This is a genomic window from Streptomyces sp. NPDC001933 (assembly GCF_042890955.1).
GTDB lineage: Bacteria > Actinomycetota > Actinomycetes > Streptomycetales > Streptomycetaceae > Streptomyces.
Genome location: NZ_JBIASS010000007.1, coordinates 115,344 through 227,307, shown reverse-complemented (window position 1 = coordinate 227,307; position 111,964 = coordinate 115,344). Strand labels below are relative to the sequence as shown.

The following is a 111,964-nucleotide window of genomic DNA, read 5'->3' as shown; positions in this document are numbered from 1 at the left end:
GGTGTATCCCAGGACCGAAGCGGGGCCTGCGATCCGGACATCCTGAGCAACCAGAAGGCGGTGCGGGCCGTCTTCTGGGTGGGAACGCAACCACGGCAGCCGCTGTTCGGGGGTGAAGGGGGCCGCGTCGAATGTGACTGCGGTCTCACGCACGTAATGGTTGTAGATGTCCGTGAGTGCCACCAGATCACCCTCGATGCCCGGCCTGACCTGCACTTCTGTCCGGCTCGTCGGCATGCGCACCTCCTCGTGGCGGCACAGGGTACTGCATGATCACGAAAATGAATGCCAGGCGTGGGAATTCTGTCCGGATTCCAGTCGTTGTTTCCATCGGATGCAGGGCACCCGGATGGGTGTCGCGACCTACTCAGCAAGGGAGCACGCATGGCAACCCGTGCCGTCGCCCGTCGTTCGTCCACCACCGGTGGGACCAGCCGGGCAAGCAGCGTTCGCGCCGCGGGCGGGGAGATCGCCGATCGCGACCTGGTCGGCATGTACCTGGACGAGATCGCGCGTACGCCGCTGCTCGATGCCGCAAAGGAAGTCGAGCTGTCGCAGATCGTCGAGGCGGGTGTCTACGCCCGGCAGATACTCGACGGTACGGCGGACAGCGAGGCCGGTGGAGCCACGCGCGAGGAGCTGGAGGCGCTGGTCGCCGAGGGCGAGCGCGCCAAGGACGTATTCATCCGCTCCAACCTCCGGCTCGTCGTTGCCGTCGCCCGCCGCTATCCGCGGGCCGGGCTGCCCCTGCTCGACCTGATCCAGGAGGGCAACGCGGGCCTGGTGCGCGCGGTCGAGAAGTTCGACTACGCCAAGGGCTTCAAGTTCTCCACGTATGCGACGTGGTGGATCCGTCAGGCCATCACCCGCTCCATAGCCGACCAGTCCCGCACGATCCGGCTCCCCGTCCACCTGGTGGAGGAGCTCGGCCGGATCCGCCGGGTGCAGCGCGAGTTCAACCGTGAGCACGGCCGCGAGCCGGAGCACGCGGAGATCGCGGCAGAGCTGGACTCCACGCCGGAGCGCGTGGGCGACGTGCTGGACTGGGCCCGTGACCCGGTCAGTCTCAACATGTCCGTCGACGACGAGGGCGAGACCCAGTTCGGCGATCTGCTGGAGGACACCTCGGCGGTGTCGCCCGAGCAGTCGGTGATGACGCTGCTGCGCAGCGAGGAGCTGGAGGACCTGATCGGCAAGCTCGACAACCGCACCGCCTCCATCATCCGAATGAGGTACGGCATCGAGGACGGCCGCGAGCGGACCCTCACCGAGGTCGGCAAGCAGCACGGGCTCACCCGTGAGCGGATCCGCCAGATCGAGAAGCACGCACTGCTGGAACTGAAGCGAATGGCCCACGACACGGGTTTTGACGCTGCGGCGTGAGCCTTCGTCCAGTAACCTCCGAAATAGGTCGCTTCGCGTGACCCCCTGAGCTGAGTCCCGGCGCCCACCCCCCCCTGGCGCCGGGGCTCATTCTTTTGCCGGGGCCCGTCGTTTTCATGGCCGGTGCGCTCGCTTGCCCGGGCCCGGCTCGGCCCGCCCGCGCCCCCGGAGCCCGGGTCAGCGGGCTGCGGCGCGGGCCAGACGGGCGCTCAGATCGCCCAGGTACTCCACCAGCTGCGGTGGTTCGCGCACGGTGAATTCGCAGTCCACCAGCGCCAGTCGGAGCGCCACCCACTCCAGCGAGTCCGCGAGCACCGCCCGCAGCCGGCAGCTGTTCCCGCCGGTCGGCTCCAAGGGACCGATCGACGCGGGCAGCCGCGCGGACACGAAGTCCGCCGGGGCCGCGAAGCTCACGTCGACCGCCAGCCGGGGCTGCCGCCGGGCGATGGAACCGGCGAGGAACTCCGACGCGTCCCCCGCGGGCAGCTCGCGCGGTGCGAACCGGGCCCCGGTCGCGAACGGCTCGCTCACCCGGTCGACCCGGAACGTGCGCCAGGCTCCGCGCCCCAGGTCGTACGCGACGAGATACCAGCGCCACCCCGTGCTCACCAGCCGGTACGGCTCGGCCTCCCGTTTCGTCTCGGCGCCGTCGCCCGCGCGGTACGAGAACCGCAGCCGCTCCTGCCCGGTGATCGCCGACGCCATCACGGTCAGCGTCCGCGGGTCGATGGTCGAGCCGTCGCCCCGGGTCAGCGGCATCGTCGCGTTCTGCAGGGTCGAGACCCGGTGCCGCAGCCGGGACGGCAGCACCTGCTCCAGCTTCGCCAACGCCCGTACGGACGCCTCGTCCACCCCCTCGATGGCGTGCCCGGCCCCCGCCCGCAGGCCCACCGCGATGGCCACCGCCTCCTCGTCGTCGAGGAGCAGCGGTGGCATCGCGGTGCCCGCGACGAGCCGGTAGCCGCCGATGGATCCGCGCGAGGCCTCGACCGGATAGCCCAGCTCGCGGAGCCGGTCGATGTCGCGGCGGATGGTGCGCGGGCTGACGTCGAGCCGCTCGGCGAGTTCGCTGCCCGGCCACTCGCGGGGTGTCTGGAGGAGCGACAGCAGATTCAGCAGTCGTGCCGGGGTGTCGGTCATGGCCTCGCCTTCTGCCGGGGTGTCGGTCGTCTCACCAGGATGCGTACCTATTAGGTCATGGGCCGACCTAATGACTCTCTACCTTCTCCCCATGACTTCTTCCTCATCTCTGCCGTCCACGGCAGCCGGGCCCACGGTGTCCTCGGACCCGTCGGACCGGCGACGCTGGTTCGCACTCGCCATCGTCATGACCGCGGCCTTCATGGACCTGGTCGACGTCACGATCGTCAACATCGCCATCCCGAGCATCCAGGAGGACACCGGCGCCTCGTTCAGCGCGATCCAGTGGATCACCGCCGGCTACTCGCTGGCCTTCGCGGCCGGTCTGATCACCGGTGGCCGGCTGGGTGACATCTACGGCCGCAAGCGGCTGTTCCTCATAGGCATAGGCGGCTTCACCCTGGCCTCCGCGCTCTGCGGCTTCGCCGTCAACCCGGAGATGCTGGTCGCCTCCCGGATCCTGCAGGGCGGCACCGCCGCGCTGATGGTTCCGCAGGTGCTGTCGATCGTGCACGCCACCTTTCCGGCGCACGAGCGGGGCAAGGTCTTCGGTCTCTTCGGCGCGATCGTCGGTCTCGGCGCGGTGCTGGGCCCGCTGCTGGGCGCGCTGCTCACCGAGTGGAACATCGCCGGTCTCGAATGGCGGCCGATCTTCCTGATCAACCTGCCGGTCGGCATCGCGGGCCTGATCCTCGGGCGGAAGTTCATCAGCGAGTCCAAGGCCCCGAAGGCGCTCCGGCTCGACCTGTTCGGCGTCGTCCTGGTGACCCTGGGGATGCTGATGCTGATCTACCCGCTGACCCGTGGGCGCGAGCTGGGCTGGCCGGTGTGGGGCCATGTGTCGATGGTGGGCAGCCTGCTGGTGTTCCTGGTCCTGGTGCTGTTCGAGCGGGCGAAGGCGCGCAGGGACGGTTCGCCGCTGGTCGAGCTGTCGCTGTTCCGGGTCAAGAGCTTCGCGGCGGGCATCGCGGTGCAGCTGACCTTCGGCATCGGGCTCGGCATCTTCTTCCTGGTCTGGACGCTCTACATGCAGATGGGTCTCGGCTGGAGCGCGCTGCGGGCCGGCACGACCGGCATCCCGTTCTCGATCGCGGTGTCGTTCGCCGCCGGGATCTCCGTACAGAAGCTGGTGCCCCGCTTCGGCCGCAAGGTCCTCCAGACGGGCGCGCTGCTGATGATCGCCGGTCTGCTGATCTACATCTGGGAGTCCGACCGGTACGGCATGGGCATCACGCCCTGGCAGATGGCGCTGCCGCTGGTGGTCATGGGCATCGGGATGGGCCTGATCGTGGCGCCGCTGACCGACATGGTGCTCTCCGAGGTGCCGAAGGAGCACTCCGGTTCGGCCTCCGGGCTGATCAACACCGTGCAGCAGATGGGCAACGCGCTCGGGCTCGGGCTGGTCGCGGTCGTCTTCTTCGGCTCGATCAGCGACCGGCTGGCGCCGCGGGACGCGGGCCCGGCCTTCGCGGAGGCGTTCCAGCACTCGCTGTGGTGGGTGGCCGGGGTGCTCGCGGTGATCTTCCTGGTGATGTTCGCGCTGCCCGCGCGGCCGCAGCGGCAGGCGGAGAGCGGCGACGAGAACGGTGACGAGGCCGGCGCCGAGGGCGCGGCGGGTGTCGCGGACGGCTCGGACGGCTCCGATGTCGTCAAGGAGCCCGCTCTGGCGCCCTGACGGTCACTGCCGGGAAGAAGCGGCGCAGGTGCCCGCCCCCCGAGGGGTGCGGGCACCTGCGCGTTTCGTCGTCCGTGCCGGGGCAGGGGTCAGCAGATGCGTGTACGGCTCTCCATGGCGCCGCGTGCGGTGTCCTCGTCGCCGTACACCTCGCACATGTGGCGGCCGTCCGGCGTGGCCGTGTGCTCGACCTCCCACAGGCTCGTCTCGCTGCCGTCGAGGAGCAGGAAGGCGTGCTCGTACAGGGTGAATCCGGCGTCCCGCCCGTCCACCCGGCACTGCCGGCCGAAGACCTGGGTGATGTGGTGGGCGAAGGCGGCGCGCAGCAGCCGGGCGGTCTCCTCGCCGGGACCGTCGCTGTTCTCCGCGCGGCGCAGGACGCGGCGGGCGTGGTCGGCGGAGTTGTCCGGAGCGTACATCCGGGGCAGCGGGACCGGGGGAGCCGCCATCAGGACCGTGAGTATCTCCAGGTCGGCCTGCGGCCCGTCGTCCCCGAACACCGGGTCCTCACCGAAACTGCCGGTCAGCCTGGCGGCGGCGACATGGGCGTCGGCCTCGTCGTCGTACAGCTCGTGGTGCCTGAGGTCGGGCTCCGTACGGGACCGTTGGTCCGCCGCGCCGCGCGGGCCTCCGTGCACCAGCTCCCACAGGGACAGAGCGGTGCCGTCGGACAGCAGATACGTGTGCCGGTAGGTCTCTCGGTGGAGTACGGAACTGTGGTGCGAGGAGTGCAGGGAACTGCTGTGGGCGAGCGCGGTACCGAGTCTCTCGACCGTGTCGTCGGGCAGGTCGAAAGAGTTGAGTGCCCGTCGCAGGAGTCGCTCGAGGTGCTGCTCGGTTGTCTCGTACGGATCGCTCAAGGTGCTGTCTCCAGGCCGTTGCCGCGTGTTACTTGCTGCGTGCATAACGTAGTCCCTGGGTCTGACATCGTGACCGGGGTTCAGAAAAACGTATGACGCACGCAGATGGTTCCTGTCGGTTCGTCCTAACTTCCTTGCCCGGCGGGCGAGTCGGGCTCCGGGGTGCCGCCCGCCGACTGCCGTGAGGGGTGCGGCGGTATGCCGTAGAGGTCGCTGTAGGCGGGGTAACAGGCGGCGCCCGGTCGGCCGTCGACGCTCCGAGCTGCGCGGACGGCCTTCACGATGGCGCGCGCGAGCGCGTCCGCACCGGCCCCCAGCAGGTCGTTGAGCGCGATCGGATTCCGCGGATCCAGCGGCCGTTCGCCGGTGGCCAGCGCGAAAACGGTGTCCCCGTCGGTGAGCAGATGTACGGGGCGGACGGCGCGCGCCAGTCCGTCGTGCGCCGTCCCCGCGAGCTTCTGCGCCTGGGGGCGGGTGAGGTCCGCGTCCGTGGCGACGACGGCGAGCGTGGTGTTGAGCGGGGGCCGGGCGTTCGCGTCGCGCACCTCGGCGAGACGCTGCTCCGCCGCGCGGAGAACCTCGGGCGCCGGGTGCACCGGCGGTTCGGCGGCGCCGTACTCCCCGTACAGCACCCCGGTGCGCGGATCGACCACCGAGCCCGCGGCGTTCACCACGACGAGTGCGGCCACCGTGATCCCGGAGGGCAGCCGCAGGCTCGCCGTGCCCACGCCGCCCTTGAGCTGCCCGGCGACCGCGCCCGTACCGGCGCCCACGTTCCCCTCGGCCACCGGCGCCCCCGGCTCCGTGGCCGCCGCGTCCTCCACCGCCGCGCGGCCCGTCGAGGCGTCGGGGCGGGCCCGCCAGTCGCCGCCCCGCCCCAGGTCGAAGACGCACGCGGCGGGGACCACCGGCACCACCTGCGCCGGGTCGGGGCCGACCCGCACCCCGCGTCCCCGCTCCTCCAGCCAGGCCATCACCCCGGACGCCGCGTCCAGGCCGTAGGCGCTGCCGCCCGTCAGGACGACGGCGTCGATGCGCTGCACCAGGTTGCGCGGATCGAGCGCATCCGTCTCCCGGGTGCCGGGACCGCCACCGCGTACGTCGACGGCCGCGACCGCACCGCCCTCGGGGGCGAGGACGACGGTGGTACCGCTCAGCGCGCCCTCGCCCGCCACCTGGGCGTGGCCGACGCGGAGCCCCGCGACATCGGTCAGGGCGTCGAGCGGCCCGGCCGGATGCGGGGGTTCGGCCTCCGGCGGGGCGGAGGGGCCCGTCGGCCTCCGGAGCCGTTCCGTCATCGCGTGCTCCTCACTGAGTGGTCCCGACCGCGTGCTCCTCGCCGCGTGTTCTTCACCGCGTGAGCCGTCGCCGGCCGTTGCGCTGTCCATCCGTTGCGCAGTTCATCCGTCGCGCCGTTCAACCGTCGCGCTCACTCGGCCGGGGCGGGCCGCCGGGACAGCAGCTCTCCCGCGGCCACGGTCGCCGCGGCCACCAGACCGGCCGCGAAGACCGCCCACCCGCCGGCGAACGTACAGGCCAGGATCGCCAGCGCGGCCACGGGCAGGGGCAGCTGCTCCGCGAGGTCGCGCTTGAAGTGGCGGGCGTGCAGCGCCCACACCGTCAGCAGGAAGAGCGCGGAGGGAATGGTCACCGCGGCGGCGGCCACCGTGTCCGAGACGTGGGCCTTGCCCACGGCCTCCTCCACCGCGACCTCGATGCCCGCGCCGATGGCGGCCGCGGAACCGAAGATCAGGAAGTGTCCGTATCCCCAGATGAACGCTTCCCTGCTGCCGCGCAGGTAGTCATGGATCGGCACGGCGAAATAGATCCACCAGGCGGAGAAGACGATCAGCAGCCCGCCCGCGGCGATCGGCAGCAGTTCACCGAGCGCGTCGTGCTCGTACACCGCATGCTGGACCGCGACCGTGGCCGCCGCGATGGTCTCGCCCAGCACGATGATCGTGAACAGCCCGTACCGCTCACCGATGTGGCGCGGATGCCAGCTCGTCGAGCGGTCGTGCTCGGCGAGCACCGGAACTGACAGTTCCGCCAGCACGAGCACGACGAAGACGGCGGTGCGGGCTCCGCGCGACTCGGCGGGCAGCAGCAGCATGGCGATCCAGCCCAGCTGCAGCACCGAGATCCCGACGGCGTACCGCAGCGCGACGCGGCGCTCCCCGCCCCGGGTGCAGTGCGCGGCGCGCAGCCACTGGCTGGTCAGCCCGAGCCGCATCACCACGTAACCGATGACGACGACCGTCCAGTCGCCCGTGTCGAAGGCGCGCGGCACCCCGGCGGCGAGGACGAGCACACCGGTGATCTGGACCAGTGTGACGACGCGGTACAGCGGGTCGTCGGTGTCGTAGGCCGAGGCGAACCAGCTGAAGTTGACCCACGCCCACCAGATCGCGAAGAAGACGGCGGCGTAGCTGCCGATTCCGGTGGCGGCGTGGCCTTCGGCGACGGCGTGCACCAGCCGTGCGCCCGCCTGGGCGACGGCGACGACGAAGCACAGGTCGAAGAAGAGTTCCAGTGGGGTCGAGGCGCGGTGTTCCTCGGTGCGGCTGCGAGCCATCATTACGGGCATGGGAACCAGCACACCAGAGAGGGGACGGCCGCGCTGATCCGGGCATGCCCCGAATGCGCGACCGGGCTCACCCGTGCGAGCCGTAAATCAGGACCAACCGTCAGGTACCGTCCTACGGTGACGGGGTGACCGAGCCGCCAGAAGCCTCCGCCGAAGCCGCGCAGCCCACCCCCGGTGCACGCACCGACTCGGCCGGAGCGCCCGGCTCGGACGGCCCCACCAGCTCCACCAGCCCCGCCGGTTCCACAGGCCCCCCCGGCTCCCGCTCCGTCACCGGCCGGGCGACTGCGGCCGGGGTCATCGTCTCCGCCCTCTTGATCCTCGCGATCGTGCTCGGCAGCCGGCTGCTGGAGAACTTCGACTCCGCTCTTCTCCCGTACGCTGTCGCCACCGTCTTCCTCGCCTTCGGCGTCGCCTACCGCTACACGGTCTGGGTCTCCGCGCCCGGCGCCCGACGGCTGTTCGAGCAGGGGTGGCGGAGCTTCTTCTCGGTGGCCAACTTCCGCAAGGCCCCCACCGCACTGCCCCGGATGATCGCCACCTATCTGGGCTTCCAGAAATTCCTCGGCGCCCGCTCGCACGCCCGTTGGGCCGCCCATCAGCTGATCTTCTGGGGCTGCGTCCTCGCCGCACTGATCACTTTCCCGCTGACCTGGGGCTGGTTCACCTTCACCTCCGGCAGCGGCTCGGGACCCGGCTACGAGATGCGTATCTGGGGCTTCAAGATCATCGGCTTCGACTCCCTGGACTTCCTGGGCTGGCTGATGTTCCACGGCCTGGACATCGCCGCAGTGCTCGTCATCCCCGGCGCCTCGTACTTCCTGTGGCGCCGGATGAAGGACCGCGGCGCCATCACCGGCCAGCGCTTCGCCTACGACCTGGTCCCGCTGATCGCGCTCATCGTCATCTCCGTGACCGGTCTGCTGCTCACCTTCTCGTCGCTCTTCCTGCACGGCGGCGGATACGAATTCCTGGCGGTCCTCCACATGGTGTCGGTGGTGTTCACCCTCATCTACATTCCGTTCGGGAAGTTCTTCCACATCGTCCAGCGCCCGGCCGCGGTCGGCATGCAGCTGTTCAAGTACACCGCCAGGCAGGACGAGGAGGTCTTCGCCTGCCGCCGCTGCGAGGAACCCATCGATACCGGGCCCTACGTCGAGAACCTCCGCGGCACCATGCGCGACCTCAGCCTCGACTTCGACGAGTGGGCCGAATACTGCCCGCGCTGCAAGCGGGTGCTGCGTGGCAGTGCCTATCTCTCCCAGGTGAAGAAGGGCTACAAGTGACCGCGGATCCGCGTGCGGCCGACCCCGGCACGGCCGACTCCCGTGCGACCGGCTCCCGTGCCGCCGGCTCCCGTACGAGCGACTCCCATGCGTCTGTTCCTCTCGACCCCTCTCTCGCGCCGCCCGGCACTCGCGCCTTCCGGGACGCGGGCGGGATCCCCGCCGACCGGTGGCACGCCGACCAGGACGGCGAGACGCTCGTCCCCACCCACTGCTGCTTCTGCGGGGTGCAGTGCGGGATGTATCTGCGCGTCGACCGCGGCGGCAAGGTCTTCGGCGTCGAGCCCCGCAACCACGACATCAACCGGATGCGGCTGTGCCCCAAGGGGATCAACGCGTACCAGCAGGTCAACCACCCCGACCGGCTCACCGCCCCACTGCTGCGCCGCTCCCGTGACGAGGACTTCCGCGAGGTCTCCTGGGACGAGGCGCTCGACTTCACCGTCGCCGAGATCAAGCGCATCCAGCAGCGCTACGGCAACGACGCCTTCGGGCTCCTCGGCGGCGCCAGCCTCTTCTCCGAAAAGACCTATCTGGTCGGCAAGTTCGCCCGGGTCGCCCTCAAGTCCCGGCATGTCGACTACAACGGCCGGCTCTGCATGGTCAGCGCCGCGGGCGCCAACAAACTCGCCTTCGGCATCGACCGGGCCGGCAACCCCTTCTCCGACATCCTGCTCACCGACTGCCTGCTGATCGCGGGCTCCAACGTCGGCGAGTGCTTCCCCGTGATGACCCAGTACGTGTGGGGAGCGCGGGACCGCGGTGCGAGCCTGATCGTCGTCGACCCGCGGGAGACCGCGATCGCCCGCACGGCCGACATCCACGTCGCACTCAAGCCCGGCACCGATTCGGCCTTCTTCAACTCCGTGCTGAACGTGGTCATCGAGGAGGGGCTGACCGACGAGGCCTATCTCGCCGCCCACGCCACCGGCTGGGAGGAGGTGAAGGCCAAGGTGGCCGAGTACCCGCCGTACCGGGCCGCCGAGATCTGCGGAATCCCCGTCGAGCAGATCACCCAGGTCGCCCGCGCCTTCGCCCGCGCGCCGAAGGCCATGGCCTGGCACGCCCGAGGCATCGAGCACCACTCGCAGGGCGTCGAGAACTGCCTCAGCGTGATCAACCTCTGCACCGCCACCGGCCACATCGGCAGACCGGGCGCCGGTTACGGCACCATCACCGGCCAGGGCAACGGACAGGGCGGGCGCGAGCACGGGCAGAAGGCCGACCTCCTGCCCGGCGGCCGCTCGATCATGAACGAGGAGCACCGCAGGCAGATCTGCGAGATCTGGGGCATCGAGGAGTCCGAACTCCCGCCCGCCGGCACCTCGATGATGGAAATGGTCTGGCAGATGCAGCGCCGCGAGATCCGCGGACTGATCGGCATCTGCAACAACCCCTTCGTCTCCCTCCCCAACTACAGGGTGGTCAAGGAGGGGTACGACACCACGGAGTTCCACGCTCAATTCGACTTCTTCCTTTCCGAGACCGCTGCCAACGCGCATGTCGTCTTCCCCGTCACCACCTGGGCCGAGGACGAAGGGGTGATGGCCAACGCCGAGGCCCGGGTGGTCAAGCACAACAAGGCCCAGGACCCGCCGCCCGGGGTACGGACCGACACCTGGGTGATGTGCGAACTCGCCAGGCGCCTCGGCGCGGGCGACAAATTCGCCTTCGCCGACTCGCGCGCCGTCTTCGACGAACTGCGGACCGCCTCCGCCGGCACCGTCAACGACTACTACGGCATCACCTACGAACGCCTGGAGGAGACCGGCGGGATCGCCTGGCCCTGCCCCGCCACCGACCACCCCGGCACCCCCCGGCTCTTCGAGGACGGCAGGACCTACCACCCCGACGGCAAGATCCATATGCAGGTCGTCGAATGGCACCCGCCGATGGACCCGTACGACGACGAGTACCCCATGTCGCTCACCACCGGGCGCACCGTCGCCCACTTCCTCTCCGGCAACCAGACCCGCCGCCTGGGCGCCCTCGTGGAACAGACCCCGCGCCCCTGGGCCGAGCTCCATCCCTCCCACGGCTTCCGCAACGGCGAACCGGTCCGCGTCGTCACCCGGCGCGGAAGCGAGGTCTTCCCCGCGCTGGTCACCGAGGCGATCCGCCCCGACACCGTCTTCATCCCGTACCACTGGCCCGTCCCCACCGCGGCCAACGCCCTCACCATCGACGCCCTCGACCCCCGCTCCAAGATTCCCGAGTACAAGGTGTGCGCCTGCCGTATCGAGCACGCCGAGAAGATCGACGACGTCCCCGCACCGCCCGTCGCACCCGGCCAGGTCGGCTACCCGGAGACCCAGGTCTCCCGTACCGACCCGTTGCCGCCCACGGCCCCCCAGGGGCGTGGCACCTCGGAGAGGAGCTGACCGCCCCATGATGGGCAGAACGATCTTCATCGACCCGGGGCGCTGCATCGGCTGCCAGGCCTGCGTCTCCGCCTGCCGGGAGTGCGACTCGCACCGCGGCAAGTCGATGATCCATCTCGACTACACCGACGAGGGCCGGTCCGTGGCCTCCCTTCCCACCGTCTGCATGCACTGCGAGGACCCGGTCGCCCCGTGCGCCGAGGTCTGTCCCGCGGACGCGATCCTGGTGACCGCCGACGGTGTGGTGCAGCAGGCCGACACCACCCGCTGCATCGGCTGTGCCAACTGCGTCAACGCCTGCCCCTTCGGCGTCCCGAAGATCGACCTCCAGGCGAAGCTGCAGATGAAATGCAACCTCTGCTACGACCGCACCGCCTACGGCCTCGCCCCCATGTGCGCGACCGTCTGCCCGACCGGAGCGCTGTTCTACGGGACCGTCGAGGAGCTCCAGGCGGAGCGCCCCGGCGTCCAGGTCGCCGACACCTTCACCTTCGGCCGGAGCGAGGTACGCACCGGCGTGGCCATGGTCGTTCCCGCCGACCGGATGCAGTGGCCGGTGCCCGGCGGCCTTCCCGTCGTCGAGATCAACGGGAAGGACGTCCGCCGATGAGCGTCACCGACCAGCCGCCCTCCGGCGATCCGCGCGAAGCCCTGCACGACCGGATCGCCGCCGACTCCCTCACCACCCGGCGCGACTACCTCCGGATCGTGGTGACCGTCTCCGGCGGGCTCGCCGTAGGCGGTCTCGGCGTGGCGGGCGGAATCCTGCCGCGCCACGGCGACCCCGACGACGGCAAGACACCCTCGCCGAAGAAGATCGCCGCGCAGTTGCTGCCCGGTGAGTCCCTCGCCTTCCACTACCCGGACGAGGAGGACAAGGCGGTCGCCGTCCGGCTGGACGACGGCACCCTCGTCGGCTACTCCGCGATCTGCACCCATCTCGCCTGTGCCGTGCTCTGGCGCAAGGACCGCGGTTCGGAGGGGGAGCTGTACTGCCCCTGCCACGAAGGCGTCTTCGACGCCCGCACCGGTGAGGTGACCGCCGGGCCGCCGCCCCGTGCGCTGCCCAAGGTGGTGCTCATCGAACAGGCCGACGGCAGCATCTGGGCCATCGGCACGACGCGCTCGGGCGAGAGCGTCGAGCAGGGGCTGTGCCGCCGGTTCCGCGCCGACCGCCCGGACCTCGCCTCCCGTATCGGCTGCCCCGCCGTCGAGGGCGGAGGCGCGGAGGGACCCGCGGCCGCGGCACCGGGGACCGTTGGAGCCGGAGCCGGAGCCGGAGCCGGAGCCGAGGGCGAGACCCCTGGCAGGCGGACATGAGCGACGCCCGGCAGCCCCGGAACCAGGAGCACTCGGAGCGTCATGAGTATCCGGAGTACCACCCGGGAAGTGCTCGCCCCGAACTCAACCGGCCCGTTCACGAGCGTTATCCGCAGATCCGGGCCACCAGCGGCTACGGCGACCCCCGGATCCGCCACACCGGCCCCGGACCGGGAGCCGGTACCGACCAGGAGCCCGAGCGGTCCTCGAAACTGACGGCCCGGCTGGCCCTCGCCATGACGGTGGTCATCGGACAGCTCTGGGGACTGACCGTCATCATCGACGCATGGATGGAGGGCAACACCGGCACGGCCTGGTGGGGTGCAGGCTTCCTCTGCCTGTCGTTCCTCGTCGTCCTCGGGCTGTGGCTGATCGATCCGAAGGACCGCTGACCGTCGCCGTACCCTTGACGTATGAGCACCGCCCCCGCCCCCGGCCCGCGTGATTCGAAGCCCTCCCAGCCGGACCGGCCGAAACCGAAACCGGCTCTGATCTTCGACGATCCGCTGGACCAGCAGTCCGCGGACGATACGGACCGAGGATGGGGCGAGCGGGCCCCGGCCGGTGGCAGCGCCGCCGATCTGGCGCGCTTTCTCGACGAGAAGCCGCCCCACCACATCTGATTCCCCGCTCCGTGGTGGTCCGGCGGCGTCGCCGCCGGTTCTTCCGCTGCGTGTCGCGCTACTGGTCGTGGCCCCGGCCGGGGTTCTCGCCGGTCCCGCCCGCCGGGCCGCCGCGCTGCGAGACGAGGGCGTCGCGGATCTCCTTCAGTACTTCCAGCTCGCTCACCTCCAGCGTCTCCTGCACCCCTTCCTTCGCGGCCTGCATCGCCGCCCGCTTGGCCAGGTACTTGGCCATGGGCAGGACCACCAGGAAGTACACGACGGCTGCCGTGATCAGGAAGCTGAGGGTGGCGCTGAGCACCGAGCCCCACAGGATCCGGATGCCCTCGGTGACCTCGCCCGTCTTCGGGTCCGTGACGCAGGGGCCCTTGAGGCAGGAGCTGTAGCCCTCCAGGTCCTTGGTGCCGAACGCACCGACGAGCGGGTTGATGACTCCCTTGACGATCGAGTTCACGATCTGGGTGAACGCGGCACCGATGACGACGGCGACCGCCAGATCGATCACATTGCCGCGCATCAGGAAGGCTTTGAACCCTTCCAACAGGCTGACCTTTTTCTCGCTCGCAGGTGAGCCTTCCTTCGCGTGTGCCGTAGGCGGAGCAAACTCCTCCGCGACTTACGGCAGTACGCGTAGAAACCACCCAATCATCGGGTTTGGCAAGGTGACTTGACCGGTCATCAGTGCAAATCAACACAGGGTCACCGCCAGTTGGGACGAAATGCCCGCACCGGCCAGTGCGGTGGCGGTTTCCCGGGGGACGGCCAGCACGATCAGCGCACCATCCTCCGTGAAGCCCTCGGAGCCGTCGGAGCCGCCTGCCGGGCTGTGCGGCACCTCCGCCACCCGCGCACCCTTCGCCAGCACCCGGACCCCTGCCCCCGTCCCGGCTCCGCCCCCGGCCCCGGATCCGGCTTCCCCGGCGGCGATCACGTCGACGTGGTCACCCGGGCGCAATAAGCGCACCGTCCCCGCATCCGCGATCCGGACCGGCGCGGACACCAACCGAGCCGGTCGCCGCGCCCGCTCGGGCAGCGCCCCCGCCGTACGCCCGGCTCCCGCCCCGTACGCGGCATCGCCGCCCGCACCCGCGCCGCCACCGTCCAGCCCCGTGGCGGCGAGCGCGGCAGCCGTCAGGGCCAGCCCGGCCGCAAGGGCACGGCGCTGCCGCCATAACGCCCGCCGCAGCCGGTGCCCGCTGCCTCCGCGCACCCGCAGAGGTTCGAACGCGGGCACCCCACAGGGAGGGGGCGCCGACGACGAAGACGGCAACGGGGAGAACGACGCGGACGGGGAAGACACGGGCGACGATGAAAGGGACGGAGAGGATGACGACGAAGACGACAAAGAAGATGACAAAGAAGACGACGGAGAAGACGACAAAGAAGACGACGGAGAGGACGACGGAATGGGTGCGGAAGACGCGAACATGGTCGACACCACCTGCTGTGAGGAGTCATGGGGAGTTTCGGACGAACACCCCTCACGATCCACCGTTCGCGAGATTCCCGCCGAGGCCTGTGGACAGCCCCGGAGTTGTGGACAACTCCGTCACCCACTCACGCCGCAACCGCCCCGACCGTCGCGCTAAGGCAGCTCGATCCCCGTCTCGAGTCCGTCCAGCGCGTGCGAGCACGGGCAGTCCCGGTCCGCCTTCGCGGGCAGTGCGGCCACCACGTCGAAGAGCACCGAACGCAGCCGGTCCACATTGGCCGCGAACACCTTCAGCACCTCCCCGTGCGAGACGCCCTCGCCGGCCTCCGCGCCCGCGTCCAGGTCCGTGACCAGGGTCGTCGTTGTGTAGCAGAGGCCCAGCTCACGGGCGAGGACGGCCTCCGGGTGACCGGTCATCCCGACCACCGACCAGCCCATCGCCGCATGCCAGCGCGACTCGGCCCGGGTCGAGAAGCGCGGCCCCTCGACGACCACCAGCGTCCCGCCGTCCACCGGTTCCCAGTTCTTCGCCCGAGCCGCCGCCAGCGCGGCCCTGCGCCCGTCGGGGCAGTACGGATCGGCGAAGCCCAGGTGCAGGACGTTCGGCTCCGCCCCGTCGGCCCGGGGCACCCCGTCGTAGTACGTCTGGGTCCGGGCCTTGGTGCGGTCCACCAGCTGGTCGGGCACGAGCAGGGTGCCCGGACCGTACTCCGGGCGCAGGCCGCCCACCGCGCACGGGCCGAGTACCTGACGTACGCCGACGGAGCGCAGCGCCCACATGTTGGCCCGGTAGTTGATGCGGTGCGGCGGCAGGTGGTGGCCGCGTCCGTGGCGGGGGAGGAAAGCGACCCGGCGGCCGCCGACCTCGCCGAGGAAGAGGGAGTCGCTCGGCGGTCCGTACGGGGTGTCCACGCGCACCTCCGTGACGTCCTCCAGGAAGGAGTACAAGCCCGAGCCGCCGATGACACCGATCTCTGCGTTCACCATGCGGTCACAGTATCGGTGCGCGAAAACGCCGGGAGCCCCGCCGAACGGATCGGCGGGGCTCCCGGCGGAAGCGCGGTGCGGTGTGCGACTCAGGCGGCCGAAGTGCCGCTCTTCGAGGAAGAGGAGGCGGAGGCCGTGGAAGAGGACGCGGACGACTTCGAGTCGGACCCCGTGGAAGCCGGCGTCGAGGACGCGGACGACGAGGAGTCGGACGACGAAGCGGAACCGGAAGCCTTCGCCGAGGACGAAGACGGCGTGCTGCTCGACGAGGAGCCGCGGCTGTCGTTCCGGTAGAAACCGGAACCCTTGAAGACGATGCCGACCGCCGAGAACACCTTCTTCAGGCGTCCATCGCAGCTCGGGCACACGGTGAGGGCGTCATCGGTGAACTTCTGCACCGCCTCGAGGCCCTCGCCACATTCGGTGCACTGGTACTGATAGGTCGGCACTTGCTCCTCCTGGCACTCTGACTCAATGAGTGCTAACGACGCTCCATACTGACGTATTCCGCAGCATCAGTCCACCGTGACCGGCTTCCGGTGACCGACACCACGTGCCACGGTCCGTCCCGGGGCGGCGGCCGCGAGCCTGGAACGCAGCGAAACCAGGGTGATCAGCGCCAGTACGGTCCCCACGAGCGGCACCAGGAAACCGGTGCTGGCCCCGTGGGCGTCCGCGAGCCGTCCGGCGACCGTCACCGCTGCCGCCTGGCCGAGCGCGACCGAGCCGGTCAGCCAGGTGAACGCCTCGGTCCGGGCGGACCCCGGCACCAGCGCGTCGACCAGCGTGTAGCCGCTGATCAGGGCCGGGGCGATGGAGAGCCCGACCAGAAGTCCGAGCCCGGCCAGCAGTGGCACCGAGTGCACCGCCCACAGCCCGGACGCGGTCAGGGTGAGTGCCGCGTACCCGACGATCAGCCGCCGCCGCGGCCCGCTCTTCCAGGCGATGGCACCGCATGCGATCCCGGCCAGCATGTTGCCGGCCGCGAAGACCCCGTACAGCAGACCGTTCGTTCCCGGGCGGCCGATCTCCTCGGCGAAGGCGGTCAGCGAGACCTGCATGCCGCCGAAGACCGCGCCGATCCCGAGGAAGGCCACGGCGAGCACCCGCACGCCCGGTACGGACAGGGCGGATGCCTGCCGCTGGGAGGTGCCGGAGTCGGCGTTGCGCACCGTGGGCTGGGTGCGGCGCTGTGCGGCGAAGAGCAGCCCGCCGACCAGGGTCAGCGCGGCCTCCGTGATCAGACCGGCCGCCGGGTGCACCCCCGTGCACAGTGCGGTGGCGAGCACCGGGCCGATGACGAAGGTGAACTCGTCCGTCACCGATTCGAAGGCGGCAGCCGTGGACATCAGCGGCGAGGCCTCGCGGCCGGGTGCCGCACCGAGCACGGCCGCCCAGCGGGCCCGCACCATCGGCCCGACCTGCGGAACGGACGCACCCGTCGGCACGGCCGCCACGAACAGCGCCCACAGGGGCGCGTCCGCCAGCGCCAGCGCCGTCAGTACCGAGACGGACGCCGCGTGCACCAGGACGCCGGGCAGCAGCACGGCACGCTGGCCGAAGCGGTCGGCCAGCTTGCCGGTCTGCGGCGCGAACAGGGCCATGGAGACACCGGTCACGGCGGCCACGGCGCCCGCGCTGCCGTACGAGCCGGTGGTGTGCTGGACCAGCAGCACGATGCCGATGGTCAGCATCGCGAAGGGCTGCCGTGCGGCGAAGCCCGGAAGAAGAAATGTCCACGCACCCGGGGTGCGCAGCAGCTGCCCGTAACCGGGGCGGTCGGTGACCGTGGACGCCACGGTCCATGCCTTTCTGCCGCCTGGTGGCCGAGCTCCCGCGCGGTGGCCGGCACGGATGGGTGCGGGGCGTTCGTGCGGGTGCTGCCGAGAGCTGTCCTCTTCGCGCGGAACTGCGGTAGATGCCGGGCGCTCAGCAGAGGCGGAGGACGCCACGACCGCCATACGGTCGCGCCAGCTCTGCGTCAGGCAGAGTTGGTCGTTCAGGTTGGTCGATCGGTTGGTAGATCGATTTCGACGATCGGGTTGGCCGATCGGTTTCGATGATCGGGCCGGTCGGTCGATCGGTTTCGTCGATCGGGCTCGACCGGCCCCGTAATCAGGGGGCGATCGAGCCCCTTCATGATACAGGCAGAGGTCCTTGCGCACCTGTGATTGTGCGCAAGGACTCCATCGACGCCTCGGATCGAAAGTGCCCACGGGTGGGGTGCTCTCATGGAGTGTTCTCAGTGGTGCGTCTTCGGGCCGCCTGTCTTCCCCAGCCAGCCCGCGAGCTTGCCGCCCTCGCCGACCGCACGCAGCCGTTCCTCCGCCGCGTCGCGCACCGGATCGGTGGCGACCACCAGCAGCTCGTCGCCGCGCCGCAGCACGGTCGAGGGCGCCGGTACGAAGCTCTTGCCGTCCCGTACGACGAGGGTGACGGCGGCACCGGCGGGCAGCCGCAGCTCCCCGACCTCCACGCCGTGCATCTTCGACCGGCCGGGGATGGCCACCGACAGCAGATGACCGCGCAGCCGCTCCAGCGGCGCCGACTCGATGCCCAGGTCGGCGGTCTCGGCCGGATCTTCGGCGATCTTCAGGGCCTTCGCCAGCCAGGGCAGGGTCGGCCCCTGGATGAGGGTGTAGACGACGACGAGCACGAAGACGATGTTGAAGATGCGGGTGGAGCCCTCGACCCCGGCGACCATCGGGATGGTCGCCAGGATGATGGGCACGGCACCGCGCAGCCCGGCCCAGGACATGAGCGCCTTCTCCTGCCAGGGCAGCCGGAACGGCGCCAGCGAGATGAAGACCTCCAGCGGACGTGCCACCACGGTCAGCACCAGGCCCACGATGACCGCGGGCCAGAAGTCGTCGAGCAGGTCGTGCGGCGTGACCAGGAGGCCGAGCAGCACGAACATGCCGATCTGCGCCAGCCAGCCGAGCCCGTCGGCGAAGCCGCGGGTGGCGGGCCAGTGCGGCAGCTTGGCGTTGCCGAGGATCATCGCCGCCAGATAGACGGCGAGGAAGCCACTGCCGTGGACCAGGGCGCCCGCCGCGTACGCGGACACCGCGATCGCCATCACGGCGATCGGGTAGAGGCCGGACGCGGGCAGCGCCACGCGACGCAGCCCGTACGAGCCGAGCCAGCCGACGGCGATGCCCATGGCGGCGCCGATGGCGAGCTCCAGGGCTATCTCGCCGACCAGTACGTACCAGCTGTCCACCGCCCCCTTGGTGGAGAAGGCGACCACCAGGATCACCACGGGGGCGTCGTTGAAGCCGGACTCGGCCTCCAGTACGCCGGTGACCCGGGCGGGCAGTGGCACCTTGCGCAGCACGGAGAAGACCGCGGCGGCGTCCGTCGACGAGACGACCGCGCCGATGATCAGCGCCTGCCGCCAGTCCAGGCCGACCAGGTAGTGCGCCCCGGCCGCCGTGACACCGACGCTCACCGCGACGCCGACCAGCGAGAGCATCGCCGCGGCGGGCAGCGCCGGTCTGATCTCTTTCCACTTCGTGCCGAGGCCGCCCTCGGCGAGGATCACGACCAGCGCGGCATAGCCGATGACCTGGGTCAGCTCGGCGTTGTCGAACTTGACGTCGAAGAAGCCGTCCTGCCCTATGGCGATCCCGATACCGAGGTACAGGAGCAGGCTGGGGAGCCCGCTGCGGGACGAGACGCGCACCGCCACCACCGCGACGAGCAGCACGAGTGAGCAGACGAGCAGGAGTTCGTTGAGCGTGTGGACAGACAGTGGCCGTTCCTTCCCTGCGTGCGCCTGCCGAGTCGAACGAATCGATCTGATCGAACGACGCGATCCGGTCGGACGAATCGATCCGACCGGACGAAGTGATCCGACCGAACGGATCGGTCTGACCGGACGAAGCGATCCGGTCGAAGAAATCGATCCGATCGGACGGTGCGACCGGATCGACCGGATCACCCCTCGGCATCGGCCGTTGGCGGCCGATACTTCGTTACCTTACCTAATCTTTAACGTTTTCTTGATGCCTTCGAGCATTCGTACGATCGCTACGCAATTCGAATCATCCCGATGCCGCGTCAGAGCCGTCCCGGCGCTGCGCCTATGGTTGCTCCTGCACTCCCAGGACCACCTGCCCCTCGAAGGACAGCGATGCCCGCCAACACAACCGCCCCTTCCGGTTCCACCGGCACCACCGGTTCGGCCGGTGCCGCCGGTGCGAAGACCGGCAGGAAGAAGGGGCGACGTGCCCGCCTGATCGTGATCGTTCTGGTGCTGGCGCTTGTCGCGGGTATCGGTTACGGGACGTTCTGGTCCGTATCCACCGTGCGGGCCTCGTACCCGCAGACGACCGGGTCGACGAAGCTCGACGGCCTCGACGGGAACGTCGACGTCAAACGCGACAGCTACGGAATCCCGCAGCTGTACGCGGACTCGGACGCCGACCTCTTCCGCGCCCAGGGCTTCGTCCAGGCGCAGGACCGCTTCTGGGAGATGGACGTCCGCCGTCACATGACGGCCGGCCGGCTCTCCGAGATGTTCGGCTCCGGACAGGTCGAGACGGACTCCTTCCTGCGCACGCTGGGCTGGCGCAAGGTCGCGCAGGAGGAGTACGACAACGTCCTGTCCGAGGAGACCAAGAAGAACCTCCAGGCGTACGCGGACGGCGTGAACGCCTACCTCAAGGGGCGCGACGGCAAGGACATCTCCGTCGAGTACGCGGCCCTCGGCTTCACCAACGACTACAAGCCGACCGAGTGGACCCCGGTCGACTCGGTCGCCTGGCTCAAGGCCATGGCCTGGGACCTGCGCGGGAACATGCAGGACGAGATCGACCGCTCGCTGATGACCAGCAGGCTCGACGCGAAGCAGATCGAGGACCTCTACCCGGAGTACCCGTACGACAAGCACCGTCCGATCGTCGACCAGGGCGCGATCTCCCCGGTCACCGGGAAGTTCGACCCGGACGCGACCCCGTCCGACAGCATCGGCTCGGACACCGCGCAGGGCGCCACCGAGGGCCTGAACACCCAGCTCTCCGCGCTCTCCGACACCCTCGACCAGATCCCGGCACTGCTCGGCCCGAACGGCAACGGCATCGGGTCCAACTCCTGGGTGGTCTCCGGCAACTACACGACGACCGGCAAGCCGCTGCTCGCCAACGACCCGCACCTGGCGCCGCAGCTGCCCTCGCTCTGGTACCAGATGGGCCTGCACTGCCGCGAGATCAGCGCGAAGTGCCAGTACGACACCGCGGGCTACACCTTCTCCGGCATGCCCGGCGTGATAATCGGCCACAACCAGGACATCGCCTGGGGCTTCACCAACCTCGGCGCGGACGTCACCGACCTCTTCCTGGAGAAGGTCTCCGGCGACGGCTACCTGTACGACGGCAAGGTCAAGCCCTTCACCACCCGTGAGGAGACCATCAAGGTCGCGGGCGGCAAGGACCGGACGATCACCATCCGCGAGACCAACAACGGCCCGCTGGTCTCCGACCGCAGCAGCGAAATGGAGAAGGTCGGCCAGAAGGCCCCCGTCACCAACTCGGCCCCGGACCGGGCCGACGGCTACGCGGTCGCCCTGAAGTGGACCGCGCTGGACCCCGGCAAGTCCATGGACGCCGTCTTCGAGCTGAACCGGGCCAAGGACTTCAAGACCTTCCGGGCGGCGGCCGAGCACTTCGAGGTCCCCTCGCAGAACCTCATCTACGCCGACACCGACGGCAACATCGGCTACCAGGCGCCCGGGAAGATCCCGGTCCGCCTCGACGGCGACGGGACGATGCCCAGCCCCGGCTGGTCCTCGAAGTACGGCTGGGAAAAGAAGCCGATCCCGTTCGACGAGCTGCCCTACGAGTACAACCCGAAGCGCGGCTACATCGTCACCGCCAACCAGGCCGTCATCGACGAGAAGAAGTACCCGCACCTGCTGACCAAGGACTGGGGCTACGGCAGCCGCAGCCAGCGGATCGACGACCTCATCCAGTCGAAGATCAAGGGCGGCGGGAAGATCTCGACCGAAGACATGCAGAAGATGCAGATGGACAACACCAGCGAGATCGCCGCGCTGCTAGTGCCCGAGCTGATGAAGATCAATGTCTCGGACAAGAGCGTCCGCGAGGCGCAGAAGCTCCTGGAGGGCTGGGACTACACCCAGGAGTCCGACTCGGCCGCGGCCGCGTACTTCAACGCGGTCTGGCGCAACATCCTCAAGCTGGCCTTCGGCAACAAGCTGCCCAAGGAGCTGCGGGTCAAGGGCGAGTGCCTCAACGTGCCCCGGGCCGGTGGTTCGGGCCCGGTCGACGAGCAGGGCAGGCTGGTGCGCGAGTGCGGCCAGCGCGACGCGGACTCCGCGCAGCCCGACGGCGGTGACCGCTGGTACAAGGTGGTCGCCGACCTGATGGACGACCAGAACAGCGACTGGTGGAAGGCGCCGAAGAGCGGCCGGGACGAGCCGACCGAGAACCGCGACCAGCTCTTCGCCCGCGCCATGGAGGACGCCCGCTGGGAGCTGACCGCCAAGCTCGGCAAGGACATCACCACTTGGAGCTGGGGCCGGCTGCACCAGCTGACCCTGAAGAACCAGACCCTCGGCACCGAGGGCCCCGGCCTGCTCCAGCGGGCCCTCAACCGCGGCCCGTGGAACCTGGGCGGCGGCGAGGCCGCGGTGAACGCCACCGGCTGGAACGCGGCGGGCGGCTACGAGGTCGTCTGGGTCCCGTCGATGCGGATGGTGGTCAACGTGGGGGACTGGGACAAGTCCCGCTGGATCAACCTCACCGGCGCCTCCGGGCACGCGTTCAGCGCGCACTACACCGACCAGACCGACAAGTGGGTCAACGGCGAACTGCTCGACTGGTCCTTCGGCACCAACGCCGTCGGCAAGTCGACGACCGACACCCTGACCCTCAAGCCCTAGCACCAGGGCGAGAGCGCCCTAGCGGCTCGTCCGGCGGCTCGCCGCCGGTGTCACCACCACATCGACGGGGTGGTCGTGCGGTTCCTCCGGGACCCGCGCGACCACCTCGTCGTCGTACAGCAGGACGATCAGCGCCGGATGCGCGTCCGCCGCCGTGAGCCGTGCCAGCACCCGGTCGTAGCTGCCGCCGCCGCGGCCGAGCCGCATGCCCCGGGCGTCCACCGCGAGCCCCGGCAGCAGGACCGCGTCGGCCTCCAGGACGGCGTCGCGGCCCAGCGGCTCCCCGTCCGGCTCCAGCAGCCCGCGGCCGGCCCGGACGAGCCGGCCGGGCCCTTCGTACGGCGCCCAGTCCAGATCGTTGTCCGCGAGGAGCACCGGCAGCAGCACCCGCACGCCCCGGGCGCGCAGCGCGTCCAGCAGAGTGCGGGTACCGGGCTCGGTGCCCACCGAGACGTACGCGGCGACGGTACGGGCCCCGGACAACTCCGGAAGGGACAATGCGTTCCGGGACAGAACCGCGTCGGCGTTTTCCACGTCTTCCCCGGTCAGAAGGCGTCGCGCGGCCAGCAGTTCACGCCGGAGCAGCGCCTTTCGGGACATCTCAGTGCTCAACGGGCACCCCCGGATCTCTCGCATGTGCGTATGTGTGTATAGGCGTACAAAGTTAACCGGAGGCTCATCTTCCTCACATACGCACCGGTTATGGTTCTGCGCATGACTCAGTCGCACCCCAGGATCAGCAAGGCTGTCATTCCGGCCGCGGGACTCGGTACCCGCTTCCTGCCGGCCACCAAAGCCACTCCCAAGGAGATGCTGCCTGTGGTCGACAAGCCCGCGATCCAGTACGTCGTCGAGGAAGCGGTGACCGCCGGTCTCTCCGACGTACTGATGATCACCGGCCGCAACAAGCGTCCGCTGGAGGACCACTTCGACCGCAATTACGAGCTGGAGTCCGCGCTCACCCGCAAGGGAGACGCCGAACGGCTCAGGAAGGTCCAGGAGTCGAGCGACCTGGCCACCATGCACTACGTCCGGCAGGGCGACCCGCGCGGCCTCGGCCACGCCGTGCTGTGCGCCGCACCGCACGTGGGGGACCAGCCGTTCGCGGTCCTCCTGGGTGACGACCTGATCGACCCGCGCGACCCGCTGCTGGCCCGCATGGTCGAGATCCAGGAGCGCGAGGGCGGCAGCGTGATCGCGCTGATGGAGGTCGCGCCGGAGCAGATCCACCAGTACGGCTGCGCGGCCGTCGAGCCCACCGCCGAGGGCGATGTGGTGCGTATCACCGGCCTCGTCGAGAAGCCCGAACCGGCCGAGGCGCCCAGCAACCTCGCCATCATCGGCCGCTACGTACTGGACCCCGCCGTCTTCGACATACTGCGCAGGACCGAGCCGGGCCGCGGCGGCGAGATCCAGCTCACCGACGCCCTCCAGCTCCTCGCCGAGGACGAGAAGGCAGGCGGCCCGGTGCACGGCGTCGTCTTCAAGGGCCGCCGCTATGACACCGGTGACCGTAGCGACTACCTCCGTGCCATTGTCAGACTCGCGTGTGAACGTGAAGACCTGGGCCCGGACTTCAAGACCTGGCTCCGCAGTTACGTCACTGAGGAGATGTAGCACCTTGAGCAGCACGATCTGGTCGGTGGACGAGCACCTGGACGACATTCTCGGCGCGGTGCGACCGCTCGAACCCATCGAGCTGCAACTGCACGACGCCCAGGGCTGCGTGCTCGTCGAGGACGTCATGGTGCAGATCGCCCTGCCGCCCTTCGACAACAGCTCGATGGACGGGTACGCCGTCCGCGTCGCCGATGTCGAGGGCGCCGACGAGGAGTTCCCCGCGGTGCTCACCGTCATCGGTGACATCGCGGCGGGCAGCGACGGACTGCCCGGCGACCGGAGCCTCGGCCCCGGTGAGGCCGCCCGGATCATGACCGGTGCCCCGCTGCCGGCCGGTGCCGAGGCCGTGGTCCCGGTCGAGTGGACCGACGGCGGTACGGGCGGCGGCCCCGCCGACACGATGCGCTCCCTGCGGGAGGCCCCGGAGGGAGCGGGCGGCGAGGTCCGGGTACACCGCCCGGTGGAGGCCCGCGCCCATGTCAGGGCCCGCGGCAGTGACGTGAAGCCGGGTGATCTGGCGCTGGGCGCGGGATCGGTGATCGGCCCGCCGCAGATCGGGCTGCTCGCGGCGATCGGCCGCTCGACGGTGAAGGTGCGGCCCCGGCCGCGCGTCGTCGTCATCTCCACCGGCAGCGAACTGGTCCAGCCCGGCGAGGAACTGACGGGCGGCCGGATCTACGACTCGAACAGCTTCGCGCTCACGGCCGCGGCCAAGGACGCCGGAGCGATCGCGTACCGGGTCGGCGCCGTCACCGACGACGCCGATACGCTCCGCGCCACGATCGAGGACCAGCTGATCCGGGCCGACATCGTCGTCACCACCGGAGGCGTCAGCGTCGGCGCGTACGACGTCGTCAAGGAGGCCCTGTCCTCGGTGGGCGACGAGGACGAGCCGGGCAGCGGCATCGACTTCCGCAAGCTCGCCATGCAGCCGGGCAAGCCGCAGGGCTTCGGCTCGATCGGCCCCGACCACACCCCGCTGCTGGCGCTGCCGGGCAACCCCGTCTCCTCGTACATCTCCTTCGAGCTGTTCGTGCGGCCCGTGATCCGCACCCTGATGGGCCTCAAGGACGTGCACCGCCCCACCGTCCGGGCCACGCTCGACGCCGGCAAGGCGCTCTCCTCGCCGTCCGGCAAACGGCAGTTCCTGCGCGGTACGTACGACGCGGAGGCCGGCACGGTCACGCCCGTCGGCGGTTCCGGATCGCATCTGATCGCCGCACTCGCCCAGTCCGACGCGCTCATCGTGCTGCCCGAGGACGTCATCTCCGCCGAGCCCGGCACGGACACCGAGGTGATCCTGCTCCGCTGATCCCGGGGCGGTGGCGGTACGGTGTCTGGCGCTGTGCCTTCCCGGGGACACCCCCGGGCCCCGGGCCCGCACCCCGGTGCGGGCCGAGCGGGCAACCGGCGCCCTACCGCGAGGCGGAGTTAGTTGAGTACGCAGAACAGGCTGACGCACATCGACGAGGCGGGCGCGGCCCGCATGGTCGACGTCTCGGAGAAGGACGTCACCGCGCGGACGGCCCGCGCCAGCGGCCGGGTACTCGTCTCGCCGCGCGTGGTCGAACTGCTCCGCGGCGAAGGGGTCCCCAAGGGCGACGCCCTCGCCACCGCCCGGATCGCCGGGATCATGGGAGCCAAGCGCACCCCCGACCTCATCCCGCTCTGCCACCCGCTGGCCGTCTCCGGGGTCGAGGTCGACCTGAGCGTCGCCGACGACGCGGTGGAGATCCTGGCCACCGTGAAGACCACGGACCGCACAGGCGTCGAGATGGAGGCCCTGACCGCCGTCTCCGTCGCGGCGCTCACCGTGATCGACATGATCAAGGCGGTCGACAAGTCGGCGGTCATCACGGACGTACGGGTCGAGTCGAAGTCCGGCGGCAAGTCCGGCGACTACCGGCGCACCGAGGACTCCCGGCGCACCGAGGACCTCCAGCGCACCGGGCCGGACGGAGCGGACGCGTGACGGCGCCCGGGACGCCACCGGCTCCGGCCCCCTACCGCGCCCTCGTCGTCACCGCCTCCAACCGCGCCTCGGCCGGCGTCTACGCCGACAAGGGCGGCCCCCTGATCTCCGAGGCGCTCACGCAGCTCGGCTTCGCCGTCGACGGCCCGCAGGTCGTGCCCGACGGCGACCCGGTCGAACAGGCCCTGCGCGCCGGGGCGGCGGCGGGGTACGACGTCATCGTCACGACCGGCGGTACGGGCATCTCGCCCACCGACCGCACCCCCGAGGCCACCCGCCGCGTCCTGGACCACGAGATCCCCGGCATCCCCGAGGCGATCCGCGCCGAGGGCCGCGACAAGGTCCCCACCGCCGCGCTCTCCCGGGGCCTCGCGGGCGTCGCGGGCCGCACCCTCATCGTGAACCTGCCGGGCTCCACCGGCGGGGTGCGTGACGGACTCGCCGTCCTCGCCCGTCTCCTGGTGCACGCCGTCGATCAGTTGCGCGGCGGCGATCACCCCCGACCGGGGAGCCCGAGCTGAACGTCTCGACCTGGCCGGTGGTCCTCAGCGACGGCGAGATCGTGCTCCGTCCGATCAAGCTGCGCGACCAGCGCATGTGGCGCGAGGTCAACCGGCGCAACCGCGACTGGCTGCGTCCCTGGGAGGCGACGGTGCCGCCGCCCGCGCCGGGCGGACCGGTGGCCCAGCGGCCCACGTACCGTCAGATGATCCGTCACCTGCGCGCCGAGGCCAACGCGGGCCGGATGCTGCCCTTCGCCATCGAGTACGAGGGCCGGCTGGTCGGTCAGCTGACGGTCGCGGGGATCACCTGGGGCTCGATGTGCTCGGGCCATGTCGGCTACTGGGTCGACCAGGACGTGGCCGGCCGGGGTGTGATGCCGACCGCGGTCGCCCTCGCCGTCGACCACTGCTTCCGCACGGTCGGACTGCACCGCATCGAGGTGTGCATTCGGCCGGAGAACGCGCCCAGCAGAAGGGTCGTGGAGAAACTGGGATTCCGCGAAGAGGGCCTGCGTCCGCGCTATCTCCACATCGACGGCGCCTGGCGGGACCACCTGATCTATGCGCTCACCGCGGAGGAAGTACCCGACGGGCTGCTTCGGCGCTGGCACCGGTCGCGACCTGGGACGCCACGGGAAATGAAATAAGTGTTCGATATTGATCGGCAGTTGACCGATGACGAACGCACAAACACCCACGGTTGATCCGAACAATCACAAAAAAAGTCCGTGATATCAGCCGGATCGTGCGACACACCGGGCCAATTGGCGGATGCCCCCGCGCAAACCCCTCTACGGTGTGAGACGTGAGCAGCAGCGGCCTCATCTACGCAGTCATCGTCGGGGCCTGGGCCGCCTACTTGGTGCCGATGTGGCTCCGCAGGCAGGACGAGCTCAACGAAGCCCGTCCGACGGAACGCTTCAGCACCGCCATCCGGCTGCTGTCCGGACGGGCGGCGATGGAGCGCCGGTACGCCAAGGAGCTGCGGGAGCGCACCGCCGAGGAGGCGGGGCCCGACGCCGACCCGGACGTCGACACGGACCGAATGGTCTCCGTGGACGTCCGGGCCTTCGCCGCGCCCGAAGCGCACACCGAGGCCCGGGTGCACGACCCGGCGCGCGCGCCCGAGCGCACGCCCGAGGAGCGCGCCGAACAGGCCCAGGCACCGGCTCAGGCTTCCGCCCGGCGTGCACGCCCGCGCCAGGGCGGAAGGGACGCCGAGCGCGTCCGGCGCGCCCAGCGCCTCCAGGTCCTCGCGCGCCGTCGGCGCACCACCGTCGTCCTCTTCCTGGCCTTCACCCTCGGCGCGGTGGTCGCGGCGGTCGGCGGCCTGCACTTCCTCTGGGCGCCCGCGGTCCCGGCCGTGCTGCTGAGCACGTACATCGTGCATCTGCGGGCCCAGGAACGGCGCCGGTTCGCCTTCACCATGGACCGGCGCCGGGCCGAGGTGGCGGCGCAGCACCTGCGTGAGAACCGCACCCGCAGGCACCAGCCGGCCGCGGCGGCCCCCGCCGAGCCCGACGAGGAGCCCGAAGCGCACCGCCCCGAGCCGGAGCCCGCGCCCGCGGTCTCCCCGCAGGAGGCCGGCCGCCGGGCCCTGGTCGAGCAGACGGACCACGCGGAGTGGGTCGACCAGCAGCGCGAACGCGGCCGGGCCCAGGGTGACAGCTGGGAGCCGGTCCCGGTCCCGCTGCCGACCTACGTCACCGCCCCGGTCGCCCCGCGCGCCACCGGCGGCGTCGAGGTCGGCAACCCGGAGACCTGGAGCGCGGCCCGCTCCAGCGCCGCCGAGCCCACGGGCACCTCGCACCCCGTCGCACCCGCGGTCGACCCCGCGCCACGCCAGCGCACCAACCAGTCCCGTCGCACCCGCGACCGCGGCCGGACCCCGCTCTTCGACCAGTACGAGGACGGGGAACGCCCCAGAGCCGCCAACGAGTGAGCCCGCTCCGGGCCCGCTGCGCCGCCGCCCCGGCTGACCAGCACGGAGCGGATTTCCGAGCACCCCGTTCGGGGTGCTAGAGTTTCACTCGTTGCAAGGGCCTGTGGCGCAGTCTGGTAGCGCACCTCGTTCGCATCGAGGGGGTCTGGGGTTCAAATCCCCACAGGTCCACCGCACACACGAGATCCCGTCCGATCGAAAGATCGGGCGGGATCTCGTCGTTTCGGGGGCGCTCGATGCCTGCCCGGGGTGGCGAACGTCGGATCAGTGCGCCGCGTCCAGGCGGGCCCGCTGGTCGTCCGTCAGGTCCAGGTCCACCGCTGCCAGGTTCTCCTTCAGCTGTGCCACCGATGACGCCCCGGCCAGCGGGATCACGGGCAGGCGGTGGCCGATCTGCCAGGCCAGGACGACCTGGTTGATGCCGGCTCCGGTCTCGGCGGCGATCTCGCGCAGGACCGCGAGCCGGGCGGGGGTGCCGGGGTGGTCGTAGTCCGCGGGGAGGGGCTTGTCCGTGCGGGTGTAGGCGCCGGCGAGCAGCGGGGAGTAGGCGACCAGGGTCAGTCCGGGCTCGGCGCGGAGGTAGCTGAGCATCTCGGGGCCGGCGTGGCCGAGGCTGCCGTCCTCGAAGAGCGGGGTGGGGATGTCGTACCGGGGGCGCAGGTGGCTGTGCTGGTACTGCAGGACCTCGTAGCCGGGCAGTCCGGCGGCGGCGGCGAGGGCGCGGGCGCGCTCCACCCGCCAGACGGCGTGGTTGCTGGCGCCCAGCAGGCCGACCGTTCCCTCGGCCACCAGCTCCCCGAATGCCTCGACGGTCTCGCCGAGGGGGACGGTCCGGTCCTCGATGTGTGCGTAGAGCAGGTCGAGCTTGTCCACGCCGAGCCGTTCCCGGCTGCGTTCGGTGGCCTCGCGGACCGCCTTCGCGGACAGGCCCTCCGGGTTGTCGACGAACCCGGTGCCGGGCGCGAGCGGTTCGGCGCCGAGCTTGGTGGCGATGACTATCTCGTCACCGATGCCGCGGCTGCGCCGCCACTTGCCGAGCAGCCGCTCGCTCTGGCCGCCGAGGCCGCCGTCGACCCAGTAGGCGTAGTTGTCGGAGGTGTCGATGAAGGTTCCGCCGGCCTCGACGAAGTGGTCCAGGACGGCGAACGAGGTCTTCTCGTCGGTGACCGACCCGAAGAGCATCGCGCCGAGCGCGAGGACGCTCACCTCGCGGCGGGTGGCGGGGTCGGTGCCGATGGTGCGGTACTTCATGACTGTTCCTCCCGTTCCGGCCGCCGTCGTTCGGTGGCCGTGGGAAGGAGTGTGGATGTTGAAGTGCACTTCAACGCAAGGGGGTTCCGGCCGCCGGCCCGGGACGTGCGTCGCCTACGCTGGGCGCGTTACCCGCTCTCGAATTCTTCGGAATTCACCGCACCGAGAGGAGCGCCCAGTGACGGTCGACAAGCCCGGGCTCCGGATCGACACCAGCAGGCCCCACCCCGCGCGCGTCTACGACTGGCTTCTGGGCGGCAAGGACAACTATCCGGTCGATCAGCGGGTGGCGGAGCAGCTGCCGGCCGAGGCGCGGGGCAACGCGGCGCGGAACCGGGCCTTCATGCACCGGGCCTCCGCCTGGCTGGCCCGCAACGGGGTCGACCAGTTCCTCGACATCGGCACCGGCATCCCCACCGAGCCCAATCTGCATCAGGTGGTCCAGCGCATCACGCCGTCCGCCCGGATCGTCTACGCGGACAACGACCCGATCGTGCTGCGGCACGCGGAGGCGCTGCTGGTCAGCAGGCCGGAGGGGGCCACCGACTACATCCACGCGGATGTGCGCAAGCCGGAGGCGATCGTCGAGCACGCCCGCAAGCTGCTGGACTTCGACCGGCCGGTCGCGTTGTCCCTGATCGCGCTGTTGCACTTCCTGCCGGACGACGAGGACCCGTACGCCATCACCCGCGCCCTGGTCGACGCCCTGCCGTCGGGCAGCTTCCTGGTGCTCTCGCACGGCACGGCCGACCAGCACCCGGAGCTGAAGGACGAGACCGAGGCCACGTACAAGAAGGGGGCGATTCCGCTGCGGATGCGTACCCGGAGCGAGGTCGAGCCCTTCTTCGAGGGGCTGGAGCTCGTCGAGCCCGGACTGGTCTTCGCCACGGAGTGGTACCGCGAGGAGCCCGCGCCGGTGCGGGAGCGCAGCGGCTTCTACGTAGGGGTCGGCCGGGTGCGCTGAACCCGGGCCGATGAGTTCTCGGCGGTGCGGCGGTCCTGCTCTTTTGTGGCGATGAGCGGGAAGGTGGACCGATGACCGATCTGAACGATGTCCTGAAGAAGCATGTCGGTGACGGGGCGGCGCCCGGGGCCGTGGGGCTGGTGGCCCGGGGGGACCGGGTCGAGGTGGTGGCCGTCGGGTCGGCCGATGCGGAGGGTACGGTCCCGATGCGCAGGGACTCGATCTTCCGTATCGCGTCGATGACCAAGCCCATCACCGCCGCCGCCGTCATGATGCTGGTCGAGGAAGGCCGGATCGCGCTGAACGAGCCGGTCCGGCAGTGGCTGCCGGAGCTGGCGGCCCCGATGGTGGTCCGTACGTCGGCCTCCCCGGCCGACGACGTGGTCCCCGCCGACCGGGTCATCACGGTGGAGGACCTGCTCACCTTCCGGGCCGGGTACGGCTTCCCGTCGGACTTCTCGCTGCCCGCGGTCCAGCTGCTGTTCAGCGAGCTGAAGCAGGGGTCGGGGTCGCTCCAGCCGCAGCAGGTCCTGGCGCCGGACGCGTGGATGGCGGCGCTGTCCCGCATTCCGCTGCTCCACCAGCCGGGAGAGGAGTGGCTGTACAACACCTGCTCCGACATCCTCGGGGTGCTGATCGCCCGGGTCTCGGACCGGCCGTTGCCCGAGTTCCTGGCGGAGCGGCTGTTCGCGCCGCTGGGCATGGCCGACACCGGGTTCGCCGTGCCGGCGGCGAAGGCCGACCGGTTCACCTGTTTCTACCGGGCCGATCCGGAGAGCGGCGGGCTCCGGCTGGCCGATGGTCCGGACGGGCAGTGGAGCAGCCTGCCCGTGTTTGCGTCCGGCGCCGGCGGGCTGGTCTCGACCGCCGACGACTGGCACGCCTTCGCCCGGATGCTGCTCGCCGGGGGTGCCGGGGGAAGGGCCGGTGGGCGTCGGGTGCTGTCGGAGGAATCGGTGCGGCTGATGACCACCGACCATCTGACGCGGGCGCAGCGCGAGCGCAGCACGCTGTTCCTGGAGGGCCAGGGCTGGGGCTACGGCGGGTCGGTGGACGTCGAGGCCGTCGATCCCTGGAACGTTCCGGGGCGCTACGGCTGGGTGGGCGGCACGGGAACGGCGGGACATCTCACGCCCGCCACCGGCACCGTCTCCGTCCTGCTGACCCAACTGGCGATGACCGGACCGACCCCGACCCCGCCGGTGCGGGAGTTCTGGCGGTACGCCGCCGGTGCCTGACGGCCGGGCGGTGCGGCCACTGCCGCAGTACGTCGGCTACCGCAGCGGCTTCGCGTAGCAGCGACTGCTCTCGTACATGCGGTAGTGGCCGAACTTCTCGCACGGGGCGTAGCCGCTGGACACGTACAGCGCGATCGCCTCGGGCTGCCGGTCCCCGGTCTCCAGCACCATGCGGACACGGCCCGCCGCCCGCGCGTCCTCCTCCAGGGCGGCCAGGATGCGGCGGGCCAGCCCCTTGCCCCGGCCCTCGGGTATCACGAACATCCGCTTGAGCTCGGCGTCGCCGTCCGAGTAGCCCTCGTCGTTACGGTCCTGGGTGCGCCATCCGCCGGTGGCCACGGGGCGGTCCAGCTCGTCGTAGGCGAGGAGATACAGACCGTGCGGCGGTGCGAACATCGACGGGTCGAGCGGTGTGACATCGCCCTCGTCCCCGTAGCGCTCGGCGTATTCGAGCTGCACCTGGTCGTTGAGTTTGACGGCGTCGGGGTGGTCGAAGGGCCGAGGGTGGATATTCATGCGCCATATCGTACATGTATGCGTGCGACGAATGTCGGTATCGTGCCTGGATGCTGACTGTCACCACAGCCAATGTCAACGGGCTCCGTGCCGCCGCCAAGAAGGGCTTCGTCGAGTGGCTGGCCCGGACCGAAGCCGATGTGATCTGCCTCCAGGAGGTGCGGGCCGAGCCTGAGCAGCTGCCCGAGGAGGTGCGTGAGCCGGCCGGCTGGCACACCGTGCACGCACCGGCCGCGGCCAAGGGGCGGGCCGGGGTCTCCCTCTACACGCGGCGTGCGCCGGAGCGCGTGCAGATCGGGTTCAGCGGGTTCGGGGACGCCGGGAGCGAGGAGTTCGACGCGAGCGGGCGTTACGTCGAGATCGACCTGCCGGGCGTCACGGTCGCGAGCCTGTACCTGCCCTCCGGCGAGGTCGGGACCGAGAAGCAGGACGAGAAGGAGCGGTTCATGGCCGCGTTCCTCCCGTATCTGAAGGGCCTGCGGAAGCGGGCCGCGGAAGGCGGCCGCGAGGTGGTGGTCTGCGGCGACTGGAACATCGCCCACCAGGAGGCCGACCTCAAGAACTGGAAGGCCAACAAGAAGAGCTCCGGTTTCCTCCCCGAGGAGCGGGAGTGGCTGACCCGGGTCTTCGACGAGGCCGAGTACGTCGATGTCGTACGGGCGCTGCACCCCGACGAGGAGGGGCCGTACTCGTGGTGGTCCTACCGGGGGCGGGCCTTCGACAACGACACCGGCTGGCGCATCGACTACCAGGTGGCGACGCCCGGTCTGGCCGGGCGCGCGGTGAAGGGCTGGGTCGAGCGGGCCGCGACGCACGCCGAGCGGTGGAGCGACCACGCACCGGTGACGGTGGTCTTCGAACAGTAGAGCGTGCGAACGGGGTGAGTGCGGGGCGGTCCGGTCCGGGAAGCATTCCGGTGTGCGAGCGGGAGTGCCCCACCGGCGGCCGTCGTCGCGTGACCGTCCGTCAGGGGGCGAAGTCCCGCGGCGGTTCGCCGGTGCTCTCGCGGCGCAGCCGCCGGTCCAGCGCCATGGACAGCTCGGCGTCCACCACCGCGCGGGCCAGCGGCCGGAGCTGCGGCGGCTCGGCCTCGCCGTCGTGGCCGCCCTGGTCCTCCAGGACGCTCACGAAGAGTTCGGCGAGCGCGTCGGCGTGCTCGCGGACGCGGCGGCCGGCCGCGAGCACGGTCGCGAGCGGCACTCCCTCCCGTACCAGCTGGGACGAGACCTCCAGCAGGCGGCGGCTGATGTGGACGATCTCGTCGCCGTCCGTGGCGAGATAGCCCAGTTCGAGGGCGGCGGCCAGGTTCTCCGGGGTGGTCTCGCCCTCGAAGTAGTCCGCGAGCTGCTCGGGGGTGAGGCGTACCGGGGTCTCCTCGGTCGGCTCGCCCAGGCCCAGCACCTCGGCGACATCGCGGCCGCTCTCGAAGGTGCGGGCGAGATCGGCGATGCCGGTGAGGGTGTGGCCGCGTTCCAGCAGGCCGGTGATGGTGCGCAGCCGGGCCAGGTGGTGGTCGTCGTACCAGGCGATGCGCCCCTCGCGGCGGGGTGGCGAGATCAGTCCGCGCTCCCGGTAGAAGCGCACGGTCCGCACCGGGATGCCGGCCTCCTTGGCCAGCTCCTCCATGCGGTATTCGCGGTGCTCGCGTCCTTCAGCCACACCCGCACCCTACCGGCCTCCCCCGTGGCGGAGGCCGGAAGTTGTACCGTCGGTAACTTTCCCGCGCCGTACCCCTACCCATCGGTACGGAGCTGCTCTACTCTCCCAACAATGCCAGTGATTGCTGGCAGAGTCGTGTGACGTACCGCGGGAGGCGGCAGCATGGCCCAGCACGAGCACGTACGAGTGGCGGTGATCGGATCCGGATTCGGGGGCCTCGGGGCCGCGGTCCGGCTGCGCCGCGAAGGCATCACGGACTTCGTCGTCCTGGAGCGGGCAGATTCCGTCGGCGGCACCTGGCGCGACAACAGTTACCCGGGCTGCGCCTGCGACGTACCGTCCCACCTCTACTCGTTCTCGTTCGCGCCCAACCCCGAGTGGCCGCGCACCTTCTCCGGGCAGGAGCACATCCGCGCCTACCTGGAGCACGTCGCGGACACCTTCGGGCTCCGCCCGCACCTGCGGCTCGGCCATGAAGTGACGGTCATGCGCTGGGACCGCGAGGAGCTGCACTGGGTCATCGAGACGGCGAACGGGGCCGGTTTCACCGCCGATGTCGTGGTCTCCGCGAGCGGTCCGCTCTCCGATCCGAAGACGCCGGACATCCCCGGTCTCGCCGACTTCCCCGGCGAGGTCTTCCACTCGGCCCGCTGGAACCACGACGCCGATCTGACCGGCAAGCGCGTCGCCGTGATCGGCACCGGCGCCTCCGCCATCCAGATCGTGCCCGCGATCCAGCCGAAGGTCGGCAGCCTGACGCTCTTCCAGCGCACCCCGCCCTGGGTCATGCCGCGCATGGACCGGAAGATCAGCGGCGCCGAACGCTGGCTGCACCGTGCCGTGCCGGTCACCGGCACGGCACGCCGCGGACTGCTCTGGGGCATACGGGAGTTGCAGGTCAGCGCCTTCACCAAGCACCCGGGCGAGCTGGGCCTGGTCGAGAGGATAGCCAAGGCCAACATGGCGCGGGCCATCAAGGACCCCGCGCTGCGGGCCAAGCTGACCCCCTCGTACCGCATCGGCTGCAAGCGCATCCTGCTCTCCAGCGCCTACTACCCGGCGCTCGCGCAGCCCAACGTGGACGTGGTCGCCTCCGGCCTGGCCGAGGTGCGCGGCTCCACGCTCGTCGCCTCCGACGGCACGGAGACCGAGGTCGACGCGATCATCTTCGGCACCGGCTTCCACGTCACCGACATGCCGATCGCCGAGCGCGTGGTGGGCGCGGACGGCATCACGCTCACCGAGTCCTGGAAGGACGGCATGCAGGCGCTGCGCGGCGCCAGCGCCGCCGGCTTCCCCAACTGGATGACGATCATCGGCCCCAACACCGGGCTCGGGAACTCCTCGATGATCCTGATGATCGAGGCCCAGCTGAACTACATGGCCGACTACCTGCGCCAGCTGAACGTGCTGGGCGGGCGCGTCGCGCTCGACGCGCGGCCCTCGGCGGTCGGGTCCTGGAACCGCCGCGTCCAGGAGCGGATGAAGCGCACCGTGTGGAACACCGGCGGCTGCAACAGCTGGTACCTGGACGCCAACGGGCGCAACACCACGGTCTGGCCTGGCACCACCTCCGAGTTCCGCAAGGCGACGCGGCAGGTCGACCTCTCCGAGTACGAGGTCGTACGGATCCCGAAGCAGGCCGTCGCCGCGGCGAGGGCCACCGCCGGGCCGAAGGCCGTCGCCGAGGAGGTCGCGGGATGAGCCGGCTGCTGCGGCGCGACGGCGCCCCGCCGGTCCCCACGCGCGAACTCACCGTGCGCTCCGCCGACGGCGCCCGCATCCACGTCGAGGTGCACGGGCGGGACGGCGCCCCGGCAGTGGTCCTCGCGCACGGCTGGACGTGCAGCACCCGCTTCTGGGACGCGCAGATCAGGGATCTCGCGGCGGACCACCGGGTCGTCGTCTACGACCAGCGCGGCCACGGCGGTTCGCCCGCGGTCGCCCCCGGCGGATACAGCACCGACGCACTCGCCGACGACCTCGAAGCGGTACTGGCCGCCACCCTGGAACCGGGGGAGAAGGCCGTGATCGGCGGGCACTCCATGGGCGGCATGACGATCATGGCCGCCGCCCGGCGGGCCGGGCTGCGCGAGCACGCGGCGGCCGTACTGCTGTGCAGCACCGGGAGTTCGCGTCTGCCCGCCGAGTCGACGGTGGTACCGATGCGGGCCGGTTCGGTGCGGACCCGGATGACCCGGGGAATCCTCCTGGCGTCGGCCCCGCTGGGACCGGTATCGCCGATTACCCGGCGGGTGCTCAAGTACGCCACGATGGGAGCGGGGGCGGCACCGGAACGGGTCGAGACCTGCGCCCGGATCGTGCACGCCTGCCCGAGGAAGGCCAGGGCCGCCTGGGGGCGGGTCCTCGCGGACCTCGATCTCGACGCGGGCGTACGGGAGTTGCGGGTGCCCACGGCGGTGATCGCGGGTACGGCGGACCGGCTCACCCCGATCGGGCACGCCCGGTCGATCGCGGCCGCGCTCCCCGACGGCCTGGGGCTCACCGAACTGGCGGGCCAGGGCCACATGACGCCGGTGGAGGCGCCGGAGGCGGTCACGGCGAAGCTCCGGGAGCTGGTCGCCGCGTACCTCCCGGCGGGCACGGACGAGGGCGCGAACGAGGGCGCGAACGCGGGCACGAAGACGGATTCGAGTGCGGGCACGGGTACGGCCGAGAAGGAGGAGGTCGCATGAGCGGCAGGCGGAGTCTCGAAGGACAGGTCGTCGTCGTCACGGGCGCGGCGCGCGGCGTGGGTGAACTGCTGGCCCGCAAGCTCTCGGCGCGCGGCGCCAAGCTCGCGCTGGTCGGGCTGGAGCCGGACGAGCTGAAGAAGGTCTCCGAGCGGCTGCACTCGGAGAGCGACCACTGGTTCGCGGACGTCACCGACCACGAGGCGATGGCGCGGGTCGCCCAGGAGGTCAAGCAGCGGTTCGGGAAGATCGACGTCGTCGTCGCCAACGCCGGGGTCGCCGCGGGCGGACCGTTCGTCGACTCGGACCCGGATGCCTGGCGCCGGGTCATCGAGGTCAACCTGATCGGCGGCGCGGTGACCGGGCGGGCGTTCCTGCCGGTGCTGATGGAGAGCCGCGGCTACTTCCTCCAGATCGCCTCGCTCGCGGCGATGACGCCGGCGCCGATGATGACCGCGTACTGCGCTTCCAAGTCGGGCGTGGAGGCGTTCGCGCACAGCCTGCGGGCCGAGGTCGCCCACCGGGGCGTGAAGGTCGGGGTCGGCTACCTGTCCTGGACCGACACGGACATGGTGCGGGGCGCCGACCAGGACGACGTGATGCGGGAGCTGCGCCAGCGGCTGCCCTTCCCGGCGAACCGCACGTACCCGCTGGGCCCCGCCGTCGACCGGATCGTCGCCGGTGTCGAGCGCCGCTCCCCGCACGTGTACGCGCAGTGGTGGCTGCGCGGGATGCAGTCGGTGCGGGGCTACCTGCCCTCGCTGATCGGCGTCGTCGGCCAGCGGGAGGTCCGTAAGTTCGGCTCGCGGCTGGACAGCGTGAGCAAGGGGCTCGTGGGCGCCGGGGGCGCCGCCGACCAGGACGCGAGGGCGGCGGCTACGCAGAGTAAGTGATCGACATGCGGTGGATGCCGGGTCCTGCGACGCTGAACGAGGTCCTCACGGACCGCCCACCAAGCATCCACTAGGAGTGAACAGCATGGGCATCGCAGACCAGTTCAAGGACAAGGCGCAGGAGCTCGCCGACCAGGCGAAGCGGAAGATGGACGAGGGCCGGGAAGAGGGCCGCGAGCGGACGCAGGACGCGTCACAGCGCACCTCGCAGACCTCGCAGACCTCGCGGCAGGGCCGTGACAAGGCCCAGGACGCCACGAAGAACCTGCGTGAGCGTCGCGACCGCTGACCCTGCGCCTTCGTGCCGTCCCGGCGCGTAGTCCGCTGTGTCGAAGGGTGTGTCCGGGAGACCGGGCACACCCTTTCGGCACGTGCGTCACTTCCCCGGCGGCTGCGGCAGCCCCTCGTCCACGACGAGGTGGTGCGCGCCCTGGAACCGAGGGGTCCGCGCGGAACCTCAGCAGGGCTTGGTGGAGCCGAATTCGTCGAGGTTCCTGTCATAGGCCCAGCCGCTGTACTCCCGGCCGTCGAAGCGGTTGTACGCCCGGACGTGGCTCCAGGTGTTGCCCGTGCTGTCGAATCGAACCCTTTCAGGAGGGAAAACTTCCCTGACCGGCTGCGCTCGGTCGCGCACACGCTCCCACCGAGTCCCGTGCGACTGAAGGGGGTTGAGCGGAATCCGAGGTGCGGGAGCACTTTTCTCCGCGGTCGTGGAGCCGGTAGGAGCCATACGTGAACGATCAAGGAAAGTTCGCGCGCTTTCTCATGGCGCAACACGTCCGGCGGACTGCGAGGAGCTGTACGAGGCGTTCGGTGGCATCGAGACCCGAGGGCTCCAAGTGGGCGACGGAAGCCGGTAGTTGACGCACACTCATACACTGGCCGCCATGTCGCCCAAGAGCTTCTACGACCTGGCCTTCGAGGTGTCCCCGGGAGCGGCCCGCAAGGACGTTCACTACGTCAGAGGCAGCCTCGACGAGATCAAGGAGGATCTGGCGGCCGAGCTGTCCGAGAGCTCCAACGTGTACCTGCTGTGCTGGTACGGCTCTGCGGAGCTGGCACTGCATGTGTACCAGCAGGGCGAACGGGCGCACTCGATCGATCTCCGTCCGCTGGTCACGGTCTCGGTCGACGGTTATCCGGCCGTCACTTTCCTCGAATCCGGCGAGCCGACCGGCTACGGCGTCGGCGCGGATGACCCGGGCAAGGTGCGGCAAGCGCTTGAGGAAGGAATGTTCTCGGGGGAACTCGACGACGCGATCGAGGCCACTGTCGACTGGGATTCCATCGAAGTGCCAGGGCTCATCGGCGAAGTCGCAACGGACGACGACTACGTGAAACTTGCCGGAGATCCCGATGGTGCCTCTTCCGAGGACGACGGCTGGGACGACTTCGACGAGGGCGACTTCGACGAGGACGAGCTGGAGGACGAGCTGATCGAGCGAGGCCATATCCCTTACGGGTTCACCGACTTCGAGGCCTGACCTCCGGCGCGCTCGATCAGCGGTCAGGGATTCGCCCCGCGATGCTCGACGCTGACGACCAGGGCCTTGGTCAGTGCCACGGGGCTCAGGAAACGCAGCGGACCGATCAGGCGGGCTGCGAACAGGTACATGTGCCGCGCAAGCGCTGCGTCGCGCGCGAACCGGGAACAGCCGTCGCCGGACCGCACCGGCCCCGGTACCGGCGGCCCGGCCATTGCCATACCAAGCGGCGGAACGTGTCGAACGGGGGGGCAGGTGTCACGTTCGTGACGGGGGTAGGGGGTGGGGCGGAGGGGGCCCGGAGTTCGGCCGCCCCTCCGGCACGGGGCGGTCGGGTCAGGGCTGGATGGGCATGGACCAGCAGTTGGAGGTGGCGGCCTTGCCGGAGAGGCGGTCGGTCAGCCAGGAGATGGCGTCGCCCTGGTCGGTGATGAGCGGTACGAGGTGGTTGGTGAGGATCTTGTCGCCGAGGTTCGGCAGCACGATGGCGTCGTAGGTGACGTCGGCACCCTTGCCGCACCAGTCGACGGCGAGCTTTCGGGCCTGGGAGTGGGGCACGATGTCGTCCTGGACACCGGTGGCCAGCCGCACGGGCCCGGCGGGCTTGAGCGTGCCGATGCGCTGCTTCTCCAAGGCCGCCTTCGCGCGGGGATCGGCGGCGATGATGTCCCCGATGGACTTGCCGCTCTTGGTCCACTTGCTGCTCTTGGTGAAGCCGTAGCCGAACAGCGCGTCGCCGACGCACATCGTCGAGGCGTCCGCCAGCGCGGCCTTGCCGGTGGCGCTGATGTTCGCGTCGACAACCGCCCGCAGGTCGGGGTCGGCCTGGGCGAATCCGCTGATCGACCAGGCCAGCGCACCGGCGAGCGCGCTGCCGTCTATCCCCTTCATGACCGAGACCAGGTCCGCCGGGGGTGCGCCGGAGTAGGTTCCGGAGAGCGGGACGTCGGGGGCGTAGGAGGGCTGGAGTTCGGCGGCCGCGGCAGTGGCGCCGCCGCCCTGGCTGTATCCGTACAGGCCGGTTCTCGAAGCCGCGGTGACCGACGCGCCGGGTACGGAGCGGGCGGCGCGGGCCGCGTCCAGCAGGGCGTGCGCCTCGTCGACGCGGTTGACGTAGGTGTGCAGGCGGTCGGTGGTGCCGAGGCCGACATAGTCGGTCACGACGACCGCGGCCCCGGTCGACAGGAGCCGGTAGATCGCCAGTGCCTCGTAGCCCACGGACACGGTGTCGCCGTTGAGGGTGAGCGGGTGCTGCAGGGCGAAGGACGGCGCGCACTGGTCGCCCTGGCCCATGGTGCCCGATGCCACCGCGACCAGGGGGCGCGGCCCGGTGCCCTTCCAGGCGGCCGAGGGCTCGATGTAGGCGCCGGTCACGGCGACGGGCTGTCCGGTCGAGTCGGTGGACTTGTACATCAGCCGGGTCGCGGTGCCCGGCATCGGACGGCCGTCCAGACCGGGGATCCGCAGCCCCAGCGGCAGGGCTTCGGTACGGATCAATGCCCCGTCCGCCGAGGGGAGTTGGGCGAGCGGGGTGTAGAAGGCGGGGATGGTCACCCCGCGGGAGACGACGGGATCCGTCGTGGCGGCGGTGGCCGGTACGGCCGAAAGGCCGGCGCAGACGGTGCCGGCGACGACGGCAGCAGCTAGCAGGCGCAGGCCGGCCCGGCTGCTACGGCCGGTGGTGGGGATGGGGGTGGGGGTGGAACGGGAACGGGTCTTCGTGCGGCTCATGTCGGGCTCCTCGTTCGTCGATTGGGTGATCGATGTCGCCTGGGCTCGTCCGGTACGGCCGCGCACGCCAAATGCCGGGAGAATCAGCGCAGTTACTCGCGAGTTACTTACCGCAGCGTAAGTCTGTGTGTCAGTGAGTGACAAGATGTCGGCATCCGCCATTTTCGAATGGCTCGCTATGCTGCGACAGCAGGTACGGAGAGCGGGGGCGAGGGTGGGCGAAGCGTCATCCGCAGGGCGCGGGCGGGCAGTTCAGGTGGATGACAGGCCGTCGCTCGCCGAGCGACGCAAGGCGGCTCTCCGCTTCGAGATCGCCGGTGAGGCTGTCCGCCTGTTCGCCTCGCAGGGCGTCGCCGGCACGACGGGCGAGCAGATCGCCCAGGCCGTGGGCATCTCTTCCCGCACCCTGTGGCGCCATTTCCCCACCAAGGAGAGCTGCGTACTGCCGCTGCTCTCCGCAGGGCTCGAATTCGCCATGGACCAACTGCGCCACTGGCCGGCGGACATCGGCCTGCTGGACTTCGTCACGCAATCCCCGCGTGTCGGCGAGCTGCCCGCCGGGGCCCCGGCCATCCTCGACCTGATCCGCATGACCACCACCGACCCGGCACTGCGCGCCGTCTGGCTCCAGGCCCACGACGACGCGCTGCCCGTCCTCGGGCAACTCCTTGCCCAGCGCTCCGGCGGCAGCGCCGAAGACCTCCGGATCAGGGTGCACGCGGCGACCTTCAACGGCGCACTGCGCGCGGCATCGGAGGACTTCGCCCGCCGGTACGCGGAAGACCCCGAGGCGGCGGGGAGCGAAATCGCCACATGCCTCATCGCCGCACTGCGCGCGGCCTCCGAGGGCCTGCCCTACTGACGCGCCGGTCCCCGTCGGATTGCCCAGCGGTCAGGACGCCTTGACGGTCTCGACGAACGGCGTCCACGCGGACGCGGGGATGACGAGCACGGGTCCTTCGGGGCGCTTGGAGTCGCGTACGGGGACGAGGTCCTGGTGGCCGTCCGCGACTTCGAGGCAGTCGCCGCCCGAGGTGTTGCTGTGGCTGCTCCTGCGCCAGCGGGCGAACCCCTCGGCGACTTCCACGCAGTTGCCGCCGGAGGAGTTGCTGTGGCTGCTCCTACGCCAGATCGCGGCGCTCAAGTCGATTTGGGTGCGCACCATTTCGGTATTCCTCCGCCGCTTTCTCGATCATGGCTAGGGACGCCTCCGGCGGCAAGGCGGCGGCCCTCAGGAGATCGTACGACCTCCGATACTGCTTCACGAGAGCCGGATCGTCGACGGTAATTCCGTGGTGCTGGCCCTCTGTGTATGCCAGCGGGGGAGCATCCGCGAAGTCCAGAATCAGGGCGTTGCCCAGCATGAGGGGGTGCGCTCCCGCGTTCCACGGAAGGATCTGCGTAAAAATCCGGCCGCGCTTTGTGAGCTCAGCGATTTGGTCGAGCTGCTCGGCCATCTTCTGCGGCGGCAGGATCGGCAGTCGCAGCAGGGACTCGCTCAGGATGGTCCAGTACTGCGGGGTCCGGTGGCTCCGCTCGAAGAGCTGTGCGCGCGCCAATCGCGCGTTGACCTTCACTTCGGTCTCTTCGCGAAGCTCCGGAAGCCGTTCGGCGCAGATCACGGCCTCTGCGTACGCCCTCGTCTGGAGCAGTCCGGGAAAGACTGTCGGAGACCACTCCTCGATGGTCTCGGCACGCTTCTCCGCGTCCAGCACGCGTTCGAAGTACTCCGCGTGCCCCTTGCGCCGGGCCTTCCGCACGTCCCCGCACCGCCGACCGAAGAACCCGTCCGTCCCCAGCACCCGATCCACGTGCTGGGCCAGATCCTCGGGCATCCGGCGGTGGCCGTGCTCGATCTCGCTCAGGTACGTGATGCCGTAGAAGCTGCCGTCCACCAGCTTCTCCAGGGTCAGACCCGCCTCCTCCCGCTTGAAGCGGAGTTCCTTGCCGTAGAACTGCGGGACGCCCGCCGAGCCGTCGATCTCCTTGCGTGTGGCCACTGTTGACCGCCTTTCGCGCTGTGCCTTGTGGACCAGAAGCCCTTTCACGGTAGAGGCCCGTGCGGCAGCGTGTGAGCAGTTCGTCACAGTCAGCAACGAAAGGTGGACCTCCCCCCATGGACGACACGTACGGCCTCACCGGCCACGACATCGGGCCGGACATCGACGCGCTCCGTGCCGCGCTCGCCGCGCACGGCATCACCCTGCCCTCGCTCGGTGTCGAACCGCTGACCTTCGCCGCGCGGTCGACCCGGCCGCCGCTGGTCTCGCTCGGGAACTGCAATCTGGCGACCGCGCGCAGGATGGCCGAGGTGCTGCGTTCGGCGGCCGGGGGATGAGCCCGTTGCCGATCGCGGTGGACCTGCTCGCCGTGCCGAAGGCCGTACCGGAGATGCGGCGCACCCTGCGGGCGCGGTGCGGAGGCGTGGACTCGCCCGATCTGCTGCTCTGCGTCAGCGAGTTGCTGACCAATGTGATCGTGCATCTCGGGGAGGGGACACCGGTCACGCTCCGGGTGAGCGGTACGCGTACCGGCAGGGTCAGGGTGGAACTGAGCGATCCCGAGCCGTGCGCCTGGCCCGCGCTGCGCACCGCGTCCGTCGGTGACGAGTCGGGGCGGGGGCTGGCGCTCGTGGACGCGCTGGCGCTGCGGTGGGGGATCGAGCGGCGGCCGTACGGGAAGACGGTCTGGTGCGAGCTGCGGGCCCCCGGCCCGTCCCCCGGCGAGGGACGGACCGGTGAAGGGGATCAGCGCAGGGTGAGCGGGGTCTCGGAGTCGACGCGGGTCAGCTTCTCCGGGTTGCGTACGTAGTAGAGGCCGGTGATGTGGGCGTCCTCGATCCGGAACGCCACGACGCCGTCGACAACGCCGTCCAGGCGCAGCAGGAACGCCGGGTTGCCGTTGGCCAGGGTGGGGCTGATGGTGATCGTGGCGGTCTGCTTGCCGGCGCCGCCGACGAGGTAACGGGCCACCTTGTCGGCGCCGATGATCGGCCGCCGCGCCGCCTGCTTGATGCCGCCGCCGTCGCCGAGGAGGACCACGTCGGGGGCGAGCACGTCGAGGAGGCCCTGGAGGTCCCCGGTCTCCAGGGCGCGCCGGAACGAGTCCACCGCCGCCCTGGACACGCTCGCCGAGACCGCCGCACGGGGGCGGCGGGCATCGACGTGGCGGCGGGCGCGGTGCGCGATCTGGCGGACGGCCGCGGGGGTCTTCTCGACGGCGGTGGCGATCTCGTCGTAGTCGACGGCGAAGACCTCGCGCAGCACGAAGACGGCGCGTTCAGTCGGCGACAGGGTTTCCAGGACGAGCATCAGGGCCATCGACACGCTCTCGGCGAGCTCGACGTCCTCGGCCACGTCCGGCGCGGTGAGCACCGGTTCGGGAAGCCAGGGGCCGACGTACGCCTCCTTGCGGCGCGACAGCGTGCGCAGCCGGTTGAGGGACTGCCGGGTGGTGATCCGGACCAGGTAGGCGCGCTGGTCGCGCACCTGTTCCGGGTCGACCTCGACCCATCGCAGCCAGGTCTCCTGGAGGACGTCCTCCGCGTCGGCCGCCGATCCGAGCATCTCGTAGGCGACGGTGAAGAGCAGGTTGCGATGGGCGACGAAAGCCTCGGTCGCCGGGTCGGTGGTGGCGTGGTCGTCGTTCACTTCTTGCCTCTCCTCGTAGCCCGGCTCGCGGCCATGAGCTCTCAGGCCGTTCGTTCGGCGGGGGCAGGTGCCTTGTCGCGTTCGGCGCGCGGGCCGCTCTTGCGGGCCTCGTTCACCAACTGCTTGACGGTGGCCCTGCAGACGATCTCCTTGAGCTTCGCACCGGGGCGGCCACCCAGGTACAGCGGGTTCGCGCGGTCGTCCATCGAGGCGAACTGGAAGAACCCGGTGCGGCGGCCCAGGCTCATGCACTGGCCGGCGAACCGCACCTTCAGGGGCGCGGGCCGCTCGCCCGCGATCCGGCTGAGCACCGTGCGGGCGGCGCGCGAGCCCAGTTGGCCCGCGGCCTGGCAGCTCATCCGGAACGGCGCGTCGGCCGGTGCCGCCGCGTCCCCGGCCGCGACGATGCGCGGGTCGTCCACGCTCGTCAGGGTCTCGTCGGTGAGCAGGCGGCCCACGGCGTCGGTGGTCAGCCCACTGCGGGCGGCCAGGTCCGGCACGCTGAATCCGGCGGCCCAGACGGTGACCCGGCCGGGGAGTTCCCGGCCGTCGTCGAGCCGTACGGCATCACGGGTTACGGCGGCCACCCGCGCGCCGGGGCCCTCGATCACGGTCACACCGAGCTCGGCGAGGGTCCGGGCGACCGCGCGGCGGCCCCGGGGGTGCAGATACGGGCCGAGCTCCTCGCCGCAGACCAGGGTCACGGCCCGGCCCTCCTCGGCCAGTTCGGCGGCGGTCTCGATACCGGTCGGGCCCGAGCCGACCACGGTCACCGGGGCCGTCGCGGGTGCGGCGTCGACGGCCGGCCGCAGCCGTCGCGCCTCCTCCAGGGTGGCGATCGGGTGGGCGAACTCCGCCGCGCCGGGCACGTCCGGTACGGCGCTGCCGCTGCCCACCGCGTAGATCAGGTAGTCGTAGCCGACCGTGGAGCCGCCCGTGAGTTCCACGCCGCGCCCGGCCGCGTCGATCGTCGCCACGCTGTCGACCATCAGCCGGATGTTCCCGGCCAGGACCTCCGCGTAGTCGACGACGGCGTCATTGCTTCCACCGACCAATTGGTGGAGGCGGATGCGCTCGACGAAGTCGGGGCGCGGGTTGATCAGTGTCACGGTCAAGTCGGCCTGCTGGGCCAGCCGGTTGGCGGCGGTGACGCCCGCGTAACCTCCGCCGATCACGACCACATCGGTGTTCTTGTTCATGGTTTCTGCCTCTCCGTCCGGTCCGTAGCTCGTTGTCGGCATCAAGACACCGGGCGGTCAGGAGCTGTGACAGGGCGTGAGCCAGATCACTCCGTCCGCCCCCGTGGTGGCCGCTTGACCGGCGTCAGGCGTACGGGTGGTGTGCGCCCCAACTGTCGACACATCACTCTTCGCTTCTGATTGACTGCGCAGAGTTGCGAAGGCTTTCGGTGAGCCCTCGGACTTTTCACAAGGAGAATCCGCATGTTCAAGAGCAGGGGTGCCCGTTCTCTCGCCCTCGGTGCCGTGGGTGTGTCCGTCGTGGCGGCCACCGCCGGGGTGGCCGTGGCCGTGGCCGACAACGTCAAGGCCCCGTACGCACAGGCCGGCGCGACGGTCGAGCCCGACGGCAAGATCCGGTCCTCCAAGGGGGTCGAGGGCGTGAAGCACCTGGCGGCCGGCGAGTACTGCGTGACGTTCAGCGACAGCGACATCTCCCCGGGGCGGGTTCTCCCCAGCGTCTCGTCGCTCAGCCGCGGCAAGATCGTGTCCTACTCGTGGGGTACCGCCAGCACCTGCGACATGGCCAAGCGGCAGGCGAGGGTCTGGACCACGGACGCCGAGGGCAAGGCTTCCGACGCCTGGTTCTCCATCGTCTTCCACTGATCCTCGATGACCTTCGACGCCCGTCGGCCTGGTTCAGGCCGGCGGGCGTCTCGTTCATCTGCGACGCGACCGGTGTGCCGCCCGTGCCCGTGACTACCTGGGCGGCAGTGGCGGGCGTCGCCGGTCGGGGACGTCGTCGTACGTCGGCGGGGACGCGGCCGGCTGGGCGGCCAGCAGGTCCAGGGCCACCCGCACCGCGTCGTCCAGCACCGCGTACCGTCCCTCCGCCCAGTCCAGGGGGGTGCGCAGCGCCTCCAGGTCCGGTTCGACGCCGTGGTTCTCGACCGACCAGCCGTAGGTGTCGAACCAGGCCGCGTTCATCGGCACCGTGATCACCGTGCCGTCGCCCAGCCGGGTCCGGCCGGTCATGCCGACCACGCCGCCCCAGGTCCGCTGGCCCACCACCGGGCCGAGCTTCAGCAGGCGGAACGCGGCGGTGATCATGTCGCCGTCGGAGGAGGTCGCCTCGTCGGCCAGGGCGACCACGGGGCCGCGCGGGGCGTTGGAGGCGTAGCTGACGGGCTGGGCGTTGCGGGTCAGGTCCCAGCCGAGGATGGTGCGGGTCAGCTTCTCGACGACCAGCTCGCTGATGTGACCGCCCGCGTTGCCGCGCACGTCGACGATCAGGGCCGGGCGGGACACCTCCATGCGCAGGTCCCGGTTGAACTGGGCCCAGCCCGATCCGCCCATGTCGGGGATGTGCAGGTAGCCGCACTTGCCGCCGCTCAACTCCCGTACGACTTCCCGGCGTTTGGCCACCCAGTCCTGGTAGCGCAGCGGCCGTTCGTCGACCAGCGGTACGACGGCGACCCGGCGGGAGCGGCCCTCGCCCCCCGCCGGACGGAAGGTGAGCTCCACGGTGGTGCCTCCCGCCGCGGTGAGGAGCGGGTACGGGCCGGCCACCGGGTCGACGGGGCGGCCGTCGACATGGGTGAGGACCGCGCCCTCCCGGATGCCCGTACCGGCCAGCGGGGAACGGGCCTTGGAGTCGGAGGAGTCGCCCGGCAGGATGCGCCGGATCATCCACTCGCCGTCCCGGCACACCAGGTTCGCGCCGAGCAGGCCGATCGCCCGCTGGTAGTGCGGCGGGCCCTCGTTGCGGCGGGCCGGGGTCACGTACGCGTGCGAGGTGCCGAGTTCGCCCAGGACCTCGCGCATCAGGTCGGCGAACTCGTCGGGGGAGGCGACCCGTTCGACCAGCGGGCGGTACTGGTCGAGCACCGCCGTCCAGTCGATGCCGCACATGTCCGGGTCCCAGAAGTAGGAGCGGATGATGCGGCCGCCCTCCTCGTACGCCTGCCGCCACTCCGCCGCCGGGTCGACCTCGTGCAGGATGCGGCGCAGGTCCAGGTAGACGGTGCTGTCGCTGTCGCCGGTCTCGGTGGCGGGGACGGCGCGCAGCTCGCCCTCGTCCATGACGACCAGCCGGGTCGCGTCGCCGCTGACCGCGAACCAGTCGAGATGGGGGACCAGTTCGGTCTTCCTGGCCTTGGTGATGTTGAAGTGTTCGAGGGTGGGGCGGCCCGACATGTCGGCCGGGTTGGCGAAGGTCTCGCCGAGCGCGCCGGAGATCGGCCAGCGCAGCCAGACCAGCCCGCCGCCGCTCACCGGGTGCAGGGCCGAGTACTTGGACGCGGAGACCGGGAAGGGCGTCACCCGGCTCTCCAGGCCCTCGAACTCGACGGTGACCGTCGACGGGCCCTCGCCCGTGCCGATGTCGGCGGTGTCGTCGGCCGGGTCGAGACCGCCCGCCGCCGGACGGCCCTCCGGGGAGAGGGCGAACGGGGAGGGCGTGGCGGAGGAGAGCGGCACCAGGTACGGGCGGCAGCCGAGCGGGAAGGAGAGGTCGCCGGTGTGGACGTCGTACACCGGGTCGAAGCCGCGCCAGGACAGGAAGGCGAGATAGCGGCCGTCGCCCGTGAAGACCGGGTTCTCGTCCTCGAAGCGGCCGTTGGTGACGTCGACGATCACGGGTGCCCCGGTGCCCAGGATGCGGGCCAGCTTGATCTGGCGCAGCGAGCGGCCGATGCCGGGGTGCGACCAGGTCAGCCAGGCGCCGTCCGGGGAGAACGCCAGGTCGCGGACCGGGCCGTTGATGGAGCGGATCAGCTCGGCGGGTTCGCCGGTGGAGGTCTCCTCGTCGGTGTCCAGGAGCAGCAGCCGCCCGTCGTTCGTCGCGATGGCGAGGCGTTCGCCGTCCGGGTCGGCGATCAGCTCCTGCACCCTGCCGAGCTTCCCGGAGGCCAGTCGGCGCGGCTCGCGGTCGCCGCTGGCGCGCGGCAGGTACGCGATCTCGATGGCGTCCTCGCCCTCGGCGTCGGTGACGTACGCGACCTGGCCGCCGCTGCCGAGCATCTCGGGCATCCTGACGCGGACGCCCGGGGTGTCGGCGATGGTGCGGGCGGGGCCGTCGCGGTGGGTGAGCCAGTACAGGCTGCCGCGTACGGTGACGGCGCTGGCCCGGCCCGTCTCGTCCACGGAGAGCGAGTCGACGTTGCTGGCGGCCGGGACCTGGTGGACGCGCCGTCCGGTGCGCGGCCCGCCGAGCCGGACCTCCAGCTTGCGCGGCACCGCGTCCGGCGAGGCCAGGTCGTCCACCAGCCACAGGTCGCCCGCGCACTGGTAGACGACCCTGTGCCCGTCGCTGGAGGCGTGCCGGGCGTAGAAGGCGTCGTGGTCGGTGTGGCGGCGCAGGTCGGTGCCGTCGGGGTGGCAGGAGTAGAGGTTGCCGACGCCCTCGTGGTCGGAGAGGAACGCGATCCGGCCGCCGACGAACATGGGTGAGGCGAGATGGCCGCCGATGTCGGGGAGCAGCCGCTTGCCGTGCAGCCAGAGCCGGCCGGTCGCGCCGCCCCGGTACCGCTTCCAGGCGGCCGGTTCGTGCGGCGGGGTGCCGGTGAGGAGCAGGGTGCGCCGTTCGCCGTCGATGTCGGCGACCGCGATGTCGGCGACCGGGCCCCAGGGCAGCTTGCCGCCGGGGCTGCCGTCGGTGGGGACGCTGTAGGCCCAGGAGATGTGCGAGAACGGCTGGTTGTGCGAGGACACGGCGAGGATGTGGGCGGCGTCCGGGGGGTCGGGGGTCCAGCCGCAGACCCGGGTGTCCGTCGAGCCCCAGTAGGTGAGCCGGCGGGCCGGGCCGCCGTCCACCGGCGCGAGATGGATCTCGGGATCCAGGGTGCGCCAGGTCGTGTACGCGATGCGGCTCCCGTCGGGGGAGAAGCGCGGGTGGCTGACCCGGGTCCGGTCGATGGTCAGCCGCCAGGCGCGGCCGGGCCGCTCTCCCTCGGGCGCGAGGGGGGCGACCCAGAGGTCGTCCTCGGCCGCGAAGCAGAGCAGGTCGTCGTGGAGGTGCGGGAAACGGAGATACGCGACGTCGTCACTCACCCTCCAATGCTTTCCGCGTGGGAGGGCCCCGGCAACTCGTGGTGCGGTACCAGTTGTGGTGCGGAACACAAGCGAAACGATTTCGTTTCGCTGGGCGGGCGGGGGTATCGTCGATGTGTACGAAACAGTTTCGTTCGATTGACTGGCGTACGAGAACCCGAACAGGAGGTCGACACGTGGCACGCACCCGGCTCACACCCGAGCGCGAGAGCGAGCTGTACGCCGCCGTGCTCGACCTGCTCCGCGAGGTCGGTTACGACGCCCTGACCATGGACGCCGTCGCCGCCCGCACCCGTTCCAGCAAGGCCACCCTCTACCGCCAGTGGGGGAGCAAGCCGGAGCTGGTCGTCAAGGCCCTGCGGCACAACACGCCGGTGTCCCTCGAAGAGATCGACACCGGGTCGTTGCGCGGCGACTTCCGCGCCGCGGTGCACCGTTCCGACGACTGCCAGATGGAGAAGGACTCCGCGCTGATGCGGGGCCTGAGCCATGCCATTCACGAGAATCCCGATCTGCACCAGGCCCTGCGCGACCTGCTGATCGAGCCGGAGATGACCGGCCTCGACCTGCTGCTGCGCCGAGCCGTGGACCGGGGCGAGGTGCGTCCGGACAATCCGGCGCTGAAATACGTCTCGCACATGCTGATCGGCGCTTTCGCCGCCCGGCAGCTGGTCGAGGACCGCTCGGTCGACCAGGCGTTCCTCACCGATTACGTCGAATCCGTGGTCTTCCCCGCCCTCGGAGTCTGACTTCCCGGACCGCCCCGCGCGGTCCGTCCCCGTCGCACCGCCCCCTCCCCAAGCTCCACCTGACACGCCGCTCTCGTCGTCGGGCTGGTTCCTCGCGCCCATTTCCACTCACGACCTGACCCGGGAGTACCCCTCCGTGGCCACATTCCTCTACAAGCTCGGACGGCTCGCCTTCCGGCGCCGCCGCTATGTCGCCCTGATCTGGGTGGCACTGCTGGCGCTCGCCGGAGTCGGCGCGGCCTCCGCGTCCACCGCCACCTCCAGCTCCTTCTCTATTCCGGGTACGGAGGCGCAGCGCGCCTTCGACCTGCTGGAACAGCGCTTCCCCGGGGCCAGTGCCGACGGTGCGAGCGCCCGGGTCGTCTTCAAGGCCCCCGGCGACGAGAAGATGACCGACCCGGCGAACAAGGCCGAGGTGAACAAGGTCATCGGCGAGCTGAAGTCGGGCTCCGACCAGATCGCCTCGGTCACCGACCCGTACACCGCCGGTGCCGTCAGCAAGAACGGCTCCACGGCGTACGTCTCGGTCTCCTACGAGGTCAGCTCGATGGAGCTGACCGACGCGACCCGGGAGGCCCTGGAGGACGCGGGCCACGCGGCGCAGAAGAGCGGGATGACCGTGGAGATCGGCGGTGACGCGCTCATGGTGATCCCGGAGACCGGGGCCACCGAGATCATCGGTGTCGCCATCGCCGCGGTGGTGCTGGTCATCACCTTCGGCTCGCTGATCGCCGCCGGGCTGCCGCTGCTCACCGCCCTGATCGGGGTCGGCATCGGAGTCTCGACGATCACCGCTCTGGCGAACGTGCTGGACCTGGGCTCCACCACATCCATCCTCGCGATGATGATCGGCCTCGCGGTCGGCATCGACTACGCGCTGTTCATCGTCTCCCGCTACCGCGCCGAGCTGGCCGAGGGCCGGGAGTGCGAGGAAGCGGCCGGACGGGCCGTCGGCACGGCCGGTTCCGCGGTCGTCTTCGCCGGTCTCACCGTCGTCATCGCGCTGGTCGGCCTCGCCGTCGTGAACATCCCGATGCTGTCGAAGATGGGCTTCGCCGCGGCCGGCACGGTCGCCATCGCCGTACTCATCGCGCTCACCCTGGTCCCGGCGGTGCTGGGCTTCGCGGGCAAGCGGGTCATGGGACGCAGGACGCGCAAGACCGCCGGGGCGACGGACGGGGCCGGGACCCCGGGCGGGGCCGAGGACAAGCCGAACATGGGCACCCGCTGGGCGCGGTTCGTGCTCCGCAAGCCGGTGTGGGTGCTGCTGGTCGGCGTCATCGGCCTCGGCACGGTCGCCGTACCGGCCACGTCCCTGGAGATGGGCCTGCCCGACGACGGCTCCCAGCCCACCAGCACCACCCAGCGGCGCGCCTACGACCTGCTCTCCGAGGGCTTCGGCCCCGGCTTCAACGGGCCGCTGATGGTCGTCGTCGACACCGCGGACAGCTCCGACGGCAAGGCCGCCGCCAAGCAGGTCTCCGACGAGATCTCCGGCATCAAGGGCGTCGCCGCCGTCACCCCGGCCCAGTTCAACAAGGCCGGCGACACCGCGATGATCACGGTCGTCCCGAAGGACCGGCCGAGCTCCGTCGACACGGAGAACGTGGTCCACTCGATCCGGGACGCGGGCGAGGACATCAAGTCCGACACCGGGGCCGAGGTCCTGGTCACCGGTTCCACCGCGATGAACATCGACTTCTCGCAGAAGATGAACGACGCGCTGCTGCCGTACCTGGCGCTCGTCGTCGGCCTGGCCTTCCTGCTCCTGATGGTGGTCTTCCGCTCGGTGCTGGTGCCGCTGAAGGCGGCCCTGGGCTTCCTGCTCTCGGTCGTCGCGGCCCTGGGCGCGGTCGTTGCGGTCTTCCAGTGGGGCTGGCTCGGCTCGCTCTTCGGGGTGGAGCAGACCGGTCCGATCATGTCGATGATGCCGATCTTCATGGTGGGCGTGGTCTTCGGCCTCGCGATGGACTACGAGGTCTTCCTCGTGACCCGGATGCGCGAGGCGTACGTGCACGGCGAGAAGCCCGGCCAGGCGATCGTCACCGGCTTCCGGCACGGCGCCCGGGTTGTCACGGCCGCGGCCGTGATCATGATGGCGGTCTTCTCCGGCTTCATCGGCTCCAGCGAGCAGATGGTCAAGATGATCGGCTTCTCGCTCGCCATCGCCGTCTTCTTCGACGCGTTCGTGGTCCGGATGGCGATCGTGCCCGCGGTCCTGGCCCTGCTCGGCCACCGCGCCTGGTCGCTGCCGCGCTGGCTGGACCGGATCCTGCCGAACGTGGACGTGGAGGGCGAGGGGCTGCGCGAGCAGCTCGACGAGACGCCCGGAGGTGACACCGGGGGCGAGCGCGAGCTGACCCGGGTCTGAGCCGAGCCGTAAGAGCCTCCGGGGTCCGCGTCCGAGCGGAGCGCGGCCCCGGAAGCGCCGGTTACCTGTGGGGACGGGGGGCCGGGGCGATGACGGAAGCCCCCGTGCGAGCCAGTGGCACGGGGGCTTCCGTCATGCGGGTATTCCGTCAGGCGTGCGTGGGGGGCTTGGTGTTCCCGGCGTGCGTACGGTGCAGAAAGCGGATCAGCGGCGCACTGTCGAACTGCACCACCTCGACGCCGTCCGCCGAGTGGTTCTCCACGACCAGCTGCGTCCGTCCGCAGGGCCACACGCGGATGCCGCCGCGCTCGGTGGGGGCGCGCAGCCCGCCCTCCAGCAGATCGCGGCCGAACGTCCACTCGTCGCCGCCGGGGAAGGCGACGTGGACGGTGCGCGGGTCCTTGTCGGCGTCGTACAGCAGGTCGACCGGGACGGCCGGGAGGTCGTCGGTGTCGTTGACGAGCCAGGCCTCTGCCTGCTCATGGATCACGGGGGGCATGGGACGACTCCTCCTGTGCGTACTGCTTCGTCATCCAATGTCCCATATTTTCCTCAAGGGGCACGGCGGGCGGTCCGGACGCGCAGTTGTGATGCAGTCGCTCTTGCGAGGACTTCGCAACAAGGCCCTATCATTGAGCGGTTCACGACATCTTCACCATCACTGTCATCGTCCGCGGCGACGCTGGACCGCAGGAAGCGGAGCCCCCATGCATGTACCCGACGGATTCATCAACGCGCCCGTCTCCGCCGCCGCCGGAGTCGTCGCCGCGGGTGCGGTCGCCGTCAGCCTGCGGGGTGCCCGGCGCGAGCTGGACGAGCGCACCGCGCCGCTCGCCGGTCTCGTCGCCGCGTTCATCTTCGCCGTGCAGATGCTGAACTTCCCGGTCGCGGCCGGCACCAGCGGGCATCTGCTGGGCGGGGCGCTGGCCGCGATCCTGGTCGGGCCGTACACCGGCGTGCTCTGCGTGACCGTCGTCCTGCTCATGCAGGGCATCCTCTTCGCCGACGGCGGCCTCACCGCGCTCGGCGTGAACGTGCTCGACATGGGCATCGTGACCACCGTCGTCGCGTACGCCCTCTTCCGCGGGCTGCTCGGGGTGCTGCCGAGGACCCGCCGCTCCGTGACCGTCGCGTCCTTCGTCGCCGCCCTGGTCTCCGTACCGGCCGCGGCCTGCGCCTTCACGCTGATCTACTGGATCGGCGGCACCACCGACATCCCGATCGGCAAGGTCTTCACCGCGATGGTCGGGGTCCACGTCCTGATAGGCATCGGCGAGGCCGTGATCACCGCGCTGACCGTCGGCGCCGTCATCGCCGTACGCCCCGACCTGGTGCACGGCGCCCGCGGACTGACCTCCTCGCTCAAGCTCCGGGTCGACGGCGAACTCGTCGACGCCCCCGCCCCGCAGCCGGCCGCCCCGGCCGTCGCCGCCCGGTCCCACCGCGGGATCTGGGCCGCCGGCCTGGTCACCGCCCTCGTCCTGGCGGGCTTCGTCTCCTACTACGCCTCCGCCAACCCGGACGGCCTGGAGAAGGTCGCCGCCGACCAGGGCATCGACAAGAAGACCGAGGAGCACGCGGCCAAGGACTCCCCGCTCGCCGACTACGGCGTCAAGGACGTCTCCGACGCCAGGCTCTCCGGCGGCCTCGCCGGAGTGATCGGCGTCGGCGCCACCATCGTGGTCGGCAGCGGAGTCTTCTACGTGGTCCGTCGCCGTCGCACACCGGACGCCCCCGCGCCCGAGAAGGAATCCGTCTGACATGGGCGCGGGTCACGCGCACAAGCTCTACCGGCACGGCCACTCACCGATCCACGACCTGCCGCCGCACTGCAAGATCGCCGCCGCCTTCTGCTTCGTCGTGGTCGTCGTCTCGACGCCGCGCGAGTCGATGTGGGCGTTCGCGCTGTACGCGGTGCTGCTCGGCGCGGTCGCCGCGTACGCCCGCATCCCGGCGGGCTTCCTGCTCAAGCGGCTGCTCATCGAGGTGCCGTTCGTCGCGTTCGCGCTGCTCATGCCGTTCGTGGTGCCCGGCGAGCAGACCCACGTACTCGGCCTCTCCGTCAGCGTGCCCGGCCTCTGGGGCGCCTGGAACGTCCTCGCCAAGGGCACCCTCGGCGTCGCCGCGTCCGTGCTCCTGGCCTCCACCACCGAACTGCGCTCGCTGCTGCTCGGACTCCAGCGGCTCAAGCTTCCGCCGCTGCTCGTCCAGATCGCCTCCTTCATGATCCGGTACGGCGATGTGATCACCGACGAGATGCGCCGGATGTCCATCGCCCGGCGCTCCCGCGGCTTCGAGGCGCGCGGCGTACGGCAGTGGGGGGTGCTGGCCAAATCGGCGGGCGCCCTGTTCATCCGGTCGTACGAGCGCGGCGAACGCGTCCACCTCGCCATGGTCAGCCGCGGCTACGCCGGCTCCATGCCGGTCATCGACGAGGTGACCGCCTCCCGGACCCAGTGGGCCCACGCCGCCGTACTCCCCGTGCTGGCCCTCGCGATCTGTCTGCTGGGATGGACCCTATGAGCCAGCCCTCGGCCCCCGCGCCGTCCCTGGAAGTCAGCGGCCTCGCCTACGCCTACCCCGACGGCCACCAGGCGCTCTTCGGGGTGGACCTCACGGTCGCCCGGGGCGAACGCGTCGCCCTGCTCGGCCCGAACGGCGCCGGCAAGACCACCCTCGTGCTCCACCTCAACGGCATCCTCGACGCCGGGGCGGGTGCCGTCCGGGTCGCGGGCCTCCCCGTCGAGAAGCGCAACCTCGCCGAGATCCGCCGCCGCGTCGGCATCGTCTTCCAGGACCCCGACGACCAGCTCTTCATGCCCACCGTCCGCGAGGACGTCGCCTTCGGCCCCGCCGCCTCCGGGTTGCGCGGCGCCGAACTGGAGGAACGCGTCACCGAGGCGCTGAAACAGGTCGGCATGGCGGAGTACGCGAACCGGCCGCCGCACCACCTCTCCTTCGGCCAGCGCCGCCGCGTCGCCGTCGCCACCGTCCTCGCCATGCGGCCGGAGATCCTCGTCCTGGACGAGCCGTCCTCCAACCTGGACCCGGCCTCGCGGCGCGAGCTCGCCGACATCCTGCGGTCCCTGGACGTCACCGTGCTCATGGTCACGCACGACCTGCCGTACGCACTGGAGCTCTGCCCGCGCGCGGTGATCCTCAGCGAGGGCGTCATCGCCGCCGACGACCGCACCCAGGACCTGCTCTGCGACGAGAAGCTGATGCGCGAGCACCGCCTGGAACTGCCCTTCGGCTTCGACCCGCGCTCCGTCACGCCGGATGTTCCGCGACTGTGAACATGGGGTGACCCGCCATACCCGCGACCTGCGACGGGATGCACCATGGGGGGATGAGCGGGAGCGCAGGAGCAGGCGTGGACGTACGGGGCACGGTGGCGCCCGGATTCGAACCGGTCCGGGATGCTTTCATCCGTAACTTCGAGCAGCGCGGCGAACGCGGCGCGGCCGTCGCGGTCTACCGGGACGGGCACAAGGTCGTCGACCTCTGGGCCGGTACGAGAGACGTCGACGGCGTCGAACCCTGGGCCGTCGACACCGTGCAGATCGTCCGCTCGGCGGGCAAGGGCATCGCCGCCGCCGTACCGCTGCTGCTGCACCAGCGCGGCCAGCTCGACCTGGACGCCCCCGTCGGCACGTACTGGCCGGAGTTCAAGGCGGCAGGCAAGGAACGCGTACTCGTGCGCCACCTCCTCGCCCACCGGGCCGGCATCCCCGCGCTCGACTGCCCGCTGACCCCCTCCGAAGCGGCCGACGGGACCAGCGGGCCGCAGGCCGTCGCCGCCCAGCGCCCCCAGTGGGAGCCCGGCACCGACCACGGCTACCACGCCCAGACCTACAGCTGGCTCATCGGCGAACTGGTGCGCCGGGTCACCGGCCGCACCGTCGGCCGCTGGATCGCCGAGGAGATCGCCCGCCCGCTCGGCCTGGACTTCTGGTTCGGCCTCCCGGCGGACGAGGCGCACCGGGTGGGCCGGATCGGCCCGGCGGAGCCGCCCGCCGCGGGCGACGGCGGCAACGGCGGCGTCCTGCGGCTGCGCCCCAAGCGCTCGGTCAGCGAGGCCTACCGCGACCCGCAGTCCCTCACTCGCCGCGCCTTCGGGGCCATCGACCCGCTCCCCGACGAGAACGACCCCGGCTACCGGGCGGCCGAACTCCCCGCCTCCAACGGCATCGCCACCGCCCGCGCGCTGGCCCGCTGCTACGCCGCGATGATCGGCCCGGTCGACGGCCACCGCCTGTTCGCCCCGGCCACCCTCACCCTGGCCCGCACCGAGGAGTCGGCGGGCCCCGACCGGGTCCTGGTCGTCAACACCCGCTTCGGCCTCGGCCACATGCTGCACGGCCCGGCGGCCCCGCTGCTCGCCCCCGGCTCCTTCGGCCACCCCGGCCGGGGCGGCTCTCTCGGATTCGCCGACCCCGAATCCGGCATCGCCCTGGGCTATGTGACGAACGGTCTGCAGAAGGGAGTCACCGCCGATCCCCGTGCCCAGGCCCTGGTCAGGGCAGTACGGTCGGCGATATGACTCCTCAAGGCTCTGCTGGTCCGCGGTTCGACGGATACGGCGTACTCATCACCGGCGCGGGCCGGGGCATCGGCGCGGCCACGGCCCGCCGACTGGCCTCGGAGGGCGCCCGCGTCCTGGTCACCGACCTGGACGGCGACCGCGCGGAGCGCACCGCCGCCGCGATACGCGAGGCGGGCGGCACCGCCGAGCCGCTGCCCTGCGACGTGGCCGACCGGGCGGCGGTCGAGGCGGCCGTGGCCCACGCCGTCGCCGCCTTCGGCTCCCTGGACGTGCTGGTGAACAACGCGTACGCCTGCTCCACCGACGCCCCGCTCTTCGAGGACGAGCCGGACGAGGCGTGGCAGCGCGACCTGGACGTCACCCTCACCGGCCCCTACCGCTGCGCCCGCGCCGCCCTCCCGCACCTGGTGGCCTCCGGCCGGGGCGCGATCGTCAACATCGGCTCGGTCAACGGCGAGCAGGACTTCGGCAACCACGGCTACAGCGCGGCCAAGGCGGGCCTGGCCGGCCTGACCCGCACCCTGGCCGGCCACGCGGGCCCGCGCGGCGTACGCGTCAACCTGGTCGCCCCCGGCACCATCCGCACGGACGCCTGGGCGGGCCGCGACGCCGAACTGACCCGGGTGAGCGCCCTCTACCCGCTCGGCCGGGTCGGCGAGCCGGAGGACATCGCGTCCGCCGTCGCCTTCCTCGCCTCGCGCGACGCGGCCTGGATCACGGGGACGACGCTGCGCGTGGACGGCGGACTCACGGCGACGAACTACGGGTTCCGGGACGCGGTTTCGGGAGAGTAGCCGCAGTACCGCTCGGGTCCGCGATGCGGGGCGTCCGCGTCAGCACCCCAGCCGGTACGCCGCCCACCGGTTCGCCGAGTCCAGCAGCCGGCGCGTCCACTCGTTGGGGTGCTCATCCGCCATGTCCTGCCAGTAGCCCCGCAGGGCGACGGCGATCAGATCCAGCTCGCGGGCGGACGCGGTGGACCAGGCCGGGACCTTGGCGGCCCACTGCTCCGCCCCGTACGGGTCGTGCCCGGCGAAGCCGAGCCAGACGACCCAGCACGCCGGGTCGATCCAGGCGGCGCCACGGGTCGCCCACGCCCAGTCGATGACGCGGGCGCCGTCACCTCTGCCGGTGATGTGCACGTTGGTGTAGAACCAGTCGGTGTGCAGCAGCGCCGTACCGGCGAACAGCGCCGCGTCGGCGGGGTCGTCGAGATGGCCGCCGAAGCGCTCCACGGCGTCCTCGGCCTCGGCCCCGGCGCCGGGGTGCGGCAGCTGCCCCAGCGCCGTCAGGGCCTCCACGACCAGGGGCAGATCCGCGGAGCCCGGTGCGTAGTCGGCGCTGCGGCCGGTGAGGTACTCGAAGCCGAGCAGGTCCCAGCCGTCGGTCGTGGTCCGCCACAACACCCTCGGCCCGACCGGGGTGACGTACGGATTGACGGCCGCCTCGCGCCGCTGCGTCCACGCGAGCGGGTGGTCCCGGAGCATTCCCTTGACGAAGACCCGGCCCCCGGCGGTGTCCAGGGTGGCCACGAACTGACTGCTGAACCCGCTCGCGACCGGCTCGACTCTTCTGATCGGTCCGGTCTGTTCGCGGATGGCCGTGTGGACTTCTTCGGGCAGTTCGCCCCAGTTCTTCCTCGGCATGGCGCGGAGTATAGGTGGGGTGCGAAAGGAACGTGACACATCAGGGGCCGGGGGTCACGTTCCCGTGCGAGGGGTGGCCCGCCCCGCCCGCGTCCCGCTCAACTCGCGTGCGGCATCGGCCCGATGCCGACGATCATCGGCCCGGCCGCAGCGATGCACGGGGCGGGCGGCGAACAGGCCGCCCGCCCCGCCCGGGTCCTCAGCCGTTGGCCACGGGGGCGTCGTTGTCCGCCCTGCGCCACAGCCGGTCGGAGCTGGGCTGTGCGATGTTCAGGTGGAGCGTGCCCCAGCTGCCGTCGTTGTACCTGTTCAGGCTGAGGGCGAGGTCCTTGTCGACCATGGGCCGGTACATCCACCAGCCCGTGTAGCTGTCACCGACCTTTTCGGGGTACATGCTCCACTTCTGCAGCCGCGAGCCGTCACAGGTCCGTACGACGACCGTGGTCCCCCGCTGCGGCGTCGCGGCGCTGGGCTGGAGGCACTTGTTCGCGGCCTCGTTCCTGAGAACGACCGTGTAGGTGTTGGGGGCGTCAGCCTGCCAGGCGGACGAGTCACGCTCCCACCGCTCGGTGCTGTAGTTCCACGCGGGGTCGCGCAGGGTGATGGCGGTGGCGCCCTCGCCGGTGCTGTTGTTGAGCAGCGCCAGACGGCTCCCGTCCATCTTGTTGATCAAGTCGGTGTCGGGAGTGGGGGCGGCGGAGGCAGGTGCCGCGCCGGCCGCCGTGACGGCAGCCGCGGCGAGCACGGCCGAGGCGAGAACCCTTGCGGCATGACTGCGCTTGGACATGGGGGTGTCCCTTTCGGTGCATGGATGTCCGCGAGTGCGAGACCTGCGCATCCAAGCAGTCCGGCCCCCCGCCGAAGCGATCGTGCCCGGACGTGCCGGAGCCTTTTCACCCCATCGGTCCCTCCCGCCGGACCGCCCTCCCGAGAGGGCCGCCCGCCGCTCAACTCGTGTGCAGCATCAGCCCGATGCCGACGACCATCAGCCCGGCCGCCGCGATGCGCGGTGCGCCGAACCGCTCCTTGAAGAACAGCGTCCCGATGGCCGCTCCGACGATGATCGACGACTCCCGCAGGGCCGCGATCGGGGCCAGTGCCGCCCGCGTCTGGGCCCACAGGACGAGGCCGTACGCCGTCACCGAAAGCGCCGCACCCAGCAGCCCGCGCGCGGCGAACGGCCGCAGCTGCTCCACGAGTTCGCCCCGGCGCCGGTACAGCGCGTAGGCCGGGATGGCCAGCCCCTCCAGGATCATCAGCCAGGCGATGTAACCGAGCGAGGTGCCCGAGGCGCGCACCCCGACGCCGTCCACCGTGGTGTACCCGGCGATGGCCAGACCGGTCGCGAGGGCGGCCAGCAGGGCCGGCCAGTCGGGGCGCCTGCCGGAACCCCGGATGCCCCAGAGGGCCAGCCCGAGGAGCCCCGCCGACGCCACCGCTACCCCGGCCGTGGCCCAGCCGTCCGGGTGCTCGCCGACGAAGACCGCGGCGAGGACCGTCACCACCAGCGGGGCCGTACCCCGGGCGATCGGATACATCTGCCCGAAGTCGCCCAGGGTGAACGAACGCATCAGCAGCAGCATGTACGCCACATGGAGCCCGGCCGAGACCAGCAGATACGGCCAGGCCCCGGCGGCCGGGAACGGCACGAAGCAGGCGCCGGCCGCGCCGATCAGCAGCCCGCCGCCGGAGATCAGGGTGAAGGAGAGGAGCTGGTCCTTGATCGCGTGCGCGATCGCGTTCCAGCTCGCGTGCGTGACCGCCGCGACCAGGACCGCGAAGGCGACCAGCGGTGTCACTTCGACTGCTCGCGCACGTCCACCACGGTGCCGCCGGCATGCCCGATCAGTGACTTGGGGTCGAGCGGGAAGACGGTGTGCGGGGTGCCCGCCGCCGCCCACATCACGTCGTGGTCCAGCAGTCCGCGGTCGGCCAGCACCCGGGTCCTCGTACGGTGCCCGAAGGGCGGCACGCCCCCGATCGCGTAACCGGTCGTCTCCCGGACCAGTTCGGCCCCGGCCCGCTTGACCTTTCCGGCGCCCAGTTCCGCGCGTACGAGCTCCACGTCGACGCGCGAGGAGCCGTCCATCAGGACCAGCACCGGGACGCCGTCGGCCTCGAAGATCAGGGACTTGACGATCTCGCTGAGCTCGCAGCCGATCGCGGCGGCGGCCTCGGCGGCGGTACGAGTGGCCTCCGGGAACCGGCGGACCTCGACATCGAGGCCCAGCTCCCGCAGGGCCTCGGCGAATCGGGGGTGGGCTTCGGCGGCGGTGGTGTCAGGAGTGCTCATGCCCCGCACGCTAGCGAACGTCGTACGGGGCACGCGACGTGGTTGCGCGCGGGGTCCGTCTCAGGACCCGGCCCGCAGCACCGCCGCCACCACCGGGCCCGCCGCGTCGCCGCCGTGGCCGCCGGCCTGGACGACCGCGGCGGCGGCCAGGTCGTTGCTGAAGCCGGTGAACCAGCTGTTGGACGTGGCCTGGCCGTCCACCTCCGCCGAGCCGGTCTTGGCGCCCTTGTCGCCGCCGACCGAGGCCATCGCGTTCTTGCCGGTTCCCCAACTCGCGGTCTGGCGCATCATGTTGGTGAGCTGCTGGGAGACGTACACGGGCAGGGAGCGGGCGGCGGTGGCGATCGGGCGGCCGTCGAGTTCGCGGTCCACGATGACCGGCTGGCGGAAGGTGCCGGTCCTCGCGGTGGCGGTGATGGAGGCCATGTTGAGGGCGTTCATCTGGACCGTGCCCTGGCCGATGTACTGTGCGGCCGCCTCGCCCTGGGTCTCCTCGGGCACGCTGCCGTCGGAGGAGACGACGCCGGTCTGCCAGTCGAGGCCGATGCCGAAGACCTCGCGGGCCTCCTTGGCGAGCGCCGCGTCGTCCTTCGTGTCGTCGATCAGCTTGATGAAGGCCGTGTTGCAGGACCGGGCGAAGCTGGTCGTCAGGGTGCCGCTGGGGATCGAGAAGTCTTCCAGGTTCTTGAAGGTGCGGCCGTAGTACGTCGCGGTCGGCGGGCACTCGATCTTCTGATCGGCCGAGGCGAGCCCCTTCTCGATCAGCATCGCCGCCGTCACGATCTTCATCGTCGAACCGGGGGCCTGCTTGCCCTGCATCGCCGCGTTGAAGCCGGTGGCCGGGTTGTTGGCGACCGCGCGGATCGCGCCCGTGGACGGCTGGACCGCGACGACGGACGCCTGGCTGAACTTCTTGACGGCCGTCTCGGCCGCCGCCTGGGCATTGGCGTCCAGGGTGGTCCGCAGCTTGCCCGGCCGGCCCTTGGTGAGGGTGAGCAGGGTCTTGTCGGGGCTGCCCGCGTCCGCGCTCTCGATCACGGTCTCGATGCCCGCGGTGCCGCCGGCCTTCTCGCCGTACTTCTCGCGCAGCGCGTCCAGGATCGAGCCCAGCGAGGGGTACTTCTCCTTGGTCAGCGGCCTGCCGTTGCGGTCGACGGCGTCGATCGACGGGGCCGCGGCCTCCCCGGTCCGGAGCGACGCGCCGTCCGTCAGGTCCGGGTGGATCACGGCGGGCGCCCAGTCCACCAGGGGCCTGCCGGTGGTCAGTCCGCGCACCACGGTCAGCTCGGAGGAGTACGACCAGGGCTTGGACCTGCCCTCGAAGGAGACGGTCGCCTTCACCGTGTACGGCACCTTCGCGCCGACCGCCGGGCCCGGGGTGATCACCGCCTCGGTGACATGGGCGGTCTCGCGGTAGCCGGTGAGAGCCGGTCCGGCCTCGGCCGCGTTGTTGGTGAGCTGGGACGCGACGTCCGCGTCGCCGTCCGCCCACGCCTTGAGGAACTTCTTCGACGCGTCGTCGATCTCCGCCTTGGTGACCGGGCCCGTCTTCACCTCGGTGGTGGCGGACTTGCTCTCCGTACCGTCTCCGCCGCCGCCCAGCCCGTCCAGGATGTTGTACGCCCCGTACCCCACCCCGCCGACCACGACCGCGAACACTCCGCCGACTATCGCAACCTTCGCTCCACTGCGCATCGCTGCAGTCCCCCTCCCCAGGAGTCCCCCTTGAACGTGTTCAAGGAGTGCTGCTCGGCACCCTACGGGACCGTAGTGAGGACGGGGGCGGTTGTTATCGGAACGCGATATCTGCCCCGAATCCGATGCCGCGACGCGGCCGGCGGGCAGGCGGCCAAGGGGCAGCCGGCGATGCTCGGTGAGGCCGCGGCCATCGACCGCGGCCCCTCGGTGGTTCTGCTAGATCCAGGTGTCCAGCCACATCCGGTCGCGCCACGAACCGTCGGGGATCGGCGTGCCCGTGAAGATCGGCCAGAAGTAGATGAAGTTCCAGATGATCAGCAGGACCAGGACGCCCGCCCCGATCGCGCCCAGCGTCCGCCGCCGTTCGCCCGTCGGATCGCCGGAACCCAGGCCGAGTTCGTCCTTCGGCCCGGTCCCGGCCGCCGGGCCCAGCATCGCGCCGATCATCATCGTCACCGCCAGACACAGGAACGGAACGAACACGACCGCGTAGAAGAGGAAGATCGTCCGCTCCTGGTAGAAGAACCAGGGCAGCCAGCCCGCCGCCACGCCGCAGGCGATCGCCCCCGCCCGCCAGTCGCGCCGGAAGAACCACCGCCACAGCACGTACACCAGGGCGAAGCACGCCGCCCACCACAGCAGCGGCGTCCCGATCGCCAGCACCTCGCGCGCGCACTTGCCGGTCGCCGACGCCTTGCAGCCCGGCTCCTCCTCCCAGAAGTACGAGACGGGCCGGCCCAGCACGATCCAGCTCCACGGATTGGACTGGTAGGTGTGGCCGGACGTCAGGTTCACATGGAATTCGTAGACCTGGTACTCGTAGTGCCACAGGCTGCGCAGCCAGTCCGGCAGCCAGGTCCAGTTGCCGCCCCGGCCGTCGGTCTGCGCCCAGTTCCGGTAGTAGCCCTTGCCGGTGACGATCCAGCCGGTCCAGGAGACGAGGTACGTCAGGATCGCGACCGGGACCGTCGAGACGAACGCCGGCACCAGATCCCGCTTCAGCACCGCCAGGTACGGCCGGACCGCACCCGCGGTGCGGCGCGCGCCGACGTCCCACAACACCGTCATCAGGCCGAAGGCGGCCAGGATGTACAGGCCGTTCCACTTGGTGGCGAAGGCCAGACCCAGCATCAGGCCCGCGGTGATCCGCCAGGGCCGCCAGCCGAGCCGCAGGTTCTCCGCGACCCCCGCGTCGGGGCGCAGCACCCCTTCCTCGTCGACCGGCAGCGCCGCGGCCAGTCTGCGCCGGGCCCAGTCGCGGTCGATCAGGAGCGCGCCGAACGCCGCCAGCACGAAGAACATCAGCACCAGGTCGAGCAGCGCGGTGCGGCTCATCACGAAGTGCAGACCGTCGACGGTGAGCAGGGCGCCCGCCAGGCAGCCCAGGAACGTCGAGCGGAACAGCCGCCGGCCGATCCGGCACAGCATCAGCACCGACAGCGTGCCGAGCACCGCCACCATGAACCGCCAGCCGAACGGCGTGAACCCGAAGAAGTGCTCACCGAGCCCGATGATCCACTTGCCGACCGGCGGGTGCACGACATAGCCCGGGTCCACCGGGATGTCCACCTTCGACGGGTCCGCGAGGATCAGCTTGTCGATGTCCTTGGGCCAGTCGCCCTCGTACCCCTGGTTGATCAGGGCCCAGGAGTCCTTGGCGTAGTACGTCTCGTCGAATATCAGCGCGTGCGGGCTGCCCAGATTCCAGAACCGCAGCACCCCCGCGACCAGCGCCACCAGCAGCGGACCGCCCCACGCCGACCACCGCACCAGGCGGTCGGCCATCGGCGGTGAGATCCCGAGCACCGCCCACAACTGGATGCCGGGCCTGGTGTACGGCGGGACAAGCCGCTCGCGCAGCCCGATCCCGGGCCGGGGCGAATGGCCGAAGCGGCGCAGCCGCTGCTGCCAGGAGGCCGGTGCTTCGCCGTGCGGTTCCCCGGCGTCTTGGCCCTTCCGGGCTTCGGGCGCAGTACTCGTCACCGCGCCATCGTAGGGAACGCATCTGTGCGAACGCTGTCGCCCGTGCTGGGAGGATGGCTTTGTGACTGGAACGACTGGAACGCTGGTACTCGCAGGAACCCCCATCGGCGATGTGGCGGACGCCCCGCCGCGCCTCGCCGCCGAGCTGGAGACGGCGGACGTCGTCGCCGCCGAGGACACCCGCAGGCTTCGCCGCCTCACGCAGGCGCTCGGCATCCACACCACGGGGCGGGTCGTCTCCTACTTCGAGGGCAACGAGTCGGCCCGTACGCCCGAACTCGTCGAGGCACTGACCGGCGGCGCCCGGGTCCTGCTGGTCACGGACGCCGGGATGCCGTCCGTATCCGACCCCGGCTACCGGCTGGTGGCCGCCGCCGTGGAGAAGGACATCAAGGTCACCGCGGTCCCCGGCCCGTCCGCCGTGCTCACCGCGCTCGCCCTGTCCGCGCTGCCCGTCGACCGCTTCTGCTTCGAGGGCTTCCTGCCCCGCAAGGCCGGCGAACGGCTCGGCCGGCTCCGCGAGGTCGCCGACGAGCGCCGCACCATGGTCTTCTTCGAGGCCCCGCACCGGCTCGACGACACCCTCGCCGCGATGGCCGAGGTCTTCGGCGCCGACCGCAGGGCCGCCGTGTGCCGGGAACTGACCAAGACCTACGAGGAAGTGAAGCGCGGCCCGCTGGGCGAACTGGCCGTCTGGGCGGCCGAAGGGGTACGCGGCGAGATCACCGTCGTCGTCGAGGGCGCGGCCGAGTCCGGACCCGAGGAACTGGACGCCGAGGAGCTGGTACGCAGGGTGCGGGTGCGCGAGGAGGCGGGGGAGCGGCGCAAGGAGGCGATCGCCGCCGTGGCCGCCGACGCGGGGCTGCCCAAGCGCGAAGTGTTCGACGCGGTCGTCGCGGCAAAGAACGCGGCGCGAACCGGTCCTGCGGAGGGCAAAGGACTGTCGTGAAAAGCAAAGCGAGAGCCGCGTACCGGGCCTTTCTGCCACGCGCAGGCCAAAAGCGCTCCAACAGTCGACAGGGCCCGGTGCGTTCCTGCCGGTAAAGGCGTCCACTGAAGCAGGGACGCATTCTCCGGAGCGTTTGCCCGGAGTGCCTGTCCGGCGGACAAAGGAGCGGGCATGAGCGAGATCGCAGCAGCCACCGCACACGAGGCGTACGCCTTCGCCTGCATGAGGTGCGGGCACGGCTGGGAGCAGGCCTACGAGATAGAGCACCACGTCGACGGATCGAACAACGCCTTCGTCATATACAAGGCGGACGGGGAGCGGGTGCCCTCCCCTCTTTCCCGGCCCAGCTGCGCGAACTGCGGCGGACACGTGGTCCGGATCATGCGGTCCGGCCGGGTCTCGACCGTCCAGCAGCTGCTCCACAACCCCCAGCCGTCGCGGCCGGCGGCCCAGAGCGACGAGGCCACCGCCCCCGCGGGCACCGGGCACCACTGGCACCTGTCCGACCTGCTGCACTCCTTCCACCGGAGGTAGGCCCCCGGTTCGTCCCACTGCGGGCCGGGCGTACCGGCGGGTCCTCGTACGATCGTCGTCATGAGCCGTACCGAAGCCCCGCCGCTGCCCGAACCCCTCCGGGTACCGGTCGCCGATTCGCACACCCACCTGGACATGCAGGACGCGACCGTCGAGGAGGGCCTGGCCAGGGCCGCCGCGGTCAATGTGACCACCGTGGTCCAGGTGGGATGCGACGTGGCCGGTTCGCGGTGGGCCGCCGAGACCGCCGCCGCGCACCCGAACGTGCACGCGGCGGTCGCCCTGCACCCCAACGAGGCGCCGCGCATCGTGCACGGCGACCCCGAGGGCACCGCCCGCCAGGGGGCGCGCGCGGCGGGCGGCACGGCGGCGCTGCACGAGGCGCTCGCCGAGATCGACGCGCTGGCCGCGCTCGACCACGTACGCGGCGTCGGCGAGACCGGGCTCGACTGCTTCCGTACCGGCCCCGAGGGCATGGCCGCGCAGGAGGAGTCCTTCCGGGCCCACATCGAGATCGCCAAGCGGCACGGCAAGGCGCTGGTCATCCACGACCGCGAGGCGCACGCGGACGTGCTGCGCATCCTCGCCGACGCGGGCGCCCCCGAGCGGACCGTGTTCCACTGCTACTCCGGCGACGCCGACATGGCCCGGATCTGCGCGGACGCCGGGTACTTCATGTCCTTCGCGGGCAACGTCACCTTCAAGAACGCCCAGCCGCTGCGGGACGCCCTGGCCGTCGCGCCGACGGAGCTGGTCCTGGTCGAGACGGACGCCCCGTTCCTGACGCCCGCCCCGTACCGGGGGCGGCCCAACGCGCCGTATCTCATCCCCGTCACACTGCGCGCCATGGCGGCGGTGAAGGGCGTGGACGAGGACACCCTGGCGGAGGCGATCGCGGACAACACGGCGCGGGCCTTCGACTACTGAGACCGCTGAGCGCCACGGCGGCGGGCGCGAATCGCGGGGGCCCTTACGCTTTACAGGTGAGCACCACTGAGCCCGACGCCCTCCTGGGCCCCGCAGACATCCGCGAGCTGGCCGCCGAGCTGGGCGTACGCCCGACCAAGCAGCGCGGCCAGAACTTCGTCATCGACGCCAATACGGTCCGCCGGATCGTACGGACGGCTCAGGTCCGTCCGGACGACGTCGTCGTCGAGGTCGGCCCGGGGCTCGGCTCGTTGACCCTGGCGCTGCTGGAGGCGGCGGACCGGGTCGTCGCCGTCGAGATCGACGACGTGCTGGCGGGCGCGCTGCCGGCCACGGTCGCGGCCCGGATGCCGGGGCGCGCCGACCGGTTCGCCCTGGTGCACTCCGACGCGATGCTGGTCCGGGAGCTGCCCGGCCCGGCGCCGACCGCGCTGGTCGCGAACCTGCCGTACAACGTCGCCGTACCGGTCCTGCTGACGATGCTGGAGCGCTTCCCGTCCATCGAGCGCACCCTCGTCATGGTCCAGGCCGAGGTCGCCGACCGGCTGGCCGCACGGCCGGGCAACAAGGTCTACGGCGTGCCGTCGGTGAAGGCCAACTGGTACGCGGACGTCAAGCGGGCCGGCTCCATCGGCCGCAACGTCTTCTGGCCCGCCCCGAACGTGGACTCCGGACTGGTCTCCCTGGTCCGGCGCACCGAGCCGATCGCGACGAGCGCGAGCAGGACCGAGGTCTTCGCGGTCGTCGACGCGGCCTTCGCCCAGCGCCGCAAGACGCTGCGGGCGGCCCTGGCCGGCTGGGCCGGCTCCGCACCCGCCGCCGAGGCGGCCCTGGTCGCGGCCGGGATCTCGCCGCAGGCCCGGGGCGAGTCGCTGACCGTCGAGGAGTTCGCCGCCATCGCCGAGAACAAGCCCTCCGGCACCACCGAGGCCGCCGGGACCGCCGGGACCTCCGGAACCGCCGGGAACGAGCCCTCAGGGAGTGGCGAGTGAGCATCACCGTCCGCGTACCCGCCAAGGTCAACGTCCAGCTCGCGGTCGGCGCCCCGCGCCCCGACGGCTTCCACGACCTGGCCAATGTCTTCCTCGCCGTCGGCCTGTACGACGAGGTCACCGTCACCCCCGCCGACGGGCTGCGCATCACCTGCTCCGGCCCGGACGCCGCCCAGGTCCCGCTGGACGCGAGCAACCTCGCCGCCCGCGCCGCGATCGCGCTGGCCGAGCGGCACGGCATCGCACCCGATGTGCACATCCACATCGCCAAGGACATCCCCGTCGCGGGCGGCATGGCGGGCGGCAGTGCCGACGGCGCGGCCGCCCTGCTGGCCTGCGACGCCCTCTGGTCCACCGGCGCCACCCGGGACGAGCTCCTCGCCATCTGCGCCGAGCTGGGCAGCGACGTCCCGTTCAGCCTGGTCGGCGGCGCCGCCCTCGGCACCGGACGCGGCGAGCGGCTCACCCCGATCGACGTCGGGGGCACCTTCCACTGGGTCTTCGCGGTCGCCGACGGCGGGCTCTCCACCCCGGCCGTCTACGGCGAGTTCGACCGGCTGACCGCGGACACCGACGTCCCCGAGCCGGAAGCCTCCCCCGCGCTCCTCGACGCCCTGCGCACCGGCGACGCCACCGCGCTCGCCGCGGCGCTCACCAACGACCTCCAGCCCGCCGCGCTCTCCCTGCGCCCCTCGCTCGCCGACACCCTCGCCGCGGGCACCGCGGCCGGCGCCCTGGCCGCCCTGGTCTCCGGCTCCGGACCGACCACCGCGTTCCTGGTGGCGGACGAGGAGTCGGCCCGCAAGGTCGCCGAGGCACTGCTCACCTCCGGCACCTGCCGCAACGCACGGACGGCGGTGTCCCCGGCGCCGGGGGCCACGGTCGTCTGACGGAGCCTGCCTCCACGCGGGGCGGCAAGGGCGAGCGGACATCGCACCGCCGCCGCCCCGTACCCTGGGAAGCCGATCGTTCCCCCTGGGCAGGAGTGAAATGGCCGTCAATCTGGTCAATGTCGAGCAGGTCAGCAAGGTGTACGGCACCCGTGCCCTGCTCGACGGCGTGTCCCTCGGGGTGTCCGAGGGGGACCGGATCGGTGTCGTGGGCCGCAACGGCGACGGCAAGACGACGCTCATCCGGATGCTCGCCCGGCTGGAGGAGGCGGACAGCGGACGCGTCACCCACAGCGGCGGGCTGCGGCTCGGCGTCCTCACCCAGCACGACTCGCTCGACCCGCAGGCGACCATCCGCCACGAGGTGATCGGCGACCTCGCCGACCACGAGTGGGCGGGCAGCGCCAAGATCCGCGACGTGCTCACCGGGCTCTTCGGCGGGCTGGCCCTGCCGGGCTTCGAGCACGGCCTGGACACCGTCATCGCCCCGCTCTCCGGCGGCGAGCGGCGCCGGATCGCGCTGGCCAAGCTGCTCATCGCCGAGCAGGACCTGATCGTCCTCGACGAGCCGACCAACCACCTCGACGTCGAGGGCATCTCCTGGCTGGCCGGCCACCTGCGGGCCCGCCGCTCCGCGCTCGTCTGCGTCACCCACGACCGCTGGTTCCTCGACCAGGTCTGCACCCGCATGTGGGACGTCCAGCGCGGCGCGGTCCACGAGTACGAGGGCGGCTACAGCGACTACGTCTTCGCGCGGGCCGAGCGGGAGCGGATCGCCGCGACCGAGGAGTCCAAGCGGCAGAACCTGATGCGCAAGGAACTGGCCTGGCTGCGCCGCGGTGCCCCCGCCCGTACGTCCAAGCCGCGCTACCGCATCGAGGCGGCCAACGAGCTGATCGCCGACGTGCCGCCGCCGCGCGACACCAGCGAGCTGATGAAGTTCGCCAACGCCCGGCTCGGCAAGACCGTCTTCGACCTGGAGGACGTGACCGTCCAGGCCGGCCCCAAGACGCTGCTCACCCACCTCACCTGGCAGCTCGGCCCCGGCGACCGGATCGGCCTGGTCGGGGTCAACGGCGCGGGCAAGACCTCGCTGCTGCGGGCGCTGGCCGAGGCGGCCCGCACCCAGGGCGACGCGCAGCCCGCCGCGGGGAAGGTCGTCGTCGGCAAGACCGTCAAGCTGGCCTACCTCTCCCAGGAGGTCCACGAGCTCAACCCGAACCTGCGGGTCCTGGAGGCCGTTCAGCAGGTACGGGACCGGGTCGACCTCGGCAAGGGCCGCGAGATGACCGCGGGCCAGCTCTGCGAGCAGTTCGGCTTCTCGAAGGAGAAGCAGTGGACCCCGGTCGGCGACCTCTCCGGCGGTGAGCGGCGCCGGCTCCAGATCCTGCGCCTGCTGATGGACGAGCCGAACGTCCTCTTCCTCGACGAGCCCACCAACGACCTCGACATCGAGACCCTGACCCAGCTGGAGGACCTCCTCGACGGCTGGCCCGGATCGATGATCGTGATCTCCCACGACCGGTTCTTCATCGAGCGGACCACGGACCGGGTGATGGCGCTGCTCGGCGACCGCGCGCTGCGGATGCTGCCGCGCGGGATCGACGAGTACCTGGAGCGCAGGCAGCGGATGGAGGAGGCGGCCACGCCGTCCGCCGCGCCCGCCCCGGCCAAGGAGACCGCCGCCCCGGCCGCGGCCCTCTCCCCGCAGGCCGCCCGCGCGGCGAAGAAGGAGCTCCAGAAGGTCGAGCGGCAACTCGACAAGATCTCCACACGCGAGACCACGCTGCACGCGCAGATCGCGGAGCACGCCACGGACTTCGAGAAGGTGGCGAAGCTCGACGCGGAGCTGCGCGAACTGGTCGCGGAACGCGACGAGTTGGAGATGCGCTGGCTGGAGCTGGCCGAGGACGCCTGACCGCTTCGGTGCGTCAGGTGTGACGGCTGGGGCTCGTGGGACGGGTGATAGAAAGAAGCCTTGTCCGGCGCGGAAGCCGGCCCGTCCGCACGAAGCACCGAGGGGGACGTGCTGATGACCCAGCCACCCGGCCAGCAACCGCCGCAGGAGGGCTTCGGGGCTCCGTACGACCCCCAGTCCGGTTCATACGATTCCCCGTCCGGCCGGGCCGCCGGCCCGTACGGGCCTCCCGCCCAGCCGCCGGGCCAGGCCGCCGGCCCGTACGGCACCCAGCCCCCGGGTCTGTACAACCCGCCCGCGCAGCCCCCCGGCCCGTACGGGGCGACGCCCACCCAGCCCGGACCATACGGCGTGCCGCCGCAGCCGGGGCTGCACAGCGCGCCCACCCGGTTCGGCCCCTACGGTGCGCCGTCGTCACCGCAGCCCGGTGGCCCCGCCGGCAGCGGCGGCGGAGGGTTCTTCCGGGGTCGGCGCGGGGCGGTCGTCGGCGCCGTGCTCGCGGTGGTGCTGCTGGCCGGCGGTGGCGTCTGGCTGGCCACGAGCGGGGGCGACGGGACGAAGCCCGCGGCGAAGAAGAGCGCCGGCCCGGAGCCGGACACCTCGTCCACCGGCAAGGGCAAGCCCGATGGCAAGGGTGAGGACCAGGGGCCGAGCGACCTCCGCGCGGAGGCCGACGGGATCAACGCCAAGCGCAAGCCGGGCGAGGCGAAGGTCCTCTGGCTCCAGGAGGGCGGCGTCGACCTGCCGCCCAACGGCGCGAACGTGTACGGCCCCTGGATCGTCGGCGACACCGTCGTCAAGGCGATGTTCCACACCGTCTCCGGTTACTCCGTCGCCGACGGCAGCCGGAAGTGGAGCCTGCGCCTGCCGGCCGCGATGTGCGCGGCCCCCTCGCAGGCCACCGCCGACGGCAAGATCGTCCTCGGGGTCCAGACCGGCCACGGCGACCAGGCGATCTGCAGCGCGCTCCAGATGGTCGACCTCACGACCGGCAAGGCCGGTTGGTACAGGACATTCAAGCGACAGGGTGCCTGGGACCTGCTGTCCAACCCCGCGATGGCGATCAACGGCGACACCGTGACCATCGGGCGCAAGACCAGGACGGACGCCTACCGGGTCAGCGACGGCAAGGTGCTCTTCGGGAAACTGCCGGGCAACTGCCAGCCGTTCGGCTTCGCGAGCGGCCCGGTGGCGATCGCCGCGGCCAGCTGCCAGACCGCGGCCGACGACCACAAGGAGCAGCTGGTGGAGCGGATCGACCCCGCCACCGGCAAGGTCCTGTGGAAGTACCAGGTCAAGAAGGGCTGGGAGATCGCGCAGTTCTACTCGGTCAGCCCGCTGGTCGTCTCCCTGAAGAAGGGCGACGAATGGGCGATCATCATGCTCAACGCGGACGGCACCTACCGCTCCCAACTGGTCGGCGGCGACGAGAACTACAAGACGCAGTGCGACACCGACGTGGCCTCCGACGGCAGGAACCTCGACAACTGCCTCGGGGCGGCGGCCGACGACAAGACGGTGTACCTGGCGACCAAGCCCGGTGAGTCCGACCCCACGAACAAGGTCGTCGCCTTCGATCTGGCCAGTGGACAGACGAAGTGGAAGGCCGCCGCCCCCGCCGGGCAGACCCTGATGCCGATGCGGGTGGAGGGCGGCAGGCTGCTGATGTACCTGTCGGCGGCGCAGAACAAGGGCGGCGGCATCGCGTCCCTCCCGCCGGCCGGCGGGACACCGCAGATGGTGGTCCGGCACCCGGCCGCGGGGGCGGAGGCCGAACGCGCGCTCTTCGACGTGCGGGCCGCCTACGTGAACGGGCGTTCCCTCCTCCTGAGCACGAGCCTCAGCGGGATCGAGGACGGGGACGAGAAGCGGGCGAAGTCGCTGGCGGTCTTCGGCAACTGACGGTCCGAGGCGTAACGGAGGCATCACGGGGCGGTTCTCCCTTGGGAACAGGGGGCGGACCGCCCCGGTGCCCGAGGTCTCGCGGGTGGTACAAAGAAGCCCCGCTCGACTGACGTAACGCCGCGGGATCCATGCCTGATTCGCTCCTTTCCAGGGAGTTCAGGGGGTTTCGGCCCCGTGGCGCTCCACGGAATCGCGGGGGAGATCGGACCGGGCACCGGACCGCACGAAGGGGGACGTGCTGATGACCCAGCCGCCCAGCCAGCAACCGCCGCAGGGAGGCTTCGGCGCGCCGCAACAGCCGCCGCAGGGGAGTCCTCAGCCGTCCCAGGGCCCGCCGCAGACGCCGCCACCGGCCCAGCCGCCCACCCAGCCGGGCTACGGCTACCCGCAGGCACCCGGCCAGCCGCCGGGCCAGGCCCCCGGCTACGGCTACCCGCAGCAGCCGGGCCAGCAGCAGCCGGGCCCGTACGGCCAGCAGCAGCCCGGCCCGTATGCCCAGCAGCCGGGCCCCTACGCCCAACAGCCGGGTCCTTACGCCCAGCAGCCCGGTCCGTACGGTCAGCAGCCCGGCCCCTACGGTCAGCAGCCCGGTCACGGCTACCCGCAGCAGCAGTACCCCGGCGCCCCGGCCCCCGGCGGTCCGGGCGGCGGCGCCTCCAAGCGCAAGCCCGCGATCATCATCGGTGCCGCGGCCGCCGCGCTCCTGGTGATCGGCGGCGGCATATTCGTCGCCACGAGCGGGGGCGACGACGAGAAGAAGCCCGTCGCGAAGGAGAGCGGCGACGCCGAGCCGAGCGTCTCGCCCTCCGTCAACGAGGGCGACGGCAACGGCGACGGCGAGGGCCGCGGCGCCGACGACGACCTCAACGCGGGGCGCAAGGCCGGCGAGGCGAAGGTCCTCTGGCTCCAGAAGAACGACATCGACCTGCCGCGCAACGGCTCCGACGTGTACGGCCCCTGGGTGGCCGGCGACACGATCGTCAGGGGCATGTACCGCTCGGTCTCCGGCTACTCGGTCGCCGACGGCAAGCAGAAGTGGACCCTCAAGCTGCCCGCCGACCTGTGTGCGGCGCCCGCCCAGCCCACGACCAACGGCAAGATCGTCATCGGGGTCAAGAACGGCACCACCGACAAGGCGGACTGCGCCGATCTCCAGATGCTCGACCTCGCCACGGGCAAGGCCGGCTGGAAGAAGTCGATCAAGCAGAACGGCACCTGGGACTTCCTGTCGGACATCTCGCTGGCCATCAGCGGCGACACCGTGACGGTCGGGCGCACCGGGAACTCCAACGCCTACCGGGTCAGCGACGGCAAGGAACTGTTCGGCAAGCCGTCCGGCATCTGCCAGCCGTTCGCCTTCGCCGGCGGGTCCAAGCTGATCGCCGCCTCCAACTGCCGCACCGACGACGTCAACAACCCGCAGCACCAGATCCAGCAGCTCGACCCGAACACGGGGAAGGCCATGTGGACCTACCGGCCCAAGCGCGGCTGGGAGATCGACAAGGTCTACTCGGTCGGCCCGCTGGTGGTCTCGCTGAAGAAGGACAAGGAGTGGAGCATCCTCGCGCTGAAGGAGAACGGCACTCTCCGCACCGGCATCACCAGCGACAAGGGTGACAAGTTCGCCCCGGACTGCGGCAGCGCCTTCGCCATCTTCGGCAAGTCCCTCGACGGCTGCACCGGAGTCGCCGCCGACGCCAACACCTTCTACATGGCGACCGCGCCGGACTCCAGCGGCACCGCCCGTACGAACAAGGTCGTGGCGTTCGACCTGAACACCGGCAAGTCCAAGTGGAAGGCGGCCGCCCCGGCCGAGCGCACGGTGAAGCCGCTGCGCATGGAGGGCGGCAATGTGCTGCTCTACGTGGAGACCGCCTACGAGAAGGGCGGCGGCATCGCCACCCTCGCACCGACCGGCGGCGCCCCGCGGATGCTGCTGCAGCACCCCGCGTCGACGTCCGAGATCGAGCGCGGCTTCTACAGCACGAAGGTCCTCTACGCGGGCGGCCGTTCGTTCATCGCCAGCGGCCGGGTCAGCGCCAGGAACGACAAGGAAGAGCTGGAGACGAAGACCATGATGGCCTTCGGCAACTGACGGCTCACGACGCCCCTCGACGGCACCACCCTGCCGTCGGAGCCCCACGGCTCATGACCGGCAGCGGCCGGAGCACACCGACCGCTGCCGGACCCGTCCCACCGACTCCCTTTCCCCCAGAGGTACGTACGCCATGACGCAGCCGCCCCAGCCGCCCAACGATCCGCCCCAGGGCGGATTCGGTGCCCCGCAGGACCCCCCGCCCGGTGGGTTCGGCGCCCCGACGCCGCCGCCCGCGGACCCGTTCGGCAAGCAGCAGGCCACCCCGCCCGCCGGCGGCTTCGGCGCTCCGACGCCGCCGCCCGCTGACACCCCGCCGCCCGCCGGCGCACCGCAGCAGCCGGGCCCCGGTTACGGCTACCCGCAGGGTCAGCAGCCGGGCTACGGCTACCCGCAGAACCAGCCCACGCAGCCCGGTTACGGCTACCCGCAGGCGCCCGTGCCCGGACAGCCGCAGCAGGGTTACGGATTCCCCCAGGGCCTGCCGCCCGGCCAGCCGCCGCAGCAGGGGTACGGCTACCAGACCGCCCCGATGCAGCAGCCGCAGATGCCGCCGCAGAACGGCGACGGCGGCAAGAAGTTCTCCACCCAGATGCAGATCATCGTCGCCGCCTCGGTCGCCGTGGTGCTGATCGTCGCGGGCGGCATCTGGTACGCCTCCGGCGACGGCGGCGACAAGAAGGAGGAGGCGTCCTCGTCCAGCGGCGCCACCGAGGGCAAGGACGGCGAGAACAAGGGCGGCAACGCCGTCGACGGCGCCGGCACGGAGAAGGCTCCCGCGGACCCCAAGTCCAAGGTCGCCTTCCAGCTGCCGCTGCCCAAGGTCACAGACATCACCAAGGTCGACGGCTCCTGGCTGACCGACAAGGCGTACGTGAAGACCGGCCTGAACGAGATCGTGGCCTACGACCCGGCCAAGGGCACCAAGCTGTGGTCCATCCCGCTGGCGGGCCAGGTCTGCGCCGCGTCCCGGCACATGTCCAAGGACTTCAAGACCGCGATCGTCTTCGAGCAGAGCAAGCCGACCAAGGCGACCAAGTACCCGCCGTGCAACCAGGTCGGCGCGCTCGACCTGAGCACCGGCAAGCTGATCTGGAGCAAGTCGGTGACCGCCGCCACCAGCGGTGACGCGGCCGTCAGGTTCGACGAGGTCACGCTCAGCGGCACCACGGTCGCCGCGGGCGGATCCGAGGGCGGCGCCGCCTTCGACCTGAACACCGGCGCCGAGCGCTGGAAGCCCAAGGCCACCACCGACGGCTGCTACGACAAGGGGTACGGCGGCGGCGAAGCACTCGCGGTGGTCCGCAAGTGCGGTACGTACGACGACCCGCAGCTCGTCATCCAGGCGCTGAACCCCACCACCGGCGCCCCGCTCTCCTCGTACAAGATGCCGCCCGGCGTCGACTACGCGAGCATCGTCTCCACCAAGCCGCTGGTCGTCGCCGCCGACGTCGGCGACACCGCCGGTGACGGCAGCGGCATCTCGGACTTCTTCTCGATCGACGCCTCCACCGGCAAGCTGCTCACCAGGATCGCGGCGGACGGCGAGAAGTACGCGGCGCGCTGCGCCTCCACCGAGGTCGAGAGCTGCAGCCAGCTGGCCGTCGGCAACAACCGCATCTACGTGCCGACCGAGGACCACGAGGGCACCGGCGAGTACGGCGACACCAACGAGATCGTCTCCTTCGACCTCACCACCGGCAAGCCGACCAGCGACAAGGCCGACGCGGGTGAGCGCTACACGATGTTCCCGATCCGCATGGACGGCGGCAACATCATCGCCTACCGGGTTCCCCCGTACGACAAGGGCGGCCAGGTCGTCTCCATCGACGGCGCCACGTTCAAGCAGACGGTGCTGATGGAGAACCCGAGCGACGAGTCCATCCGGGACGCGGAGACCAGCTTCACGCCGGACTACTCCGAGTTCCGCTACAGCGACGGGCACCTGTACCTGTCCAGCACGATGGTCAGCAAGCCGAGTGGCTCGCTGGACGCGAGCCGCCGGCTGGTGGTCAGCTTCAGCAGGCCGTAGCAGCGGGCCGTACGTGTGCGGGGGTGGTGTCCGTTCATCGGGCACCACCCCCGCGCACGTTCGGGATCGGATGTGCGAGCCGTCGAAGTGATCCGTAACGGTCGGCAGGCAGATCACAACGGTGATCAGTCGGACATGGCACACCGACAACCGGTCCCGAACACGCGTCGATCCGGCGTTCCGGCGCCTTTTGGCCGGTAAGACGCCCGCGGCGTCGAACAAGCGTGTAGCTTGCCGGGTCAGGAGAGCCGGGGGGCCCGGTGTGCCGGTGCAACGGGGGTGTGCTCGATGAGCGTGCGGCTCATGGTGGTCGATGACCACAGACTGCTCGCCGAGGCACTCGCCTCGGCCCTGAAACTGCGGGGCCACCGGGTCCTCGCGGCGGCCGCACCGACATCGGGGGCGGCGGAGCTGGTGGTCAGCAGGGCCCCGGAGGTCTGCCTGTTCGGCACCTCGGCACCGGCCGAACCCGGCGCCTTCGACCCGATCGTACGGATCCGGCGCGAGCGCCCGCAGGTGGCCGTCGTGGTGCTGGGACCGGTGCCCAGCCCGCGCGGGATCGCGGCGGCCTTCGCGGCGGGGGCCGCGGGATACGTCCGCCACGACGAGCGCATGGAGGGCGTCGAACGGGCGATGGTCAAGGCGCGGGCGGGCGAGGCCGCGGTGGCGCCGCAGCTCCTCCAGGGCGCCTTCGCCGAGCTGCTCAACCCCGCCGCGGCGCCGGACGACGAGGGGCAGCGGCTGCTCCAGATGCTCACCCCGCGCGAGGTCGAGGTCCTGGTACGGGTCGCCGAGGGGGAGGACACCCGGCTGATCGCGGCCGGGATGCGGATCGCGCCGAGCACCGCGCGTACGCATGTGCAGCGGGTGCTGATGAAGCTGGGCGTCGGCTCCCGGCTGGAGGCCGCGGCACTCGCGGCCCGCACGGGGCTGCTGGACCGCGCGGCACCGGCCGGCGGGCCGGGACGGCCGGGTCTCTGAGCCGCGCCGCCACCACCGCTCCTCACATACACAACCTGAACGCCTGTCCGGCCGCTCGGTCGCCCGGCGTGGACCACTCGTTGACGCGGTTGTTGACTTGTGGTTCATTGTGTTTGGTTATGTTTGGAGGAACCTGGTGAAGAAGACGGTTACGACGCTCGCCGACGGCCGGGAGCTGCTCTACTACGACAGCCGTGACGAGGTCGTCCGTGACGCCGTCGACCGGCGCCCCCTCGACGCGGTCTCGACCTCGTCCGAGATCCGCCGGGACCCGTTCCTCGGGGACAGCGTCGCCATCGCCTCGCACCGCCAGGGCCGCATCTACCACCCGCCGGCCGACGAATGCCCGCTCTGCCCCTCGCGGGACGGCCGGCAGAGCGAGATCCCCGAGGCCGACTACGACGTCGCCGTCTTCGAGAACCGCTTCCCCTCGCTCGCCGGTGACTCCGGCCGCTGCGAGGTCGTCTGCTTCACCTCCGACCACGACGCCTCCTTCGCCGACCTCACCGAGGAGCAGGCCGCCCTGGTCCTCGCGGCCTGGACCGACCGCACTGCCGAACTGGCCGAACTCCCGCAGGTCAAGCAGGTGTTCTGCTTCGAGAACCGGGGCGCCGAGATCGGCGTGACCCTCGGCCACCCGCACGGGCAGATCTACGCGTACCCCTTCGTCACCCCGCGCACCGAGCTGATGTTCCGCTCCATGGCCGCCCACCGCGCCGAGACCGGCGGCAACCTCTTCGACGACGTGGTGGCCCGCGAGGAGAAGGACGGCTCCCGGATCGTCATCGACGCCGAGCACTGGGTCGCCTTCGTGCCGTACGCCGCCCACTGGCCGTACGAGGTCCACCTCCACCCCCGCCGCCGCGTCCCCGACCTGCGGGAACTCGACGAGGCCGCGCGCACGGAGTTCCCACAGGTTTATCTGGAACTCTTGAGGCGATTCGACCGGATCTTCGGCCCCGGCGAGCCGCCGACCCCGTACATCTCGGCCTGGCACCAGGCACCGTTCGGGGTCCCCGGACGGGAGGACTTCGGGCTCCATCTGGAGCTTTTCACCATCCGACGTACCTCCGGCAAGCTGAAGTTCCTCGCGGGTTCCGAATCCGGCATGAACGTGTTCATCAACGATGTGCCGCCGGAGGCCGCGGCCCAGCGACTGCGAGAGGTAGCGAGCGAGTGAGCAAGCCCCAGAAGAAGTACCTGGTCACGGGCGGCGCGGGATACGTCGGCAGCGTGGTCGCCCAGCACCTGCTGGAGGCCGGGCACGCGGTCACCGTCCTCGACGACCTCTCGACCGGGTTCCGGGAGGGCGTCCCGGCCGGGGCCGAGTTCATCGAGGGCCGCATCCAGGACGCGGCGAAGTGGCTGGACGCCTCCTACGACGGGGTGCTGCACTTCGCCGCGTACTCCCAGGTCGGCGAGTCCGTCGCGGACCCGGAGAAGTACTGGGTGAACAACGTCGGCGGCTCCGTCGCCCTGCTCGCCGCGATGCGCGACGCCGGGGTGCGCACCCTGGTCTTCTCCTCCACCGCCGCCACCTACGGCGAACCGGCCACCACCCCCATCACCGAGTCCGACGCGACCGCGCCCACCAACCCCTACGGCGCCACCAAGCTCGCCGTCGACCACATGATCACCGGCGAGGCGGCCGCGCACGGACTGGCCGCGGTCTCGCTGCGGTACTTCAACGTGGCCGGGGCGTACGGCAGTTGCGGCGAGCGGCACAGCCCCGAGTCGCACCTCATCCCGCTGGTCCTCCAGGTCGCGCTCGGGCAGCGGGAGTCGATCTCCGTCTACGGCGACGACTACCCCACCCCCGACGGCACCTGCGTCCGCGACTACATCCATGTCGCCGACCTCGCCGAGGCCCACCTGCTGGCCCTGGACACGGCCACCGCCGGCGAGCACCTGATCTGCAACCTCGGCAACGGCAACGGCTTCTCGGTGCGCGAGGTCATCGAGACCGTCCGCGAGGTCACCGGCCACCCCGTCCCGGAGACCGCGGCCCCCCGCCGCGCCGGCGACCCCGCCGTGCTGGTCGCCTCCGCCGCCACCGCCCGGGAGCGGCTCGGCTGGACGCCGACCCGCGCCGACCTGACCGGAATCGTCACCGACGCCTGGACGTTCGCCCGCCGAGAGGAGCCCACCGCCCCATGACCGAGAACACCGAGCCGACCGCCTCCCGCGCCGAGCTGACCGCCTCCTTCGCCGAGCTCTACGGGCGCGAGCCCGAAGGGATCTGGGCGGCCCCCGGCCGGGTCAACCTGATCGGCGAGTACACCGACTTCAACGACGGCTTCGTCATGCCGCTCGCCCTGCCGCACACCGCACGCGCCGCCGTCGCCCGCCGCACCGACGGCGAACTGCGGCTCCACTCCACCGACGTGCCCGGCGGCGTCGTCCAGCTCCGGATCGACGAACTGGCCCCGCACCAGGGGCACGGCTGGGCGGCCTACCCCGCCGGAGTCGTCTGGGCGCTGCGCGCGGCCGGCCACCCGGTCACCGGGGCGGACATCCAGCTCACCTCCACCGTCCCCACCGGCGCGGGGCTGTCCTCCTCCGCCGCGCTGGAGGTCGTCACCGCGCTCGCCCTGAACGACCTCTTCGAACTCGGGCTCTCCGCACCGGAGCTGGCGGTTCTCGGCCAGCGCGCCGAGAACGACTTCGTGGGTGTGCCGTGCGGGGTCATGGACCAGATGGCGTCCGCCTGCTGCACCGAGGGCCACGCACTGCACCTCGACACCCGCGACCTCACCCAGCGCCAGATCCCCTTCGACCTGGCCGCCCAGGGACTGCGGCTGCTCGTGGTCGACACCCAGGTCAAGCACGCGCTCGGCGACGGCGCCTACGCCGAGCGGCGGGCCGGCTGCGAGGCGGGCGCGGCGGCGCTCGGCGTGCGGACGCTGCGCGAGGTGCCGTACGAGGGCCTCGGCGCGGCCCTGGACACCCTGGCCGCGGCCGGCGTCGACGAGTCCGTGGTGCGCTACGTACGCCATGTGGTCAGCGACAACCAGCGTGTCGAGCAGGTCATCGCCCTGCTCGACGCGGGCGACGCGCGGGCCGCGGGCCCGGTGCTCAACGCCGGGCACGTCTCGCTCCGCGACGATCTGCGGGTCTCCTGCCCGGAACTGGACCTGGTGGTGTCGGCGGCGAACGAGGCCGGGGCGCTCGGTGCGCGGATGACCGGCGGCGGCTTCGGCGGCTCGGCGATCGTGCTGGTGGAGCAGGAGCAGGCGGACACGGTCGCCAAGTCCGTGCTGGAGGCGTTCGCCGCCGCGGGCCACACGGCGCCGCGGATCTTCCCGGCCGTGCCCTCGGCGGGCGCCCGCCGCCTCGGCTGAGCTCCTTCGTCAGGACGGAGTCGCGAGCTCCTTCGTCAGGACGGAGCCGCGAGCTCCTTCGTCAGGATGAACTCGGTGACCCCGGGCGGGTAGTTCTCGACCCGCCCGCTCACCTCGTAGCCCCGCTCCCGGTAGAAGCCGGGCGCCTGGAAGCCCCAGGTCTCCAGCCGGGAGCGGGTGCAGCCCCGGTCCGCCGCGGCCACCCGTTCCGCCTCCGCGAGCAGCAGCGAGCCCAGGCCCCGGCCGCGGTGGCGGGCGTCGACCCAGAGCTGGTCCACATGGAGCCAGTACGCCCAGGTGCGGCCGGTCAGGCCGCCTGCGACGGCGCCCTCGATGTCCACCGCCCATACCTCCAGCGGGAGTTCCCGCCCGGCGCGGGTGGTGCGCAGCGCGCGCAGCTCCGGGGAGCGGGCCGTGTTGTCGTCCCGCAGCCGCCGGCTCAGTAAGGAACGCCGTCCTTTGTCCACTTCTGTCTCAAGACGGAACATGGGCCACACAGTAGGACGCGGACCCGGCCAGTTCCGCGAATCGGTTTCCGCAGCGGGCCGTCGGCCGTACCCTGATGCACAGCACCGGTGGGGGCCGGTGCTGATTCAGGGGTACGAGACAGTCGGGTACGGCGCCCGGGGCGGACAACAGTCGACACACGGCGGCGGCCGTGGGACTGCGGTCCGGTTACCGATCCGGGTTGCCGTACCCGTACTGGTCGGCCCCTTCGGCGGGCCGGGGGTGGCCCAGGAACAGACGCGGCATGGGGGTGCCTGTGGTTCGTATCCGGGTTCTCGTGGTGGACGACCACCGTATTTTCGCCGAGTCGCTCGCAGCGGCGCTCGCGGCCGAGCCGGACGTCGATGTGGCGGCGGCGGGCAGCGGCCCCGCCGCGTTACGGTGCCTGGAGCGGGCCGCCGCCGAGGGGCGCGGCTACGACGTGATGCTGATCGACGCCGAGCTGGGCATCCTGGGCGCGGCGGGGGGCCGACGGGCACCCGTACCGGTCTCCGCCGACGGGGACAGCGCTCGGGTGGACGGCATCTCCCTGGTGGCCGGGGTCCGTTCGGGCCGGCCGTCCGTGCGCACGGTGGTGCTGGCCGAGAAGGACGACCCGGTCCGGGCCGCGCTGGCGCTCCAGGCCGGGGCATCGGGCTGGGTGGCCAAGGACTGCTCGCTGCAACGGCTGCTCGCCGTCATCCGCGGGGTGCTGCGGGACGAGACACATCTGCCCCCGGCGCTGCTCACCGGCGTGCTGCGGGAGCTGACGGCGGCGCGCAAGCACCGCACGGAGAGCGAGGAGCTGGTCGAGTCGCTGACCCCGCGCGAACGCGAGGTGCTGCGCTGCATGGTGGCGGGCCTGGGCCGCAAGGCGGTCGCCGAGCGGCTCTTCCTCTCCCCGCACACGGTCCGTACCCATATGCAGAACGTGCTGGGGAAACTGGGCGTGCACTCCACCCTGGCCGCCGTCGCCCTGGCCAGGCGGGCGGGCGTCGGCCCGGCCGACCCCGCCGGACAGCCCCTAGCCGGGAATGTTGTCGAACGGGGCGGTCAACTGGCGTAGCAGCCCGGCCAGTTCGCTCCGCTGCTGGGTGGAGAGCCGGCTCAGGATGGCGCGTTCCTGGGCGAGCAGCCCGGCCAGTGACTGGTCGGCCTTGTCGCGGCCCTCGGCGGTGAGCCGGACGAGCACGCCGCGGCGGTCGCTGGGGTCGGGGAGGCGCTCGACGAGGTTCTTCTTGGTCAGGCGGTCGATGCGGTTGGTCATCGTGCCGGAGGTGACCAGCGTCTGGGTGAGGAGCTGGCCGGGGGAGAGCTGGTACGGGGCGCCCGCGCGACGCAGGGACGTCAGTACGTCGAACTCCCAGGGCTCCAGATCATGCTCGGAGAAGGCGATCCGGCGGGCCCGGTCCAGATGGCGGGCCAGGCGGGAGACGCGGCTGAGCACCTCGAGTGGTTCCACGTCGAGGTCGGGGCGCTCGCGGCGCCATGCAGCGACCAATCGGTCGACCTCGTCCTCCATGTGGATCAGTGTAAGGGGTCTGTCGACATGAAGTCTCTTGAACTCAAGTGTCTTGACATCAAGATATCTGTGGGTGAGTCTGACTGCCATGACCGCACCCACCTGGGACCCGCAGCAGTACCTGCGCCACGCCGACCACCGCACCCGCCCCTTCCTCGACCTCCTCGCCCGCATCCCCGAACTCCCGGCCTCCCCCGCACCCCGGATCGCCGACCTCGGCTGCGGCGCGGGCAACGTCACCGTCCTGCTCGCCGACCGCTGGCCCGGGGCCCGCATCACCGGCTACGACAACTCCCCGCAGATGCTCGAACGGGCCCGCGCCCACGCCGGCCCCCACCTGGACTTCGCCGAGGCCGACGCCACCACCTGGACCCCCGCCGAGCGTCACGACCTGATCGTCTCCAACGCCCTGCTCCAGTGGGTCCCCGACCACGCCGCCCGCTTCCCGGCCTGGCTGGACGCGATCACCCCCGGCGGCACCTTCGCCTTCCAGGTCCCCGGCAACTTCGACCAGCCCAGCCACGTCCTGATGCGCGAACTCGCCGCCTCCCCGCGCTGGCGCACCCGCCTCGCCGACCAGCTGCGCCACGCCGACGCGGTGCTCACCCCCACCGCCTACCTCGACGCGCTGACCGCCCCCGGCATCACGGCGGACGTCTGGGAGACCACCTACCTGCACCTCCTGCCCGGTCAGGACCCGGTCCTCGACTGGGTGAAGGGCACCGGCCTGCGCCCCGTCCTGACCGCCCTCGCCGACGACCCCGAGGCCCGCGACGCCTTCCTCACCGAATACCGCGACCTGCTGCGCACCGCCTACCCGCAGGGCCCGCACGGCACCGTCTTCCCGTTCCGCCGCATCTTCGCCGTCGCCCGCAAGGAGAAGTGATGATCACCGCCCTCGACCACGTCCAGCTCGCCGCCCCGCCAGGCTCCGAGGACGCCCTTCGCACCTACTACGCGGACAGCCTCGGCATGACGGAGATCGCCAAGCCCCCGGCCCTCGCGGCCCGCGGCGGCTGCTGGTTCCAGGCGGGCCCGGTCCAGCTCCACCTCGGCATCGAGAAGGACTTCCGCCCGGCGAAGAAGGCCCACCCCGGACTGCGCGTCACGGACATCGAGCCGTACGCGGCCCGGCTGGAGGGGCGGGGTGCCGAGGTGCGCTGGGACGGTGATCTGCCGGGGCACCGGCGCTTCTTCAGCCACGACCCGGTGGGGAACCGGCTGGAGTTCCTGGAGCCGGTGGACGGCTGACCGTCACAGCTCGTCCAGCGCCTCCCGGGTGATGTCGATGTCGATCGGGAACGGCACGCTCACCTTGAGACGGTCGTGGTGGATTCCCGTCAGCGCATACGCCTTGGACACCGGGTCCAGCTCGTACACCCGCACCACCGGGTGCCGGTCGGTGCCGGCCATCTCGACCAGCCAGAAGTTCGGGATACGGGCCGAGGCGTACTTCCCCGGCTTGGTGTCGCGGTCGCGGGCCTCGGAGTCGGGCGAGACGACCTCGACGGCGAGCAGGACGTCGGCGGCCTGGAAGCGGTTCTGTTCGGGTCCGGTGACCGCGTCGGAGCGGACGACGGAGACGTCGGGCTCGGGCACGTTGCGGCTGTCGAGGACGACCGCCATCTCCCGCACGGTCCTGACCTCGCGCGATGCGAAGCTCCGCAGACCACGAACCAACAGGTCGGTCATGCAGCTGTGGAAAAAGCGCTGTGGACTCACAAAAACCAGGCTCCCGTCGAGCAACTCCGTGTGCGGCGGGAGATCGGGCAAGGTGAACAGGTCGTCCACCGTGTATCCGTCCTGGGGCGGCACCGGCCAGCGGGAGCTGTGCGCGGTGAACGGCTCGGCGGTCATGATTCCTCCCATGGACGGGATTCTTGTTCTGCTCCCTCGCGGTAGCGGCCGGAATCAAAGAGCGTCATTACAAAGAGTGACGCCGGTTCCGTGTCGGTCTCCGGCCCGGTGAGGCCCCGCTGGTCACGGCACTCGTACCGCAGCCGCGGCGCCCTCGCGGGCGAACCGCCCGGGGGGTGTGCCGACGAGCCGTTTGAAATGCCTGCTCAGGTGCGACTGGTCGTAGAAGCCGGTCGCGGCCGCCACCTCTCCGGGCGGGCGGCCGTCGAGCAGCAGCCGTCGGGCGCGGTCGATCCGACGGGACATCAGGTACTGGTGCGGGGCGATGCCGAAGGCTCCGCTGAACGCCCGTACCAGGTGCGTCGGGTGGGCATGCAGCAGTTGCGCGGCCTCGTCCAGGGGCACTCCCTGGAGCAGCCGGTCGTCGAGGAGGTCCCGCAGGCTGTGGGCCACACCGCGATCGGTCACCCGCCGACGGGCGACGGGCCGGGGCCGCAGGTGGGCGTGGAGCCGTTCACGGATGAGGGCGAGACGGCTCTGCGCCTCCAGCTCGTCGCCCCTGTCCGCGAGCGAGGCGTGCAGCTGCCCGACACGCCGGCGCAGCAGCGGGTCGACGAGGTCGGGGCCGTCCGCCGCCGGGCCGATGAAGCTCTCGTCCAGCTGGGTCAGGTCCAGATAGAGGACCCGCTTGCGGAAGCCGTGCGAGGTGGCGGGCGAGCCGTTGTGCGGTACCTGCGGCGGGAGCAGGGACACCGTGCCGTGCAGGGTGCCGCGCTCGTGGCGGTTCAGGTCGTAGCGGACCGCACCGTCGTCGACTATGAGCAGGGTCCAGACGTCGTGGACGTGCATCGGGTACGCGTGCTCGGTGAAATGCGCGTGGAAGACCTCCACCACACCCGGGACCTGCGGGCGCCACGCGGAAACCTGCTGCCGGGCCACCATGCAAGGAATGTACAAGACGGTCCGGCAGGCGGTTCGGCAGTCTCGGCGCATGACGACCGACAACGCCCCCGTACGTTTCGACACCAAGATCGCCGTACTGCTGCGCGAGGACCTGGAGACCTGGCAACGGCTGAACGTGACCGCGTTCCTGGTCAGCGGCCTCGGCCCGGAGGTGCCCGAGGTGATCGGCGAACCGTACGCGGACGCCGACGGCACCGCGTACCTGCCGATGTTCCGCCAGCCCGTCCTGGTCTTCGAGGGGACGAAGGAGACACTGACCGCGGCGCACGGCCGTGCGCTGTCCCGCTCGCTTCCCCGGTCGGTGTTCACGTCCGACCTCTTCGCCACCGGCAACGACCGGGACAACCGCGCGGCGGTGCGGGCCGTGGCGAAGGACCGGCTGGACCTGGTGGGCCTCGCCGTGTACGGACCGCGCAACGGCGTCGACAAGGTACTCAAGGGCGCCCGGATGCACCCCTGACCGGGGCGCCGGCCCTCAGCTCTTGCGGTGCCCTACCAGCCTCGGCTTCGACTCCAGGTTCTCCAGGCCGTGCCAGGCCAGGTTCACCAGGTGGGCGGCGACCTCCGACTTCTTCGGCTTGCGGGCGTTCATCCACCACTGGCCGGTCAGGGCGACCATGCCGACCAGCGCCTGCGCGTACAGCGGGGCCAGCTTCGGGTCGAAACCGCGGGCCTTGAACTCCAGGCCCAGGATGTCCTCCACCTGGGTGGCGATGTCGCTGATGAGGGAGGCGAAGGTGCCGGTCGACTGGGCCACGGGGGAGTCGCGGACCAGGATGCGGAAGCCGTCCGTGTACGTCTCGATGTAGTCGAGCAGGGCGAACGCGGCCTGCTCCAGGAGCTCGCGGGGGTGGCCCGCGGTCAGCGCGCTCGTGACCATGTCCAGGAGCTGGCGCATCTCGCGGTCGACCACGACGGCGTACAGGCCCTCCTTGCCGCCGAAGTGCTCGTACACGACCGGCTTGGAGACACCGGCGCGCGAGGCGATCTCCTCGACCGAGGTGCCCTCGAAGCCCTTGTCGGCGAAGAGTGTGCGACCGATGTCCAGCAACTGTTCGCGGCGTTCCTTGCCCGTCATCCGCACCCGGCGGGTACGCCGGGTGGAAGAGGAAGGACGGTTTTTCTCGTTGCTGGTGCTGGAGTCGGTCGCCACGTCGTCAATCATGCCGCGTCGGCACGCTCGGGGTCGCGCCGGGAGCCGATCCGGCTGGACTCGACACGGCGGGATTCGATCCGGGCGGAGTCCGGCCAGCGCACGTCGTGCGCCCAGCCCAGCTTCTCGAACCAGCGGATCAGCCGGGCACTCGAATCGATCTGACCGCGCATCACACCGTGCCGGGCGCTCGTCGGATCGGCGTGGTGCAGGTTGTGCCAGGACTCGCCGCAGGACAGCACCGCCAGCCACCACACATTGCCCGACCGGTCACGCGACTTGAAGGGCCGCTTGCCGACCGCGTGACAGATCGAGTTGATCGACCAGGTGACGTGGTGCAGCAGGGCCACCCGGACCAGCGAGCCCCAGAAGAAGGCCGTCGCCGCACCCCACCACGACATCGTCACCAGGCCGCCGACCAGCGGCGGGAGCGCCAGCGACACGATCGTGAGGGTCATGAAGTGGCGGGAGATGCCGCGCAGCGCCGGGTCCTTGATCAGGTCGGGGGCGTACTTCTGCTGCGGAGTCTGCTCCTCGTCGAACATCCATCCGATGTGGGCCCACCACAGGCCCTTCATCAGGGCGGGCAGGCTCTCGCCGAAGCGCCACGGCGAGTGCGGGTCGCCCTCCGCGTCCGAGAAACGGTGGTGCTTGCGGTGGTCGGCCACCCAGCGCACCAGCGGACCCTCCACGGCCAGCGAACCGGCCACGGCCAGCGCGATGCGCAGCGGGCGCTTCGCCTTGAAGGAGCCATGCGTGAAGTAGCGGTGGAAGCCGATCGTGATGCCGTGGCAGCCGATGAAGTACATCGCCACGAGCAGACCCAGATCGAGCCAGCTCACACCGCGGCCCCAGGCCAGCGGCACCGCCGCGACCAGCGCCACGAACGGCACCACGATGAACAGCAGCAGGGCGAACTGCTCGATCGACCGCTTGTTGTCCCCGCCGAGCGTGGCGAAGGGAAGGGCCCGATCGTCGGTCGCCGACGGCTGGGCGTCGGCGATCACAGCGGGGCTGGTGTTCATGGGGGGTCCCCTGGGGATGAGGAAGATGAGGAATACGACGGATAGCTCTGGCTACGCACCCGTAACCTACGGCAACGTAAGTATGGCAGCGGAACGGTCCGTCGCACGAGAGCGCGGCGGGCCTCCCACCGAGGGGAAACTCGATCGGGCCGCGAGCGGCGCCGACGGAGTGGACACCTATCCTGGTGGGGTCGGACAGCGCGGTCCGCACTCTGCTTTCCCGGGGTGGCTTCGGCACCGCTGCCTGTCGCGGCCCCGGAGACCCCTGTGGCCGCTGCCTGCCGCGGCCCCGGGAGAAACCCCGTGCTCAACCACTGCAAGGAGCCGCACACCGTGAGCAGTGCCGACCAGACCCCTGCCGCCAGCCCCGAGCTGCGCGCCGACATCCGCCGCCTCGGCGACCTCCTCGGCGAGACCCTCGTACGTCAGGAGGGCCAGGAACTCCTCGACCTCGTCGAGCGCGTCCGCGCCCTGACCCGCACCGACGGCGAGGCCGCGGCCCAGCTCCTCGGCGACACGGACCTGGAGACCGCCGCGCAGCTCGTGCGCGCCTTCTCCACCTACTTCCACCTCGCCAACGTCACCGAGCAGGTCCACCGCGCCCACGAGATGCGCGACCGCCGGGCCGCCGAGGGCGGGCTCCTCGCCCGCACCGCCGACCGGCTCAAGGACGCCGACCCCGTCCACCTGCGCGAGACCGTCAAGAACCTCAACGTACGGCCCGTCTTCACCGCGCACCCCACCGAGGCCGCCCGGCGCTCCGTGCTGAACAAGCTCCGCCGCATCGCCGCGCTCCTGGAGACCCCCGTCGTCGAGGCCGACCGGCGCCGCCAGGACCTCCGGCTCGCCGAGAACATCGACCTCATCTGGCAGACCGACGAACTGCGCGTGGTCCGCCCGGAGCCGGCCGACGAGGCCCGCAACGCCATCTACTACCTCGACGAACTCCACGCCAACGCCGTCGGCGACGTACTGGAGGACCTCGCCGCCGAACTCGCACGCGTCGGCGTCGAGCTGCCCGCGGGCACCCGCCCCCTCACCTTCGGCACCTGGATCGGCGGCGACCGCGACGGCAACCCCAACGTGACGCCCGCCGTCACCTGGGAAGTGCTGATCCTCCAGCACGAGCACGGCATCACCGACGCCCTCGAACTCATCGACCACCTGCGCGGACTGCTCTCCAACTCCATCCGCTACACCGGTGCCACCGACGAACTGCTGACCTCGCTCGAAGCCGACCTGGGACGCCTCCCCGAGATCAGCCCCCGCTACAAGCGGCTGAACGCCGAGGAGCCCTACCGCCTCAAGGCGACCTGCATCCGGCAGAAGCTCGTCAACACCCGCGAGCGCCTCGCCTCCGGCACCCCGCACCGCCCCGGCTGCGACTACCTCGGCACCGCCGAACTCATCGCCGACCTGGCACTCATCCAGACCTCACTGCGCGAGCACCGCGGCGGACTCTTCGCCGACGGCCGGATGGACCGCACCATCCGTACGCTCTCCGCCTTCGGCCTCCAGCTCGCCACCATGGACGTCCGCGAACACGCCGACGCCCACCACCACGCACTCGGTCAGCTCTTCGACCGGCTCGGCGAGGAATCCTGGCGCTACGCCGACATGCCCCGCGACTACCGGCAGAAGCTCCTCGCCAAGGAACTCCGCTCCCGCCGCCCGCTCGCCCCGACCCCGGCCCCGCTCGACGCCGCCGGCGAGAAGACCCTCGGCGTCTTCCACACCGTCAAGGAAGCCTTCGAGCGCTTCGGCCCCGAAGTCATCGAGTCCTACATCATCTCGATGTGCCAGGGCGCCGACGACGTCTTCGCCGCCGCCGTACTGGCCCGCGAAGCCGGCCTCATCGACCTGCACGGCGGCTGGGCCAAGATCGGCATCGTGCCGCTCCTGGAGACCACCGACGAACTGCGCGCCGCCGACGTCATCCTCGACGAGATGCTCGCCGACCCCTCCTACCGCCGCCTCGTCTCCCTGCGCGGCGACGTCCAGGAGGTCATGCTCGGCTACTCCGACTCCTCCAAGTTCGGCGGCATCACCACCTCCCAGTGGGAGATCCACCGCGCCCAGCGCCGACTGCGCGACGTCGCCCACCGCTACGGCGTACGCCTGCGCCTCTTCCACGGCCGCGGCGGCACCGTCGGCCGCGGCGGCGGCCCCTCGCACGACGCGATCCTCGCCCAGCCCTGGGGCACCCTGGAGGGCGAGATCAAGGTGACCGAGCAGGGCGAGGTCATCTCCGACAAGTACCTCATCCCGGCACTCGCCCGGGAGAACCTGGAACTGACCGTCGCGGCCACCCTCCAGGCCTCCGCCCTGCACACCGCACCCCGCCAGTCCGACGAGGCCCTGGCCCGCTGGGACGCCGCGATGGACACCGTCTCCGACGCCGCGCACGCCGCGTACCGCAAGCTCGTCGAGGACCCGGACCTGCCGACGTACTTCCTCGCCTCCACACCGGTGGACCAGCTCGCCGACCTGCACCTGGGCTCGCGGCCCTCCCGCCGCCCCGGCTCGGGCGTCTCGCTCGACGGACTGCGCGCCATCCCGTGGGTCTTCGGCTGGACCCAGTCCCGCCAGATCGTCCCCGGCTGGTACGGCGTCGGCTCCGGACTCAAGGCACTGCGCGAGGCCGGCCTCGACACCGTCCTGGAAGAAATGCACGAGCACTGGCACTTCTTCCGGAACTTCATCTCCAACGTCGAGATGACCCTCGCCAAGACCGACCTGCGGATCGCCCGCCACTACGTCGACACACTCGTCCCCGACGAACTGAAGCACGTCTTCGCCGACATCGAGGCCGAGCACGCACTCACCGTGAACGAAGTCCTCAAGGTCACCGGCTCCACCGAACTGCTCGGCACCAGCCCCGTGCTCCAGCAGACCTTCGCCATCCGCGACGCCTACCTGGACCCCATCTCCTACCTCCAGGTATCGCTGCTGGCCCGCCAGCGCGAAGCCGCCGCACGCGGTGAAGAGCCCGACCCGCTGCTCGCCAGGGCCCTGCTGCTCACCGTGAACGGTGTCGCGGCCGGTCTGCGCAACACCGGCTGAGACCCCCGGAAGCGGCCGCGGCCCTGCTCACAGCGCTATGAACGTCGCCACGAGCAGGGCCGCGCCCGCGATCGCGGTGCCCCAGCCGGTCCGGGACAGCCGCAGACCACCACCGATCACCAGCCCCGCCAGCAACAGCGCACCGCCCAGCGGCACCCAGGCATGCAGAAAACCCGGCGTCCCGGTCCGCACCACATCGTCCGTATCCGGCTTGACCACCACGGGGAACCGGTCACCACGCCGCGCCGCGACGGACTTCTCGATCGTCACTCGGGCACGGGCGGAAGCCGGCCCCGACGGCGTGAACGGCCCCGTACAGACATCGGCCCCACAACCGGTCACGGTCATCGTGCCGTGCTCACGACCCTTGGCCAGAACGATGTGATGCGCCTCGTCCCAGGAGGACAGCACACCCGCCACCAGCAGCAACAGGACGACACAGCCCATGGCGGCGTTGCGGGCGTAGACCAGGGCGCGGTGTGAGGAACTCCGCTTCATGGGGAGCGATCCTTGGGCAGACCGGCACCACTGGTCAACTCGTGGCCGGAAATCGCCGGGGTAGCGGCAGGAATGTCAGAGTTGTACGAGCAGTGGGCAGTGGGGGCGCTACGAGTTGTACGCGCTCTGCGCCCGCTCCAGGCCCTCCGCGAGCAGGCTTTCCACCGAGTCCGCCGCCCGGTCCACCAGGTACGCGAGCTCCTTGCGCTCGGTGGACGAGAAGTCCTTCAGCACGAAGTCAGCGACCTGCATCCGCCCCGGCGGCCGCCCGATCCCGAACCGGACCCGGTGGTAGTCCGCCCCCATCGCCTTGGTCATCGACTTCAGCCCGTTGTGCCCGTTGTCGCCGCCGCCCAGCTTCAGCCGCAGCGCCCCGTAGTCGATGTCCAGCTCGTCATGGATCGCCACGATGTGGTCCGTGGGCACCTTGTAGAAGTCGCGCAGCGCCGTGACGGGGCCGCCCGAGAGATTCATGTACGACATCGGCTTGGCCAGGATCACCCGTCGGTTCGCCGGTCCGGGCGGACCCATGCGGCCCTCCACGACCTGCGCCTGCGCCTTCTGCGCACGCTTGAACTTCCCGCCGATCCGCTCGGCCAGGAGATCGGCCACCATGAAGCCGACGTTGTGCCGGTTCGCGGCGTACTCGGGACCGGGGTTGCCGAGGCCCACGATGAGCCAGGGGTCGGTGGCGTCGGACATCTGCGCTCGGTCTCCTCGTGTACGGATGGTTCCGGACGGCCCGGATACAGGGAAACGGGGCGGCGGGTCCTCGAACAAGGAACCGCCACCCCGTCAGTCAAGCAGTGCGGGCGAGGCTCAGGCCTCCGCGCCCTCACCCTCGGCACCCTCGGCGGCCGGCTCCTCGGCCTGCGCGGTGACGACCTGGAGCACGACGGCGTCCTCGTCACCGGCCAGCACGGCGCCCTTGGGCAGCGTGATGTCCTTGGCGAGAACGGACGCACCGGCGTCCAGGCCCGCGACGGAGACCGTGACGGACTCCGGGATGTGGGTGGCCTCGGCCTCGACGAGCAGGGTGTTCTGCACGTACTCCAGGAGGTTGCCGCCCGGGGCCAGGTCGCCCTCGACGTGCACGGCGATCTCGACGTTGACCTTCTCGCCGCGCTTGACGGTCAGCAGGTCGACGTGCTCGATGTCGCCCCGGAGCGGGTTACGCTGCACGGCCTTCGGGATGACCAGGGCGTCCTTGCCGTCGATCTCCAGGCCGATCAGGACGTTGGCGGTCTTGAGCGCCATCATCAGGTCGTGGCCCGGCAGGGTGACGTGGACCGGCTCGGCACCGTGGCCGTAGATGACGGCGGGGACCAGGTTGGCGCGGCGGGTGCGACGGGCGGCGCCCTTGCCGAACTCGGTACGGACCTGGGCGGCGAGCTTGACCTCAGCCATGACTGCACTCCTCGTGGGGTGACGGAACTCGGACGGTCACCCGGCCCACGACAGGCCTGCTACGAAGAGCGCGTCGATAACGGACCGCCGTACATATGAGTACGGCCTCCCTCGCCGAGCAACTCAGTGAGTCTACCCGGCGGGGAGGCCGCCCCCAAAGTGGATCTTCGGAGCCGCTGTTCCGCTGCTCCTGCTGCCCCTCGAAGAGGGTCGTTCCTACTGCTCCTCGAAGAGGCTGGTGACCGAGCCGTCCTCGAAGACCTCACGCACCGCGCGCGCGATCGTCGGCGCGATCGAGAGCACCGTGATCTTGTCGAGCTCCAGCTCGCCCGGGGTCGGCAGGGTGTCGGTGAAGACGAACTCGCTGACCTTGGAGTTCTTCAGCCGGTCCGCGGCCGGGCCCGAGAGCACACCGTGTGTCGCCGTCACTATGACGTCCTCGGCGCCGTGCGCGAACAGGGCGTCGGCGGCGGCGCAGATGGTGCCACCGGTGTCGATCATGTCGTCGACCAGGACACAGACCCGGCCCTTCACATTGCCGACGACCTCGTGGACGGTCACCTGGTTGGCGACGTCCTTGTCGCGGCGCTTGTGCACGATCGCCAGCGGGGCGTCCAGACGGTCGCACCAGCGGTCGGCGACGCGGACGCGGCCGGCGTCCGGCGAGACGATCGTCAGCTTCGTGCGGTCGACCTTGGCACCGACGTAGTCGGCCAGGATCGGCAGCGCGAAGAGGTGGTCGACCGGGCCGTCGAAGAAGCCCTGGATCTGGTCCGTGTGCAGGTCGACGGTGAGGATGCGGTCGGCACCCGCCGTCTTCATCAGGTCCGCGACCAGACGGGCCGAGATCGGCTCGCGGCCGCGGTGCTTCTTGTCCTGGCGGGCGTAGCCGTAGAACGGCACGATCACCGTGATGGAGCGGGCCGAGGCGCGCTTCAGCGCGTCCAGCATGATGAGCTGCTCCATGATCCACTTGTTGATCGGAGCAGTGTGGCTCTGGATCAGGAAGCAGTCGGCGCCGCGGGCGGACTCCTGGAAGCGGACGTAGATCTCACCGTTGGCGAAATCGAAGGCCTTCGTCGGCACGAGGCCGACACCCAGCTGGTGCGCAACCTCCTCGGCCAGCTCGGGGTGGGCGCGGCCGGAGAAGAGCATCAATTTCTTCTCGCCGGTCGTCTTGATCCCGGTCACAGCACAGTCTCCTCAGACGTGTTCCTGGCGCTGCACGCATGTGTCCCGATGTGCAACGAGCCAGCCGAAATGGGGTGAGCATCTATCACGGTACGCCGTGCGCGGCGTACCTGTTTCCGGTCAGCTTTCGCTGTCGCGCTCCGATGTGGCGGCCTGAGCCGCCTGCGCGGCGCCGCTTCCCGGACGCTTTCGAGCCACCCAACCCTCGATATTCCTTTGCTGGCCGCGGGCGACGGCCAGCGAACCGGGCGGTACGTCCTTGGTGATGACCGAGCCGGCCGCGGTGTATGCGCCGTCCCCGACCGTGACAGGCGCCACAAACATATTGTCCGACCCGGTGCGGCAGTGGGAGCCGATCGTGGTGTGGTGCTTGGCCACGCCGTCGTAGTTCACGAAGACGCTCGCGGCACCGATGTTGGTGTGGTCACCGATCGTCGCGTCGCCGACGTAGCTCAGGTGCGGGACCTTGGTGCCTTCGCCGATCGTGGCGTTCTTCATCTCCACGTACGTACCGGCCTTGGCCTTCGCGCCGAGCCTGGTGCCGGGCCGCAGATAGGCGTACGGACCCACCGTCGCGCCCTCGCCGACCTCGGCCCGGTCCGCGACCGTGTTGTCCACCCGCGCGCCCGCGCGGACGACGGTGTCGGTGAGCCGGGAGTTCGGGCCGACCTCGGCGTCCTCGCCGAGGTGCGTGGCGCCCAGGAGCTGGGTGCCCGGGTGCACGATCGCGTCGCGTTCGTAGGTGACGGTGGCGTCGATCAGCGTGGACGCCGGGTCCACGACGGTCACGCCGGCCAGCATGGCGCGCTCCAGCAGCCGCTGGTTCAGCAGGCGCCGGGCCTCGGCGAGCTGGAGGCGGTTGTTGATGCCGAGGATCTCGCGGTGGTCCCCGGCGACCGAGGCGCCGACCCGGTGCCCGGCCTCGCGCAGGATGGACAGGACGTCGGTGAGGTACTCCTCGCCCTGGCTGTTGTCGGTGCGGAGCTTGCCGAGGGCGTCGGCGAGCAGCCGGCCGTCGAAGGCGAAGACCCCGGAGTTGATCTCCCGGATCTCACGCTGGGCGTCGGTGGCGTCCTTGTGCTCGACGATCGCGGTGACCGCGCCGTCGGCCGGGTCGCGGACGATGCGGCCGTAGCCGGTGGAGTCCGGCACCTCGGCGGTCAGCACGGTGACGGCGTTGGAGTCGGCCGTGTGGGTGGCGGCGAGCGCGGTGAGCGTCTCGCCGGAGAGCAGCGGGGTGTCGCCGCAGACGACGATCACGGTGCCCTCGACGGTGCCGCCGAGCTCGTCGAGCCCGACGCGCACGGCGTTGCCGGTGCCCTTCTGCTCGGCCTGGTGGGCGGTGCGCAGCCGGTCGTCGACGGCGGCGAGGTGCGCGGTGACCTGCTCGCGCCCGTGGCCGACGACCACGACGAGGTGCTCGGGGTCCAGTTCGCGGGAGGCGGTGACGACATGTCCGACGAGCGATCGCCCGGAGATCTCGTGCAGAACCTTGGGGGTCTTCGACTTCATGCGGGTGCCCTCACCCGCTGCGAGGACGACGACGGCTGCCGGGCGTTCGGAGCTCACGGAAATGCCCTTCGGCTTCGGGTGGTGGACACCCGAAGGATACCGGGGGGCTGGTGAGCGGACATGGGTGAGGGCCCCGGCCTTGGAGGCCGGGGCCCGTCACGAAGCTCCCGGGGAAGGAATCGAACCCTCATTCAATGGACCAAAACCATTTGTCCTGCCATTAGACGACCCGGGATGGATTGTCAGCTGTGCCCGAATTTGATGATCGGGTACCGAGGCAGCCCCTACTATGCCGTACCACCAGCCCTCGATGCGACGGTACAGGTCGGCGCTTTTCAGAACTCGCACCACCAGGCAGCCCCGGTAGCCCTCCCCGACGTTCTTCCGGTTGGTCTTCGGGGAGTGGCTCTTGATCGTCGTCTTGTCGAATGCGGACGTATCGGCGCCCGTCAGGTCGGCCCAGAACTGCTCCGCCGACGCGACGTCGGCCGTCTCGTGGATGTGCACGTGGAATCGGAGCCGATCGTCACTCACTCCCAGCAGGCGGAGCCAGGCGAGGAAGACCTCGATCATGCCGGGGTCGCTGTTGACGAAGGTGACCCGCTCTCGCGTCTGGTACGGCTTGGACTTGGCGCCCTCAGCCCAGTAGAGGCCTACGCCGAGTAGGAACAACTCGTTCGCACTCATGGCGTTGATCTCGCTCTTCGCCCGCTTCTTGACCTCCTGGCGCTCTTCGTCGCGCTGTCGAAGCGTGACCTCCCAGCCGCGTCGCGCGATGGCGGATGCCTCCTCCCGTGTCCGCTTGTGCTCCGGCTTCGGCAGATCCCGCACCCACAGGGAGATGGAGCTCTTCGAGCACCCCAGCTCCACCTGGATGCGGTCGTACGTCATGCCCTGAAGACGCAGCTCCCGTGCCTTCTCTCGGAGGTCGTCCTTGGCGTTCGGGCGTTTGGTCCACTCCGGGGCGGGTTCCCCCTCCAGGAGGCGGTTGAGGAGGTCGTTGTTGTGGACCTGCAGCCGGTCACGGATCCGGCGGCGGCTGAGGCCCTCCCGGCGCAAGGTGATGGCCTGCTCGCGCAGGTCTTCGAAGTTGGCGTACTTGCTCGTGATTTCCGTCATGTGACGAGCGTCGTCCGGAATGCGGACGTCCGGTGCGAAAGTCTGCTCGATTCACCATTTCAAGCGATAAGTGGTCGTTCCATCTCTGTTTCGCAGGCGCACGTGCTGTCCAGGTCGCCCGAAAATGAGGTGCGACCGCCCGTAGGGTGGATGGCATGACCGCAACGGGGGCAGACCGGGAGGCGGCGGGACCGACCACCCGCGGCTACTGGTGGTGGGAGCGGCGGCGGAGTGTCGCCCTGGATGTGGGGCTCGGGCTCCTGTCGGCGCTGGAATGCGCACTGGAAGGGGTGGAGTTCGCCGGGGACACCGGGCTGCCGGTGCCGGTGGGGGTGCTGTTCGGGCTGCTGGCGGGGGCCGTGCTGGTGGTGCGGCGGCGGTGGCCGATCGCCGTGGTGCTGGTCGCGATCGCGACGACGCCCGCCGAGATGGGCTTCCTGATGGGCCTGGTCGGCCTCTACACGCTGGCCGCCTCCGAGGTGCCGCGGAGAATCACCGCGGTGCTGATGGGGATGTCGTTCGCGGGGACGTTCATCGTCACCTACGTACGGCTGCGGCAGAGCGTCGACGAGCAGGCCGATTTCGGGCCCGGCAACTGGTACGTACCGCTGATGTCCCTCTTCATGTCGCTCGGGCTCACCGCGCCGCCGGTGCTGTTCGGCCTCTACATAGGGGCCCGGCGGCGGCTGATGGAGAGCCTGCGGGAGCGGGCGGACTCGCTGGAGCGGGAGCTGTCGCTGCTCGCCGACCGGGCGGAGGAGCGGGCCGAGTGGGCGCGTGCGGAGGAGCGTCACCGGATCGCCCGCGAGATGCACGACGTGGTCGCCCACCGGGTCAGCCTGATGGTGGTGCACGCTGCCGCGCTCCAGGCCGTCGCGCCGAAGGATCCGGCGAAGGCGGTGCGGAACGCGGCGCTGGTCGGTGACATGGGCCGGCAGGCGTTGACCGAGTTGCGCGAGATGCTCGGGGTGCTGCGTGCGGGGGAGTCGGTGACGGACCGGCCGGCCCCGGTGCCGCTGGCCTCGGTCGGCCGGGCCGCTGCCGCCGCCGCGGCCGCCGCGACGGAGGAAGGGCCGCGGCTGGACGAGGTGGAGACCCTGGTGGGGGAGTCCAGGGCGGCGGGGATGACGGTGGAGCTGTCGGTGGACGGCGAGGCCCGCGCGTATCCGCCCGAGGTCGAGCAGACGGCGTACCGCGTGGTGCAGGAGGCCCTGACGAACGTGCACAAGCATGCGGCGGGCGCGAAGACCTGGGTGCGGCTGGCGCACCGGGACGCGGAGGTCGCGATGCAGGTGGAGAACGGTCCGTCGGACGCGGCCACGGCGGACGCGGGGCTGCCGAGCGGGGGCAACGGCCTGGTCGGGATGCGGGAGCGGGTGCTGGGGCTCGGCGGTGTCTTCGTCTCGGGTCCGACGGACGCGGGCGGCTTCCGGGTGTCGGCGGTGCTGCCGGCCCGGGGGGCTGCGGCCTGAGCCGGGGGCCGCGTGAGCCGAGGGGCCGCGTGAGCCGCCGGTTCTGCGGCAGCGGGGCGGTGGTCCGTTTCGTGGGGCCGCCTGATCAGGGAGCCCCGGGCGAGCCGCCGGTACGGACCCGAGGGTTCAGTCCGAGACGAGGCGGTCCGGCTGGATGCCGGTGATCAGGGTGGCCAGTGCCTGGTCGATGTCCGGGCCGAGGTACCAGTCGCCGGTGTGGTCGATGCTGTAGACGCGGCCCTCGGCGTCGATCGCCAGGACCGCCTGTCCGTCCCCTTCCTCGCCCAGCGGGCTGACCTCGGTCTCCAGGGCGCGGCCGAGGTCGCCGAGGGTGCGGGCGAGGTGGAGTCCGCTCAGCGGGTCGATGCGTACCGGGGCGGGTGCGATCTGGCGGCCCGGCGCGGATGCGGTGATGTGGAGTCCGCCGAACTCGGCCCACGCCTCCACGGCCGCGGGGAAGACCGCGTGCTGGTGGCCGGCGGGCGAGGTGTGCGAGCGCAGTGCGTCGGCCCACTCCTCGGCCTGCCGGATGTCCCAGCGGCCGGGCTGCCAGCCCGCGGTGCGCAGGGCGGCGTCCACGGCGACGGGGAAGCGGGTGGAGGAGTTCCGGTCGCGGTCCGCGGGGCCCGTCTGTTCGGGTACGTCGGTTCGGTCGTGCATCGGCGTGCGGTCAGCCCTTCTCGGCGGCTGTCGCCGCCCCGGTGGTCGTGAGGTCGACGGGACGTACGCCGAAGTGGGCGAGCATCGCCGTGCAGGAGCGGCACGGCGGCGCGTAGCTGCCGTGCATCGGGTCGCCGTCCTCACGGATGCGCCGTGCGGTGAGCCGGGAGTGCTTCAGGGCGCGCCGGGCCTCGCCGTTGGTCAGCGGCTTGCGCTGGGCGCGCTTGGAGCGGGTCGTCTCCGCCGCGGTGAGCTGCCGGGAGAGCAGTATCGCCTCGGGGCAGCGGCCGGTGAAGCGTTCGCGCCGGCCGCTGGGGAGGGTGTCGAGGAAGTCCTGGACGAGCGGGTGCAGTACGGGGGGCTGGTCGCCCTTGCCCGCGGTGCACGTCAGCGTCTCGCCGCGGACGGACAGTGCCGCCGCGACCGCGGGCAGGATGCCGTCGCGCCGGTGGAGCAGTCGGGGTGCGAGGCCGGTCCCGGTGCTGCTCCAGCTGAGGCGTGGATCCCCGGATGTGACTGATTGTGCAGTGTGCATGGTGCTTTCCCTCCCGTGCCCGCAGCGGTAGCTGCGCGATGTGCACGCCCCCCGAGTTGCGGTGACAGCCTGCCAAATGTCCCGGCTGGTGGGGAAGCTGGGGCGGTGAAACGTGTCTCCGTGTCGCCCGGTCGTGGTGGGAGCATCGCTCGTCCGTCACGCCGTTGTGACGGTTCGTGACGGATGAGGAGGGGGAGGCGTAGGACAGGTCACATGGGCGAGACCGGCCCTTGCGCCACCGCATAGGCTGTGCCAGGACCGGCCTGCCCCTGGGCAGGCCGGTCCTCACCAGCCAGACGCAGCAGGGGGCAACCGCCATGACGACAGGTCGGCTCGGGCAGCAAGCCGCGCCACCGAACGCGGCCTACGCCGGGCAGCTCGTGCATTTCCCGGACCCGGTCCGGGCGTCCCGCCACCCCGGCGGCGTGCGTATGGACGAGAACGGCAGCCCGGACTTCGCGCCGTACGCGCGTGCCGCCGCCGAGATCGCCGAGCCGCCGCAGGGCTTCGGGGTCGACGAGCTGCGGCTCACCGACTACGTCTCGGCCAACGCTGCGCTGGCGGCGAGCGGCCATGAGCTGTGGGACACGATCCCGGCGGTCGCCACTCCGCACGGCTGGACGTGGCACCACGTGCCCGGAGGCCGGCGCATGGAGCTGGTCCCGGTCGAGGTGAAGGCGCTGCTGCGGCACCACGGCGGCCTGGCCGCCACGGCGGTCGACCACAACAAGCGGGGCACCCGCCCCTTGCAGGAGACCCGCCCCGCGCACTTCCGGCTGCCGAAGGGTGCCGTGGCGGTGAGCGAGGCGCAGGTGCAGGGCGTCGAGGAGGACCTCGGCTACCGGCTGCCGGGTGCCTACCGCTCGTTCCTCAAGGCGGCGGGCGGTTCGGCGCCGGTCGGTGCGGCGCTCGACGCGGAGCTGGGGCTCCTGGTCGACCAGCCCTTCTTCACGGTGCGCGAGCAGGCCGCCGCGAACGACCTGGTGTACGTGAACAAGTGCCTGCGCGACCACCTCACCAAGGACTTCCTGGGCGTCGGCTTCGTCCAGGGCGGGATCATCGCGGTGAAGGTGAAGGGCAACGGCATCGGCTCGGTCTGGTTCTGCGCGTACGACGACGCCCGGGACCAGGACGGCTGGAACGTGCAGGAGCGGGTGGACCGGCTGCTGCTGCCGTGCGGCAGTGACTTCGACGCCTTCCTGCAGCGTCTGGCGGGCAATCCGCCGGAGCTGGAGACCGTGGCGAACCTGATGGTGGACGGCGGCTTCGCGCGGGCCGTCCCGGTGGAGGGGTGAGCGCGATGGTGACCTTTGCTCAGGCGCAGGAGCGCGCGGACGAGTGGATCAACGGTGACGTCCCCGCGTACCAGCACCGTGAGGTGCGGGTACGGGAGTTCGAGCTGGGCTTCGTGGTGTGGGGCGAGGACCGGGCCGAGGGCCCCGTCTCGGACGGCGGCAATCAGCGGCTGGTGATCGCCCGGGACAGCGGCGAGGCCACCCTGTGGCCGGGGCTGCCGGTGGGCGAGGTGATCCGGCGGTACGAGGAGGAGTACGGCGCGCAGGCGACGGCCGCGGCCGCTCCGGAGCCGCCCCAGCGCATCGACCTCAATCAGACGTCGTTCCTGTTGAGCCCCCCGGAGTGGCTCCAGGAAGCGGCCGACAAGCTGGGCATCCCGGACCACCGCGAGGGCCGGGACGGGAGCCAGGAGCGGAGCCCGGACGCGGCGCCTCCGGCCGCCCCCGCGTCCCCGGCCCCGCCGGTCGCGCCGGCTCCGCCGTTCTCTGTGCCGCCCGCCGTCCCGGCCGCCCCGGTCGGTCAGTCGTCGCCGGGTTCGCACGGCGGGCAGGTCGCGTACGAGCCCACCGCCAACGACGGTGTCCCGGCGGGTCCGCCGAACGTGCCCGCCGGGTCCACCCCGTGGGCGGGTACGGACACGAATTCGGACAGCGACGAGGGGGCGGTGCCGTTGCCGGCCACCGTGTTCGCGCCGCCGCTCTCGGGTGCCGACGACGACGGCACCCCGCCGCCGGTCGTGCCGGCCGATGCGCCGACGGCCCTGATGTCGGGCGGCAGCCAGCTGCCGCGTACGGCGGTCGTGCCGGGCCTGGGCCCGCAGGGCGGCGCCCCTGGTGTCCCCGGTGGCTCCGGTGTCCCTGGCGCCTCCAGTGGCTCTGGCATCCCTGGTATTCCGCCGGGCGCGCCCGGCGCTTCGGGCACGGGTGCCGGTGACATCGCGGACGCGGCCACCAGCAAGGCCGTCGTGCCGCCGCGCGGTGCGCGTGGTGGCGGTCCGTCGACCCCGCCGCCGCCCGGTGCTCCCGGAACCCCTGGCGCCAGGCCGGGCGCGCCCGTGCCGCCGCCCTCGGGGCCGGGTGCGCCCGGTGCCCCGGCGGGCGGGTACCTGCCGACGCAGCTCGCCCCCCAGGCGGGGCCGCCCGGTGCGCCTGGTGCGCCGCAGCCTCCTGGCCCGCCCGGTCCGCCCGGTCCGCCTGGTGCTCCCGGTGCTCCGGTGCCGCCTCCGCCGCCTGGTTCGACGCCTCCGCCGGGTGGCGGGGTGCATCACGCCGCGACGATGCTGGCCGACCCGAGCATGGGCGGTTCGGGCCCGCTTCAGCCGCCCGCACCCCCTGGTCCCCCCGGGGCCCCTGGTGCTCATGGCGCTCCCGGTGCGCCGCAGCCTCCTGGCCCGCCTGGTCCGCCTGGTGCTCCCGGTGCTCCCGGTGCTCCGGTGCCGCCTCCGCCGCCTGGTTCGACGCCTCCGCCGGGTGGTGGGGTGCACCATGCCGCGACGATGCTGGCCGACCCGAGCATGGGTGGCCCCGGCGCACCCCGGCCTCCGGGCCCGCCCGGTCCTCCCGGTGCTCCGGTGCCGCCTCCGCCGCCTGGTTCGACGCCTCCGCCGGGCGGCGGGGTGCACCATGCCGCGACGATGCTGGCCGACCCGAGCATGGGTGGCCCCGGCGCGCCCCGGCCTCCGGGCCCGCCCGGTCCTCCCGGTCCGCCCGGAGCGCCGCTGGGCGGGGCCCCCGGCTCCGTGCCGCCGAATCCGCACGCCCCGCCGCCCCCGGCGTACGGGTACCCGCAGGCGCCGACCGGTCAGCCGACCGTCGGGCCCGGCTACCAGGCCGTGCTGCGCTACCGCGCGCCCGACGGCAGCGAGCAGCAGCTGATCCGGCGTTCGGCGCCCGGCACTCCGCACCCCGAGTGGCAGATGCTGCACGAGCTGCGGGCGATGAACGTGCCGCCGCAGCAGGTCATCGAGCTCCACACCGAGCTGGAGTCCTGTGAGCTGCCCGGTGGCTACTGCGCGCGGATGATCCGTGAGACCTGGCCGCAGGTGCGGATCACCAGCGTCGCTCCGTACGGCACCGATCACGCCAGCCGTCAGCAGGGCATGCAGCATCTGCTCACCCACCAGGGCGAGCTGCACCAGGTGGCGGACGGGCCGGCCCGTCCGGCGCCGGTGCGGGCGCCGCTGCCGCAGATGCCGCCCGCGATGGCGGTGCCGCCGGAGGCCATCGCGGACGAGCTGCTGCAGACCTTCGGGCCGCAGGGCATCTGCCGCTTCGATCAGCGGGCCGTCTCTCGCCAGGGTGTGCCCGAGACCGTTGCGCGCACGCTGGTGTGGGCGGGGCTGCCCGCCGACTTCGGGCCGTTCTTCTGGGCGCAGCCGGGTCAGCCGGTGGTGCCCACGCTGGGCGAGCTCGCCGCGCAGCGTCAGGTGCAGGCCGCCCCCGACGCGGGGTCGTACCTCGTCATGGGGTCCGACTTCGGGCGGGCGATCTGTGTCCAGTACGGGACCGCGAACATCGTGGCCGTGCCGGTCGAGGCGGGGCCGGGCGGTCAGTCGGTGGCGCCGCAGTTCGTGAACACCGGGCTGCCGGAGTTCCAGCGTTCGATGGCGCTGCTCGGCCGGATGTGGCGGCTGCGCTTCGGGCTCAACCCCGAGCAGGCGGGCCGCTGGACGGTCGACTTCCAGGCCCAGCTGGTGGCGTTGGACGCGGCGGCGCTGGCGTCGCCGGAGAGCTGGTGGTCGGTACTGCTCGAACAGATGTGGGACGGGCTGATCTGACCCGGCAGGCACACGGCACGGCGCCCGGTCCCCGAGAGGGGCCGGGCGCCGTGCCGTGTGTTGCCCGTGACGCCCGTGACGCCCGTGGTGCCTGTGATGCCCGTCGCTTCCGTCCGGAATGCAGCTGATCGATTCCGACTTCTGTGTCAATTGCCGCATCCTTGACGTATTGCTGGTGGTCGGAGAGTCGGAAAGAGGCTTCAAGGATGAGTTCTGCACCGGTGTCCGCGCATGGCTTCGTCGGCGTACGGGGACGTGGCTACTGTCCGGAGCAGGTGGACCGCGCGGTGGCCGGTCTGTCGGCGGAGCGGGACGCGGCGCTGGACGAGGTGTCCCGGCTGACGGCGCTGGTGGAGGAGCTGTCGGCGGAGTCGGTCCGGCTGAGCGAGGTCGTCGCCGGGCTCGCCCCGCAGAACTACGAATCGCTGGGCGAGCGCGCCCAGCAGATCCTGGCCCTGGCCAAGAGCGAGGCAGAGTCCTTGCGGGGCGCCGCCCAGGAGGCGGCGCAGGCGCTGCGGGACGCGGCGGACGAGGCGGGCCGGGGGCTCCGGGCCTCGGCGCGGGCGGACGCCGAGGCCGTGCGGGCGGCGGCGGTGACCCACGCCGACGAGACGCTGGCCGCGGCGCAGGGCGCGGCCGACGAGGCCGTTGCGGAGGCCCGCGAGGAGGCCGCGGAGGTCCGGGAGCGGGCGCAGGCCATGATGGCGGAGACGGGCCGCCGCACCGAGAGCGTCCTCGCGCACCAGGAGCAGGAGCACTCCGAGCGGTGGCAGGCGGCCGAGCTCGAACTGGCCGGGGCCGAGGCCGCGCAGGCGGCGCACCACGACGAGCTGACCGAGCAGGCGGAGGCCCGCCTGGAGGAGGCGCGGCGAGCGCTCGCGCAGACGGAGGAGGCCGCCCGGCACGGTCAGGAGGACGCCGAGGCGCGGGCCGCGGAGCTGATCGCGGCGGCCAGGGTCAGCGAGGAGCGGGTGGTCCGGGAGACGGAGCGGATCGTGCGGGAGCACGAGGAGGGCCGCGACGAAGTGCAGGCGCACATGGCGCACGTACGCAATTCGCTCGCGGCGCTCACCGGACGGGTGGCCCCGGCGGAGGACTGAACCGGCCGGTCCCTCTCCCAAGTCGCGTGCCTGGCCGAGCAATTGTCGTGCGTTCGTTCGGGCTGGGCTAATCTGGCGCCATGCACGGGGGAGCTGAAGAAGTGTCACGTTTGCAGGGCAGCGGGGCCACGCCGACGGAGCCGGACGATCCCCGGCGGATCGGCGCTTTCCGGCTGCTCGGCATCCTCGGTACCGGCGGTATGGGCCGGGTCTATCTCGGTACCTCGGCGGGGCGGTACGCGGCGGTCAAGCAGGTGCTGCCGGTACTGGCCGCGGACAAGGACTTCCTGTCCCACTTCGGGCACGAACTCGACAATCTCGCCAAGCTGCCGTCCGGGGTCAGCGCCCGGTTGCTGGCCAGTGACCGTACGGCGCAGCCTCCGTGGTTCGCCACGGAGTACATCCCCGGCGTCACCCTGAGCGACGCGCTGCGGCTGAACGAGGGCCCGTTGCCCGCGGACAGCCTGTGGCGGCTGCTGCGCGACGGGGCGGGCGGTCTGCGCGCGGTGCACGCGGCCGGGATGGTGCACCGGGACCTGAAGCCGTCCAACGTCATGCTGACGCTCGACGGTGTGACCCTGATCGACTTCGGGGTGGCGCGGGCGGCCGACCAGTCCAGGGTGACCAGGACCGGGATGGTCATCGGGACGCCCGCCTACATGGCTCCCGAACAGGCCATGGCCGAGCGGGATCTGACCGGTGCGGCGGATGTGTTCGCGCTGGCCGGTCTGCTGCTCTTCGCGGCGAACTGCCGCCCGCCGTTCGGTGACGGGTCGGGGCCGGGCCTCTTCTACCGCATCGTGCACACCGAACCCGACCTCGGGCGGCTGCCGGACCTCGATCCGGACCTGGCCGCCGTGGTCGGGTCCTGTCTCGCCAAGGACGCCGCGGACCGGCCGACGGCCGCCGAGCTCTACGAGATCGCCGCCGCCCGGGTGCCCGCAGCGGTCACCGCCCTGTGGCCGCCGGCCGTCACCGACCGGATCACCGAGCGGGCGGCGTTCGCGGCGAGCCCGCCGCCGCCCGAGGAGCCCGAGCCGGAACTGCCCCAGGCGCCCGCCCCTGCCGCGGTGCCCTCCCTGCCGGACGTCCGGACGACCGGCACCGTCCCGGAGAAGCCCCGCAGTCGCCGCTCCCGGGTGCTGCTCATCGCGCTTCCCGTCGTGGTGGTGACGGGCACGACCCTGACCCTGGCGCTCGGGCCGTACCAGATCGGCGGTTCGCGCGGTACGGACTCCGGCGCCGCAACGCCTTCGGTCACCGCCGGGCCGTCCGGACCCGGGGCGGACGGCGGTTCCGCAGATCCCACGAAGTCGCCCTCCCGCTCGTCGAGTTCCAGGCCGGGATCCTCCGACAAGCCGAAGGGCGGCAAGGACGGGAAGGACGGAAAGGGCGGGAAGGACGGCGCCGACGGCGCCGGTTCGGGCGGTACGGATGGTTCGGGCGGTTCGGACGGGTCCGGCCCCTCGGGCGGCTCCGGCTCCGGTTCCGGCGGTTCGAAGCCCACGGGCGGTTCCGGCTCGGGCTCCGGCTCCGGCAGTTCGGGCGGATCCAGCAGTTCCGGCGGCTCGGGCGGCGGTCAGGTCCCGGCGCCCTCGGGGCAGTACTACCTCAAGAACGCGTCCAACAAGCGGTGCCTGGGCGAGTCGGCGTCCCCGTACGGCGGCTCCATGCTCATGAACTCGGTGTGCGGCGAGCCGGCGCACAACGGGGCCACGCTCTACTACAAGTGGACGTACAAACCCACCTCCGGCGGCAAGTTCAAGCTCGTCGGCCAGGGCACCGGCAACTGCCTCAGGCTGAACGGCCCCGCAGGGCTGTCGGCCGAGACCTGCAACTCCTCCGATTCCCAGGTCTGGCGGATCGGGACCAAGACATCGAGCGGCCACACCCTGGTGAACGTCGCCGAGGGCGTCTGCCTCCAGATATTCAGCAGCATCGGCTTCCAGTCGGCGGCGTGCAACGCCTCGGAACCGGGCCAGCTGTGGCGCAACTCGTGACCGGCGCGCAGGGGTTGGGCCCCCGCGCCGAACCGATCCGATCCGACTATGCGGGCTTCTCCGCTTCCGCACGGAACCGCCCGAGGAGCTCCTGGGCGGGGGCGCTGTCCGCGTCGAAGCTGTGGAGCCCCTGCTGCCCGTCCGGGACGGCCGGTCCCCACAGCCGTATGCCGTGGCAGTGGAAGCAGAAGGCCAGCTGGAAGAGCAGACCGGTGGCGCCGTGGACCCGGATGCCCCAGCCCGGGGAGAAGCAGCGGCGCATCTCGCCGTCCGGCAGGTCGCCGACCAGGGTCAGGACCTGATCGACCTGGGGCGCCTCCCAGGGAGCGACTTCGTCGCCGATCAGGTCCTCGGAGCTGAAATGCCTGATCGGATCGGTGATGCGGACGACCTCGATCAGTTCGGCCGTCTTGTGGGTGACCGGGAGCAGCATGCGGACAGAATTGCCGACCTCGTTCGTGTGTGCCAGGGGGTACACACCTCGCTTCGAGCTCCGAGATCCGAGAGCCGGGTTTCGAGCTTCGGGAAGGCCCTGTTCACTCCTTCGTGGGTACGGGGAGGGGCTCCGGCCCGGGTCTTGAGCTTCGGGATTCGGGGGCCGGGATCCGGGCGTCGGGGTTCGAGCGGTGTCTTCCAACCGGTGGGGAAAAGAAGGTGGTTGGGAAAACCTCCCCACCCTCCCGGACCCGTCACGGCCAGCAAGTATGACTAGTCGTGACCGACTTGCGGCGCGGAGTCGCGACTGCTTACGGTGCCAAATGAACGACCCCGGCACAGTGTTAGCCGCACTGACCGGGGTCTGGCCCCAAGATCGAAGAAAGCTGAAAGGCGATCCCGTGGTTGTTTTAGACCTTAGCTCTGCCCCATGCGCGTCCGCATCCTCGCGCGCCCATCCGAAGGCCAGGCCCGGCTACGGAAAGCGTTCCGTCCCGGCTCAACACCCTCCCTGCGAGGGCGATTTCGCGCTGCTGCCCGAGCGTGAGCGTCACATCGCCGGTTACGTTGACGCGCTGCCCGACGGTGCGGCGATGGACATCAAGTCGCTGGCCAGGAGCCAGCCGCTGTACGGGCAGATGGCCGTCGGCAGCGCGTTACGGGCCCTGGGCGTGGCCGGTCATCTACGGCACGTCCGGTGCCTGAGCGGCGAGAGTGGCGAGAACGGCGAGAACGGCGGCCAGGTCCGCTGGGTCACCCGCACCTTCTGGTCCCGCACCGCCCGCGACAACGAGTGGTGGAACGCCTTCCTGACTGCCGAGGAGCGCCACCCCGCACCGCAGGAGGCCGCAGAAGCCGCAGCGGCCACCACGCCCGAAGTACCCGCATCCGTGCCCGTACCGGCGCAGTCGCTCGTATCGACAGTGCCGCAGCAACGCACCGCAGAGCCGGAGCCGGGGCCGGAGCCGGTGCTGATGCCGGTGCCAGTGCCGGTGCAGCGCACCACGGAGCCGGAGCCGGTGCTGGTGCCGGTGTCGCAGGCGACTGCGGGCTGTCCCTCTCCCGCATTCCTGGCCCTGGCCCATCTCGGCCGTGCCGATTCCCGCCTGGCCCTTTCGGCAACGGACTGTGCGGCACTGGAACAGGCGGCTGCCGAGTGGTTCGCGCGTGGCGTGGACGCCGTCTACCTCACCCATGCGCTGACCGCCGGGCTTCCCGCGTCCGTCGACTCGCCCTTCGGTTTCGTCCGCCGCCGTCTCCGCGACAAGCTCCCGCCCCGCCTGCCTGTCGCGTCCCCGGTCGCGCCGGGAACTCCCGTACGCCGTCTGATGGTCGAGTGCACCGAATGCGGCGCCCCCGGACGGCCCGAAGCGTTCCGTGACGGCCTCTGCCGACCCTGCCGCGAACCCGGCCCGGCCTGACCCGCTGTGGCGGCGGTACCCCCTACCAAGCGGCGGAACGTGTCGAACACCCACCGAAGTGTCACGTTCGCAACGCAGGTAGGGGTGCCCGGCGAGCGCACCGCCGAGGTGGGTGCATTCACGGCAACGTTCTCTTCGGACGCGTCAACTCCGCTCCGTAGCGATCCCACTACCAAGAGGATTCAGGGTGACCTAGAGTCGGAACCCGATCAACGTGGCGGACCTGGACGAAAGGTTGGTGACAACCCTTTGAACCGCAAGGAGTTGAACCCGGACAGTTCCCCGGAGGCGGCCTTCGGTGCACGCCTCCGCAGCCGGCGCGAGGAGCGCGGCTGGAAGCAGGAGGACCTGTCCGATCACATGGGGTACTCCAGCACCCATATCTCGGCGGTCGAAACCGGCCGAAAAGTTCCAACCTTGCGTTTCTCGCGCAGCGCGGACCGCGCTTTCGGCACTGGAGATACAGCCGACACCTTCGAGCGCCAATGGCGGGAGATCCGGCACGGCTCGCTGCTGGAGGGCTTCCCGGAGTACGTGGGGCAGGAGAGCCGTGCCGCGGAGATCCGGCTGTACGAAGTGGGTGTGATGCCCGGCCTGCTCCAGACGCCCGAGTACGCGACGGCGCTCGCGACGAGCGCCGTCAGGCGCGGGGCGATCACCAACGACCAGGCGAAGGAGCGGATCTCGCTCGTCGCCGAGCGGCAGGCCGCACTCGCCCGCACGCATCCGCCGTTGTTCCTGGTCGTGCTGGACGAAAGCTGCCTCCGCCGACCCGTGGGCGGCCCCGCTGTCATGGACGCACAGCTGGCGCGGCTGATCGAATTCGCCGAGCTGCCGAACACCGTGCTCCAGGTCGCCCCGTTCGACATGGCGGAGCTCCGTCCCTTCGACCTCCCGCTGTACATACTGACGCTGCCGGACCGCCAGCTCATGTCCTATGCCGAGTCCTCCCACCTGGGTACTCTCAACCGGGAAAGCGCTTCGGTTGTCCCCCTGTTGACGGCCTACCATCAGCTGCAGGCCGGGGCTCTGTCCCAAGCGGCCTCCGTGGCCATGATCGACCAGTTACGAAAGGGTTCCCCGTGACGACCGAATCCCCCCACTGGTTCAAGTCCTCCTACAGCAACAACGGTGGCGCCTGCGTCGAGGTCGCCGCCAACCTCGTCGGCTCGCTCGGCGTCGTCCCCGTCCGTGACTCGAAGAGCCCGAGCGGCCCCGTACTGAATGCCTCCTCCACCGCGTTCGCCGCGTTTGTGGCAGGCGTCAAGGACGGGGAGTTCGGCGCGGTTTGACCGCACCCCGCTGCGGCGACGACAGCCCCGCACAACGACGACAGCCCCGCGCACGCCTGATCCGGAGTGTGCGGGGCTGTCGTCGTGCTGCCTGCCAGCAGGGTGCCGTGGAGCGTGCGAGGGCCGGGCTCAGCGGTGTGTCGGTGGGACACCCGCCAGGATCCGGGGCTCCTCGCTCTGGTAGAGGCGGCGTGCCGCGGGGGCCGTGTGGCGGGGGAGGACCGTGCCCAGCCAGCCCGCCAGGAATCCGGCGGGGATGGAGACGAGCCCGGTGGTGGTGAACGGGAACCAGTTGAAGTCGTGGTCGGGGAAGACCGAGCTGGGGGAGCCGGAGACCAGGTTGGTGCCGGTGATCAGCACCAGGGTGGTGAGGGTGCCGACAATGAGGGTGCAGAGCAGTCCGGTGCGGGTGAAGCGCCGCCAGAACATGCTGTAGAGGAGCGCCGGGGCGAGCGCGGAAGCGCCGACGCAGAACGAGAGCGTCGCCAGCGCCTGCACGTTCCAGTGCCTGGCCACGACCGCGAGGGTGGTGGCGAGCAGTCCGACGACGATCGCCGAGGCCTGTGCCGTACGCATCTCGGACAGGCCGGCCAGCGGCTTGCGGTCGGGGTTGCGCACCCCGTGCAGACCGTGCGCGAACAGGTCGTGGGCGAGGGAGTTGGCGCAGGCCAGGATCATTCCGGCGACGGAGGCGAGCAGGGTGAGGAAGATCGCCGTAGTCATCGTCGTGATGATCAGGGCCCCCAGCTGCGTACCGTTCGCGACCTCGCCGCTGATCTGGAGGATCGCGCTGTTCCCGGACGCCCCGGCACCCGTGATGACGTCGTGGTCGACGAGGGCCCCCGCGCCGAAGCCGATCACGACGAGCAGCAGGCAGATCACGGCGACCACGGAAATCGCCCAGGACATCGAGCGCCGGACGGCCTGTGTGGAGCGGGCGCTCGACATGCGCATGGCCACGTGCGGCAGGCAGGCGGCACCGAGCACCACGGTCAGTTCGGAGCTGACCATGTCGAGGCCGCTGCCCTTGAACTGGAGCCCCGAGCGCAGGTACTCGGCGCCCGCGCCGCTGCTCTGGCGGGCGGCCGAGAGCAGCGAGTCGGTGTTCCAGTCGAACCTGTTCATGATCATGACGGCGATGGTGAAGGCGGCCACGAGGAGGACCACGGTCTTCACGATCTGGATCAGCGAGGTGCCCTTCATGCCGCCGATCGCGGCGTAGCCGATCATCAGGATGCCGAGCCCGATGATGGCGCCCGTGCGGAACCCGGAGGTGTCGAACCCGAGGATGAAGGCGAGCAGATCGCCGCTGCTGGCGAGCTGGACGACCATCATCGGGACGAGCGCGGCGAGGGTGGCCGCGCAGGCGGTGATGCGGACCGCGCGGCCGGGGGCGCGGCGCACGAACA

At 71.2% G+C, this 111,964-nt stretch carries 105 protein-coding genes, 2 tRNA genes and 1 pseudogene (2 of these 108 only partly in view); 61 read left to right on the top strand and 47 right to left on the bottom strand.

Going from position 1 to position 111,964, the window contains the following annotated elements:
* Positions 1 to 237, bottom strand: partial view of a GNAT family N-acetyltransferase gene (locus ACFYY7_RS19710; protein WP_388662977.1) — the start only. Its footprint begins 303 nt before the window's first position; only the first 237 of its 540 coding nucleotides appear in the window; the start codon lies at positions 235 to 237; the stop codon falls past the left edge of the window.
* Positions 238 to 384: 147 nt separating this feature from the next.
* On the opposite strand from ACFYY7_RS19710, the gene ACFYY7_RS19705 reads away from it, so the two are divergent.
* The gene (locus ACFYY7_RS19705; protein ID WP_351253022.1) at positions 385 to 1,383 is read left to right on the top strand and encodes a sigma-70 family RNA polymerase sigma factor; all 999 of its coding nucleotides are present in this window, start codon (positions 385 to 387) and stop codon (positions 1,381 to 1,383) included.
* A 177-nt stretch (positions 1,384 to 1,560) separates the two neighbouring features.
* On the opposite strand, the gene ACFYY7_RS19700 is transcribed toward ACFYY7_RS19705, so the two are convergent.
* Complete coding sequence (locus tag ACFYY7_RS19700) at positions 1,561 to 2,523, bottom strand: YafY family protein (protein ID WP_266733763.1); 963 nt, start codon at positions 2,521 to 2,523, stop codon at positions 1,561 to 1,563.
* A 91-nt stretch (positions 2,524 to 2,614) separates the two neighbouring features.
* Here ACFYY7_RS19700 and ACFYY7_RS19695 point away from each other — a divergent pair, with 91 nt between their 5' ends.
* Entirely contained in the window at positions 2,615 to 4,198 is a 1,584-nt protein-coding gene (locus tag ACFYY7_RS19695) for an MFS transporter (protein WP_388662975.1), read from the top strand.
* A gap of 89 nt (positions 4,199 to 4,287) precedes the next feature.
* On the opposite strand, the gene ACFYY7_RS19690 is transcribed toward ACFYY7_RS19695, so the two are convergent.
* The 3 genes from ACFYY7_RS19690 to ACFYY7_RS19680 all read right to left on the bottom strand — a co-directional run bounded on the left by ACFYY7_RS19690 (position 4,288) and on the right by ACFYY7_RS19680 (position 7,645).
* Complete coding sequence (locus ACFYY7_RS19690) at positions 4,288 to 5,058, bottom strand: DUF6227 family protein (protein ID WP_388662973.1); 771 nt, start codon at positions 5,056 to 5,058, stop codon at positions 4,288 to 4,290.
* Between the two features lie 125 nt (positions 5,059 to 5,183).
* Entirely contained in the window at positions 5,184 to 6,356 is a 1,173-nt protein-coding gene (locus ACFYY7_RS19685) for a P1 family peptidase (RefSeq protein WP_388662971.1), read from the bottom strand.
* 131 nt (positions 6,357 to 6,487) lie between these two features.
* Positions 6,488 to 7,645: a low temperature requirement protein A gene (locus ACFYY7_RS19680; protein WP_388662969.1), complete on the bottom strand. Its 1,158-nt coding sequence runs from the start codon at positions 7,643 to 7,645 to the stop codon at positions 6,488 to 6,490.
* A gap of 125 nt (positions 7,646 to 7,770) precedes the next feature.
* Here ACFYY7_RS19680 and ACFYY7_RS19675 point away from each other — a divergent pair, with 125 nt between their 5' ends.
* The 6 genes from ACFYY7_RS19675 (at position 7,771) to ACFYY7_RS19650 (ending at position 13,255) form a co-directional block, all read left to right on the top strand.
* Complete coding sequence (locus ACFYY7_RS19675; RefSeq protein ID WP_388662967.1) at positions 7,771 to 8,931, top strand: MFS transporter; 1,161 nt, start codon at positions 7,771 to 7,773, stop codon at positions 8,929 to 8,931.
* A gap of 155 nt (positions 8,932 to 9,086) precedes the next feature.
* Positions 9,087 to 11,312 (top strand): molybdopterin oxidoreductase family protein, encoded by a 2,226-nt coding sequence (locus tag ACFYY7_RS19670; RefSeq protein WP_388663233.1) that lies wholly within the window; start codon positions 9,087 to 9,089, stop codon positions 11,310 to 11,312.
* A 7-nt stretch (positions 11,313 to 11,319) separates the two neighbouring features.
* Positions 11,320 to 11,922, top strand: a complete 603-nt coding sequence (locus tag ACFYY7_RS19665) for a 4Fe-4S dicluster domain-containing protein (protein WP_358941377.1) — start codon at positions 11,320 to 11,322, stop codon at positions 11,920 to 11,922.
* Positions 11,919 to 12,632 (top strand): ubiquinol-cytochrome c reductase iron-sulfur subunit, encoded by a 714-nt coding sequence (locus ACFYY7_RS19660; RefSeq protein WP_388662965.1) that lies wholly within the window; start codon positions 11,919 to 11,921, stop codon positions 12,630 to 12,632. Before ACFYY7_RS19665 ends, ACFYY7_RS19660 begins: the two co-directional genes overlap by 4 nt.
* Positions 12,629 to 13,024, top strand: a complete 396-nt coding sequence (locus tag ACFYY7_RS19655) for a hypothetical protein (protein ID WP_358941379.1) — start codon at positions 12,629 to 12,631, stop codon at positions 13,022 to 13,024. Before ACFYY7_RS19660 ends, ACFYY7_RS19655 begins: the two co-directional genes overlap by 4 nt.
* A 21-nt stretch (positions 13,025 to 13,045) precedes the next feature.
* Positions 13,046 to 13,255 carry a hypothetical protein gene (locus tag ACFYY7_RS19650; protein WP_326766087.1) on the top strand — a complete coding sequence of 70 codons (210 nt, stop codon included), beginning with the start codon at positions 13,046 to 13,048 and terminating at the stop codon, positions 13,253 to 13,255.
* 58 nt (positions 13,256 to 13,313) lie between these two features.
* Here ACFYY7_RS19650 and ACFYY7_RS19645 read toward each other — a convergent pair whose 3' ends face one another.
* From ACFYY7_RS19645 to ACFYY7_RS19620, 6 genes are all read right to left on the bottom strand, one after another.
* Positions 13,314 to 13,796, bottom strand: a complete 483-nt coding sequence (locus tag ACFYY7_RS19645) for an MscL family protein (protein WP_388662963.1) — start codon at positions 13,794 to 13,796, stop codon at positions 13,314 to 13,316.
* Positions 13,797 to 13,943: 147 nt separating this feature from the next.
* Positions 13,944 to 14,465 carry an RcpC/CpaB family pilus assembly protein gene (locus ACFYY7_RS19640; RefSeq protein ID WP_388662961.1) on the bottom strand — a complete coding sequence of 174 codons (522 nt, stop codon included), beginning with the start codon at positions 14,463 to 14,465 and terminating at the stop codon, positions 13,944 to 13,946.
* A gap of 375 nt (positions 14,466 to 14,840) precedes the next feature.
* A complete protein-coding gene (locus tag ACFYY7_RS19635; RefSeq protein ID WP_388662959.1) occupies positions 14,841 to 15,674 on the bottom strand; it encodes an S-methyl-5'-thioadenosine phosphorylase in 834 nt (277 codons plus the stop codon).
* A gap of 89 nt (positions 15,675 to 15,763) precedes the next feature.
* The gene (locus ACFYY7_RS19630) at positions 15,764 to 16,123 is read right to left on the bottom strand and encodes an FmdB family zinc ribbon protein (RefSeq protein WP_388662958.1); all 360 of its coding nucleotides are present in this window, start codon (positions 16,121 to 16,123) and stop codon (positions 15,764 to 15,766) included.
* A 66-nt stretch (positions 16,124 to 16,189) separates the two neighbouring features.
* A complete protein-coding gene (locus ACFYY7_RS19625; protein ID WP_388662956.1) occupies positions 16,190 to 17,473 on the bottom strand; it encodes an MFS transporter in 1,284 nt (427 codons plus the stop codon).
* Between the two features lie 443 nt (positions 17,474 to 17,916).
* Entirely contained in the window at positions 17,917 to 19,401 is a 1,485-nt protein-coding gene (locus ACFYY7_RS19620) for a potassium/proton antiporter (protein WP_388663232.1), read from the bottom strand.
* A 408-nt stretch (positions 19,402 to 19,809) separates the two neighbouring features.
* Here ACFYY7_RS19620 and ACFYY7_RS19615 point away from each other — a divergent pair, with 408 nt between their 5' ends.
* Complete coding sequence (locus tag ACFYY7_RS19615; protein WP_388662954.1) at positions 19,810 to 22,578, top strand: penicillin acylase family protein; 2,769 nt, start codon at positions 19,810 to 19,812, stop codon at positions 22,576 to 22,578.
* A gap of 18 nt (positions 22,579 to 22,596) precedes the next feature.
* Here ACFYY7_RS19615 and ACFYY7_RS19610 read toward each other — a convergent pair whose 3' ends face one another.
* Entirely contained in the window at positions 22,597 to 23,178 is a 582-nt protein-coding gene (locus tag ACFYY7_RS19610) for a 5-formyltetrahydrofolate cyclo-ligase (RefSeq protein ID WP_376622841.1), read from the bottom strand.
* Between the two features lie 114 nt (positions 23,179 to 23,292).
* Here ACFYY7_RS19610 and galU point away from each other — a divergent pair, with 114 nt between their 5' ends.
* The 7 genes from galU to ACFYY7_RS19575 all read left to right on the top strand — a co-directional run bounded on the left by galU (position 23,293) and on the right by ACFYY7_RS19575 (position 28,786).
* Positions 23,293 to 24,195 carry a UTP--glucose-1-phosphate uridylyltransferase GalU gene (gene galU / locus ACFYY7_RS19605; RefSeq protein WP_266732204.1) on the top strand — a complete coding sequence of 301 codons (903 nt, stop codon included), beginning with the start codon at positions 23,293 to 23,295 and terminating at the stop codon, positions 24,193 to 24,195.
* A gap of 4 nt (positions 24,196 to 24,199) precedes the next feature.
* Entirely contained in the window at positions 24,200 to 25,510 is a 1,311-nt protein-coding gene (gene glp, locus ACFYY7_RS19600) for a gephyrin-like molybdotransferase Glp (RefSeq protein WP_388662952.1), read from the top strand.
* A gap of 123 nt (positions 25,511 to 25,633) precedes the next feature.
* Positions 25,634 to 26,170 (top strand): cyclic pyranopterin monophosphate synthase MoaC, encoded by a 537-nt coding sequence (gene moaC, locus ACFYY7_RS19595; protein WP_266732208.1) that lies wholly within the window; start codon positions 25,634 to 25,636, stop codon positions 26,168 to 26,170.
* Positions 26,167 to 26,691: a molybdenum cofactor biosynthesis protein B gene (locus ACFYY7_RS19590; protein WP_388662950.1), complete on the top strand. Its 525-nt coding sequence runs from the start codon at positions 26,167 to 26,169 to the stop codon at positions 26,689 to 26,691. The genes moaC and ACFYY7_RS19590 overlap by 4 nt, the downstream gene beginning before the upstream one ends.
* Positions 26,692 to 26,708: 17 nt before the next feature.
* On the top strand, positions 26,709 to 27,320 hold the full coding sequence (locus ACFYY7_RS19585; protein WP_356083086.1) for a GNAT family protein: 612 nt from the start codon (positions 26,709 to 26,711) through the stop codon (positions 27,318 to 27,320).
* A 158-nt stretch (positions 27,321 to 27,478) separates the two neighbouring features.
* Positions 27,479 to 28,615, top strand: coding sequence for a gephyrin-like molybdotransferase receptor GlpR (glpR, locus tag ACFYY7_RS19580; protein WP_388662948.1), 1,137 nt, complete (start codon positions 27,479 to 27,481; stop codon positions 28,613 to 28,615).
* Between the two features lie 97 nt (positions 28,616 to 28,712).
* Positions 28,713 to 28,786 (top strand) — tRNA-Ala (locus ACFYY7_RS19575).
* A gap of 93 nt (positions 28,787 to 28,879) precedes the next feature.
* Here the strand turns inward: ACFYY7_RS19575 and ACFYY7_RS19570 are convergent.
* Positions 28,880 to 29,866, bottom strand: coding sequence for an aldo/keto reductase (locus tag ACFYY7_RS19570; RefSeq protein WP_356083092.1), 987 nt, complete (start codon positions 29,864 to 29,866; stop codon positions 28,880 to 28,882).
* Between the two features lie 178 nt (positions 29,867 to 30,044).
* On the opposite strand from ACFYY7_RS19570, the gene ACFYY7_RS19565 reads away from it, so the two are divergent.
* The gene (locus ACFYY7_RS19565) at positions 30,045 to 30,830 is read left to right on the top strand and encodes an SAM-dependent methyltransferase (protein WP_388662946.1); all 786 of its coding nucleotides are present in this window, start codon (positions 30,045 to 30,047) and stop codon (positions 30,828 to 30,830) included.
* A 71-nt stretch (positions 30,831 to 30,901) separates the two neighbouring features.
* Complete coding sequence (locus ACFYY7_RS19560; protein ID WP_388662945.1) at positions 30,902 to 32,068, top strand: serine hydrolase domain-containing protein; 1,167 nt, start codon at positions 30,902 to 30,904, stop codon at positions 32,066 to 32,068.
* A 36-nt stretch (positions 32,069 to 32,104) separates the two neighbouring features.
* On the opposite strand, the gene ACFYY7_RS19555 is transcribed toward ACFYY7_RS19560, so the two are convergent.
* Positions 32,105 to 32,584, bottom strand: coding sequence for a GNAT family N-acetyltransferase (locus tag ACFYY7_RS19555; RefSeq protein ID WP_358941399.1), 480 nt, complete (start codon positions 32,582 to 32,584; stop codon positions 32,105 to 32,107).
* A gap of 50 nt (positions 32,585 to 32,634) precedes the next feature.
* On the opposite strand from ACFYY7_RS19555, the gene ACFYY7_RS19550 reads away from it, so the two are divergent.
* The gene (locus tag ACFYY7_RS19550) at positions 32,635 to 33,450 is read left to right on the top strand and encodes an exodeoxyribonuclease III (protein WP_383709741.1); all 816 of its coding nucleotides are present in this window, start codon (positions 32,635 to 32,637) and stop codon (positions 33,448 to 33,450) included.
* A 100-nt stretch (positions 33,451 to 33,550) separates the two neighbouring features.
* On the opposite strand, the gene ACFYY7_RS19545 is transcribed toward ACFYY7_RS19550, so the two are convergent.
* A complete protein-coding gene (locus tag ACFYY7_RS19545) occupies positions 33,551 to 34,210 on the bottom strand; it encodes a MerR family transcriptional regulator (RefSeq protein ID WP_388663230.1) in 660 nt (219 codons plus the stop codon).
* Positions 34,211 to 34,405: 195 nt separating this feature from the next.
* Here ACFYY7_RS19545 and ACFYY7_RS19540 point away from each other — a divergent pair, with 195 nt between their 5' ends.
* From ACFYY7_RS19540 to ACFYY7_RS19525, 4 genes are all read left to right on the top strand, one after another.
* Entirely contained in the window at positions 34,406 to 35,947 is a 1,542-nt protein-coding gene (locus tag ACFYY7_RS19540; RefSeq protein ID WP_388662943.1) for a flavin-containing monooxygenase, read from the top strand.
* The gene (locus ACFYY7_RS19535; protein ID WP_388662941.1) at positions 35,944 to 36,939 is read left to right on the top strand and encodes an alpha/beta fold hydrolase; all 996 of its coding nucleotides are present in this window, start codon (positions 35,944 to 35,946) and stop codon (positions 36,937 to 36,939) included. Before ACFYY7_RS19540 ends, ACFYY7_RS19535 begins: the two co-directional genes overlap by 4 nt.
* The gene (locus ACFYY7_RS19530; RefSeq protein WP_388662939.1) at positions 36,936 to 37,829 is read left to right on the top strand and encodes an SDR family oxidoreductase; all 894 of its coding nucleotides are present in this window, start codon (positions 36,936 to 36,938) and stop codon (positions 37,827 to 37,829) included. The genes ACFYY7_RS19535 and ACFYY7_RS19530 overlap by 4 nt, the downstream gene beginning before the upstream one ends.
* An 85-nt stretch (positions 37,830 to 37,914) precedes the next feature.
* A complete protein-coding gene (locus ACFYY7_RS19525) occupies positions 37,915 to 38,118 on the top strand; it encodes a hypothetical protein (protein WP_388662937.1) in 204 nt (67 codons plus the stop codon).
* A gap of 168 nt (positions 38,119 to 38,286) precedes the next feature.
* Here ACFYY7_RS19525 and ACFYY7_RS19520 read toward each other — a convergent pair whose 3' ends face one another.
* The gene (locus ACFYY7_RS19520; protein WP_388662935.1) at positions 38,287 to 38,463 is read right to left on the bottom strand and encodes a hypothetical protein; all 177 of its coding nucleotides are present in this window, start codon (positions 38,461 to 38,463) and stop codon (positions 38,287 to 38,289) included.
* A gap of 253 nt (positions 38,464 to 38,716) precedes the next feature.
* Between ACFYY7_RS19520 and ACFYY7_RS19515 the strand changes: the two genes are divergently transcribed.
* Positions 38,717 to 39,313 carry a hypothetical protein gene (locus ACFYY7_RS19515; RefSeq protein ID WP_388662933.1) on the top strand — a complete coding sequence of 199 codons (597 nt, stop codon included), beginning with the start codon at positions 38,717 to 38,719 and terminating at the stop codon, positions 39,311 to 39,313.
* A gap of 23 nt (positions 39,314 to 39,336) precedes the next feature.
* Here the strand turns inward: ACFYY7_RS19515 and ACFYY7_RS19510 are convergent, their stop codons facing one another.
* Together ACFYY7_RS19510 and ACFYY7_RS19505 are read right to left on the bottom strand one after the other, a co-directional pair.
* Entirely contained in the window at positions 39,337 to 39,534 is a 198-nt protein-coding gene (locus ACFYY7_RS19510; protein ID WP_388662931.1) for a hypothetical protein, read from the bottom strand.
* Positions 39,535 to 39,649: 115 nt separating this feature from the next.
* Entirely contained in the window at positions 39,650 to 41,044 is a 1,395-nt protein-coding gene (locus ACFYY7_RS19505; RefSeq protein WP_388662929.1) for a lipase family protein, read from the bottom strand.
* Between the two features lie 256 nt (positions 41,045 to 41,300).
* On the opposite strand from ACFYY7_RS19505, the gene ACFYY7_RS19500 reads away from it, so the two are divergent.
* Positions 41,301 to 41,906, top strand: coding sequence for a TetR family transcriptional regulator (locus ACFYY7_RS19500; protein WP_388662927.1), 606 nt, complete (start codon positions 41,301 to 41,303; stop codon positions 41,904 to 41,906).
* Positions 41,907 to 41,936: 30 nt separating this feature from the next.
* On the opposite strand, the gene ACFYY7_RS19495 is transcribed toward ACFYY7_RS19500, so the two are convergent.
* Together ACFYY7_RS19495 and ACFYY7_RS19490 are read right to left on the bottom strand one after the other, a co-directional pair.
* Positions 41,937 to 42,209, bottom strand: coding sequence for a DUF397 domain-containing protein (locus ACFYY7_RS19495; RefSeq protein ID WP_388662925.1), 273 nt, complete (start codon positions 42,207 to 42,209; stop codon positions 41,937 to 41,939).
* Complete coding sequence (locus ACFYY7_RS19490; RefSeq protein ID WP_388663228.1) at positions 42,166 to 43,044, bottom strand: helix-turn-helix domain-containing protein; 879 nt, start codon at positions 43,042 to 43,044, stop codon at positions 42,166 to 42,168. The genes ACFYY7_RS19495 and ACFYY7_RS19490 overlap by 44 nt, the downstream gene beginning before the upstream one ends.
* 116 nt (positions 43,045 to 43,160) lie before the next feature.
* Between ACFYY7_RS19490 and ACFYY7_RS19485 the strand changes: the two genes are divergently transcribed.
* Positions 43,161 to 43,382 (top strand): hypothetical protein, encoded by a 222-nt coding sequence (locus ACFYY7_RS19485; RefSeq protein ID WP_351253061.1) that lies wholly within the window; start codon positions 43,161 to 43,163, stop codon positions 43,380 to 43,382.
* Positions 43,379 to 43,855 (top strand): ATP-binding protein, encoded by a 477-nt coding sequence (locus tag ACFYY7_RS19480; RefSeq protein ID WP_388662923.1) that lies wholly within the window; start codon positions 43,379 to 43,381, stop codon positions 43,853 to 43,855. Before ACFYY7_RS19485 ends, ACFYY7_RS19480 begins: the two co-directional genes overlap by 4 nt.
* On the opposite strand, the gene ACFYY7_RS19475 is transcribed toward ACFYY7_RS19480, so the two are convergent.
* Both ACFYY7_RS19475 and ACFYY7_RS19470 read right to left on the bottom strand, forming a co-directional pair.
* A complete protein-coding gene (locus ACFYY7_RS19475) occupies positions 43,792 to 44,694 on the bottom strand; it encodes an RNA polymerase sigma-70 factor (RefSeq protein ID WP_376310617.1) in 903 nt (300 codons plus the stop codon). The two genes, ACFYY7_RS19480 and ACFYY7_RS19475, sit on opposite strands and share 64 nt — an antisense overlap.
* A gap of 41 nt (positions 44,695 to 44,735) precedes the next feature.
* On the bottom strand, positions 44,736 to 45,893 hold the full coding sequence (locus tag ACFYY7_RS19470; RefSeq protein ID WP_388662921.1) for an NAD(P)/FAD-dependent oxidoreductase: 1,158 nt from the start codon (positions 45,891 to 45,893) through the stop codon (positions 44,736 to 44,738).
* Between the two features lie 243 nt (positions 45,894 to 46,136).
* Between ACFYY7_RS19470 and ACFYY7_RS19465 the strand changes: the two genes are divergently transcribed.
* Positions 46,137 to 46,538 carry a hypothetical protein gene (locus ACFYY7_RS19465; protein ID WP_388662919.1) on the top strand — a complete coding sequence of 134 codons (402 nt, stop codon included), beginning with the start codon at positions 46,137 to 46,139 and terminating at the stop codon, positions 46,536 to 46,538.
* A 93-nt stretch (positions 46,539 to 46,631) separates the two neighbouring features.
* On the opposite strand, the gene ACFYY7_RS19460 is transcribed toward ACFYY7_RS19465, so the two are convergent.
* Positions 46,632 to 49,922: a S41 family peptidase gene (locus tag ACFYY7_RS19460; RefSeq protein WP_388662918.1), complete on the bottom strand. Its 3,291-nt coding sequence runs from the start codon at positions 49,920 to 49,922 to the stop codon at positions 46,632 to 46,634.
* Positions 49,923 to 50,098: 176 nt separating this feature from the next.
* Here ACFYY7_RS19460 and ACFYY7_RS19455 point away from each other — a divergent pair, with 176 nt between their 5' ends.
* Both ACFYY7_RS19455 and ACFYY7_RS19450 read left to right on the top strand, forming a co-directional pair.
* A complete protein-coding gene (locus tag ACFYY7_RS19455) occupies positions 50,099 to 50,671 on the top strand; it encodes a TetR/AcrR family transcriptional regulator (protein ID WP_388662916.1) in 573 nt (190 codons plus the stop codon).
* 136 nt (positions 50,672 to 50,807) lie between these two features.
* Positions 50,808 to 53,042, top strand: a complete 2,235-nt coding sequence (locus ACFYY7_RS19450; protein WP_388662914.1) for an MMPL family transporter — start codon at positions 50,808 to 50,810, stop codon at positions 53,040 to 53,042.
* Positions 53,043 to 53,190: 148 nt separating this feature from the next.
* Here ACFYY7_RS19450 and ACFYY7_RS19445 read toward each other — a convergent pair whose 3' ends face one another.
* Positions 53,191 to 53,541 (bottom strand): SsgA family sporulation/cell division regulator, encoded by a 351-nt coding sequence (locus ACFYY7_RS19445; protein ID WP_388662912.1) that lies wholly within the window; start codon positions 53,539 to 53,541, stop codon positions 53,191 to 53,193.
* Positions 53,542 to 53,749: 208 nt separating this feature from the next.
* On the opposite strand from ACFYY7_RS19445, the gene ACFYY7_RS19440 reads away from it, so the two are divergent.
* From ACFYY7_RS19440 to ACFYY7_RS19420, 5 genes are all read left to right on the top strand, one after another.
* Positions 53,750 to 54,802, top strand: a complete 1,053-nt coding sequence (locus tag ACFYY7_RS19440) for an energy-coupling factor ABC transporter permease (RefSeq protein ID WP_388662910.1) — start codon at positions 53,750 to 53,752, stop codon at positions 54,800 to 54,802.
* Position 54,803: 1 nt separating this feature from the next.
* Positions 54,804 to 55,565, top strand: coding sequence for a cobalt ECF transporter T component CbiQ (gene cbiQ / locus ACFYY7_RS19435; RefSeq protein WP_376622784.1), 762 nt, complete (start codon positions 54,804 to 54,806; stop codon positions 55,563 to 55,565).
* Entirely contained in the window at positions 55,562 to 56,338 is a 777-nt protein-coding gene (locus ACFYY7_RS19430; RefSeq protein ID WP_388662908.1) for an energy-coupling factor ABC transporter ATP-binding protein, read from the top strand. Before cbiQ ends, ACFYY7_RS19430 begins: the two co-directional genes overlap by 4 nt.
* A 77-nt stretch (positions 56,339 to 56,415) precedes the next feature.
* Entirely contained in the window at positions 56,416 to 57,585 is a 1,170-nt protein-coding gene (locus ACFYY7_RS19425) for a serine hydrolase domain-containing protein (protein WP_388663226.1), read from the top strand.
* Positions 57,582 to 58,382: an SDR family NAD(P)-dependent oxidoreductase gene (locus ACFYY7_RS19420; RefSeq protein ID WP_388662907.1), complete on the top strand. Its 801-nt coding sequence runs from the start codon at positions 57,582 to 57,584 to the stop codon at positions 58,380 to 58,382. The genes ACFYY7_RS19425 and ACFYY7_RS19420 overlap by 4 nt, the downstream gene beginning before the upstream one ends.
* A 39-nt stretch (positions 58,383 to 58,421) precedes the next feature.
* On the opposite strand, the gene ACFYY7_RS19415 is transcribed toward ACFYY7_RS19420, so the two are convergent.
* From ACFYY7_RS19415 to ACFYY7_RS19390, 6 genes are all read right to left on the bottom strand, one after another.
* Entirely contained in the window at positions 58,422 to 59,234 is an 813-nt protein-coding gene (locus tag ACFYY7_RS19415) for an aminoglycoside phosphotransferase (RefSeq protein ID WP_388662905.1), read from the bottom strand.
* Between the two features lie 199 nt (positions 59,235 to 59,433).
* A complete protein-coding gene (locus ACFYY7_RS19410; protein ID WP_388662903.1) occupies positions 59,434 to 60,021 on the bottom strand; it encodes an RICIN domain-containing protein in 588 nt (195 codons plus the stop codon).
* 160 nt (positions 60,022 to 60,181) lie between these two features.
* Complete coding sequence (locus tag ACFYY7_RS19405; protein WP_388662901.1) at positions 60,182 to 61,033, bottom strand: EamA family transporter; 852 nt, start codon at positions 61,031 to 61,033, stop codon at positions 60,182 to 60,184.
* Positions 61,030 to 61,527 (bottom strand): YbaK/EbsC family protein, encoded by a 498-nt coding sequence (locus ACFYY7_RS19400; protein ID WP_388662899.1) that lies wholly within the window; start codon positions 61,525 to 61,527, stop codon positions 61,030 to 61,032. Before ACFYY7_RS19400 ends, ACFYY7_RS19405 begins: the two co-directional genes overlap by 4 nt.
* Positions 61,528 to 61,587: 60 nt before the next feature.
* The gene (locus tag ACFYY7_RS19395) at positions 61,588 to 63,222 is read right to left on the bottom strand and encodes a penicillin-binding transpeptidase domain-containing protein (RefSeq protein ID WP_388662898.1); all 1,635 of its coding nucleotides are present in this window, start codon (positions 63,220 to 63,222) and stop codon (positions 61,588 to 61,590) included.
* 219 nt (positions 63,223 to 63,441) lie between these two features.
* The gene (locus ACFYY7_RS19390; protein ID WP_388662897.1) at positions 63,442 to 65,208 is read right to left on the bottom strand and encodes a dolichyl-phosphate-mannose--protein mannosyltransferase; all 1,767 of its coding nucleotides are present in this window, start codon (positions 65,206 to 65,208) and stop codon (positions 63,442 to 63,444) included.
* Between the two features lie 61 nt (positions 65,209 to 65,269).
* Here ACFYY7_RS19390 and rsmI point away from each other — a divergent pair, with 61 nt between their 5' ends.
* The 13 genes from rsmI to galK all read left to right on the top strand — a co-directional run bounded on the left by rsmI (position 65,270) and on the right by galK (position 81,772).
* Positions 65,270 to 66,157 (top strand): 16S rRNA (cytidine(1402)-2'-O)-methyltransferase, encoded by an 888-nt coding sequence (gene rsmI / locus ACFYY7_RS19385; protein ID WP_266732281.1) that lies wholly within the window; start codon positions 65,270 to 65,272, stop codon positions 66,155 to 66,157.
* Between the two features lie 171 nt (positions 66,158 to 66,328).
* A complete protein-coding gene (locus ACFYY7_RS19380; protein WP_388662895.1) occupies positions 66,329 to 66,691 on the top strand; it encodes a hypothetical protein in 363 nt (120 codons plus the stop codon).
* 60 nt (positions 66,692 to 66,751) lie between these two features.
* Entirely contained in the window at positions 66,752 to 67,618 is an 867-nt protein-coding gene (locus ACFYY7_RS19375; protein ID WP_388662893.1) for a TatD family hydrolase, read from the top strand.
* A 56-nt stretch (positions 67,619 to 67,674) separates the two neighbouring features.
* The gene (gene rsmA, locus ACFYY7_RS19370; RefSeq protein WP_388662891.1) at positions 67,675 to 68,610 is read left to right on the top strand and encodes a 16S rRNA (adenine(1518)-N(6)/adenine(1519)-N(6))-dimethyltransferase RsmA; all 936 of its coding nucleotides are present in this window, start codon (positions 67,675 to 67,677) and stop codon (positions 68,608 to 68,610) included.
* The gene (locus ACFYY7_RS19365) at positions 68,607 to 69,500 is read left to right on the top strand and encodes a 4-(cytidine 5'-diphospho)-2-C-methyl-D-erythritol kinase (RefSeq protein WP_388662890.1); all 894 of its coding nucleotides are present in this window, start codon (positions 68,607 to 68,609) and stop codon (positions 69,498 to 69,500) included. The genes rsmA and ACFYY7_RS19365 overlap by 4 nt, the downstream gene beginning before the upstream one ends.
* 100 nt (positions 69,501 to 69,600) lie before the next feature.
* The gene (locus tag ACFYY7_RS19360; RefSeq protein ID WP_388662888.1) at positions 69,601 to 71,418 is read left to right on the top strand and encodes an ABC-F family ATP-binding cassette domain-containing protein; all 1,818 of its coding nucleotides are present in this window, start codon (positions 69,601 to 69,603) and stop codon (positions 71,416 to 71,418) included.
* Between the two features lie 114 nt (positions 71,419 to 71,532).
* Positions 71,533 to 73,320, top strand: coding sequence for a PQQ-binding-like beta-propeller repeat protein (locus ACFYY7_RS19355; RefSeq protein ID WP_388662886.1), 1,788 nt, complete (start codon positions 71,533 to 71,535; stop codon positions 73,318 to 73,320).
* Between the two features lie 244 nt (positions 73,321 to 73,564).
* Positions 73,565 to 75,418 carry a PQQ-binding-like beta-propeller repeat protein gene (locus ACFYY7_RS19350; RefSeq protein WP_388662884.1) on the top strand — a complete coding sequence of 618 codons (1,854 nt, stop codon included), beginning with the start codon at positions 73,565 to 73,567 and terminating at the stop codon, positions 75,416 to 75,418.
* A 133-nt stretch (positions 75,419 to 75,551) separates the two neighbouring features.
* Positions 75,552 to 77,450, top strand: coding sequence for a PQQ-binding-like beta-propeller repeat protein (locus ACFYY7_RS19345; protein WP_388662882.1), 1,899 nt, complete (start codon positions 75,552 to 75,554; stop codon positions 77,448 to 77,450).
* Between the two features lie 288 nt (positions 77,451 to 77,738).
* A complete protein-coding gene (locus tag ACFYY7_RS19340; protein WP_356083206.1) occupies positions 77,739 to 78,431 on the top strand; it encodes a LuxR C-terminal-related transcriptional regulator in 693 nt (230 codons plus the stop codon).
* Between the two features lie 136 nt (positions 78,432 to 78,567).
* Positions 78,568 to 79,611, top strand: coding sequence for a galactose-1-phosphate uridylyltransferase (gene galT / locus ACFYY7_RS19335; protein WP_360932044.1), 1,044 nt, complete (start codon positions 78,568 to 78,570; stop codon positions 79,609 to 79,611).
* Positions 79,608 to 80,588, top strand: a complete 981-nt coding sequence (galE, locus tag ACFYY7_RS19330) for a UDP-glucose 4-epimerase GalE (RefSeq protein WP_388662880.1) — start codon at positions 79,608 to 79,610, stop codon at positions 80,586 to 80,588. Before galT ends, galE begins: the two co-directional genes overlap by 4 nt.
* Positions 80,585 to 81,772 (top strand): galactokinase, encoded by a 1,188-nt coding sequence (gene galK / locus ACFYY7_RS19325; protein WP_388662879.1) that lies wholly within the window; start codon positions 80,585 to 80,587, stop codon positions 81,770 to 81,772. Before galE ends, galK begins: the two co-directional genes overlap by 4 nt.
* A gap of 35 nt (positions 81,773 to 81,807) precedes the next feature.
* On the opposite strand, the gene ACFYY7_RS19320 is transcribed toward galK, so the two are convergent.
* Complete coding sequence (locus ACFYY7_RS19320; protein WP_388662877.1) at positions 81,808 to 82,260, bottom strand: GNAT family N-acetyltransferase; 453 nt, start codon at positions 82,258 to 82,260, stop codon at positions 81,808 to 81,810.
* Positions 82,261 to 82,523: 263 nt separating this feature from the next.
* Between ACFYY7_RS19320 and ACFYY7_RS19315 the strand changes: the two genes are divergently transcribed.
* Positions 82,524 to 83,324: a LuxR C-terminal-related transcriptional regulator gene (locus ACFYY7_RS19315; protein WP_388662875.1), complete on the top strand. Its 801-nt coding sequence runs from the start codon at positions 82,524 to 82,526 to the stop codon at positions 83,322 to 83,324.
* On the opposite strand, the gene ACFYY7_RS19310 is transcribed toward ACFYY7_RS19315, so the two are convergent.
* Positions 83,283 to 83,780 carry a MarR family winged helix-turn-helix transcriptional regulator gene (locus ACFYY7_RS19310; protein WP_376622696.1) on the bottom strand — a complete coding sequence of 166 codons (498 nt, stop codon included), beginning with the start codon at positions 83,778 to 83,780 and terminating at the stop codon, positions 83,283 to 83,285. The genes ACFYY7_RS19315 and ACFYY7_RS19310 overlap by 42 nt on opposite strands.
* Before the next feature lie 88 nt (positions 83,781 to 83,868).
* Between ACFYY7_RS19310 and ACFYY7_RS19305 the strand changes: the two genes are divergently transcribed.
* Both ACFYY7_RS19305 and ACFYY7_RS19300 read left to right on the top strand, forming a co-directional pair.
* Positions 83,869 to 84,666: a trans-aconitate 2-methyltransferase gene (locus tag ACFYY7_RS19305; RefSeq protein WP_388662874.1), complete on the top strand. Its 798-nt coding sequence runs from the start codon at positions 83,869 to 83,871 to the stop codon at positions 84,664 to 84,666.
* On the top strand, positions 84,666 to 85,031 hold the full coding sequence (locus ACFYY7_RS19300; protein WP_388662872.1) for a VOC family protein: 366 nt from the start codon (positions 84,666 to 84,668) through the stop codon (positions 85,029 to 85,031). The genes ACFYY7_RS19305 and ACFYY7_RS19300 overlap by 1 nt, the downstream gene beginning before the upstream one ends.
* Before the next feature lie 3 nt (positions 85,032 to 85,034).
* On the opposite strand, the gene ACFYY7_RS19295 is transcribed toward ACFYY7_RS19300, so the two are convergent.
* On the bottom strand, positions 85,035 to 85,637 hold the full coding sequence (locus ACFYY7_RS19295; RefSeq protein WP_388663224.1) for a Uma2 family endonuclease: 603 nt from the start codon (positions 85,635 to 85,637) through the stop codon (positions 85,035 to 85,037).
* A gap of 123 nt (positions 85,638 to 85,760) precedes the next feature.
* A complete protein-coding gene (locus ACFYY7_RS19290; RefSeq protein WP_388662871.1) occupies positions 85,761 to 86,579 on the bottom strand; it encodes an AraC family transcriptional regulator in 819 nt (272 codons plus the stop codon).
* Positions 86,580 to 86,628: 49 nt separating this feature from the next.
* Here ACFYY7_RS19290 and ACFYY7_RS19285 point away from each other — a divergent pair, with 49 nt between their 5' ends.
* Positions 86,629 to 87,060, top strand: coding sequence for a DUF2000 family protein (locus tag ACFYY7_RS19285; protein WP_388662869.1), 432 nt, complete (start codon positions 86,629 to 86,631; stop codon positions 87,058 to 87,060).
* A 15-nt stretch (positions 87,061 to 87,075) separates the two neighbouring features.
* Here ACFYY7_RS19285 and ACFYY7_RS19280 read toward each other — a convergent pair whose 3' ends face one another.
* The gene (locus ACFYY7_RS19280) at positions 87,076 to 87,765 is read right to left on the bottom strand and encodes a TetR/AcrR family transcriptional regulator (protein ID WP_266732314.1); all 690 of its coding nucleotides are present in this window, start codon (positions 87,763 to 87,765) and stop codon (positions 87,076 to 87,078) included.
* Positions 87,762 to 88,778 (bottom strand): acyl-CoA desaturase, encoded by a 1,017-nt coding sequence (locus ACFYY7_RS19275; RefSeq protein ID WP_388662868.1) that lies wholly within the window; start codon positions 88,776 to 88,778, stop codon positions 87,762 to 87,764. Before ACFYY7_RS19275 ends, ACFYY7_RS19280 begins: the two co-directional genes overlap by 4 nt.
* A 333-nt stretch (positions 88,779 to 89,111) precedes the next feature.
* On the opposite strand from ACFYY7_RS19275, the gene ppc reads away from it, so the two are divergent.
* On the top strand, positions 89,112 to 91,841 hold the full coding sequence (gene ppc / locus ACFYY7_RS19270; RefSeq protein ID WP_388662866.1) for a phosphoenolpyruvate carboxylase: 2,730 nt from the start codon (positions 89,112 to 89,114) through the stop codon (positions 91,839 to 91,841).
* A gap of 27 nt (positions 91,842 to 91,868) precedes the next feature.
* On the opposite strand, the gene ACFYY7_RS19265 is transcribed toward ppc, so the two are convergent.
* The 7 genes and pseudogenes from ACFYY7_RS19265 to ACFYY7_RS19235 all read right to left on the bottom strand — a co-directional run.
* Positions 91,869 to 92,339, bottom strand: coding sequence for a hypothetical protein (locus ACFYY7_RS19265; protein ID WP_388662864.1), 471 nt, complete (start codon positions 92,337 to 92,339; stop codon positions 91,869 to 91,871).
* Between the two features lie 108 nt (positions 92,340 to 92,447).
* Positions 92,448 to 93,041 carry an aminoacyl-tRNA hydrolase gene (gene pth, locus ACFYY7_RS19260; RefSeq protein WP_388662862.1) on the bottom strand — a complete coding sequence of 198 codons (594 nt, stop codon included), beginning with the start codon at positions 93,039 to 93,041 and terminating at the stop codon, positions 92,448 to 92,450.
* A gap of 117 nt (positions 93,042 to 93,158) precedes the next feature.
* Positions 93,159 to 93,746, bottom strand: a complete 588-nt coding sequence (locus ACFYY7_RS19255; protein WP_388662861.1) for a 50S ribosomal protein L25/general stress protein Ctc — start codon at positions 93,744 to 93,746, stop codon at positions 93,159 to 93,161.
* Positions 93,747 to 93,962: 216 nt separating this feature from the next.
* Positions 93,963 to 94,937, bottom strand: a complete 975-nt coding sequence (locus ACFYY7_RS19250) for a ribose-phosphate diphosphokinase (protein ID WP_030926792.1) — start codon at positions 94,935 to 94,937, stop codon at positions 93,963 to 93,965.
* Positions 94,938 to 95,057: 120 nt separating this feature from the next.
* Entirely contained in the window at positions 95,058 to 96,506 is a 1,449-nt protein-coding gene (gene glmU, locus ACFYY7_RS19245; RefSeq protein WP_351253105.1) for a bifunctional UDP-N-acetylglucosamine diphosphorylase/glucosamine-1-phosphate N-acetyltransferase GlmU, read from the bottom strand.
* A 107-nt stretch (positions 96,507 to 96,613) separates the two neighbouring features.
* A tRNA-Gln gene (locus tag ACFYY7_RS19240) sits at positions 96,614 to 96,684 on the bottom strand.
* 29 nt (positions 96,685 to 96,713) lie between these two features.
* A pseudogene (locus tag ACFYY7_RS19235) lies at positions 96,714 to 97,568 on the bottom strand (hypothetical protein); the annotation flags it as partial.
* Positions 97,569 to 97,723: 155 nt separating this feature from the next.
* Here ACFYY7_RS19235 and ACFYY7_RS19230 point away from each other — a divergent pair.
* The gene (locus tag ACFYY7_RS19230) at positions 97,724 to 99,040 is read left to right on the top strand and encodes a sensor histidine kinase (RefSeq protein WP_388662858.1); all 1,317 of its coding nucleotides are present in this window, start codon (positions 97,724 to 97,726) and stop codon (positions 99,038 to 99,040) included.
* Positions 99,041 to 99,166: 126 nt separating this feature from the next.
* Here ACFYY7_RS19230 and ACFYY7_RS19225 read toward each other — a convergent pair whose 3' ends face one another.
* Positions 99,167 to 99,700, bottom strand: a complete 534-nt coding sequence (locus ACFYY7_RS19225) for an SUKH-3 domain-containing protein (RefSeq protein ID WP_388662856.1) — start codon at positions 99,698 to 99,700, stop codon at positions 99,167 to 99,169.
* 10 nt (positions 99,701 to 99,710) lie between these two features.
* The gene (locus tag ACFYY7_RS19220; RefSeq protein ID WP_388662855.1) at positions 99,711 to 100,235 is read right to left on the bottom strand and encodes a YwqJ-related putative deaminase; all 525 of its coding nucleotides are present in this window, start codon (positions 100,233 to 100,235) and stop codon (positions 99,711 to 99,713) included.
* 317 nt (positions 100,236 to 100,552) lie between these two features.
* Here ACFYY7_RS19220 and ACFYY7_RS19215 point away from each other — a divergent pair, with 317 nt between their 5' ends.
* The 4 genes from ACFYY7_RS19215 (at position 100,553) to ACFYY7_RS19200 (ending at position 107,407) form a co-directional block, all read left to right on the top strand.
* Positions 100,553 to 101,530 carry an SMI1/KNR4 family protein gene (locus tag ACFYY7_RS19215; protein WP_388662853.1) on the top strand — a complete coding sequence of 326 codons (978 nt, stop codon included), beginning with the start codon at positions 100,553 to 100,555 and terminating at the stop codon, positions 101,528 to 101,530.
* A gap of 5 nt (positions 101,531 to 101,535) precedes the next feature.
* A complete protein-coding gene (locus tag ACFYY7_RS19210; protein WP_388662851.1) occupies positions 101,536 to 104,307 on the top strand; it encodes an SUKH-4 family immunity protein in 2,772 nt (923 codons plus the stop codon).
* Positions 104,308 to 104,513: 206 nt separating this feature from the next.
* The gene (locus ACFYY7_RS19205; RefSeq protein WP_388662849.1) at positions 104,514 to 105,407 is read left to right on the top strand and encodes a cellulose-binding protein; all 894 of its coding nucleotides are present in this window, start codon (positions 104,514 to 104,516) and stop codon (positions 105,405 to 105,407) included.
* Positions 105,408 to 105,508: 101 nt separating this feature from the next.
* Positions 105,509 to 107,407: a protein kinase gene (locus tag ACFYY7_RS19200; protein WP_388662847.1), complete on the top strand. Its 1,899-nt coding sequence runs from the start codon at positions 105,509 to 105,511 to the stop codon at positions 107,405 to 107,407.
* A gap of 46 nt (positions 107,408 to 107,453) precedes the next feature.
* On the opposite strand, the gene ACFYY7_RS19195 is transcribed toward ACFYY7_RS19200, so the two are convergent.
* Positions 107,454 to 107,840, bottom strand: coding sequence for a hypothetical protein (locus ACFYY7_RS19195; protein ID WP_388662845.1), 387 nt, complete (start codon positions 107,838 to 107,840; stop codon positions 107,454 to 107,456).
* Between the two features lie 595 nt (positions 107,841 to 108,435).
* Here ACFYY7_RS19195 and ACFYY7_RS19190 point away from each other — a divergent pair.
* From ACFYY7_RS19190 to ACFYY7_RS19180, 3 genes are all read left to right on the top strand, one after another.
* Positions 108,436 to 109,263 (top strand): MarR family transcriptional regulator, encoded by an 828-nt coding sequence (locus tag ACFYY7_RS19190; protein ID WP_388662843.1) that lies wholly within the window; start codon positions 108,436 to 108,438, stop codon positions 109,261 to 109,263.
* Between the two features lie 249 nt (positions 109,264 to 109,512).
* Entirely contained in the window at positions 109,513 to 110,349 is an 837-nt protein-coding gene (locus ACFYY7_RS19185) for a helix-turn-helix domain-containing protein (protein ID WP_382931575.1), read from the top strand.
* Entirely contained in the window at positions 110,346 to 110,555 is a 210-nt protein-coding gene (locus ACFYY7_RS19180; RefSeq protein ID WP_388662841.1) for a DUF397 domain-containing protein, read from the top strand. The genes ACFYY7_RS19185 and ACFYY7_RS19180 overlap by 4 nt, the downstream gene beginning before the upstream one ends.
* Before the next feature lie 129 nt (positions 110,556 to 110,684).
* Here the strand turns inward: ACFYY7_RS19180 and ACFYY7_RS19175 are convergent, their stop codons facing one another.
* On the bottom strand, positions 110,685 to 111,964 hold the 3' portion of the coding sequence (locus ACFYY7_RS19175) for a cation acetate symporter (RefSeq protein ID WP_388662840.1). The gene runs 337 nt beyond the window's last position; 1,280 of the gene's 1,617 nt are visible here — the last part of the coding sequence; the start codon falls outside the window, past its right edge; it ends in the stop codon at positions 110,685 to 110,687.

What these genes read in the sequence shown, in the direction of transcription:
- ACFYY7_RS19705 (WP_351253022.1), top strand. Translation starts at nt 385, where the DNA reads ATGGCAACCCGTGCCGTCGCCCGTCGTTCGTCCACCACCGGTGGGACC.
- ACFYY7_RS19700 (WP_266733763.1), bottom strand. Translation starts at nt 2,523, where the DNA reads ATGACCGACACCCCGGCACGACTGCTGAATCTGCTGTCGCTCCTCCAG.
- ACFYY7_RS19695 (WP_388662975.1), top strand. Translation starts at nt 2,615, where the DNA reads ATGACTTCTTCCTCATCTCTGCCGTCCACGGCAGCCGGGCCCACGGTG.
- ACFYY7_RS19685 (WP_388662971.1), bottom strand. Translation starts at nt 6,356, where the DNA reads ATGACGGAACGGCTCCGGAGGCCGACGGGCCCCTCCGCCCCGCCGGAG.
- ACFYY7_RS19680 (WP_388662969.1), bottom strand. Translation starts at nt 7,645, where the DNA reads ATGCCCGTAATGATGGCTCGCAGCCGCACCGAGGAACACCGCGCCTCG.
- ACFYY7_RS19665 (WP_358941377.1), top strand. Translation starts at nt 11,320, where the DNA reads ATGATGGGCAGAACGATCTTCATCGACCCGGGGCGCTGCATCGGCTGC.
- ACFYY7_RS19660 (WP_388662965.1), top strand. Translation starts at nt 11,919, where the DNA reads ATGAGCGTCACCGACCAGCCGCCCTCCGGCGATCCGCGCGAAGCCCTG.
- ACFYY7_RS19655 (WP_358941379.1), top strand. Translation starts at nt 12,629, where the DNA reads ATGAGCGACGCCCGGCAGCCCCGGAACCAGGAGCACTCGGAGCGTCAT.
- ACFYY7_RS19650 (WP_326766087.1), top strand. Translation starts at nt 13,046, where the DNA reads ATGAGCACCGCCCCCGCCCCCGGCCCGCGTGATTCGAAGCCCTCCCAG.
- ACFYY7_RS19635 (WP_388662959.1), bottom strand. Translation starts at nt 15,674, where the DNA reads ATGGTGAACGCAGAGATCGGTGTCATCGGCGGCTCGGGCTTGTACTCC.
- ACFYY7_RS19615 (WP_388662954.1), top strand. Translation starts at nt 19,810, where the DNA reads ATGCCCGCCAACACAACCGCCCCTTCCGGTTCCACCGGCACCACCGGT.
- ACFYY7_RS19610 (WP_376622841.1), bottom strand. Translation starts at nt 23,178, where the DNA reads ATGTCCCGAAAGGCGCTGCTCCGGCGTGAACTGCTGGCCGCGCGACGC.
- galU (WP_266732204.1), top strand. Translation starts at nt 23,293, where the DNA reads ATGACTCAGTCGCACCCCAGGATCAGCAAGGCTGTCATTCCGGCCGCG.
- ACFYY7_RS19570 (WP_356083092.1), bottom strand. Translation starts at nt 29,866, where the DNA reads ATGAAGTACCGCACCATCGGCACCGACCCCGCCACCCGCCGCGAGGTG.
- ACFYY7_RS19560 (WP_388662945.1), top strand. Translation starts at nt 30,902, where the DNA reads ATGACCGATCTGAACGATGTCCTGAAGAAGCATGTCGGTGACGGGGCG.
- ACFYY7_RS19555 (WP_358941399.1), bottom strand. Translation starts at nt 32,584, where the DNA reads ATGAATATCCACCCTCGGCCCTTCGACCACCCCGACGCCGTCAAACTC.
- ACFYY7_RS19550 (WP_383709741.1), top strand. Translation starts at nt 32,635, where the DNA reads ATGCTGACTGTCACCACAGCCAATGTCAACGGGCTCCGTGCCGCCGCC.
- ACFYY7_RS19545 (WP_388663230.1), bottom strand. Translation starts at nt 34,210, where the DNA reads ATGGAGGAGCTGGCCAAGGAGGCCGGCATCCCGGTGCGGACCGTGCGC.
- ACFYY7_RS19540 (WP_388662943.1), top strand. Translation starts at nt 34,406, where the DNA reads ATGGCCCAGCACGAGCACGTACGAGTGGCGGTGATCGGATCCGGATTC.
- ACFYY7_RS19535 (WP_388662941.1), top strand. Translation starts at nt 35,944, where the DNA reads ATGAGCCGGCTGCTGCGGCGCGACGGCGCCCCGCCGGTCCCCACGCGC.
- ACFYY7_RS19530 (WP_388662939.1), top strand. Translation starts at nt 36,936, where the DNA reads ATGAGCGGCAGGCGGAGTCTCGAAGGACAGGTCGTCGTCGTCACGGGC.
- ACFYY7_RS19525 (WP_388662937.1), top strand. Translation starts at nt 37,915, where the DNA reads ATGGGCATCGCAGACCAGTTCAAGGACAAGGCGCAGGAGCTCGCCGAC.
- ACFYY7_RS19515 (WP_388662933.1), top strand. Translation starts at nt 38,717, where the DNA reads ATGTCGCCCAAGAGCTTCTACGACCTGGCCTTCGAGGTGTCCCCGGGA.
- ACFYY7_RS19510 (WP_388662931.1), bottom strand. Translation starts at nt 39,534, where the DNA reads ATGGCAATGGCCGGGCCGCCGGTACCGGGGCCGGTGCGGTCCGGCGAC.
- ACFYY7_RS19505 (WP_388662929.1), bottom strand. Translation starts at nt 41,044, where the DNA reads ATGAGCCGCACGAAGACCCGTTCCCGTTCCACCCCCACCCCCATCCCC.
- ACFYY7_RS19495 (WP_388662925.1), bottom strand. Translation starts at nt 42,209, where the DNA reads ATGGTGCGCACCCAAATCGACTTGAGCGCCGCGATCTGGCGTAGGAGC.
- ACFYY7_RS19485 (WP_351253061.1), top strand. Translation starts at nt 43,161, where the DNA reads ATGGACGACACGTACGGCCTCACCGGCCACGACATCGGGCCGGACATC.
- ACFYY7_RS19480 (WP_388662923.1), top strand. Translation starts at nt 43,379, where the DNA reads ATGAGCCCGTTGCCGATCGCGGTGGACCTGCTCGCCGTGCCGAAGGCC.
- ACFYY7_RS19470 (WP_388662921.1), bottom strand. Translation starts at nt 45,893, where the DNA reads ATGAACAAGAACACCGATGTGGTCGTGATCGGCGGAGGTTACGCGGGC.
- ACFYY7_RS19465 (WP_388662919.1), top strand. Translation starts at nt 46,137, where the DNA reads ATGTTCAAGAGCAGGGGTGCCCGTTCTCTCGCCCTCGGTGCCGTGGGT.
- ACFYY7_RS19445 (WP_388662912.1), bottom strand. Translation starts at nt 53,541, where the DNA reads ATGCCCCCCGTGATCCATGAGCAGGCAGAGGCCTGGCTCGTCAACGAC.
- ACFYY7_RS19440 (WP_388662910.1), top strand. Translation starts at nt 53,750, where the DNA reads ATGCATGTACCCGACGGATTCATCAACGCGCCCGTCTCCGCCGCCGCC.
- cbiQ (WP_376622784.1), top strand. Translation starts at nt 54,804, where the DNA reads ATGGGCGCGGGTCACGCGCACAAGCTCTACCGGCACGGCCACTCACCG.
- ACFYY7_RS19430 (WP_388662908.1), top strand. Translation starts at nt 55,562, where the DNA reads ATGAGCCAGCCCTCGGCCCCCGCGCCGTCCCTGGAAGTCAGCGGCCTC.
- ACFYY7_RS19420 (WP_388662907.1), top strand. Translation starts at nt 57,582, where the DNA reads ATGACTCCTCAAGGCTCTGCTGGTCCGCGGTTCGACGGATACGGCGTA.
- ACFYY7_RS19415 (WP_388662905.1), bottom strand. Translation starts at nt 59,234, where the DNA reads ATGCCGAGGAAGAACTGGGGCGAACTGCCCGAAGAAGTCCACACGGCC.
- ACFYY7_RS19410 (WP_388662903.1), bottom strand. Translation starts at nt 60,021, where the DNA reads ATGTCCAAGCGCAGTCATGCCGCAAGGGTTCTCGCCTCGGCCGTGCTC.
- ACFYY7_RS19400 (WP_388662899.1), bottom strand. Translation starts at nt 61,527, where the DNA reads ATGAGCACTCCTGACACCACCGCCGCCGAAGCCCACCCCCGATTCGCC.
- ACFYY7_RS19395 (WP_388662898.1), bottom strand. Translation starts at nt 63,222, where the DNA reads ATGCGCAGTGGAGCGAAGGTTGCGATAGTCGGCGGAGTGTTCGCGGTC.
- ACFYY7_RS19380 (WP_388662895.1), top strand. Translation starts at nt 66,329, where the DNA reads ATGAGCGAGATCGCAGCAGCCACCGCACACGAGGCGTACGCCTTCGCC.
- ACFYY7_RS19375 (WP_388662893.1), top strand. Translation starts at nt 66,752, where the DNA reads ATGAGCCGTACCGAAGCCCCGCCGCTGCCCGAACCCCTCCGGGTACCG.
- ACFYY7_RS19360 (WP_388662888.1), top strand. Translation starts at nt 69,601, where the DNA reads ATGGCCGTCAATCTGGTCAATGTCGAGCAGGTCAGCAAGGTGTACGGC.
- ACFYY7_RS19355 (WP_388662886.1), top strand. Translation starts at nt 71,533, where the DNA reads ATGACCCAGCCACCCGGCCAGCAACCGCCGCAGGAGGGCTTCGGGGCT.
- ACFYY7_RS19350 (WP_388662884.1), top strand. Translation starts at nt 73,565, where the DNA reads ATGACCCAGCCGCCCAGCCAGCAACCGCCGCAGGGAGGCTTCGGCGCG.
- ACFYY7_RS19345 (WP_388662882.1), top strand. Translation starts at nt 75,552, where the DNA reads ATGACGCAGCCGCCCCAGCCGCCCAACGATCCGCCCCAGGGCGGATTC.
- ACFYY7_RS19340 (WP_356083206.1), top strand. Translation starts at nt 77,739, where the DNA reads ATGAGCGTGCGGCTCATGGTGGTCGATGACCACAGACTGCTCGCCGAG.
- galK (WP_388662879.1), top strand. Translation starts at nt 80,585, where the DNA reads ATGACCGAGAACACCGAGCCGACCGCCTCCCGCGCCGAGCTGACCGCC.
- ACFYY7_RS19320 (WP_388662877.1), bottom strand. Translation starts at nt 82,260, where the DNA reads ATGTTCCGTCTTGAGACAGAAGTGGACAAAGGACGGCGTTCCTTACTG.
- ACFYY7_RS19315 (WP_388662875.1), top strand. Translation starts at nt 82,524, where the DNA reads ATGGGGGTGCCTGTGGTTCGTATCCGGGTTCTCGTGGTGGACGACCAC.
- ACFYY7_RS19310 (WP_376622696.1), bottom strand. Translation starts at nt 83,780, where the DNA reads ATGGAGGACGAGGTCGACCGATTGGTCGCTGCATGGCGCCGCGAGCGC.
- ACFYY7_RS19305 (WP_388662874.1), top strand. Translation starts at nt 83,869, where the DNA reads ATGACCGCACCCACCTGGGACCCGCAGCAGTACCTGCGCCACGCCGAC.
- ACFYY7_RS19300 (WP_388662872.1), top strand. Translation starts at nt 84,666, where the DNA reads ATGATCACCGCCCTCGACCACGTCCAGCTCGCCGCCCCGCCAGGCTCC.
- ACFYY7_RS19295 (WP_388663224.1), bottom strand. Translation starts at nt 85,637, where the DNA reads ATGACCGCCGAGCCGTTCACCGCGCACAGCTCCCGCTGGCCGGTGCCG.
- ACFYY7_RS19290 (WP_388662871.1), bottom strand. Translation starts at nt 86,579, where the DNA reads ATGGTGGCCCGGCAGCAGGTTTCCGCGTGGCGCCCGCAGGTCCCGGGT.
- ACFYY7_RS19285 (WP_388662869.1), top strand. Translation starts at nt 86,629, where the DNA reads ATGACGACCGACAACGCCCCCGTACGTTTCGACACCAAGATCGCCGTA.
- ACFYY7_RS19280 (WP_266732314.1), bottom strand. Translation starts at nt 87,765, where the DNA reads ATGATTGACGACGTGGCGACCGACTCCAGCACCAGCAACGAGAAAAAC.
- ACFYY7_RS19275 (WP_388662868.1), bottom strand. Translation starts at nt 88,778, where the DNA reads ATGAACACCAGCCCCGCTGTGATCGCCGACGCCCAGCCGTCGGCGACC.
- ACFYY7_RS19265 (WP_388662864.1), bottom strand. Translation starts at nt 92,339, where the DNA reads ATGAAGCGGAGTTCCTCACACCGCGCCCTGGTCTACGCCCGCAACGCC.
- pth (WP_388662862.1), bottom strand. Translation starts at nt 93,041, where the DNA reads ATGTCCGACGCCACCGACCCCTGGCTCATCGTGGGCCTCGGCAACCCC.
- ACFYY7_RS19255 (WP_388662861.1), bottom strand. Translation starts at nt 93,746, where the DNA reads ATGGCTGAGGTCAAGCTCGCCGCCCAGGTCCGTACCGAGTTCGGCAAG.
- ACFYY7_RS19230 (WP_388662858.1), top strand. Translation starts at nt 97,724, where the DNA reads ATGACCGCAACGGGGGCAGACCGGGAGGCGGCGGGACCGACCACCCGC.
- ACFYY7_RS19225 (WP_388662856.1), bottom strand. Translation starts at nt 99,700, where the DNA reads ATGCACGACCGAACCGACGTACCCGAACAGACGGGCCCCGCGGACCGC.
- ACFYY7_RS19220 (WP_388662855.1), bottom strand. Translation starts at nt 100,235, where the DNA reads ATGCACACTGCACAATCAGTCACATCCGGGGATCCACGCCTCAGCTGG.
- ACFYY7_RS19215 (WP_388662853.1), top strand. Translation starts at nt 100,553, where the DNA reads ATGACGACAGGTCGGCTCGGGCAGCAAGCCGCGCCACCGAACGCGGCC.
- ACFYY7_RS19210 (WP_388662851.1), top strand. Translation starts at nt 101,536, where the DNA reads ATGGTGACCTTTGCTCAGGCGCAGGAGCGCGCGGACGAGTGGATCAAC.
- ACFYY7_RS19205 (WP_388662849.1), top strand. Translation starts at nt 104,514, where the DNA reads ATGAGTTCTGCACCGGTGTCCGCGCATGGCTTCGTCGGCGTACGGGGA.
- ACFYY7_RS19195 (WP_388662845.1), bottom strand. Translation starts at nt 107,840, where the DNA reads ATGCTGCTCCCGGTCACCCACAAGACGGCCGAACTGATCGAGGTCGTC.
- ACFYY7_RS19190 (WP_388662843.1), top strand. Translation starts at nt 108,436, where the DNA reads ATGGACATCAAGTCGCTGGCCAGGAGCCAGCCGCTGTACGGGCAGATG.